The sequence below is a fragment of the Bacillus cereus group sp. MYBK195-1 genome (assembly GCF_051916605.1).
GTDB classification, from domain to species: Bacteria; Bacillota; Bacilli; order Bacillales; family Bacillaceae_G; genus Bacillus_A; species Bacillus_A cereus.
Window position 1 is genome coordinate 865,073 of sequence record NZ_JBQAGZ010000002.1, and the last position, 115,343, is coordinate 980,415.

The window sequence follows — 115,343 nt, forward strand, 5'->3', positions numbered from 1 at the left end:
AATCAGATTACTACGATTCGGTTACTATTTTTGTAAGAGAGCCAATGCAAATGCAACATGAGAAGTTACAGCAGAAACAAGTTAATTTTTCGGTATTAGAGGAATATAAAGAGTTCTTTGCTGTGGATGATGTTTTTAGTTGCTTAGGAACAACAATAAAAAAAGCAAAAACAAAAGCAAATTTTAAAAAAGTAGATTATGAATATACGTTACGAGCTGCGTGTTTAGCTGAAAAACAAGGGGTACAAAATTTCCTTGTCGTGTCTTCTATGGGAGCGGATCCTAAATCATTCTTCTTTTATTCACAAGTGAAAGGAAAAATGGAAGAAGAATTGCAAAAGTTAGTGATTGGTGGTATTCACATTTTTAGACCATCATTATTAGTAGGAAATCGACAAGAATTTCGTTTCGGCGAACGAATGGCTGAAAAGTTATCTCGTATTATTCCGTTTATCTTTAAAGGAGCTTTTAAAAAATATAAACCAATTTCAGCTAAAGATGTGGCGAAAGGGATGTATATAACCGCGCTGCGAGAAGAATCAGGTATCCATACTTATAATTCAAATGAAATTACAACGATAGAATAAATAAAACCGAGAAGAATGACTTCTCGGTTTTATTTATTCGTATGAATTTTTCCTGGTGCTCGCTTATATTGGTGAGGTTCTTGCAATTCAAAGCCAAGTTCATTGGCCGCTATTCTCGGAAAATACGGATTGCGAAGTAATTCACGTCCGATAAAAATTAAATCTGCTTCGTTATTATTTAAAATTTGCTCTGCTTGTGGCCCAGTCGTAATCAATCCAACTGCACCAGTTGCAATCTTAGTATGCTCTTTAATATGTTTAGCATATTGTACTTGATACCCAGGATAAACATCGATGCGTGCAGGGACAACAGCTCCAGAGCTACAATCGATTAAATCTACTCCTTGTTCTTGCATCCATTTTGTATACTGAACATAATCTTGAACTGTTAACCCGTCAGGATGATAATCATTTGCTGAAATACGGACAAATAACGGTCCGTTCCAAACTTCATTTATCGAGTCAATGATTTCGCGTAAGAAACGATAGCGGTTTTCAGGTGAACCACCATATTCATCAGTCCGCTCATTGGAAAGCGGAGAAAGAAATTCATTAATAAGATAACCGTGAGCACCGTGTATTTCAATAACATCAAATCCAGCTTGTTTTGATCGTACTGCAGCTTGCTGAAAAGCTAATACAGTATCTTTAATTTGGTGTTTGCTCATTTCTATTGGCATTTTCATTGTTTCATTAAATGGAATGGCTGAAGGAGCTAACGCATCTGTTTCTAATTCTGCTTTTCTTCCGGCGTGAGCGAGTTGAATGGCAGCTTTTGCACCATTATCATGTATAAAAGTAGTCGTTTTATGTAAGCCTTCAATTAGGTTGTCATCCCAAATGCCTAAGTCTTTATTTGAAATTCGACCTTCAGGTAACACGGCTGTTGCTTCAATCATAACTAAACCAACTTGACCGGCAGCTCTTGTTCCATAATGAATGAGATGGAAATTCGTTACTTGGCCATCCCCGTTTTCCGATGAATACATGCACATAGGTGACATAACAATCCGGTTTTTTAATGTAACGTCCTTAATTGTATAAGGTGAAAAAAGTTCGGAATTCATCCAATAGCCTCCTAAATTGAATTTTCTTACATTGTATCATTCTCTTTTTTGTTTCTCTAATAAAACGCTTATACGAAAAATTTTGTATATTCGTGTTACAATGACTAATATGAACTGAATTGGAGGATGGCATATGTACCAGGCTTATTATGAAAGCGAAGTAGGTTTGCTTGAAATTACAGCGAATCAAGAAGGAATTACGTCTGTTATATTTGTTGATGAACGACAAGAAGAAAATAAAAATGAAATGATAGAACAATGTATAAATGAGTTAGATGAATATTTTAAAGGGAAAAGAAAAGAGTTTACGGTCCCGCTGTCTGCGGAGGGAACAGCATTTCAAAAAAATGTATGGGATGCACTTTATACTATTCCATACGGCGTAAGTGCTTCATATTTAGATATTGCAGAGAAAGTTGGAAATACAAAAGCTGTACGGGCAATAGGAGGGGCAAATAGTCGGAATCCAATTTCAATAATTGTTCCATGTCACCGTGTAATAGGAAAGAGTGGAAAGCTTGTTGGATATGCTGGTGGTTTATGGAGGAAAGAGTGGTTATTAAAACACGAAGGTATTTTGAAATGACGTATGAATGGGAAGAGGGATTGTTTTGAAATGTATAAATTGTGGGCAATCTTGCGAGGAGGAACAGTTAAATTGTGCAAGTTGTCAGCGAAACTTGGATAATGAACAAGAGGAAGGTAGCTCGTTAATAGATAAAGAACTAGAAGTATATGTAGGGAGACAATATCCGTATTACAAAAGGAAATGGGAACTTGAGAATAAGCGGATTGCTAGGTGGAGTTGGAATGGTTGGGCTGCTATTTTCAATATAGGCTGGCTAGGATATCGTAAGTATTATGTACCAGCTGCTTTATTTATGTTGTTATTAGTAGCGTGTGATGCATTTTCGTATTATATGGGATTTAATGTAGCGTTGCCAATCATTAATATGGTGCCTCTTACGTTTTTATTACTCATTTTTATTCTGTTTGGAATGGGGATTTTTGCAAATGGATTATACTATCAATTTGCGGAAAGACGTATATACCGAATAAAAGCAAGAGAAATAAAAGATAAATCAGTTGAAAACTATCTAATCAATGATAGCGGCGGAACGAGCAAAATGGGAGCGACAATTGTTACTATTTTAGCAGTTGCTAGCATATTTTTTAGTCATTTCTTTTTTCCAACTGATCGAGACGTTATTCAAAAGGTTCGTACAAGCTCGCTTTATGAATATCCTTTCTTTTCAATAGGTGAATCTTTCGAAAATTATTTTCAAAATTCAGGTTGGATATATTATCGTGGAACGGAAGGGTTAGAATTAGTAGAATTCCAAGGATATAACACCGGAACGCCAAGACAAAAGGTGAAGATTCAATTTGTTGTCGATTATAAATTAGGTGAAGTGGAACCATACTCACTTATGGTTAATGGTGAATCTAAAACTGAAGAAGAGTTTTTGAAGCTGATGGAAGAAATATTTAAAGTTCAAAATCCATTTGATATAGAGGATGGATTACAAGTAAATGCTATTCAAGAAAGCGGCTGGAAAGAAATTTCCGATCGCTTTTTTCTATGTTTGTTAAAATAAATATTTAAAATAATCAGAATCTTTTGTATAATAAAATATATTATATAGGATTTAACTTATACATATAGATTGGGGGAAGGAAGAATGAAGAGAAAGACAACAACAATTGCTGCACTTGCGTTAACGACGAGTGTATTGGTTGCAGGGTGTGGGAATGGTGAGAAGGCTTCGATAACGAAGAAAGAATCGAATAAGGGAATGGCAGATAAACAAGTTTTAAATTTGCTAGAAACAGCTGAAATTCCTTCAATGGATACGTCTAAATCAACGGATTCTGTATCTTTCCGTGTATTTGTAAATGCAATGGAAGGTTTATATCGTCTAGATAAAGATAATAAACCAACACCAGGTATGGCAAAAGATGTGAAGATTAGTGAAGATAAAAAGACATATACATTTGAATTACGTGATGCGAAATGGTCAAATGGTGATCCAGTTCGAGCACAAGATTTTGTATATGCATGGCAACGTACATTAGATAAAGCAACAGCGGCAGAATATGCATTCATTTTATTTGATGTGAAAAATGCACAGAAAGTAAATAAAGGTGAATTACCAGCAGATCAATTGGGTGTTAAAGCGAAGGATGATAAAACGTTGGTAGTAGAATTAGAGCAACCAGCACCTTATTTTCTTGAGCTTACGTCGTTCCCTACATTTTTCCCATTAAATGAAAAATATGTGAAAGAGCAAGGAGATAAATACGGATTAGAAGCAGATAAATTAGTATATAATGGACCATTTACAATGAGTCAATGGAAACATGAACAAAATTATCAGTTAAAGAAAAATCCTAATTATTGGGATAAAGATACTGTAAAGTTAGACGAAATTAATGTAAGTATTGTGAAGGAAACAAGCACGGGAGTAAATTTATATGATAGTGATCAAGCAGATCGAGTTATTTTAACTTCTGAATTTGTTGATAAATATAAAAAGAATAAGCCAGATGAATTTAAAACGAAGTTAGATCCACGCATATATTTCTTACGTTTTAACCAAAAAAATGCAACATTTAAAAACCAAAAAGTACGTGAAGCGATTGATTTAGCATACGATAAAAAAGGAATTGCTGATGTCATTTTAAATGACGGTTCATTGCCAGCATATTTCTTAGTACCTGAAAAATTCACGACAGGTCCGGATGGAAAAGATTTCCGCTCTGTAAATAAAAACTTCCGTGATAGTAAAGATAACGCAGAGAAAGCAAAAAAATTATGGGAAGAAGCGAAGAAAGAGCTTGGTCAAGATACAATTACGGTTGAATTACTAAACGATGATAACGGTAGCCGTAAAAAAGTAGGCGACTTTATTAAGGAAGAACTAGAGAAAAACTTGCCTGGTATTAAAGTGAATTTGAAACAGCAACCATACAAGCAGAAGCTAGATTTAGAAAAGAAATTCCAATATGAATTCTCATTATCTGCATGGAGCCCTGATTATCCGGATCCAATGACTTATATTGATATGTTTGTTACTGGAAGCTCATTTAATGAAATGGATTATTCTAATCCGAAGTATGATGATTTAGTAGCGAAATCAAAAGGAGAGCTATTAAAAGATGATAAAGCACGCTGGAATGCACTTGCGGAAGCTGAAAAAATCTTAATTGGTCAAGACGCAGCAATTTCTCCTACGTACCAACAAAGTACAGCTTATTTAGAGAAGCCATTTGTAAAAGGCATTGCTAACCATACGTTTGGCGGGGACTTCAGTTATAAATGGGCATATATTACAAAAAAATAGTATAATAAAAGATGAGTGAATTTTCGCTCATCTTTTATTTGTATAAGGAGGAATTATAGTTGTTAAGAGGAATCAATCATATTTGTTTTTCGGTATCTAATTTAGAAAACTCTATTATGTTTTATGAAAAAGTATTAGAAGGAGAATTATTAGTTAAAGGAAGAAAATTAGCTTATTTTAACATATGTGGAGTATGGATAGCGCTTAATGAAGAGACGCATATTCCGAGAAATGAGATTCATCAATCTTATACGCACATTGCATTTTCTGTTGAACAAGAAGACTTTAAATGTCTAATACAGCGATTAGAAGAAAATGATGTTCATATTTTACAAGGAAGAGAACGTGATGTAAGAGATTGCGAATCTATATACTTTGTTGATCCTGACGGTCATAAATTTGAGTTTCACTCAGGGACACTGCAAGACCGTTTAAATTATTATAGAGATGAGAAACCTCATATGACATTTTATTAGGGAGGGATAGCATTTGCATGCACTTGTAATTGGTGGAACAGGAATGCTAAAGAAAGTTTCTATGTGGCTTTGTGAGAAAGGATTTTATGTTTCTATTATCGGGCGAGATGAAGTGAAATTAGAAAATGTTAAGCGAATGAGTTCTGCACCAGAAAATATTACATGCCTTTCGTTAGATTATCATAATGATGAAGATGTAAAGCTAGCTATTAAAAGTACAATTAAGAAAAATGGCCCAATCACATTAGTTGTTGCATGGGTACACACAAGTGCAAAGCATGCACTATCAAATATTTGTAAAGAACTAGATTTGTCGTCTAAAACATATAGTTTATTTCATGTTTTAGGTAGTAAAGCATCACGTATGCCTGCACAAAAAATAGGGAGTACGCGATGTATTTATCATAGAATTATTTTAGGCTTTATTTTAGAAGATACATATGGAAGATGGCTTACTCATGAAGAGATAGCTGATGGAATTATAAAAGGGATTGAAAGTAAACGAGCGGAGTGGATTGTAGGGAGAGTTGAACCGTGGGAATTACGACCAACATGGTGAGGGGGAGTAAGAAATGAAAACAACTATATATGTAACAAGGCATGGTGAAACAGAGTGGAATGTAGCGAAGCGAATGCAGGGACGGAAAAATTCTGCTTTAACTGAAAATGGTATAGTTCAGGCGAAACAATTAGGGAATCGAATGAAAGATTTACCAATCCATGCGATCTATAGTAGTCCGAGCGAAAGAACACTTCATACGGCAGAGTTAATAAAGGGGGAACGTGATATACCCATTATAGCGGATGAGCATTTCTATGAAATCAACATGGGTATATGGGAAGGACAAACAATCGCGGATATAGAAAAGCAATTTCCAGAAGAAGTACATCTGTTTTGGAATGAGCCACATCTTTTTCAGTCAACATCAGGCGAAAATTTTGAGGCTGTTTATGAAAGAGTAATTGAAGGGATGCAGCTTCTTTTAGAGAAGCATAAAGGACAAAACATATTGATTGTGTCTCATGCGGCAGCAGCAAAATTACTTGTAGGGCATTTCGCGGGAATTGAAATAGAAAATGTGTGGGATGATCCATTTATGCATAGTGCCAGTTTGAGCATAATAGAATTTGAAGAGGGTATCGGTAAAGTGAAACAATTTGCAGATATAAGTCACTTTCAATAAATGTAAAAAAGGCCGCAAAACGGCCTTTTTTTGGTGGTATAAAAACTAGCAGTTACGTTTTTTATACCAGAAGTGATCGAATTTCTTATTTTTGCAAGATGGGAATTTATGTCTGCCATCTTTGCAATCATTCCATTTCTTTCCGTCATCACACGAATCGTCGCAAGAGCCACCGTGTCCATTAGGGAAGAATTCGCATTTTTTACAGTAACATCGTTTAGTCCAGTAAAATTTCTTTTCAAAGCGTACACATTTTGTAACGAATGTACAATGCTTTCTACGAGTACGTTTTGTAACTAAAACGCATTCTTTTCTACGCGTTACTTTCGTAACGAACGTCCATTTTTGCACGCGAACACGAGTACATTTTGTAACAAATGTCCACTTTTTAACGTGAGTACATTTTGTAACGAACGTACAATGTTTCACGCGAGTACATCTTGTTCTTGGGCATTTACAATCTTCGTTACACTCTATTTTTGTAGTGCAATCATCATCGCACTCAAAAGTACTTGGATCTTGGTGTAAGAAATCCTCCATCCCAGCACTTTTGATTTCTTCAACAGCTTTTCTAATATCACGTTTCATAGAAATCCTCCTTATCATGTATTAAAGTGAAAAGGTATTCTTTTTCCTTAACATGATATGTATGTAGGCATCTTTCTGAACAGGACAAGAGTGTAATTTTATATAAATAGATGATTGCGGATGTATGGACAAGACAAGGCGCATACATTGAATGAAGAGAACTGAGAAGGGATGAGAAAACATGCTGCCTTCATATGATTTTTTTGTTCATCCAATGTACTTAGTGGAATTGAAAAAGGACATTTGGTCAGATAGTCCAGTGCCAGCAAAATTAACTTATGGAAAAAAGAAGTATGATATTGATATCGTATACCGAGGAGCTCATATTCGCGAATTTGAGAAAAAGTCTTATCATGTTATGTTTTATAAGCCTAAAAAATTTCAAGGTGCGAAAGAGTTTCATTTGAATTCGGAGTTTATGGATCCGTCTCTCATACGAAATAAATTATCTTTAGATTTTTTTCATGATATTGGTGTACTTTCGCCAAAATCACAACATGTATTTATAAAAATTAATGGTCAAATTCAAGGTGTGTACTTACAGTTAGAATCGGTTGATGAAAATTTTTTGAAAAATAGAGGATTACCGAGTGGTTCTATTTATTATGCGATAGATGATGATGCGAATTTTTCATTAATGAGTGAACGAGATAAAGATGTTAAGACAGAGCTCTTTGCGGGTTATGAATTTAAATATTCGAATAAAAATAGTGAAGAACAACTGAGTGAATTTGTATTTCAAGCGAATACTTTGACGAGGGAAGCCTATGAAAAAGAAATTGGGAAGTTTCTACATGTAGATAAATATTTACGATGGTTAGCAGGAGTTATTTTTACGCAAAACTTTGATGGTTTTGTTCATAACTATGCACTATATCATAACGATGAAACAAATTTATTTGAAGTTATACCGTGGGATTATGATGCGACTTGGGGGCGAGATGTACAAGGGAGACCGCTTAATCATGAATATATTCGTATTCAAGGTTATAATACGTTGAGTGCAAGATTGCTAGACATACCTGTATTTAGAAAGCAGTATCGAAGTATTTTAGAAGAAATATTAGAAGATCAATTTACAGTTTCGTTTATGAGGCCGAAAGTAGAAGGGTTGTGTGAATTGATTCGTCCATATTTACTACAAGATCCATACATGAAAGAAAAATTAGAAACATTTGATCAAGAGGCTGATATGATTTATGAATATATAAATAAAAGAAGAAAGTATATACAAGACCACTTACATGAATTGGATTAATTTTGAAAGAGATTGAGACGTTATCACTCTCTTTTTTTTGTATAATAAAGATGTATCAATAAAAATGAAGTAATATATTTGATAGAGAATGGGGATGCGGATATATGACGATTAAATGGATTGATTGGGTAAAACAAATACAATCTATAGCTCAAGCGGGTTTAACGTATTCTAAGGATGTGTATGATATTGAGCGTTTCCAGCAATTACGAGATATTTCTATTTCAATGATGTCACATTACACGAAAACAGATTGGGAAGTCGTAGAGAAATTATTTGCAAGTGAGACAGGCTATCAAACACCTAAAGTTGATATAAGAGCTGTTGTTTTTCAAAATGAAAAGCTATTATTTGTGAAAGAAAAAAGCGATGGGAAATGGGCATTGCCAGGTGGATGGGCTGATGTCGGTTATACGCCAACCGAAGTTGCAGCAAAAGAAGTTTTCGAAGAGACTGGTTATGAGGTAGATCATTTTAAGTTACTAGCTATATTTGATAAAGAAAAACATCAACCATCTCCATCGGCGACGCATGTATATAAGATTTTCATTGGATGCGAGATTATTGGTGGAGAAAAGAAAACTAGCATTGAAACAGAAGAGGTGGAGTTTTTTGGTGAAAATGAATTGCCTAATTTATCAATTGCTAGAAATACAGAAGACCAAATTAAAGAGATGTTTGCCTACATGAAAGATCCACAGAAAGAGAAATTAATAGATTAATCCTGCTTGAATTGTACATATTGTTAAAATGAAGATATTGGCAGATTGCAGCCTTTATGTAATAATGGGATGGTATGTGAAGAAAAAAGGAGATAAAAAAGAACATGTTAGCAAACATAATAGATCAGTTATTGCAATTTTTTGCAAGCTTAGGTTACTTTGGAGTAGCTCTTGCTTTAATGATTGAAGTAATCCCGAGTGAAATTGTACTTTCGTATGCTGGCTTTTTAGTAGCGAATGGTAAAATTAGTTTTGTGGGTGCAGTTATCGCCGGAACGATTGGTGGTACTTTAGCGCAAATCTTTTTATACTGGCTTGGATACTACGGAGGGCGTCCGGTTGTAGAGAAATATGGGAAATATCTACTTATTAATAAACATCATTTAGACATAGCGGAAGGTTGGTTTAAGCGTTATGGAGCAGGCGTAATATTTTCTGCGCGCTTTATCCCAGTAGTACGTCATGCGATCTCTATTCCAGCAGGACTAGCTAAGATGCCATTAAAACTATTTACACTTTATACGGTTGTAGCGATCATTCCATGGTCAATTCTATTTATATACTTAGGTGAAAAACTTGGTGGGAATTGGCGACAAATTAAAGAGTATGCATCTGATTACACACATTACATAATTATAGGAGCTGTTCTTTTTATTGCTCTATACTTTGGTTTAAAGTATTTCAAAAAGAAAAAAGCAGCGCGTTAAAGTCAATGATAATTCATTGGCTTTTTTTGTTTGTTTCAGTTCTAAAGAAAAGGAGTTGTCCATAATGTGTAATAATAAAGCGTAGCGGAGGAATGTGATGAAAGGGTCACCGTTTATACGTGGAACGATATTTTTAACGATGGCAACGATGATATCAAAAATGTTAGGGTTTATATATGTTATACCATTTACAGCGATGGTCGGTACGAGTGGTTACGTTCTATACACATACGCATATCGTCCTTATACCATCATGCTCAGCATAGCAACAATGGGATTACCGCTAGCTGTTTCAAAGATGGTATCAAAATATGATCAACTGAATGATTATCATACGGTTAAGAGAGTGTTGAAAAGTGGAATCGTGTTTATGTTTATAATGGGAGTCATTTCGTGTTTTACGTTATATATGCTAGCTCCGCATTTAGCTAAACTTGTCATCGATGGGAATGATCAAACGGGGAATAGTGTAGGAGCGGTTACTACTAATATTCGAATTGTAAGTTTTGCGTTAATACTTGTGCCAGTAATGAGTTTATTAAGGGGCTTCTTTCAAGGATTCCAATCGATGGGGCCTTCTGCATTAAGTGTAGTTGTAGAGCAATTTTTTCGGGTTTTAACCATTTTAATAGGAAGCTTTGTCGTTTTATATGTTTTAAAAGCTTCTGTTTCGCTAGCAGTTGGTATTTCAACGTTCGGTGCCTTTATGGGAGCTGTAGGTGGATTAACTGTTTTAAGTGCGTATTATATGAGAAGGAGAAGGCACTTAAAGAAAAAAGAAATGGCAAGTATACCACAAACAACGAAATCTTTTTTCTCGCTTTATAAGGAGCTCTTTACATATTCTATTCCTTTTGTTGTAGTAGGCTTAGCAATTCCGTTGTATCAGACGATTGATACATTTACAATTAATAAACTACTTATACAGATAGGGTATATGCAAGGCGAAGCGGAAAAAATTAATGCAATAATTGGCCTTGTTCAAATGGTTGTGCTTATCCCGGTATCCGTTGCGACAGCTTTTAGTATGTCTCTCGTACCAGAGATGACGAAAGCTTATACAGCAGGAAATACGAAGCTATTGTACAAACATTTTACGAGAACAAATGTATTAGTAGTAGCGATTACGGTACCGGCGGCAATTGGAATGATGGTGTTAGCCAAGCCTGTATATACCCTTTTATTTGGTGCTGGAAATGATCCAGAGATGGGGAGAATCATTTTACAGTATTATGCTCCTGCTTGCATACTATTTTCTCTTTTTACAGTAACGGCTGCTATGCTACAAGGAATCAATCAACAGCAGAAGACGGTGCTAGGACTAGTGATTGGAATTATTGTGAAGATAGTTTTAAATATTGTATTGCTTCCGTATTTCGATTATGTAAGTTTTATCATTTCAACATACGCGGGCTATACGATTTCAGTTGGGTTTAACTTGTGGATGCTTTCTAAATATGTTATAAAGGCAACATAAGCTTTTAAGGCAGAGAGCACTCTGTCTTTTTCTATGTTTATCCCGCTCTAACGGGCAGTAAGATCCTCATCTCAAAATTCAGCGAAAGAAAAGAAGTTTGGTTGGGGGCGGGCAGCCCGTAAAAGCCCGATTGGTGAGGGCTGAAAATCAGTGGGGGGATGAAGCCCCCACTGATTAAAGTTTCACTTTATAATATTTTTCTTATAAAAACGTTTTCAAAATAATTTTTCTATTGAAATTTAAACGTATGTTTCATATGCTGAGAATGGCGGTTTAAAAACTGTGATTTAAGAGAGGTAGATTCCTACATGTAAAAAGAATCGGGGTGATAGTATGTTAAATATATATTTAACAGACCGAAACGGAAAACTACAAGAGATTGAGGAAATGCAAAAGGGGTGCTGGATTAATGTACTTCATCCAACAGAAGAAGAAATTCAATATCTAGTACAAACTTTAAATGTAGACTTAGATTTCATTAAAGACCCTTTGGATGATGAAGAACGCTCTCGTATTGAAAAGGAAGACAATAATACTTTAATTATCGTCGATATTCCGACAGTTAGACATGACGAAGAAGGAAATTCGATTTATGACACGATTCCAATAGGTATGATTGTGATGCCGGATTGTTTTGTTACAATCTGCTTAGAAGAGAATCCAATTTTTGAACGTTTTATTAATCAACGTATTAAAGAATTTTATACGTTTAAGAAGACGCGCTTTGCACTTCAGCTCTTATATACAATTTCTACTTATTATTTAAGATACTTAAAGCAAATAAATCGAAAAACAATTGATTTAGAGCATCAATTAAATCAGTCAATGAAAAATAAAGAGATTTTCACATTGTTAGGCCTTGAGAAAAGTTTAGTATACTTTACAACGTCATTAAAGGCTAATAAAATTGTAATTCAAAAGTTAATGCGTAATAGTACATTTTTAAAAATGTATGAAGACGATCAAGATTTATTAGAAGATGTATTAATTGAAAATAAACAGGCTATTGAAATGGCGGAAATATATAGTCACATTTTAAGTGGAATGATGAATACTTTTAGCTCCGTTATATCAAATAATTTAAATAGTGTTATGAAACTGTTAACGTCAATTACGATCATTTTATCTTTACCGACGATGGTTTCTAGTTTCTTTGGAATGAACGTAAAGGTTCCGTTTGAAGGGGAAGCCCACGGTTTTGTAATTGTACTCATCATATGTGTAACACTATCTTTCACGTTAGCTTTTGTTTTTTGGAAGAAACGTTACTTTTAACGATAAGAAAGCTGCTCTAGCATAGTTATACAACTACGCTAGAGCAGCTTTTTTGCTATGAAATCTCAAATTTTGAATAGAATATAACTTGTACAATGTAATGTATATAAAGGGTATGTATTCCATATAAGCCTTGTTCAATTAATGAAATGGGGTTAAAATTACATATTGTTAATGAAAAGTTGGAGGAAATACATCATGGAATTGTTTCAATTACCGAAAGCATTCCTGCAAATGAATACAATTTTTATCTCCATATTGATCGAAGCACTTCCTTTCGTGCTCATTGGTGTATTTATTTCAGGATTCATTCAAATGTTCGTGACAGAAGATATGGTGGCAAAATGGATGCCGAAGAACCGATTTCTGTCTGTTTTATTAGCTACTTTTTTAGGTATGTTGTTTCCGGGCTGTGAATGTGGAATTGTTCCGATTGTAAGACGATTAATTGGAAAAGGTGTTCCACCATACGCAGGGATTGCATTTATGTTAACTGGACCTATTATTAATCCAGTTGTATTATTTGCTACTTATGTTGCCTTTGGGAGTAGTATGCACATGGTATGGTATCGTTCTATTGTAGCGATTATCGTAGCCATTATCGTTGGAATTATATTATCCTTTATGTTTAAAGAACATCAATTAAGAGATGATCACTTCCCAGAAGTGAATAATAAGCGTCTACTGCGTAAAAAAATGTGGGATGTATGTACACACGCTGTTGAGGAGTTCTTCTCAATGGGAAAATATTTAGTACTAGGTGCGTTAATTGCAGCAGCGGTACAAACGTTTGTACAAACTTCAACACTTCTTGCTATTGGACAAGGTCCGTTTTCTTCATCAGCTGTTATGATGGGACTTGCTTACATTTTATCACTTTGTTCAGAGGCAGATGCATTTATCGCTTCTTCGTTCCAAAGTACGTTTTCAACAGCTTCACTTGTCGCGTTCCTCGTTTACGGACCGATGGTGGATATTAAAAATATGTTTATGATGCTTGCGACATTTAAAACGAAATTTGTAATTGTTGTTATAGTTACAGTTACTCTTGTTGTTTATGCAAGCTCACTACTCATTTATGCGATGGGGTGGTAGGTTATGTTTCGAGCATATATATTATTAGGTTTTACAATATTAATTGCGCAACTTCATATTTCCGGTAACATTACGAAGTATATCAATATGAAGTATGCCTATTTATCAACAACAGCAGCAATTATTTTAGGTTTCTTAACGATTGTACAAATTATCGTCGTTTTCCAAAAAGAGCACCAAAAGGAAAAAGAGAGAAATGATTGCAGTTGTGACCATAGCCATTGCGGGCATGATCATTCAAAAGATGAGAATACATGGTGGAAAAAAGCATTTTCGTACTCATTGTTTTGTTTTCCAATTATCTCAGGATTATTTTTCCCAATTGCGACGCTAGATTCGGATATTGTTAAAGCGAAAGGATTTCACTTTCCTGTTGCACAAGCAGAAAGTAAGGATCCATTTATGACAAGACAATTTCTAAGACCTGATACGAGCATTTATTACGGGAAAGAAGGATACCGCGGTGTAATGGAAAAAGGGAAGAAAGAGTTTGTTACGAAAGATAATATTAATTTGAAAGATGAAGACTTCCTAAAGGGTATGGAAACAATTTATAATTATCCTGGCGAGTTTACTGGGAAAAAATTATCTTTTAAAGGGTTTGTTTTTAGAGATGATTCTTCTAAAAAAGAACAATACTTCTTATTCCGTTTCGGTATTATACATTGCGTAGCAGATTCTGGTGTGTATGGTATGTTAGTGAAAAAGCCAGAAGGCGTAGAGTGGAATAATGATGACTGGATTCAAGTAGAAGGAGAGATAACTACTGAGTTTTATCAGCCGTTTCATGCGAATATTCCTGTATTAGAAGTAACAAAATGGAATAAAGTTGAACAGCCGAAAGAACAATATGTATTTAGAGGAGCCGATTGATAAAATCGGTTCTTTTTTGTGGACTAAAAGTTCTGAATGTTGTTAATATTAAACGTGTAGTTCATTTAGTATAGTGATTATTGAAATATTAGGGATAGTTCATTAAAGGGGTGATAACAATGACAGAAGTAAAGGGGAAAACAGCCAATGAGTCAAGGGTGTTCAAAACGAGCCGAGTATTCCCAACAGATTTAAATGATCATAACACGCTATTTGGTGGGAAGATATTAGCGGAGATGGATATGGTTGCTTCTATTTCAGCATCCAGACATTCAAGAAAGGAATGTGTCACAGCATCTATGGACTGGGTCGATTTCTTACATCCTGTTCGTTCTTCAGATTGTGTTAGTTATGAATCTTTCGTAATTTGGACAGGAAGAACTTCGATGGAAGTGTTTGTGAAGGTAGTGGCTGAAGATTTAATTTCAGGTGAGAAGCGTATAGCGGCAACGTCATTCGTTACTTTTGTGGCACTTAGTAAGGAAAATAATCCAGTTCCAGTACCGCGTGTTATCCCTGAAACAGAAGAAGAGAAAGAATTACATCGTATTGCTGTGTTACGTGCAGAACAGCGTCATATACGTAAGGCAGAGAGTAAGAAAGTAGCCACATTGTTAACCTTTTGAGATGAATATTTAGCCATTTAAGTTACTATAGCAGTCAGAAATGGTTTTAAAATGAAAAGCGGACACCTAAAAATAGGTGTCCGCTTTTATAGTTTTTTCATCCACATATCATATGGCAGTAGCTACTTAGCAGAAGCAAGCAGCACCGACGATGATTAAGAGGATAAATAATACGACTAATAGCGCAAATCCATTACCATGTGCGAAGCCCATTGTTATTTCCTCCTTTTATTTTAAGATACAACATACAATATGCAAATGAGCTATTGTTTGATATGGACATATATCATGCAATGACATATTTTCTTGAATGATAATGTAATAAAAAAGGGAAGATATAGAAATAACAGTAAGTGGAGAAAGGAATTTATCCATGAAGCACTTTTTCGCTATAATCCTTTGTTTAATAGGTGTATTCATTTGGATGAACATCGATGTAGAAATGGGGAAGGAAATGGCTAGTGAATATGAATTAGGACAAGTTCGATTAGGTGAATTTCAACTATATACGAACGGTGAAGAGTTATATAGAAAATTATTTGAGGATATAAACGATGCAGAAAAATATATATATATCCATTTTTATATTGTAGGAAAAGATGAAATAAGCCAAGAATTTTTACAGTTATTAGAGAAAAAAGCATCTAGCGGAGTAGAAGTGAAATTGTCAGTCGATCGGATAGGTGGATATAAGCTGAAGAAAAAGGTAATTAGCCGATTAAAGGAAAACGGTGTGAAGTTTACATTTAGTAAAAAACCGAAACTGAAAAATGTGTTCTATTCTTTGCATCAACGAAATCATAGACGTATTGTTACGATAGATGGAAAGGTATCATACGTCGGTGGCTTTAATATCGGAAAGGAGTACCTTGGACAAAATCCAAAGTTTGGGCCATGGCGTGATTATCACGTGCGTATCCATGGTGAGGGTGCAGCGGATATGGAAAGAAAGTTCGCCGAAGATTGGAAAGAAGATACAGGAGAAAAAATGCCTATACATGAAAGTATACCTACATTAGGGAATATAAAATATCAATATTTATTTTCAAATGGAAAAGGCTTATGGGAAAAGTATGGGGCACTTTTAAAAAAAGCTAAAAAGTCTTTAATTATAGCTACACCATATTTTGTACCAAGTAAAGAAATGGTGAAAGAGTTAAAAGCTGCATTAAATCGTGGTGTTAATGTGAAAATTCTCGTGCCATTTAAAAGTGATGCCATATTGTTAAAACAAGCTGCCTATCCATATTTGAAAGATATGTTACATGCTGGAGCGGAGATTTATCAATATCGAAATGGATTTTTTCATGGGAAAGTAACAATCATAGATGGAGAAATTGTTGATATTGGGACAGCGAATTTTGATAATAGAAGTTTTTATTTAAATTGCGAGTCTAACTGTATCATATATGATAAAACAGTTGTTGATGAAGTATGGAGTCGATTACAGGTAGACTTTCATAAATCAAAACGATTTTCTGAAGAAGATTTTGAGGAAATTAGTAGATGGGATTGGTTTTTAGCAAGAATAGCGAATGTTTTAGCATCATATTTATAGTATATGGACAAAAGAGAAGGGAGGCGCTTTAATGGACTGTATGAAAGAATTAATGAGATATAGTTATATGCTAATATACAAGGTTGGAGAGTATGCTGGAAAGGTCAGAGACGAAGAATTAAAAAATCTATTACAGCACCATTTACCATATATGTTACAAGCATATAATGAACAAGTAAATTTTCAAGAAGGAGAGAATGTGCAGCATATAACCTGTGAAACAACGGAGTTTGATTTGCATGAAATGGAAAAGGAAACAGTTAGTAAATATACAGGGGATATTCATATTGCAATCAGTTATATTGCGCACTTGAAACGATTAGCTTTAAAGTTTGCTCAAGTTGCAGTGGAAGTTGCTAATCCAGAGTTTCGCTCATTTTTGGAAAATTGTTTCCTGAAAATGAACCGTTACGCTTATAGTGTGTGGCAATATGTTATGAAGAAGGAATATAAGATTACACATCTATATGAAAATGAAAAGTTTGCATGAGAAACTAAGGCGAAATGGTATGCGCCTTAGTTTTTTTACGTCCATTGAGAGAAAAAACTAGTTTTATTGTGTATCGATTGGAAATGAAATAAAATCAGGTTTTGTTATCAGAAAATTTACAAAAATTTACCGTATATTTACTGTTTTTCAATCTCTCCTTTAAAAATAGAGAGTAATATGAGGTTGTACATATTCTATCACAAGGAGGAAACGCAAATGAATAAATGGGTTAAATCATTAACTGCTATGGCACTTGCAAGTTCTTTATTAATGGTAGGTTGTAGTAAAGGTGAGGACAAGAAGAAAGAAGACGACACAACAACACAACAAGAGGATAAAAAGGATAAAGAAACAAGCGGAACCGAGAAGTCTACTGATTCTAAAGAAAAGAAATAAAGTAATAATAAAGCTTCCTCTCATATATGAGGAAGCTTTTTTGTTGTAAATTTATTGAGATTATTGAAAAATAGAAAGAGAATGAAAGAGGGGGAAAACAAATGAAAGTATGTATATTGGGAGCAACAGGACGAGTAGGTTCAAACATAATTAATTTAGCATTAAAGGATTCAGCTGAAGTGAATGCATTAGCGCGTGATTTAAATAGAATAGAAATACAACATGAAAGGCTACGAGTGATAGAAGGTAATGTATTGAACGAAAATGATATAAAGAAAGTGATAGAAGGAAGCGATATAGTAATTAGTGCACTTGGAACGGATCAAAATGGAACATTAGGGAAGAGTATGCCACAAATCATTAAGCAAATGGAAGAAGAAGGGGTTCGTAGAATCATAACAATAGGAACAGCTGGTATTTTACAAGCAAGAACAAATCTAAATTTATATCGTTTTCAATCAACGGAATCAAAAAGGAAAACGACAACGGCAGCGGAAGATCATTTGGCTGCATATAAAGTACTAAGTAATAGTAATAATTTATGTTGGACAGTTGTTTGTCCGACACATTTAATAGATGGTGAGGCGACAGAGGTATATCGAACTGAAAAAGATATATTGCCAGAGGGTGGATCAAAAATTACAGTGGGTGATACAGCACACTTTGCATGGGATCTATGTAAGAAAAACATATATGAAAATAGTCGAGTAGGTATTGCATATTAAAAAAACCATCCCGAAGTCGGGATGGTTAAAAGATGATATAACACAAGAAGATGATAATCATAATGATTTGGAGAATTGCTTTCGCTACTGTACTGCTTAAAAAACCAACTACAGTAGCGACTCCAACTAGAAAGGCATCTTTTGGCGCTTTTTTATGCACTAGTTCTGTTATAAATACTGATAAGAACGGTATGATAATAAGTCCGAATGGCGGGAAGAAGAACGATCCGACAATGATAGAAATCATTCCGACACGTTCGCCCCATTTAGAACTACCGTATTTTTTTAAGAAATATCCATTTGCAATAAAATCAGCAACGAAAATGAAAAGAGTGAAAATGACTTGAATAATCCAAAAAGAAGTTGTTAATTCGCCTCCATTTATACCGAAATGGTAAATCAAATATCCAGCCCAGACAGCTAGTATGCCAGGGATAATTGGATAAATGAAGGCGAGAAATGAAACAATGAAACAGGCAATGATACAAATTGTTAATAAAACAGTCACTTTATAGCTCCTTTTTAATATCTAGTTTATGTACAGCAACTTTTTTGACTTGATGTCCATCAAGTTCTAATACTTTAAATTGAAAACCAGCATATTCAATGGAGTAGCCAGCTTCAATATTTAAGTCAACTGCTTGAGAAAGAAGCCATCCTCCGATTGTATCTAAATCACTATCATCAATATGTAGGCCAAACATATCATTTACTTCAGAAATAAGCACCTTTCCATCTAAAACAGTAAGCTTAGGTGTACGCTTTTCAATCATAGGTGATTCATCCGCATCGAATTCATCTTGAATTTCTCCAATGATTTCTTCAAGAATATCTTCCATCGTTAAAAGTCCAGCAGTACCACCATATTCATCCATAACGATTGCCATCTGAACGCGATTTTTTTGAAGGTGGACTAATGTTTTACGAATTGGAACTGTTTCAAATACAGTTAGAACAGGATGTATATAAGATTCAAGTGGTTTATAAATACCTTTCGTTTGATCATGGAATACTTCTTTCGTATTGATCATCCCAATGATATCATCTTTATCTTTTTCGATAATTGGATAGCGTGTATATTTTTCAGTAGCGACGATATTCATATTTTCTTCTAACGTATTTTCAGTAGATAAGCAAATCATTTCGGTACGAGGAACCATAATTTCTTTTGCAACTCGATCATCAAATTCAAAAATGTTATTTACATATTTATATTCGGTTTGGTTTATTTCACCGCTTTTAAAACTTTCACCTAAAATGAGTCGCAATTCCTCTTCAGAATGAGCAAGTTCACTTTCTTTCGCAGGTTCTAATCCGAGTAATTTTGTGAAAAATATAGCTGTACTATTGAGTAGCCAAATGAATGGGTACATAATTTTATCAAATAAAATAAGCGGTCTTGCAAATTTGAGTGTGATTGCTTCTGCTTTTTGAATTGCGAAAGACTTTGGAACTAATTCACCTAATACAACGTGGAAAAAGGTAATAACACTAAAGGCAATAACAAAAGATAAAGTGTTAGCCATTGTTCCAGTAATATTAATTTTTTCAAAGAGCGGTCGTAGTATATGCTCCACAGTTGGTTCACCAAGCCAACCAAGCCCTAAAGAAGTGATTGTAATTCCGAGCTGACAAGCTGATAAATAAACATCTAAATTAGATAGGACGCTTCTTGCAGCTAAAGCTTGTTTATTACCTTCATTTGCAAGTTGGTCAATTCGACTTTTTCGTACTTTTACAACAGCGAATTCTGATGCAACGAAAAAGCCAGAAATAAGAATAAGTACAAAGATGAGAAAAATATTTAATATGTCCAAGCGTGTTCTCCATTCCAAGGTTTGGAATAAAGATGTCACCTCCTGCAATTATGTTATACTTTTATAATAAATCCAAATGAAAAGAATAGTCAAAGGAAAAGGGTAAATATTGGTATGTTTCTGTAATAGTTTTTGAATTTGCTGTTATTTTGTCCGCTATACAAAAGGAATAACCCCCTACTTTTAGATTATAGAGGGTTATTTTAAATTAAGGTTTTGGAACACTTCTCGTTAAAGTGTATGACTGTTGCTTGGAGTAGTTTGTGGTCCATAGTGTTTGAAGGAAAGAAAGTATGCTATATGGGATATAGAGTAGTAATAAGCCGATTGTAACAATTATGGGTGAATTTCCGCCAAATTGAACGATAAATTGTAACAGTCCATTTGCATGAAAAACGCATTCCATAAAAACGAATGAAAGAATAATGGAACCTAAAATTGATTTATGATTCGAAGTAAGCGCCAAAAACAATGTATCCACAAGAAAAGAATCATGTTTTATTTCATATTCATTTGTGTTTTTTAAGAAAGGAATCCATTTTTTTACTGCTTGTATAACGATAATCATGGAAGTACTACATACGATGATAAATGATGAGTAGTAAGGAAGGTTTATAAATTGTGCGATGTATAGAAGTAGTAATAAGACTGAACATTGTAATACTACAGTGCAAAAAGAGTAAGGTATCCATTTCAATACAGTAGTAAACTTTTTAAACGAGTTAGGTACTTTGAAAAATAAATGGCCGATACCCAAACTTATGAAAAATCCGATCGCAAGGGTAAAAGTAAAACGAACAATCGATATAAAATATATTTCCCATATGTAAGGGAATAATGGTGTTGAATGATTAGAAGTATGTATCATTTGGTTTGCTGAGAAAAAGATAGATTCATGCATCCAATCAACCTTTGGAATTGATATAGAAGAAAGCTGTGCGAAGTTTTGAAAAATGCTAATAAATCCATTTTGATAAGAATAATTGTGTGTAATAAAAAGAGCTGGAATAGGACTTATGGCAAAAATAACAATAATACCAATTATAAATTTACATATATGTGAGCGTAATAAGGACATATAACCACCTACTCTTAGAATATTCAGAAAATTCTTATTCTTATTTTAGCTTTTTTTGAAAGAAGTTACAATATATTTTTCATTCAGTAATTCAGAGAGAAGATTTGATAGCAAAAATATGCAAGTGAAGGATTCATGAATAAATTATGACAAGAAAATGAATAATTTTCAGAAAAATAAAATAAATTATTTATTTTTTTCTGAAAATATAATATAGTTATGGCACAGAAAGTATTTTAACATAAGGAGGCTATTTATGAGGATTAAAGGGAATTACGTACCGAAAAGGGAAGTTTTACTGTGCTCAAGTTCGATTACGATAGGGGAAGCGTTAGAGCATTTAAATAAAACGGGGTATCGTTGTGTACCAGTTTTAGATGAAAAAAAAGAGAAATTTTTAGGGAATATATATAAAGTAGATATTTTAGAATATAAAGGATCACTTGATGAGAGTGTAATACAATTATTAAACGATAAAGAAGGATTTGTGAGAGAAGATTCATCTTTCTTTAAAGTATTTTTTACAATAAAAAAATTGCCTTATTTATCAGTAGTTGACGAAAAAGGGGTTTTCCTTGGAATTTTAACGCATAAAAAAGTTTTTGAGTTATTAGAGGATGCATGGGGTGTTCACTCTAGTAAATACTCTGTCATGATTGGAACGCAAGACTATAATGGAGCAATCCAAAAGTTATCGACAGTTTTAAAGAAATACACTGGTATTCAAAGTTTGATGACTTTTGATAATGATGCCTTATTAGTTCGTAGAATTATGTTTACATTAGGAGAAGAGTTTAACGACGGTGAATTAGAGACATTATTGAAAGATTTAGAAGATCACGGATTTAGAGTTGTGTATGTGGAAGAGATGAAAAATCCACGTGAAGTTGAAACGATAGAGTAACATACAAAAGCCATCTAAATTATATTAGATGGCTTTTGTATGTTACGGGTATAAAGTTATTTGAAAATAACGATTGAATAATAGGTGAGATTATAACAATATTTGTGTAAGAGAATAAAAAATGTAGACAATTTCGATTTTCAAAAAAATCAATTTGAAAATATGTTTTTATTTTGCAACTAAATATGTTACTATATGTGTGATAAAAACAAAGAGGTCTGACAACTATACTCCACGTAATAACACTCTAATGATTTAAAAATTCAAAAAAATCAAAAATTAAAATAATAATTATATTAATGATTAGAGTAAAAATAAGGGGAATGGAGAAATTATGGAGAAAGACACTGCTTTGTAAGGGGCATATTTTATCATCTTGAGCAGAGAGGAGGATGCATAGCATATTGTAAAATATAGAGATAAACAATGAAAAAGTGCTATGCAAATGAAGAGCATGAAGGGACGTTTAAGGCCAGGTGATACGGTAGCAATTGGTTTAATGCTATTTGCATTATTTTTAGGAGCAGGAAATTTAATTTTTCCGCCAGTTTTAGGTCAACAAGCAGGAGAGAATGTTTGGATTGCTACAATAGGATTCCTTGTAACGGGAGTCGGATTACCCCTACTAGCTGTAACAGCTGTCGCGTTTGTAGAGGGGGACTTGAAAGCGCTATCTTCTAGAGTCCACCCTATATTTGCGTTTATTTTCCCATTGATTAGTTATTTAGCAATTGGACCATTTTTCGCGATTCCTCGTACTGGAGCTGTTTCGTTTGAAATGGGTATGAAGCCGTTTTTATCAGAGGCAATGGTTTCAGAGTGGTACATGCTATTTCTTTTCACGATAGTTTTCTTCGGAATAACGTGGTATTTATCATTAAATCCATCTAAATTAGTGGATTGGTTCGGAAAGTTTCTTACACCATTATTAGTATTAATTGTCGCTGTTATTGTCGGAAAGGCAATTATTGATCCAATTGGAGAGCCAGCTGCGCCGTTAGCTGCTTACAAAGAAAATGCTTTCTTTGGTGGATTTATTCAAGGATATTTAACGATGGATGCAATTAGCGCGCTCGTATTCGGAATTGTCGTTGTACAAGTTATCCGCTCTAAAGGGATAAAAGAGAGTAGTCAAATTGCAAAAATAACAGTAGTATCAGGTATTATCGCTGTACTTGGTTTAACGTTAATTTATTTATCGCTTGCTTATCTTGGTTCAACAAGCACATCACTTGGTATCTCAGAAAACGGTGGTCTTATTTTAACGAATGTTGTAAATGAGCTATATGGGACGAGTGGTAAAATTTTATTAGGGCTTGTTATTATACTCGCTTGTTTAACAACTTCTGTTGGGTTAACATCTGCGTGTGCGGGTTTCTTTACAAACTTATTCCCAAAACTTTCGCATAAAACGATTGTAACAATGGTATGTGTATTTAGTTTAATTGTATCTAACCTAGGTTTAACACAATTAATCGCAGTAACATTACCTGTGTTAATGATCATTTATCCAGTTGCAATTGTATTAATTGTACTTTCGTATTTCCATAAGTGGATTGGGAAGCGTAATACAATTTATATTGGAGCTATTTTAGGTGCATTGTTAATTAGTTTCTTTAACGGTTTAGAAAGTGCGAAAATTAAAATTGACGCGATTTCTAATGTACTACAAATGTTACCGTTATATAACGAAGGAATCGGATGGTTAATTCCATCATGTATTGGCGGGATTCTCGGTTTCTTCTTCTATAAATCAAATGAATCAAGTGAATTACAAAAGAAAGGTGCTTAGGCACCTTTCTTTTTTTGAAGGGGATTTTTGTATTTTGTCTAAGTAATAATTGGGGGGAATGATAAATGGCTAATTTTGAAGATTTTTTAAATTTGGATTTGAGAATTGGAACTGTAATACATGCAGAGGAATTTAAAGAAGCGAGAGTACCAGCGATTAAACTAGCAATAGATTTTGGAGAAATCGGGATAAAGCAGTCAAGTGCTCAAATTACGAAAAGGTATAGTCCAGAAGATTTAATCGGTCAACAAATCGTTGCTGTTGTAAACTTTCCACCAAAGCGTGTAGCTGGATTCAAATCAGAAGTACTTGTGCTTGGTGGTGTTCCTGAAGCTGGTGATGTTGTGTTACTTCAGCCTAATATGGAATTGCCAAATGGAACAAAAATTAGCTAGGGTGAAGGTAGGGGCTAATATGGATATCGGACGAGAATATTTGCAATGTGCGATTTCGAACTTTAAAGCAACAAAGAAACAAGGGGAGCGGGCACTTTCTCAATTATCATATGAACAAATACAATGGTCTTCTTATGAAGAAACAAATAGTATAGCGATTATTATTAAGCATCTTCACGGTAATATGCGTTCTAGATGGACGGATTTTTTAACGTCTGATGGTGAAAAAACAGATCGTAATCGAGATGGTGAATTTGAAGGATGCTATCACTCAAAAGAAGAAACCCTTATAGCTTGGCAAGAAGGATGGAAATATGTTTTTAATACGATGAATACTTTAACGCCGGAACACTTATTGAAGACGGTATACATTCGCGGTGAAGCACATACTGTCATGCAAGCAATTGAAAGGCAAATTGCTCATTATGCATTGCATATTGGTCAGATTATATACATTGGGAAGATGTTAAAAGAAAATGAGTGGGAATGTTTAAGTATTCCGAGAGGTCAGTCTGCGCGTTATGTAGAGAAAAAACGTTCAACATAATAATAAGAAAGAAACCGATAAAAAATGGGAAAAAAGAAAGTCAGCCAAATAATAGATGGTTCTGTAATCATAAGAATACTGCCAAAAATAAGTCCATATATAATAAGAAAGGAATTGAAAAGTGTATTCACAGGGAGAAATCGTGAGATGAACACTTGCTGTCGTTTAAAACAATCACTGTGAAATAAATAAAAGCGGAAGTACCATGTGGCTGTAATAAGATCTTTCTTTTTCATAATTCTTTTTTTGCATGTATGACAGATAAATGGTGGTTGCATTTCATTACGCTCCATTTTTTATTTTCATAATAATGTGAGACAAAAGTAGGTACAAAGTGTATGTTCCTATATACGCTCCTGCAATAAGGAAAAATGGATTCAGTAAAATTCCATGAATGCTCGTCATGAAAACTAAATCTTGTATTAAAACATCGTATATATTAATGGAAATAATTATACCGAGTACATACAGTGCCAAGTACGCAGAAATATGTAGCACAATAGAGATTTTTGGTTGCTTAGCGGACAAATAAAAAATGAATGATAGAGCGATTGGTAATATTCCTATTAATAGCTTCAATTCATTTCACCTCATTAACAATATAGCCGAAATTTTAACGGTCTATTCTCTAGGGCTTGTACATAACTTGAAATAGAGAGGTGATAGTATGAATCGGGGCTTTTTTTTTATGAAGTTTACAAGTATGCGTAAGTTAGTTTTATTTGTTATTACTACAATGCTAGCGACTTTTTTTCTTATTAGTATGATGGTAACCTCTATGAAAGAGACAAAGTCAACGTATTTATATAATTGGTTAAATGAGTTATCGATGAATGGTTACATGTATGTACTTGGAAAAGAGAATCATTATTTTACACAGGAGTATCGAAATTTGAATCAAGATTTTTCAATTTCTTCTTTTCTCTTTTCTATGGCTACAAATATTCGCTTTAATGATGTACGCAGTTTCGTCGGGAAAGAGCTCCCGGGGTTTGGTAAGTACGATACAGAAATTGTTATTGCGGGTGAGGGTACAAATTATTCTAACTTACCGATAGAGTCGAGTGTTCCTCTTGAAGAAGTGGTGAAGGAACGGACTAGTGGAACTGGACAAGTACCTAAACAAGATACGAGTAAAGAGAAAAAACAGCCGTCCCAAACGACTGGGAAGAGACAAGTTGCGTTTATTTATCATACACATAGCTGGGAATCTTATTTACCTTTACTTAACTTAACGAATGACCCGAATCCGAATAAAGCAACGAGTTCTGTATCGAATATTTCTATATTAGGAGATCGTTTCCGTGAACAACTAGAAGGTGAAGGGATTGGAGCTACTAACGATAAGAGTGATGTTGGTCAAAAGTTAATAAGTAAAGGTTTAAACAGTAATAGTTCGTATAAAATGTCACGAGAAATTGTGCAGCAAGCTATGGCTGGAAATAAAGATCTTCAATACTTTTTTGATTTGCATCGTGATAGTGCCCGAAAGAATGTAACGACAAAAACAATTGGAGATAAATCATATGCAAAGCTTGCATTTGTAGTAGGGAAAGGAAATAAAAACTATGAAAAAAACTTACAATTAGCGACAGCTTTACATGAGGCGATTAATAAGAAATATCCAGGAGTGAGCCGTGGGGTCATTCAAAAAGGGTTCCAGACAGGAAATGGAATCTATAATCAAGACCTATCAGGACAAGCGATATTAATAGAAGTTGGCGGTGTAGATAATACAGAGGAAGAATTGAATCGATCAATTGATGCACTTGCTAAAGCATTTGGTGAATATTTTTGGCAGGCAGAAAAAGTGAATGGATAAAGTGAAATTTAAATTGATGAGAGACCTCACCTGATGAGGATGAGTTCACAGTATTTTTGAAAAAACGTAAGTGTAATGCTTGCGTTTTTTCTTTGTAATGATGAGACGTCACAGAATAGACATAATTTGTCGTTGTTATAGTAATATCGAAATTTGTCAATTTATAGTAGGAGATTTACAAAGGTATTTTCGGGAAAGTAGAGAAAATCTTTTTATAAGGAAAACTTTTTATTATGAAACTGGTAGGGTGATTGAAGTGATTAGGGAGATCGAAATAGAAGATGCAGCATCATTTTTGCAATTAAGTAAGCAATTAGATGAAGAAACGAAGTTTATGTTATATGAACCAGGAGAAAGGAAAACTACAGCTGAGCAACAAGAAAAAATGATCCATCGATTTATGGAAAATGAATATGCAACAATATTTGTAGCAGTTGAAGATGAGCGGATAGTAGGTTTTATATTAGTGAATGGAAATAACATTCAAAGAAAGAGGCATGTGGCAACCATTGTAATTGGTATTTTGCAAGAGTATAACGGGCGAGGTATTGGAACGAGATTGTTTAAAGAGGTTGAGAAGTGGGCAAAATTACATGATGTATGGCGTTTAGAATTAACAGTAATGGCCCACAATACAAGAGCTCAGGCACTATATAAAAAAGCTGGATTTGAGAAAGAAGGTGTCAAAAAAGCTGCTCTTATTATCGATGGAAAGGGCATCGATGAGTATGAAATGGCCAAATTATTAAAATAAGAGGTCGTTATATGAAAAAAAGATGGGCACTACTTGGTATTGTAGCTGCAATAATTATTATTGGAGTAGCAGGAATCAATTATAAAATGTATAAGGATAAGCAGGCGCGGGAAGTAAGTGTAAATAGCATATTTCCGAAAGCGAAAGAAACGATTGCTAATATGGATGGGGATATTGCGGTAATTAATAATCCGAATTCAATGCTTGTACTTGTAAATAAAAGTAGGCGTTTACCAGATGGGTATAGACCGCCAGATTTAATTATTCCGAAAGTGCGCTACTCTAGTGAAGGTGATCAAGAAAAGAAAAAGATGAGAAAAGAGGCTGCGAGGGCGCTTGAGGATATGTTTCAGCAGGCTGACAACGAGCGTATTTTTCTTTTTGCAGTTTCTGGATTTAGATCTTTTGATCGACAAAAAGCATTAAATACGATGTATAAAAAACAAGACGGGGTAGCAAAAACAGCAATGTCTAGCGCGGTTCCTGGCACAAGTGAGCATCAAACTGGACTAGCTATGGATATTACGTCTCAATCTGCTAAATTTCAGTTAGAGACGGTTTTTGGGGAAACGAAAGAAGGTCAGTGGCTTTCTGAAAATGCCCATAAATTTGGTTTTGTTGTTCGATACACAAAAGCGAAAGAAACGATTACGGGCTATCGATATGAACCATGGCACGTAAGGTATGTGGGAAATCCACAAGCTACATATTTGTATGATAATCAACTGACGCTTGAAGAAGTAACAGAGTGAACAATTGAGGGGAGAGACGTACAATGACGATGTTATATAAGAAAAAAGTACATGCATATATTACAAGAGAACAAGAGGGGGTTATGCAATTACTTGTTTTTAAACATCGTGATATACATGAAGCTGGTATTCAAGTGCCAGGAGGAACGGTTGATGAAGGTGAAACGTTAGAAGCGGCTATATTGCGTGAAGTACAGGAAGAATCCGGATTGCGTCATTTATGCATAGAACGTTTTTTAGCAGATTACATCATACATATGAAAGAAAAACAGGAATATGAAAAACGCCACTTTTTTCATGTAACTTTACTAACAGATGTAAAGGATACTTGGGAACATATTGTAAGTGCTGGTGAGGAAGATAAAGGATTAGTATTTTGCTACGAATGGGTTGATATTGCAAAATGCCCTGAATTAGCTGGGAAACAAGGTGAGTTTTTACATTTGTTAGATGAAGTATACGCACAGTAATGTAAGAGTCTGAAGCGAAGTTTAATCCGCTTCAGACTTTTTTTATTTTTCGGGAAATTAAAGGTGTTTAAATAAGGAAAGTGAATTTCTTTAAAGGGATATTAATTAAGCTAGCTTATGCTTTTGAACAAGCGACAAAGCATAGAAAAATCCCCAACTTATCATGAATAGAATAAACAAAGAGGACAGGAATCCCTGTTCTCTTTGTTTTAGTGATTAAAGTGAAATATCGTTCTGCTCTGTCTTATGATATTTTAATAAACTAAAAGATAAACAAGCGGAACATAAAATAAGAATAGAAGCGATGATATAAATTGTACGAACACCGAACATATCAGTAATAATGCCAATGCTAAGCATAGATAGTCCAGAGGCTGTTGAAAGAAGTGCACCATGTGCTGTATACATTTTGGATAATAAAGCAGGGGCGATACTTGATTGTAAAACAGTCGTTTGGGAAATATCTCTAATTTGATAACATGGTCCCATTAGAACACATAGAAAAAGCGCAATAAATCCGCTGCTCGTCATACCATATAAAAATGTAAGAATGCTAAATATAAGAGAGCCAATCGACATAGATCGTATTAAATTGTTTTGAATATAGGAACTCATTTTCCATGCTAATAGACCACCGATTAACGTGCCAACATAATAACTTGTATTAATATATCCCCACCATTCTTCGCCTTTATGAAGGATAGTCGTAACGTATGCCATCGTAATAGCACCAATCCATATTGTCCCTGCGAAAGTTTCGATTAAGTCCATATATGTAACGGTACGGAGAGAAGGATTTTGAAATAGGAGTTTCCAACCTTCCAATAAAACAGTACTTTTGGAAGAGGGAGAATCTGCTATTCTTTCAGTATGTATGGAACGTAATGAAAAATGTAATGCAATGCATCCGAAAATCATTAAAATGTTATTAATCATGAGTGTAGAAGTAGCGCCAATGACAAGAACGACAATACTCGTAAATGAATAAGCAACGGCTTGCACAATTTGTGTTGAAAAGGAAAAGATACTATTTACTTTTACTAATTTTTCTTTCGGTGTAAGGCGCGGGAGAATACCGTATAATAACGGAGCACTCCACCCACTACATAATGAAATGACAAAAATAAAAGTTAATAGAGCTATAATGTTTGTGGATAAGACCGGGAACAAAATCATTAATAATAGTAAAAAGACTGTTTTCAGCCATTGGAGCGTATATAACAGCGTATAAGATGGAAAACGATTTATTATAAGTGGTGCAGAGATGTTAGCAATTAGATTTGTGATAACTTGTAATAATGGAAAAAGAGCAGTAATAGTAGCTGATTTAGTTGCTATATAAATATGAGTTGTAATAATCATTACATATACGATGTCAGCGAGAGTAATGCATATTTTGGAACCTAAATAGTAGATTAGTGACAGGTTTCTCAATAAGATTATCACCTCTATAAAAAATAGTATTTACTAATTAGAATAATTGTAATTTAAAAATTAAAATTTTTAAAGAATTTAATTTTTTGTCACTTTTTGAAAGGGATTTTCATGTATAATGAAGAATATATTGATATAGTATTATATTAATGATCATTGTAACAGTGAGTATGTACAATAGCTTGTAGCAAACGCCCAAGTGTAAGAAAGGGCGGATAAACCATTCTTTTCTTCATATACATATAGAAAATGAGAAAGAAAGTGAGGGTTGCATATGGCTGCTTGGGTAATTTGGTTTATAATAGCTGGTATTTTATTTATCGCAGAAATGTTGTCGATTACATTTTACATGCTTTGGCTTGGAATTGGAGCTGTTGTCGGAGGTCTTATTGCTTTGTTTGCTCCTGATGCACTACTGTTACAAGTTACTGTTGGTGCAATTGTAAGTTTAACTTTGACATTCTTTACGAAAAGAATTTCAAAAAACTTTCGAGAAGCAAAAGGTTTTACTGATACAGTAGATATGCTTGTTGGTAAAAAAGGGATTGTTATGCAAGCGATTACAAATGAAGCGAATGGTATTGTGAAAGTGGATGGAGATACTTGGACAGCTATTGCAGATTCTTCAATTGATGCTGGAGAAAAAGTCGTTGTTATAAAGAGGCATAGTACTATATTACAAGTGAAAAAGGAGAGTGAATAAATATGGTAGCATTAACGTTAACGATTATATTCGCACTAATTGTAGTTACATTTATCGCATTAACAATTAAAATTATTCCTCAGCAAAAAGTTGGGGTTGTTGAAAGATTTGGTAAGTTTCAACGTATCATGCACCCAGGGTTAAATATTTTAATACCAATTGTAGATCGTGTTCGTGTATATCATGACTTACGTATTCAACAAACGAATGTACCACCGCAAAAGGTAATTACGAAAGATAATGTTCAAGTAGAAATTGATACTATTATTTTCTATCAAATTGTTGAACCAGAACTTGCGACATATGGTATTTCAAACTATGAATATGGTGTTCGTAATATTACTTCAGCAACGATGCGTCAAATTATCGGTAAAATGGAACTGGATGAAACGTTATCTGGTCGTGAAAAAATTTCAACAGAAATCCGCTTAGCGCTTGATGAAGCAACAGAAAAATGGGGCGTACGTATTGAACGTGTCGAAGTTGTTGATATTAACCCGCCAAAAGATGTGCAAGCATCAATGGAAAAACAAATGAAGGCTGAGCGTAATAAACGTGCGATTATTTTAGAAGCTGAAGCAGCAAAACAAGATAAAGTCCTTCGTGCTGAAGGGGAAAAGCAAAGTAAAATCTTGATGGCTGAAGGGGATAAAGAAGCGCGTATTCGCGAAGCTGAAGGTATAAAAGAAGCAAAAGAATTAGAAGCGCAAGGGGAAGCAAGGGCAATTGAAGAAATCGCAAAAGCAGAACAAAATCGTATTGAATTGCTTCGTGAAGCGAATTTGGATGAGCGTATACTTGCTTACAAATCATTTGAATCATTAGCTGAAGTTGCAAAAGGACCAGCAAATAAAGTCTTTATTCCGTCTAATGCAATTGAAACACTTGGTACTCTTGGGGCAATTGGAGAAATATTTAAAGAAAAACAAGTGAAGAAACTACCTTCAAATGATACAGGAAAAGAACAATAAAAGTGAGGAAGAGAAATGGGATACCATTTCTCTTTTTTTTGCGTATATTCCGAAAAGCTTGTACATATCCATGTATAAAGAAGGTGATGCAGTGAAAAAGTATGCAACTCGAATACATGGGAAGAAACTGATTTCGTTACTCCTTTTATATGCGCTAATAGTAATTATGATAGCGTCGATTTTGACGTCATTTTTACATACAATGAAATCGAATTATGCAAATCAATGGTTTGGAAAAGTATCGATGCAAGGTTTTGTTCAAATGATAGAAAGTGAGAATCGCTATTACGGATTTGATTATTTTAAGAAGAATAAAAGAGAGTCAGTTGGGAATTTAATGTTCTCTATCGCGACAGATTTGAAAATTAAAGATTTAAGAACATTCGTCGGTAAAGAAGTACCTGGTATGTCAAAGTATTATTCTAATATTATCGTAGCTGGGGAAGGGACAAACTTGACGAATATCCCAAATGAATCTAGTGTACCGATTGAAGAAGTAACGAAAGAACGGGAAATAGCAAAAGATAAAGTTACAGAAGCGGAAAAGAATAATCCGGTTCAGAAAAAGAACGGAGCGAAAAAAGGTGAAAGTGCAGTATATATTTATCATACACATAGCTGGGAATCCTTCTTTCCATTATTACCAGGGGCAACTGATTCATCTAGCCCAGATGTAAATGTGTCTTTACTAGGGAAACGTATGAAAGAGCAACTTGAAGGACAAGGAATTCCGGTAGTTCATGATAAAACGAATATGGGTGATTTATTAGCGAGTAAAAAATGGAAATGGCCGCAATCATATAAAGCGTCTCATGAATATGTAAAAGAAGCATTAGCACAAAATAATAAAATTGGGTTTCCGATTGATATACACCGTGACGATCAGCGTAAGAAAGTAACAACAAAAGTAATTAACGGAAAATCGTATGCAAGATTATATTTTATAATTGGGATGGAAAATGAAGGCCATGCTGAAAATGAAAAAATTGCAAGAGCGATCAATAGTTATTTAGATGAAAACTATTACGGATTAAGTAGAGGGATTTTTCCAAAGTATAAAAAAGATGGAAATGGCGTTTATAATCAAGATTTATCGAAAAATGCGATGTTAATTGAAGTTGGTGGTGTTGATAATACGTTAGATGAATTATATAACACAATTGATGTGTTAACAGAAGCGTTTAGTAAATATTATTGGAATGATGCGGAAAAAGTGAATGGATGAGGGACGGGAGACCGTTCCTTTTTTATTTTGGAATCTTAAAATGTGATATAATGGAATTTTATGAATGTTAAATAAAGGGGGAGAGAAACATGCAAATACTACTAATACGCCACGGAGAATCAGAAGCTGATATTTTACATGTGCATGAAGGTCGAGCTGATTTCGAGTTAACTGAAAAAGGGAGACAACAAGTACAAAGACTTGTACAGAAAGTGAAAAAAGATTTTGCACCGGATTTCATTTGGGCAAGCACATTAAAACGCGCTCGCGAAACGGGTGAAATATTAGCAGAAGCAATTGGTTGTCCAATTCAATTAGAAGAGGAATTAATGGAGTTTAATAATGGAATACAAGCTGGCTTATCATTTGAAGAAGCAAAGAAATACCCAGAGCCAAAGTTTCTTCATGACCGTTTTGAAAACGGAGAGTCATTTATTGAGTTTCGAATGAGAATAGAAGGAATCTTTTCTAAAATTATGATAGAGAATACATATGATCGAATTGCAATTGTTGCCCATGGCGGCGTAATTAATAGTCTATTACGTGCATTTTTCAAAATGCCAATTTCAATGGACTACTATTTCAAAATGGGAGATACGGGAATAAGTTTAATTGAAATTGAGGGTGAACAAAAAACGGTGCATTTCATTAATGATACGAATCATTTGGACGGGATGTAAAGACTTATGTACAAAGTTGTATTTTTCGATGTTGACGGTACGTTATTAAGTGAGATTGATAGAAGCATGCACGAAAGTACAAAAGAAGCGGTACAAAGATTAATAGATAAAGGAATTCACGTAGTTGTTACAACTGGAAGACCATATAGTTTATGCTCACAATTTAAGGAACTAGGTATAAATACGTTTATTTCAGCAAATGGTGCACATATAAAATGTGGGGAAGAAGTTATACATAAATCAGTACTTTCAAGCGAAATCGTTCATGATATTTCAAATTTTGCTGAATTACATGGTCACAGTGTTTCTTACTTTACAGAAGAATTTGCAATGAATAATATTGCTTCCAAAGATGAACGTGTCATACGAGCGTTAAATGAAACTTTAAATTTAGAGCGGTATCCTGACAAAGTTAGAAACTTATCAGATGAGATGTATTGCATATGTCTGTATGCTGATGATACAGAAGCTCAAAAATTCATTGAAAGATATCCAGCACTTACGTTTGAGCGTTTTCATGGTTACGTTATAAATGTATTGGAAGATAGTAAAGTATCGAAGCTAACTGCAATTCAAAAAGTATTGGAACATTTAAACATTAGTAAATTAGAAGCCATTGCTTTTGGCGATGGTGGAAATGATATTGAGATGTTGCAGTATGTAGGATTAGGAGTTGCGATGGGAAATGGTGGAGAGGAGTTGAAGAGAAGGGCTGATTTCGTTACAACGAAGGCGAGTGAAGGCGGAATTTCTTATGCCTTAAAGAAGTTACGAATTATTTAAAACTAATAGTTAGTCAGTGTGAAAAATCCTTTTTTAATAATGGCTTTTGTTAATATGTATACTGTTTTAGGGAATTATTTGAGCTCTCCTACTTACAATTTAACTGCAGAACAAATCCTTTATTTTCGCTTAGCAGGGCTGTTTGGTATGTTGCTGTCACCACTTGCAGGTCGTTTAACAAAGAGGTTTGAAGTAAGAAAGGTTCTTCAAGGAGGATTGTTGATTGCTATTTTTAGTCTAAGTTCAATGGGCTTTGTTTCGGATCTATCTCTACTTGTAATGATGAGTGTCTGTTTTGTAATAGGTATTGCTATATCCGTTCCGTCTTTAGTTTCTCTTGTAGGTCAATTAGGAGGGAAAGCAAGGGGAATATACTTTTATTTTATTTTTAGGCACTAGTATAGGACCTATCATTTCTATTTATCTTATGAAAATAGGAGGTTATGCTCAAACATTTATTTTATTAGGAATGATACTTTTTATTGGTTTTGTAGCTTCTCTATTTATAATTAATGAATGAGTGGAAAATCACTCAAATAAAGGAATGCGAGGATCTTTCATATGCTCACATAATAAAATATGAATTTGTCCACGATGATGATAAAAGTGTGCAACGATTTCAAGTAACCATTCAAAGCGCGAATAAGAAATCCCCCAATAGGCAGTCATAACTTCTGCTAATTCTATTTGGGAGTAGGAAAGAAATGTTTTAGAGAGAAGGTTGTATCCTTCAATCATCGTTTGTTGCATGTGAGCAACTGTTACGGGCGTATGTTCTATATAAAAGGTATGTAATTCTTTTTCTGAAATACCATTTAAAATGAGTAAATCAGCATGACAAATAAGAGAAAGATGTGCACACATTTCAAATAATGATCGTTTTGAGTGAATCGGTTGTATTTTTAAATCGTTTTCACTATATTGGTTAAGCATATAAATAGAAGTATCAATAGCAACTTTTAGTTGATGCAATGCAGATTGAACAAACATTGTAATTCTCCTCGTCTCCGTATATAATAGTTTCTTGAGGATATTATATCATACTCAAAATTCCGAAAATTCTAGTAGTTTGACTAGCATAATGAAAAGTATTATATTGTAAAAGGTCATATGAAACGTGAAATAGAATGGAATGCAATTATTGAGTTAGGAGTTAGACCAATGAGTTTGAAATATGGAAGAGATACAATTGTAGAAATTGACTTAAACGCTGTAAAACATAATGTAAAAGAATTTAAAAAACATGTAAATGATGAAGAAATTAAGATGATGGCTGCTGTAAAAGCGAATGGGTATGGCCATGGGGCAGTTGAAGTTGCCAAAGCTGCAATTGAAGCGGGAATACATCAACTTGCAGTTGCATTTGTAGATGAAGCAATAGAATTAAGAGAAGCAGGAATTACTGTACCAATTTTAATTTTAGGATACACACCAGTAGCGGCTGTAGAAGATGTAATTCAATATGACGTTATGATGACTGTTTATAGAGTAGAAGATTTACATGGTATAAATGAAATTGCAAACCGTCTTCAAAAGAAAGTACAAATTCAAGTGAAAATTGATACAGGAATGAGTCGTATCGGTTTACAAGAAGAAGAAGTTAAACCATTTTTAGAAGAATTAAACCGTATGGAGTATGTAGAGGTAGTAGGGATATTTACGCATTACTCTACGGCAGATGAAATCAATAAATCATATACGAATATGCAAACAAGTTTATTTGAAAAGGCTGTTAATACAGCGAAAGAATTAGGAATTCAAATACCATATATTCATAGTTCAAATAGTGCGGGATCAATGGAATTAAGTAACACATTTCAAAATATGGTACGCGTTGGAATAGGAGTGTACGGTATGTATCCATCAAAAGAAGTGGATCATTCAGTCGTTTCTTTACAGCCTGCGTTGTCGTTAAAATCAAAAGTAGCTCATATTAAACATGCGAAGAAGAATCGTGGTGTAAGTTATGGGAATACGTATGTAACAACTGGTGAAGAATGGATTGCGACTGTACCAATTGGTTATGCTGATGGTTATAATCGTCAATTATCTAATAAAGGCTATGCGTTAATTAACGGGGTTCGAGTACCTGTTATTGGCCGTGTTTGTATGGATCAGTTAATGTTGGATGTTTCAAAAGCGATGCCAGTACAAGTAGGAGACGAAGTAGTATTCTACGGTAAACAAGGTGAAGAAAATATCGCAGTAGAAGAAATAGCGGATATGTTAGGTACAATAAACTATGAAGTTACATGTATGCTAGATAGAAGAATTCCGCGTGTCTATAAAGAAAATGACGAAACAACTGCAATTGTAAATATATTAAGAAAAAACTGAATCATTTCGATTCAGTTTTTTTATTTTTTTATTCATATCAAATGCGAATATACCCTCGTTATGTAATACGGAGTAAACTTTGCGAAACACACTTTTTAGTTCAACTAAATTAAACTATCACCGGCAGAGATGACCAGTCCCGCAACAAAGATCTAATATACGAGAGTAGGGAAGAGCATCTTGTAAAACGAGGCTGGATAGGAGTATTCAACAAAATGTCCCCAATGTTTATTATAGATGTCTGCTAAAATATCATAATTAGAATAAATTGTTTTTTAACATATGTATTCACCTAAAAATTAATTAAATTATAATAGTCATGCCTCGTGTTAATTTCAAAACCACATTGTGTATATAGTTTTAAAGCGTGGATATTTTTCGTTTCGACGTCTAACTCAATTGTTGAAACTCCTTCTGTAATAAGAGTATGTACTATATTACAAAGAATATCTTTTCCGTATCCTTTACCTTGATAAGAAGGATGAACGGCGAATCCTGATAGTGTAGTAGATTGCTCTTGTTTAGAAACTGTAATTGTTCCTATCACTTTTCCAGCAATAAGGGCACTGTAAACTTGATGGGAAGATGAATTCATCATTTTTTGTAACCATGTAGCCGTATTTTCTACTGAATCACCAAAAGCTTTACCAGAAATTTCAATAAGATCAAGAAGTGATTCTGAAGGTGCAAGAGTAAGCTGTATATTATTATCTATTGTTTTTTGAATTTCGTTTGTTTTGAACTCCATACTATATTCACTATATAAATATGGTAACTTCATATGTTTTACAAATTCATTCCCAGAAATAGAATCCCCATTAATAATAAGAAGAGCTTCATCTGTCTCTCTATTTTGTATTTCTTTCATTGCAGTTTGTAAAAGGATAGTTCTGAAACGTTGTTTTCTAAAATGAGGATGTACAAAGCCTATTAGTTCAAGCTTTGTTGGTCTTTCGAAATCATACATATTTAAAGCGCCAATTAATTGAGTACCGTTATAAAGAAGAAAATCGTTTATATAATCTTCATTTCGATTTTTTAAAAAGTTGATATGTAAATCTGAAGAGTAATCAAGATTGTCTTGTTGCCCACAAATATAAGCCAAATCCTTCATTTGCTGTATTTCACTTTCTGTTACAGAACGCTTTTTCTGAATATCCATTGTATACTCCCTCTCATTTGTATTTAAAAATAGGATGGGTGACTTAACCATTTCTTTAATTCCACATTACCTTGCACAGATAACAGTCGGTATAAATAACGATAAGGCTGTCTATATTCTTCTAATTGAGGAATAGACATAATTGTTTCGTAACCACTTTTAAAGGCATGTGCTTCTTTTTCGGTAAGTACATATTCTAGTCCGATAAAATCAAGCTCTCGCGGAGCAACAGCGTAAGCTTCAGTATCTATTAAACCCGTAATAGTTGTACCGTCAGATAAAAATTGAGTAGGATCCATATCAATTAAGACGAGTGTAGATTCCTTTGGTACGGACAGGGAAGAAAGTTGTGATTCAAAAGTAGGGAATGCATTTTGTATGCTTTCATCATCGGAATAAAACATATTCACAAGCTCTTTACTCACGTTTAAAATATGTGATTGGAATTCATCTAGTGGAACTTGGAACTTGCCTGACGGATTTCCTATGAAATCGGCTTTAAATTTATGTATTTCTGCAAGTCCTTTTCCTAGGCTGAATAAAATAGAATCTGGTTGCTCGATAAAAGATTGAACTGTGTTACCTACTAACTTTTCGACCACCACAAATTCACGGCCATTTAAAACATGTTTTTCTAATATTGTTGGGATAGGAAGATTCGTATGTTCTTGCAGCAATGTATGTACAGTTTCTAAATGATGGACGTTCCTTGGATCAATTCCAAATAGATTTTTACATCCCCACCAAAAATCATTATTTGGTTCTTCATTCATTTTAGAAGCACGAACGATAATTTCTGTATCTTCTGTTTGAACGAGAAAAACATCACTTGCATGATCTTCATAACCTGGGTGCAAGGCTTGAACGGATAGAATAGGTGAATTGAATAGTTGTTGTAACATGAAAAGACTCCTTTTTCTGGAAATTCTATAAATTCATTATATAACAGATGATGAGTTATGAGGATAAAGATAAAAAGATTGAAAGCATACTTACATTTATAGTGAAAACTCATTAAAAATATTATATTTCTCTATTTTTGTATGAATTGTCTAAAAATAATGGTGGTAATACTTTAATGTAAGACTCGTATCTTTAAATCTATGAAGAGTAAAAGTAAAATTAAGCATTCATTTATAAGATTGTGAATCACAATAATGTAGGCTATAGAAAATATTTCTCAATAATAAAATGAAGAGAAAAGCATGAAGAAGTAGAATGCATTCATTTATAATAGACTTAAATTAATTAATATAATTAATTGTTAATTTTATTATATTAATTGGATAGGAGAGAATTTTATGGCAAATGTACTCGTAATAAATTTTCCTGGGGAAGGTCATATTAATCCGACTTTAGCTATTGTAAGTGAGTTAATTCAGCGAGGGGAAACAGTTGTTTCTTATTGTATTGAAGATTATAGAAAGAAGGTTGAAGCAACAGGTGCGGAATTCCGAGTGTTTGAGAATTTTCTCTCTCAAATTAATATTATGGAACGAGTAAATGAAGGTGGGAGCCCTTTGACGATGCTATCTCATATGATTGAAGCATCAGAGCGTATTGTTACTCAAATTGTAGAAGAAACAAAAGAGGAAAAATACGATTATTTAATATATGATAATCATTTTCCAGTAGGACGTATTATAGCGAATATTTTACAATTACCAAGCGTTTCATCCTGTACAACGTTTGCTGTTAATCAGTACATTAATTTTCATGATGAGCAAGAATCGAGACAAGTAGATGAAATGGATCCATTATATCAATCTTGTTTAACGGGAATGCAAAAATGGAATAAGCAGTATGGAATGAAATGTAATAGTATGTATGATATTATGAACCATCCTGGTGATATTACGATTGTATATACTTCAAAAGAATATCAGCCGCGTTCAGAGGTATTTGATGAATCGTATAAATTTGTAGGTCCATCAATTGCTACTCGAAAAGAAGTGGGGAGTTTTCCTACCGAAGATTTAAAAAATAAAAAAGTGATTTTCATTTCTATGGGAACAGTTTTTAATGAACAACCTGCTTTGTATGAAAAATGTTTTGAAGCGTTTAAAGATGTTGATGCGACAGTCGTATTAGTCGTTGGTAAGAAGATAAATATAAGTCAATTTGAAAATATCCCGAAAAACTTTAAGTTGTATAATTATGTCCCGCAATTAGAAGTTTTACAGCATGCTGATGTATTCGTGACACATGGTGGTATGAATAGTTCGAGTGAAGCGTTATATTACGGTGTTCCATTAGTTGTAATTCCGGTAACAGGAGATCAGCCATTCGTTGCAAAACGATTGACTGAAGTAGGGGCAGGAATAAGACTTAATCGCAACGAGTTAACTTCTGAATTATTACGTGAGACTGTAAAGAAAGTAATGGATGATGTGACGTTTAAGGAGAATAGTCGTAAAGTGGGAGAGTCGCTTAGAAATGCCGGTGGATATCAAAGGGCAGTTGAGGAAATATTCAAATTAAAAATGAAGCCGTACGTAAAGATTAAATAGATGTTAAAAACACACTTACTTTTAATTTGTAAGTGTGTTTTTAGTATTACGCGTTACATGTGTTACATAAAAATAGTGATAAAGGAGAAACTTTTGTGTATATAAATCGATACCTTTGAATTAGTAGTAAAATTACGTTAAAATAATACTAAGAAAATATATAAGTTTTGGGGGTAATGAATGAAGAAAGTATTTGAATACGTATTATTAACAATTGGCTCAATTATAGTAGCAGGTTCATTAGAGCTTATTTTAGCACCTAATGGATTAGTAGATGGCGGGGTAACGGCTATTGCTATTATGGCAAATAAAGTTGCAGGATTGCCGCTTTATGGTGTGTTCTTAGGAATTAATATCCCAATTTTATTATTTACTGCAAAAGTAATGGGAAAGAAATTTTTTATCCGTACATCTTATGCGAATGTAGTTACAACACTCGGATTAATTTATTTAAAACCATTTCCAGCAATTACGACTTCTGAGTTATTAATTGTACTTTATGGTGGAGTACTGTTTGGAATTGGTGTTGGGATTGTTGTTAAAATGGGTGGAGCAATTGACGGTTCGGAAATGTTAGCAGTTTGGATGAATAAACACTTTAATGTACCGATTAGTACATTTTTACTTGCAGTAAATGCAGTTATTTTCATCTTTGTTGCCATTTTATTTTCAATCGAACAAGCGATGTTCTCATTAGCAATTTTCTATATTGTTACGAAGATGATTGATTTTATATTAGATGGTATTAATCAAGGTAAGAGCGTTATGATTATTTCTGGTAAGAATAAAGAAATAGGCGATTTACTTATGAAAGAATTGCAACTATCTGTTACGTATCTACATGGAGAAGGTGGTTTTTTAGGGGAGCATAAGAGAATCATTTATTGCATTACAAACCGATTCATTTATCCGAAAATGAAAGATCTCGTTCTCTCTGTAGATCCAGCTGCTATAATCGAAGCTTCCTATTCAACAGAAACGACTGGTGTGAAACGTCCGGGAAGGAAAGCTAGGTCAGGTGAATAACTAGAAGAAGGCTGTCCAAAAAGTTATTTTGGACAGCCTTCTTTTTTATTTTGTTGAATTGTTAACATGTTACAAGTTAAATCCACTGTTAAAAAGTTTCCTTGCAACTAGGAAACCAAGCGTCTTTTAATAATGTAGCCAACGTTTCAATTTTATTTTCTGGAATACTACCAAAGCCGAGTAATACGTATGATTCCTTACGTAAATCATTCACGAAATCATATGGAGAAAGTGGGTATAATTTAACGCTTTGTTTTTTAGCGGATTCAATCAGTTCATTTTCATTCATACTGTTATGGACACATAAAACAATATGAAGTCCGGACTGTTCGCCAAGAATTTGAACATTAGCCCCCATTTCTTTCATAATGGATTTTACTAACGCATGATGTTTTCTTTTATATAGTGTACGACTCCGATTAAGGTGACGTTCCCAATTCCCGCTTTGTATAAAGTTAGCAAAAGCAAGTTGTTGTATTGTAGCGACTGTTTGTTTGAAAATTCCATGCAGTTCTTGATATGTTTTTAAAAGGTGTGGTGGTAAAACAACATATCCCATTCGTAAAGAAGGTAAAAAAGATTTTGAGAAAGTTCCCATATAAATAACGCGTTCATTTGAATCAAGACTTTGTAAAGAAGGAATCGGCTTACCAGCGTAGCGAAACTCTCCGTCATAGTCATCTTCAATAATGTATCCGCTGCAATCATTAGCCCACTTTAACAATTCTAATCTTCTAGATAAAGGCATAATAATCCCGAGCGGAAATTGGTGTGATGGTGTAACGTATGCGACATTGGAATTTGTATTGTATAAACTAGAAATATCAATCCCTTTTTCATCCAATGGTATGGGATGAATTTGTCTATCACAGCTTTTAATGATTGCGTGTATACGGTGAAATCCAGGGTTTTCAATGCCGTATTCTTTTGTAGGGCCAAGCAGTTGAAGTAGTAGCCAGAGAATTGGCTGCGTTCCGGCGCCAATCACAATTTGATCAGGTGAAGAATGGACACCGCGAGAATGATATAAATATGTTGATATATGCTCTCGAAGAGCGAATTCACCTTGAGGGTCTTCTTTGGCAAATAGTGCATTTTCGTATGTAAGTATGGATTCTTGTAATGCTCGTTTCCAATTTGTAATCGGAAATGTATTTTGATCAATAAGTCCTTGGCTACAATCATATTCAAATTTTTCGTCTATCAAATTGCTCGTCTTCTTTGCTGCATTTCGCTTTTTATTTGGGATAACGTCAATATCGAAATTTGCTACAAAAATACCACGTTTCGGTTTACTTTCTACATAACCTTCAGCTAATAATTGTTGATAAGCTGATTCAACAGTAATGCGGCTAATATTAAGTTGTGATGCTAAATTTCTGTGTGAGGGTAGACGTGTGCCGACAGAAATAGTCCCTTGTATAATTTCAGCTTTAATATATTCGTAAATTTGCAAGTAAATAGGTGTGTTACTTTGTAATTGCAATGGGATAGTAAAATCCATATAAAACTCTCCTTTAAAACTGGCCTTATAAAAAACACTTAAACTGTCACTTAAGTGAAGGGCAGTTACTTTCTATAATAATGATATAACATTTAGAAAATTAAATAAATAGTTAGAGGAGAGTTAAAAATGAATGTTAAAGAAGTAGTAACAGAAGAGCAATTACATGAAGTATTACCTGTTTTACAGCAATTACGAATGAAACTTTCAAAAGAGGAAACAAGCTCTTTATTTCGAAATATGAAAGAAGAAAATTATAAACTATTTTCGCTGCGTAATGAGAATGATGAAGTTGTTAGCCTTGCAGGTGTAGCGATTTGTACGAACTTTTATAATAAGAAACACGTTTTCGTATATGACCTTGTAACAGCAGAAGCACATCGTTCAAAAGGACATGGGAAAGTATTACTTTCGTATATAGAGAACTGGGGAAAGGAAAACGAATGTGAGTCTATCGTCCTCACGTCAGCATTTTCAAGAATTGATGCTCATCGTTTTTATGAAAGAGAAGGGTATGATAAGGTGAGTTATTCTTTTTATAAAGAACTATAAAAAATAAGAAGAAGCTGTCCTGCAAAAGTTGGGAACAGCTTCTTCTTATTTTTTAAGTTATTATTGAACCGTAAATAGGTTGTAAGTTATGGTATATGTATTTGAAAAGGTTATATAGTGTATTTTGTCGAATTGTTTTAATTTAATAAAGAGAATGATTGGAGCGCTTATACTTGAAAAAAATAAAGAAACTATCAATCCCTAATGATGCTAGAGTTATTGTCATATCTGATATTCATGGAGAATTAAATCTTTTAAAAGAAGCACTACATAAAGTTAACTTTAAAGATGAAGATTATTTAATTATTAATGGAGATCTTTGCGAGAAAGGACGAGATAGCGTAGGCGTAGTAAACTACGTTATGAATCTTGTAAAGAACAATTCAAAGGTTCACGTTGTTGAAGGGAATTGTGAAGTTTTAGTTGATGCTCTTCTAAATGAAAATCCTGGTCTTATTAATTATTTATGTACGAGGAAGCATTCAATTTTTAATGAATAGCTAGAGCAATTGGGTTTTTCAGTTCATGAGGGCACTTCAATTCGTGAAGTGAAAGAAGCATTGTTAAGTGAATTTTCACAAGAACTATATTGGCTAACAGAGTTGCCAACAGCGATTGAAACAGAAGATTATATTTTTGTGCATGCCGGTCTAGAAGATAGAGTAGATTGGAAAGAAACTGAGCGCAAAAATGCGATAGCAATGCCGGAGTTTTTCAATCAATCACATAAAGCAAATAAGTATGTAATAGTCGGTCATTGGCCTGTCGTGAACTATTCTGAAGAAGCACCGTCTAATAATCCAGTTATTGATAAGGAGAAAAAAATTATTGCAATTGATGGAGGAAATGCAATTAAAGAAGCAGGGCAGTTAAACGTATTTATTATTCAGAGGAAACAAACGGACGATACGTTTTCTTATACATATGTAGACTATTTTCCAGAGTACGAAGTAATAGCGGATTTTAATGCGAATTCAGAAATGCAGGGCGGAGTGACATATCCGTATTATTACATAGAGCCTATCGAGAAGGTGCAAGATTACACCGTATGTAAACAAAAGGAAACGAATAATGTGCTCACTGTAAAAAATGAATATATGAAACAACTTAAGTCAGGTGAATATACAGTGAAAACTGATATTTCTTGTGCGCAAATAAGCGTTAGGAAGGGAGATATCGTTTCTCTCATTGATGATAGCTGTTCAGGATATGATTTAATTAAAAAAGATGGCGTAGAGGGTTGGATAGAGAAAGGGATTTTAGTTGAGATAGAAAAAGTGAAAAATAAAACATTAAGCTGAAATAGGAGGGATATAACCTCCTATTTTTTTAAAGGAGTAGATTGCTTGCTGTCTTTAATAAGTAAATAAATCGTACTCGGCAGAATGATAAGCGTCATTCCTAAAAGAATTGCTAGTATAGCATAACCTCTATAGGGAGCAGAAACGATAAAAGGAAGTATCGCTAAAAAAATACCTGCTATCATCATTGAAATACTACTAATATTTGAAGCTCTTTTTTCAAGGTACTTATCATTCCATTCTAATGAAACGGTTGATTTAGTCGTATCAATTTTGGAACTGAAATAACCTATTAATATAAATAAAAGCCCTAATGCTAAAAATATGAAATGATCAAGAGGAAGTGAAAAGCCAAGAGCGATGAGGGCGATGACAATATCGACAAAAAATAAGAATAGTAACATTGTGTTGCCGATCCAATGGAGAAATTTCTGGTTACTCGCTGCTTTAGATAAAGCTAAAAATACAAAGAATAAGAAGGAACATATAATTATATTTATGATTACAAAAGTGCTTTTATCCATTGTTGATGTAGGCGTTCCATTAAAGTCCCATTTCGTAACAATACTTAATGGTAAGAAGAAATAGAGAATAATATTTGTCATAATAATAGTAAGAAATAAAGCAATACTAAATCGTTTATTCATTGAATCACCAGCTTTCTAAATCAATAATTGGTACCTTATAACAAAATTATACAATATAATAAATGATATTTGTTTTGATTTTTCAGAAAAAATATTATAATTATATATGAAATAAAGAGGAATGCAGGAGGGAATTATGCAAAACGTTGTATTAAAGGGGAAGAAAGTTACAATTCGTACAATTGAAGAATCAGATATAAAAACATTATGGAATCTCATATTTAAAGAAGAAAGCCCAGAATGGAAGAAATGGGATGCGCCATATTTCCCGTTCTCAATGCAAGAATACTCTTCCTATAAAGAGAAGATGCAAACTCGTTTGAAAGAAGAACCACTGTCAAATTTAATTATAGAAAATAACGGTCAAATCATTGGGACAGTCGGGTTTTATTGGGAATACAAACCGACGCGTTGGTTAGAGATGGGGCTTGTGATTTATGACCCAACATACTGGAATGGTGGATACGGTACAGAAACATTGACATTATATAGAGATTTGCTATTTGAAAAAATGGAGATTGGTAGAGTAGGAATCACGACTTGGTCTGGCAATGAACGAATGATGAAAGTAGCGGAGAAAATAGGAATGAGCTTAGAAGGTAGAATGCGAAAGTGTCGTTATTATAACGGAACATACTATGATTCTATTCGAATGGGCATGATTCGTGAAGAATGGGAAGCACTATGTGTAATGAAGGGGTGAGAAAGATTGTACGCTATTATTGCTACATTTGATCGTGTGTTTACTAATAAAATTACAGAATTGCAAAATGAATTAACAAATGTAATTGGAACAAATCAATTAGCTGGAGTAGAACCTCATATAACGATTGCGGATTATAATGAGTTAGATGTCCATTTGTATACTGAGAAACTAGGGAAGTTTGTAGCTATTCAAGAAAATATGGACGCAGTAACTTTTCCTTCTGTTGGAATTTTTCCTACTAATGGAACGGTCTTTCTAGCGCCGACCGTTACTGATGAATTGTTAAAACTTCATTATTCTTATCATGATTATTTTAAAACTTTTCATGACAACCCAAATTCATATTACGTACCGGGAAAATGGGTTCCGCATTGTACAATTGCAAATAGATTACATACAAAGCAGTTTTTAAGTGTAATGGAATATATTTATGGAAAGTTTGATTTTGCAACAGCTTCAATTGAGAAATTAAAGTTAATTAAGATGAATTATGAAAATGGTTTTGCCGTTTCTTCTAGTATATTAGCAGAATATAATTTAAAGAGAATGGAGACATCGAGATGACATATATAATTAGAGAAATGAAGCAAGAAGACATTCACGCTGTACAATCAGTAGCAAAAATAGCTTGGCATGATACATACGAAGGCATTATTCCAAGAGAAATTCAAGATAGCTTTTTAGATGAGGCATACTCTGATGAAAAAATGAAATATCGTCTTAAAAATACACATTTATTCGTTGCGGAAGAAGAAGGAGAAGTAATAGGGTTTGCGAACTTTTCACCTGTTAGACTACAAAACGAAGCGGAATTAGGTGCGATTTATCTGTTACCAAATCAGCAAGGAAAAGGGATCGGAAGTGCTTTATTACAAAGAGGGATTAAGGAATTAAATGGGATACGGAAATTGTACATACATGTAGAGGCAGCAAATGAAAAAGGAAAACGCTTTTATGAAGCGAAAGGTTTTGCTGAATTAGAGCAATTTGAAGAAGACTTTGAAGGACATATGATGCAGACAGTAAGGATGGTTTTATACGTATAAGGAGGACTAGTAATGAAAATTTTTGATTTTAGTGAAAAAGTAGGAAAGCACCTATCAGTATTTCAATCTAATTTCATCATGTCGAAAATATTAAACCATCGAGGGAATATACATATCGGTGCTATGCATTTACACGAGAATGGAATCATCGGTAATCATGAAGCAGTTGTATCTCAACTGCTTCTTATTGTGAAAGGAGCAGGATATGTATGTGGGGTAAATAAAGAAAAGATAAAGATAGAGGCGGGACAAGCTGTGTTTTGGGAAAAGGGAGAGCTCCATGAAACAAGTACAGAACACGGATTAACAGCAATTGTTATGGAAGCGGAGAATCTTGAACAAGCGATAGTAATGCCTATTATTCAAGGGGAGTTGTGAAAAATGATAATTAAGGCGAATCAAGAAGATACCAAAGAAATATTAAAATATTCGGCTCAATCGCTTTTTGAAGGGACGAGAGGGAATTGTCAATTAAGTACCGAGAAAGCAATTGAGATTACAAAGCCGATTGTAGAAAAAGGAGCATACTATTTAATCGTTAAAGAAAAAAATAAAGTAATGGGATGGATATTAATAGGGGAAAATACAGACTATTTTTCTCGTGAAAAACTTGGATTTATATATGAATTGTACGTTTTCCCAGAATATCGCGGGAGAGGATTATCGCGAGAACTGATGGAAGCTGGTATTAAGGAATTAAAGGAGAAGTATTCAGAAATTCGGTTGAATGTATTTGCTGGGAATTTTGCAAAAGAGATGTACGAAGAGTTTGGGTTTGTTGAAAGGCAGGTAATTATGACTTTGAAGTGAGTAGAATAGTCTGAATGAGAGAAGAGAAAATAATGATTTAGTGGCTACTTTATCGCTGGAATTTAAAGCGAATAAGTATAAAATAGATGGTTTGCCTTTATTTTATAGTAGATTTATAGAGTGTGCTTAAAAATAAATAAATTAGTATTATACAATATATCGTTATTATAGTAAAAGAGAAATTTTGGAAAAATATCATTTTTTTGTTTAGAAATTTTTAAATTATTGATATAATCAATTTGTAGAATTGATTATTGGTTAATTTTACTATTTTTTAATTTTAAGGGGGATTTAATAATGGCAGGACAAATTCGTATGTCACCAGAGGAGCTTAAATCGAAAGCGACTCGATATGGACAAGGTGCAAATCAAATTGAGGACATTTTACGTCAACTACAAAACTTACAAAATGAATTAAGAGGAGAATGGGAAGGTCGTGCTTTCGAAGGTTTTGACCAACAGTTCAATCAATTAAAGCCAAAAGTACAAAACTTCGCACAGCTATTACAAGAAATTAATATGCAGCTTAATAAAACTGCAGAAGCTGTTGCTAGACATGACGAAGATCTTTCTCGTAATTTCGGTCTACAATAAGACAGATAAAAAGAAATATATAATTTAGCCATGCAACCATACGTTGTATGGCTAAATTACTTTAAAACTAGAGTAAGATACGAAGTCTTTCATTAGATAGACTCGCAGTCGCAGGAGTGATAAGTAGTGAAAAAGTTCAAATGGAGCATCTTGTTGTTTATTATTTTAGCTCTTGTACTATCAACAGGGGTCTCCTATTTAGCATTAAATCAAAATGTTAAGAAAGCTAATGAGAATACTACACCAAAAATGACAGTTGCGTTGGTAAATGAAGATCAGGGCACTGTATTTGAGGGCAATAAAATAGCGTTTGGAGATCAATTTGTTAAAAATGTAAATAAAAATACGAAACAAGAATGGTACGTAGTTAGCCGCGGGGTAGCGGAAAATGGATTGAAAAATAATAATTACAATATGATGATTGTTATTCCAAATGATTTTTCTAGGAAGGCAGTTGCGATTGATTCAGAGATTCCAGAGAAATTAACGTTAAACTACAAAGTAAATGCAACTGGGAATAAGGATTTGAAAGCTGAGGCAGAAAATACAGCTTCTGTTATTTTAGAAGATTTCAATAAGCAAATAATCGACGTTTATTTTGCGAGTATTATCGGTAAGCTACAAGGTGCACAAGATAATATAGGTAAAATAATTGAAAAAGGAAACGTTCAAACAACTATGTATAAAAAAGATATACATAGTCCGTTAGCAAATTACACAAATCAATTTAAAACAGTACAAGATTATACAGGTGTTTCTGTTAATAGTTTCAAAGGATTTCAGGATGTTTTAAAAGGTTTCGGTCAAGCGTTAGATGAAGGGAATAAATCTAACAGTACGTACTTAGATGGTTTTAATAACTTTCAAAAAATGCAAACTGATAACAATTTGTTAGCGAATAATTTCACAAATCAATTCAATCAATATATGAATGATATGAATACAGGCGATGCTTTAAAGCAATTAAGTGCATTGGAATCCGCTAATAAAATTATTTCAAATCAATTTACGTTTTCAGAGAAAGAACCGAATATTTTAACTGATGCTGCAGCGATTCAAAAATATTTAGCAGATGTAAAAAAACAAGTATCTGAATATGATACAGAACTTGCAGGAAAGTTAGAAAGTGATATTCAAGAGACGGTAATTAAGAAGTTAAAGCAATCTATGTCGAATGATGGAAAGCAAGAAATCTTCATAAATACATTAATGAAACAACCAGATGCTCGAATAAAGAAACAAATCGAGAATTTAATTGCGAAATTACCTAGTTTAAACATGGAAGAAATCGGTCAAAGCGATTTACCAGATGCGACGAAATTACAACTGCAAAATGTAATTCAATTTACAAAAAAATATAATAAAGAAAATAATTTTTATTATGATCCTGTAAATAAAATATCTTTAGGAAACGCTATTAAAGAAGTAAAGGATAGACTTTATACAGAGGGAATTACATTTAGTGATACTGCGAAAGTAATTAAAATGGAATCTCCGCAAATTTTGAAGATAAAGATTCCAGAAGAATTTAAACTAGATGGAAGTACAGAAGCTTTATATATTGATGATGTGGATCGTACAAGTGATTTTCTTCAAAGCGAAGCAGGAGAAATTACAATAGCTCCTCGTAATGAAGGGGATATAAAGATTGATCTGCATGTGAAGTTAAAAGATCCAAACATCAATATAGATGTTTTCTCTCCTGTAATGTGGCAGTGGGAATTGAGTGGGACTCATACAAAAGAAACTAGTCCTGAAAAAGAAAAACCTAACAAAGAAGATAAAGGAACACAAACGGAAAATAGCAAGGTGGAAAATGTGGTTCATAAATCACAGTATGGCATAATGCCGTTAGTACACAGTGCTAAAAACCCTATTATTAAAAAAATGGAAAACACAACAGGGAAAGATAACGGAACTGGAGGAAACCCAGGAGGCGGAACGGGGAAAGATAACGGAACCGGAGGAAACCCAGGAGGCGGAACGGGAACAGACAACGGAACCGGAGGAAACCCAGGAGGCGGAACGGGGAAAGATAACGGAACCGGAGGAAACCCAGAAGGCGGAACGGGAACAGACAACGGAACCGGAGGAAACCCAGGAGGCGGAACGGGAACAGACAACGGAACCGGAGGAAACCCAGGAGGCGGAACGGGAACAGACAACGGAACCGGAGGAAACCCAGGAGGCGGAACGGGAACAGACAACGGAACCGGAGGAAACCCAGGAGGCGGAACGGGAACAGACAACGGGACCGGAGGAAATCCAGGAGGCGAAACGGGAACAGATAACGGTAAAGTTACTGAAAGTACAACGAATCAAGTAGTACATCAAAAAGCAGAAGTATTAACAAAAAATATATCTAGTGTATTAATAAAAGAAGCAGTAGATACAGTCGAAAGTTATCAAGGTTTAATGAGCCTTTACGAAATGTATTATGGGATTGATTTAAGAACGAAAGATGTAGGTCCTAAGTTAGAAGAGGGAAGTTTAGATGCAATTGCGACGGATCAATCTTTGTACTACGTATTAAATAAACAAAGTTTAATTGATTTAATTTCAAATCTTGTTTCATCAAGTATTACTACAGAAATAAAGCAAGATATGTCAGGTTTAAAACAAAAAATAAACTCTTATCAACAATCTATTACTAGTGCGGATCAAAATTCTATGCTACTAGCGGAGAAATTAAATGGAACGACGCAACAAGCAACTAGTATGAATGAAAATTTAGGAGAGTATGTAAAAGGTTTAGCGAAATGGCGTGAGAATAGCTTAAAGCTAGTTGAAGAGCAGCAAGTATTAACAACAAATCATGCTGGTGAGCAAACAGCTATTTTATCGTTAGATTCTGGTATTAAATCATTAATGATGCAAAGTCAGTCATTGGTCGAAAGTTCGAAGCATAGCTTAGCAACTTCAGACGATGTATATAAAACATTTGATCAAATTAATGGACAAGCAAAAGAAATTCAAGACAGCGGAACGACAATTGTTTCAAAAGCTGATCTATTATTAAATGACTTTACGAAGAAAATGGAAGATGATAAATCATTCTCCAAAAACTTTACGAAAATTTTAGCGAATAGCCGTATTGGAGATCGTCAAAATGAGATGCTATATGACTTTTTAGCTAGTCCAGTTCAAAAGCAAAATGATGGAGTAATTGTAGCAGGAAATGCTTTTACACCATACTTAATTGTATTAACTTGTTTCATTGTTGCATTATTTACAGCATACGCAATTGCGAATCAAGAAAAGAAACGAATGCAATCAGATCATTTTGAAGAGAAATTCTCATTAATTGATATGAATGTACCAACTACAGTAGTAGCTTTCGGTATATCAATTGTGGAAGGGATTAGTATAGGTATCATTTCTGGGCGTCTTTTAAAGTTCGGTCAGGATCAAAGTTTACTATGGATTGCGTTCATCACATTTATTATGATGGCGTTTGTATTAGTCTCAACCTACTTATTACGACAAATAAAAATGGTAGGAATGTTTATACTATTAGTATTTTTAAGCATGTACCTATTTTTAACTGAGGCAGTTGGAAGTAAAGTAGATCAAATGTCGTCTGTCGGAAAGATACGTCAATTCTCACCGCTTCAGTATATAGAAAGTTTTCTAAATGATTTTATTAGTGGTAAAGATACTGGGAAAGTTATTTTTGTCGTATTGTTTGTAATTGCCATTATTGGATTGGTTAGTAATCTATTTGTATGGCATAAGAAATGGGAGGAAAAAGAAGTAAATGATCAAACAATGGAGCATAGTGGCTAAGTTATCATTTCTCTCTATCCTTTTACTGTTTGTCGCGCTACCGATAAGGAGCGCGGCTGACAGTTATCTTGGTGATGATGGGAAGATTAAGTTTAAAGTGGATCGACTTGAAGAAAGCGACCAAGAAAAAAATAAAAAGGAACATAAGGAAACAGAATTAGATAAAGCATCGATTGAGTTATTTAACAAAGATATAGAAGAAGAAATTGAGAAAAAGAAAAAGAAAGAACAAAAAGATATGGAAGCTTTGCGAGATTCTCTTTTTACAAAACCAAAAGAGAATAATAGTGTTAAAGATACGAAAAATAGTTTGTTTAGCAGTGAATACATTGTCAGAAAAAGTGCAGATGAAGTAGCGAGTAATGAAACAATGAATGAAGAGCCAATTAGTATAACAATAATATTATTATTTGGCGGCGGCATTCTACTTATTTGCATCGGTATTTATACGGTTCTTCGTAAAAGTTGGAGGTAAAGCGATGGCAATACAAACACATATCAATGTGACAGTAGATTTTAGTAAATGGAATGGAAATACATATGATTTGCGTATTCCGAATCATCAATCTATTAAATATTTATTAAAAAACTTATTAGATACGCTAAAGATTGATAATCATGAAGGTTCACATTTTGTAATTAAAGTGAAAAATAAGTCAATTGTTTTAACAGATAATGATCGTTTAATTGATCACCAAATAACAGATGGAGATATTTTGCAAGTTTTATAAAGAATATTTTTTACTTTTAGTTATTTGAAAATAAGTTATTACGGGTTATAAAGAAAAGGAGAAGAGGATAAACATGACGGAAAAAATAATTCAAATTGATGCAATGAACTATCAATTTCAAATAGAAAAAGAAAATTGGAAATTGGAGATGACCAAATCTCAAACACGTATAAAAGACTTCCGTCAATTCGATATAATTACGGGCGAATCATCTGAATTTGTACCATTAACAATAGAAGAAACGGATGATATGTTTACGTTTCTATATCAAGTAGATAAAAAATTATATAAGTGGGACGATCTTAGCCGTTTTGGAAGAAATGAGAAATTAAGACTACTTCGGAATGTTGCGCAGTTTCGTAAATATTTAAATAAACGAATCACGTTCTTTTTACATCCAGACAATATAGTTTTTAATGCTAATTTAATACCAAGTATTATACATAGAGGAATTCGAGATATTGTTCCGCCAACCCCGTTATTAGAAGAGCAATTTTTAACACAATATAAGTGTCTAATTATTGCTTTATTCTCCCAAAAACATAACTTTGATGATTTGTATGCTGGGTTACTAAAAGATGCAAAAGAAACAACATTTGAACAGACCGTTGCTCAAATGGAAAGCTTAGATGCATTACTGCAGTTTCTTGATGACAGCTTTGAGAAGGAACAAACAAAAACAGAAAAAAATATGCAGTTAGTACCTAAAAAAAGCTATAAATCATTTAAATACTTAGCTTTTTCCTTCATAGCGGCGACAGTTATTTTAGCTGCTCCTTTAATATATTTCACTTTTATAAAATTTCCTTATCAAAATAAATTGTTAGAAGCAAATGCAAGTTTCATAGCAACTGATTATGACAAAGTCATTACGCAATTGAATGAAGAGGAGTTTGAATCATTACCGATTGCATCTAAATATGAGTTAGCATTTGCATACATTACAGCTGAAAAACTAGGTGAAGCTCAAAAGAAATCGATTATGAAAAACATTAGTTTGAAAAGTGATGAAAAGTATTTGCTGTATTGGATGTATAACGGAAAAGGTAATTTTGATAAATCATTAGATTTAGCTAAGACACTTGATGATCCTCAGCTTATTATGTACGGCCTTGTTAAACAAATTGAATCACTGAAAAATAATCCTGATTTATCAGGGGAAGAACGTGATCAAAAGTTAAAAACATATGAGCAACAATTAGATGAATATAAAAAGAAATATGGCAATTCATCAAACGATAAAAATTTGTCGGACACAGAGAAAAAAGAGTAAGCACTTGATGAGACAGTTGAAAAGGAGCAGTGAACACGGATGGAGCAACTATTAGTATTGACTTATGGAGACAAAATATATAAGTGCACATTACATCCAAATGAGCAATCAATAGTGTCGATTGGAAAAGAGTGGACAAATGATATTACGAATCCAAGTTTAGAACAAGAAGTAGAGTTAAAGTGGAATAATGAAGTAAATGCTTGGATGGTACAGGATCAATTAATAGAATTCAATAAGGAAATTGAGATTGGGAAAACAAGAGATGTGAGCTTGAAAATCTTTATATCTATTGTTGGCACAACTAAAGTGTTTGATATCGGAACGAAACATTCTCTTACAGTGAGTCAAAACGATTACGATGATATTTCTATTACCGGGACTAGTGTAGATTTAATGCTATCTCGCGAAACGTTGTACGATTCTTTTAAAGTGAACGTGTATGGCGGGGATGTATTTCATAATTATACGAAGTTAAAAGATAGCGTTATGTTGGAATCAGGAGACGTATTATATTTTGATGGTATTTTATTGGAGATTGGTAGTGAAGACATTCAAGTACTTTCTTCAGAAAATAAAGTGAAATCTGCGTTACCTATTTTAGTAGAATCAGAAACGAATTATCAAAGTGGTTATCCAGACTATCATCGTTCACCACGTATTATTTACCGTGAACCAGAAGAGAAAATGACAATTGCAAAGCCTTCAAGTATGCCATCAAAACCAACGGAGCATTTAGCAAGAATCATTGCACCTTCACTTGTCATGATTGTCGTAACCGTATTACTTGCAATTTTCATGAAATATGGAATGTTTATTATCGCATCGATTGCGATGACCTTAGTAACAATCATTGTTTCTGTCACATCGTATATAAAAAATTTAAAGCAATATAAAGTCGACATTGTTGAACGAGATAAAAGCTATAGAGAGTATATAAAACAAAAAACGAAAGATTTACATGCAGAAAGTGAAAAACAGCGTCACGCATTACATTATCACAATCCAAATATAGAAGTAATACGTAATATGGCAGTTCAAGTAAATCCTAGAATTTATGAAAAAACAATGTTACATCATGATTTCTTAACATTTAGCGTTGGAACAGGACAAGCTAATACGAGTTTTGAAATTCAATTTAATGAAGAAGAATTTAGTCAAACGAAAGATGAGTTAATTGATATAGCGCGTGAACTAAGACAGCGTTATCTATCATTAGAAGATGTACCAGTTGTAACAGATTTAATGAATGGACCAGTCGGTTATATTGGCCAACGCTCTTTAGTGTTAGAGCAATTACAATTATTAGTTGCACAAACGGCTTTATTCCATAGTTATTATGACTTGCAGTTTATTACTATTTTTCCGGAAGAAGAAAAAGAAAAATGGGATTGGATGCGCTGGTTACCTCATGGAAGTGTTCGCGATATAAATGTACGTGGATTTGTATACCATGATCGTAGCCGTGATCAAGTGTTAAATAGTTTGTATCAAATATTGAAAGAACGAAAATTAAAACTAGATGAAAAAAGTTCTACTAATGAAAAAATGTACTTTGCACCGCACTATGTCGTTCTCATTACAGATGAAAAACTAATATTAGACCATGTTGTTATGGAATTTTTTAATGATGATCCGAGTCAATTAGGTGTATCACTTGTATTTGTACAAGATGTTATGCAAAGTTTACCGGAGCATGTGAAAACGGTAATAGATATAAGAGATGCAAAACAAGGGAACATCATCTTAGAGCAAGGAGAGCTTGTTAACCGTCAATTTAAACTAAATCACGTACCGAAAGGGTTCAATTTAGAAGATATTTCACGGGCATTAGCACCATTAAATCATTTGCAAAACTTAAAAAATAGTATTCCAGAAAGCGTAACATTTTTAGAAATGTACGGCGTTGAAAAAGTAAAAGAACTGAATATCACAAGTCGTTGGGAGAAAAATGCAGCGCATAAATCTTTAGCTGTACCACTTGGATTACGTGGTAAAGAAGATATCGTAAACTTAAACTTACACGAAAAAGCACACGGACCACACGGATTAATAGCAGGTACAACAGGTTCAGGTAAATCGGAAATTATACAATCGTATATTTTATCTCTAGCAGTCAATTTCCACCCGTACGAAGTAGCCTTTTTACTAATTGACTATAAAGGCGGCGGAATGGCGAATTTATTTAAAAACTTACCGCATTTATTAGGAACAATTACGAACTTAGATGGAGCACAAAGTATGAGAGCGCTCGCATCAATTAAAGCTGAATTGCAAAAAAGACAACGCTTATTTGGGGAAAATGATGTAAACCATATTAATCAGTATCAAAAACTGTATAAAGAAGGCTTAGTAAGTGAACCGATGCCGCATCTATTTTTAATTAGTGATGAATTCGCGGAACTGAAGTCAGAACAACCAGAATTTATGAAAGAGTTAGTTTCAACAGCGCGTATCGGTCGTTCACTCGGGATCCATTTAATATTAGCTACGCAAAAACCGAGTGGTGTTGTAGATGATCAAATTTGGAGTAACTCGAAATTCAAACTAGCACTAAAAGTTCAAAATACGTCAGATAGTAATGAAATCTTAAAAACGCCAGATGCCGCTGAAATTACATTACCAGGACGTGCTTACTTACAAGTTGGGAATAATGAAATTTATGAACTATTCCAATCAGCTTGGAGCGGAGCAGACTATGTAGAAAACAAAGAGGATAAAGAACATTTAGACGCAACAATCTATGCAATAAATGATCTAGGACAATATGAAATATTAAGTGAAGATTTAAGTGGACTTGGTAGCAGTAAAGAAGTAATAAGCGTACCATCTGAACTGGATGCTGTTATTGACTACATTCACGATTACGCAGAAATAAATGAAATTGAAGCATTAGCAAGACCGTGGTTACCACCACTTCCAGAAAGCGTATATTTACAAGACTTACATGCTATTCAGTTCAAAGAAGCATGGACGAAAGAAAAGAAACCATTACAAGCAACAATTGGTCTACTAGATCAGCCTGAATTACAATCACAAACACCATTAACACTAGATATTAGTAAAGACGGACACGTAGCGGTCTTCTCAAGCCCAGGCTACGGAAAATCAACATTCTTACAATCAGTCATTATGGATGTAGCTCGTCAGCATAGTCCGGAGCATTTGCATGTGTATTTAGTGGACCTTGGAACAAATGGTCTTCTACCTTTAAAAGGATTACCTCATGTAGCGGATACGATTACGATTGATGAATCTGAAAAATGTTTAAAGTTTGTTGAAAGATTAACTCAAGAAATGAAAAATCGTAAACGATTATTAAGTGAATATGACGTTGCAAATATTGAAATGTATGAAAAGGCAAGTGGGAAAGAAATACCACATATTATTATTGCAATCGACAATTATGATGCAGTAAAAGAAGCGAAGTTCTATGAAAGCTTTGAAATGCTAATTATGCAAATTGTCCGAGATGGTGCAAGTTTAGGAATTCATACCTTAATTAGTGCAGGGCGACAAAATGCACTTAGAATTCAATTGTACAATAATATTAAAATTCAAACTTGCCTATATATGATTGATCAAAGTGAAGTAGCTAGTATTGTAGGGAGATCTGATATAAAAGTGGAAGAAACAGCAGGAAGAGCGTTAATAAAACTAGAATCGCCTACATTATTCCAGGTTGCATTACCTACGAAAGCAGAAGATGAATTACAGCAAATTCAATTATTACAACAAGAAGCAAATGATATGGACCGAGAATGGGATGGAGAACGTCCGAAGGCAATTCCAATGATGCCAGAAATTATTGATATTGCTACTTATCGTAAAAATAAAGACGTTACAAAAGCCCTACAAGCAGCAAGAATTCCAATGGGGCTTGATTTTGCAAACGTAGAAGTTGTAGCTCATGATATTGCAGGGAATGATCATTTAATGATTTATAGTGTAGATGATAGTATGAGAAAACAAATTGTATCTAGCATCCTATCTCAATTGAATAAAGATTATTTTGAAAGTGTGACGTTAGTGGATACAGCAGAGTATAGTTTCGTTCAATATAAAGATAATGTGACGCACTACATTGTAGACGAAAATGAAATCAATATGCATGCGAAGTATTGGATGGAAGTAATTCGCGAACGAGCTCTTGAATTAGCGCAAGCAAGACAAGAAGGTAGAGAAATTCCTGCATTCACAAAACAACTCATTATCATGACAAATGTTGAAGAGTTTAGTAAATTTGTTTATTTAGAAATGGAGGATGCAGCAACTTTAATTGATCTATCTCGTACAGTAGGCATTTACTTTGTATTAGCAGGTCACCACGACTACATGGACCGAAATCGTGAAGCTCTACCTATGAAAATGAGAAGTAAGCTAACAGCAGCAATTATCGCAATGCCATTAAATGATCAAAGTATCTTCAACATAAAATATATAAGCAACGAAGCGCCATTAGGTAAAGATGAAGTGTATTACTATCAAAAAGGGAACATAATGAAACTAAAAATGCCTAGAGTAACTAACGAGGTGACAGTATGAAATTAAAGAAGAAAGCTAAGGTGATGATAGTCGTGTCAATAGTGGCAAGTTTATTAAGTGGATGTGGTTTTGGAGAAAAGCAAATAGATTATAAGCCATTTGTCAAAGCTTTGGATGAAGGGGATATGGGGAAGGTAATGTCTGCTAGTGATGATGGATACGCGTATGTGAAACAGAGAGGTATATATAGTACATATGAACAAAAGGAAGATGGAGAGCACAGTAAAACAATCTATCAGACTTCGAAAGGTATATATAATACGAAAGATAAAAGTTTATATGGAAATACAACACAAGAAATTACCTCAGAAGTAGACAATAAAAATTATAAAGAAGAAGTTAATTATAGTACAAATATTAGTTATAAAAATGGACGGGTACAAAGTCCGGAATCGAATCTGGACGTTTCATATGTGAACTTAATTGTAGATCGTTTAAAAGGAATAGGGAAACTAAAGATGAAGCCCAAAGGTGATATAAAAAAGTTTGATCAACCTAGTACTGTTGGATACAAATTAACTGAATCAGATTTTCAGAGCATTATTAATGATAACTTGAAAATACAATATGATGAATATGGTGGTGGATCAATTGTACTGCATATTGATTCTAAAAATGGCTTAGAGCAGATATTACAAGTAAGTATCGTAATGAATTATAAGAAGAGAAATGATGAAGGCAAGTTAGTAAAATATATATCACAGATACACACATATTTTGATAGTCAGCAAGGTAATAATCAAGATGCAAAAAAAGAGTATATAAATTACAAAGAACAGTATAAAAACTATAAGTGATTAGGAGGGAAGAATATGAGTAAGGATGTGGAGCTAGATAAAAAACTAAAGATAAGTTCTGATTGGGGAAAATTGGAGCTAGCTGGAAAGGATATTTATCTATTTAAAGCTGGGGAATATCCTTATGACCAATCAAGTGAAACAAATAAAGAAACATTAAAAAAGAACTTTAACGCAGAACTTATAGATGATAAAGTTGATGAAAATACAGGATTTGCTGCATATGCTTTTAAAGATAGGTCTACAGGAGAAATTATAATAACATATGTAGGAACGGAAGATGCAACGGATGCAATAACAGATGGTGAAATTGGGGGACATAATATAACGGGTGCAAATAAAATGGTGTTAGGTAATTGGGAACACGATTTTACAGTTAGACAGTATGATCAAGGAGAAGAATTTTATTTGAAGGTTAAACATGATAACCCTTCTGCCAAAATTAGTGTAACAGGGCATTCATTAGGTGGTGGTTTGGCTAATACGGTATCGTTAAGGCACCAAGAAGATAATATTGAATCATTAACATTAAATCCAGCACCTGTATTAAACCGAGATATTGATAAATTTGGTAATGGATTTGATATGAATAATATTAGGAATGTTATTAACGAAAAGGATCCATTACATCTCGGAATAAAAGTGGCAGACTTTACAATCCCTGGGAGAATGTATATAATTCCAAACCAAGCATGGCATTCTTACGTTTTTTCTGAGAAAGATTATGATAATAATGGCAAGTTAATATGGTTTGATAAATTAACCAGTACTAATGATACTGGAGGGGATATAATTCCAGGTTTTGTAGAGTTTACCCAATCGGCAGGTGCTTTTTATACAGGACTTATAAATAAAAAGTTTGGAAGAAAAGTTTCTTTAGCGGAAGAACAAGTCGCAGGTATAGGAATAAACTTTATCATACAAGGAACACCGATTTCACCGATTTTATGGGCGGTACTTACTTATTCAGATGCTGTACAAGCTGAGAGAGAGTATAGAAAAATAAAGGATCAAGTGACAGAAAGTATTTATAACCTCAATAAAAAGTATGAAGGACTAAAATCTCAAATTACAGGAGAAGCAATCCAATTTAGTATAATGGCTACAATTGAAATAAAAGGAGCGGTAGATATCGCTGTAGAATGGATTGAAACAACTTTAGCGAAATGTAAGGAAAAAGTTTTAGAAGTATTAGAGTCTGTATTTAATACTGCTATAAATTTTTTAGCTGGAAGTGTTGTAGTATATTTAGCTACAAGTGAAATTTTAGAAATTGCAAAAGAAGTTGCAGCTTCTTACGTGCAAGATTTACTAGATTTGTTTAAAGGAGATTTTGTAGTTGATACAAATGTAGCTGCAATTGTATCTGAACATATATTAAGTCATCGTCACTCATTGTTAAATCTCTTTATGAATGACAACAGCAGGGGGATAAACCGTTCTTTATTAGGTGAAATTGCTAAAGATGTAAAGGAGTTATCAAAAGATTTAAAGCAATTAAACGACGATGTTTCAGAAGCGGTATTTTCTATGTTTGCAAAAGACGAAGAATTAGGAGCAGTTTCATATTATTAAAACTCCAAGTTTATAAATTTAAAAGAGAGGGGTATGAAGGTGGATTTACATACGATAATGTCAAGGGTTCATAGTACATTTCCAGCTAGTGGTGGACGAGAACAAATTATAAACGTTGTAGTGCAATTGGAAAAAGCAGCTGCATCTTTAACGGGAGATATTAGAAGGTTAGAGAGTAGTATTGATAGTACATTACAAGGAAAAACACGTGAGGCATTTATTGATCGTATCCGTCAATTAGAGAAAAAAAGACAAAAAATAGAAGAGAAAATTAGCGTACTAAAAGGGACAGTGAATTAATATGAAAGACTATATGGATAAAGTATTACCTTTAGGCAGTGTTGTAAGATTGGGTCTTAAAGAAGAGGAAGATGTGGAGTATGTAATCACTACGAGAGGTTTATTACTTGATGAAAACACATTCTATGATTATGGTGGAGTGTTGCATCCAGTGGGTTTAACCGAAGAGACGTATAAATTATTTAACCACACGGATATTGCAGAGGTTAAATTTGAAGGGTATCGAAATAAAATTGAAGGTCAATTCGCAGCTAAGTTTAAAATGTGGCGGAATGAGTTTTTTGAAAAAGTAATTGAAAAAAATAAAAAGCAACAACAAGCACAAGAGTTAGAAATAAAGGGAAAAAAATAAATTTAAAAGGAAATAAGCTTTCCTCTTCCAAAATGGAAAGAGGAAAGCTTATTTTGATTGAATAAGGGTGTCAGTATGAAGTTCAAGAAGAAAGCTAAGATGATGATAGTACTGTCAATAGTAGCAAGTTTATTAAGTGGATGTGATTTTTTGGGAAATCAAATAGATTATAAGTCATTTGTCAAAGCTTTGGATGAAGGTGACATGAGAAAGGTTATGTCTGCGAGTGATGATGGGTATGCGTATGTGAAGGAACGGGTTATTGATTTTACGACAGAAAAAAATGGTGATGACAGAATTCATAATACACTATATCAAACTACTGAAGGTATATATAATTTGAAAGAAAATTTATTGTATGGAGAGACCACTCAAAAAATAACAAGTGATATTAAGAACATAAAAGATAGACATAAGGATAATAAATATAAAGAAGAAGAAAAATATAGCACTAGGTTCATGTATAAAGATAGAAAGGGTTACAGTACTGATTCGAGCTTGGATGTTTCACATGTAAAACTAATTTTTAATAGATTGCAAGGTGTTGGGAGTTTACAACTGAAAGTAGATGGAAATAAAAAGAAATTTAATGAACCAAATACAGTTGGTTTTACGTTAACGGAATCACAATTTCAAGAAATAATTAACGATAAATTGAATTTGCAATATGATAGTTTTGAAACAGCATCAATTGTATTTAATTTTAACGATTTTAAAGATACGAAACAGCATCCAATGCAAATAATACAATTAATAATTTCAATTGTATATGAAAAGAAAAATAGTGAGGGGAAATTATTCACACATACTCAGCAAATATCTGTGAATTTTAGTAGTAAAAAGGATAATGATCAGGAAGCTAAGCAAGATTATATGAATTATGAAAAGTCTTTTCAAAATAATAAATCATTCTAAAGGGATCTGATTTGTTTTGAAGAATTGAAGGTCAATTTGCAGCTAAGTTTAAAATGTGGCGGAATGAGTTTGTTAAAAAATAAAATAGATGTTTTGAAAAATGGTATTAATGAGAATTTATACCTTTTATCCTGTACGATGAAAATGGGGATATTTCGGTATTTTTATAGTTAGGAAAAAGTTATTCTAAAAGGAGTAAGTTGGGTGAATCATAGACGCAAGAAAAAGAAACCGAAACAAATAAGAAAAGAAGCTGTTCAGATAAAACCGATAGTAGAAGAAAAACCACTAAAGAAGAGTAGCAACAAGTTAGTTGATATTCTCCTAGGTATTCTTCTTTTTCCAATTCTTATATGGGCTGTCTTGGAAGGTTGTACAACACAAGTAAGCAAAGGGAAGACTTTCCTTATTATCGTTTTCTTTCTCTTAATTGCAATAGGGTTATCTATGATAGGAAACAAATAAGGGGGAGTTCAGATGTTTAAGAAGAAGGAGAAAAAAACATTTACGTTAGATTGGTAAACACACAAGGGGAAATCATTCGAGAGTTTAATTGTACAGAAAAAGACTTGCGAAAAGTAAAAGAAAATGGTACTGAAATTCGTTTGGTTGGAGATAACTCATATGAGATGGTAGCAACCGATGAACAACTAGAAAAACTAGCAAGAGCTGAAGCAGAAATCGAAGCGGAAGTTAAGGCATGGGAAGATGCTTTAAATGAGAGTTTGGATGAACGCGAAGAAAGAGAAGCGAGACAGAAGGAATTGAAAGAAAAGAATAAATGGAGTACAAAGAAGAAAGTAATCGTATTTGGACTGATATTCTTTGTATTTATTGGATTACCTATTATCGAAGGGTATCAAAATAGTAAACTAGTTGAAGAAGGTACATCATTACATGCAGAAATTGTAGGTAGGCATGTAGAGAAGGAATTCATGTTTACACACCCCACATTAGTAGTTGAGGTAGATGGTAAAAAGCATAATGTAGGGGTAAGTGAAGAGACATATAACGGAGCAGAGTGGTTAGGTAGACTAAAAGTCATCAAAACAAAAGATGGTAAAGTTGAGAAAGACCCTAGATATGAGGGTGAAGACTTAATTACGAGTTATTAAGCAGTAGGTTTTTAATGTTTGCTCCTCAAATTAAACAACATTATTATTTGCAAAAATCGAATCCATTAAAATAAAAAACAAATTTTAAATAACTGTAATAACCTCCTAGCATATTGTCGATGGGAGGTTATCACCTTTCTGAAGATAAAATTAAAGAGCTATATTATCTCGATACAATTGTGATGACAGTAACGTTTTTACTAAGTGAGTGGAGTTTCAGGGAGTATGAGGGATATGCTTAAGTGAAAGAGAGAAGAATATTTAGAGCTTTTGAGGAGAAAGAAGGCTATTTGAACTATCAAAAGCATTCTGATTATGTACGGTAATTAATGTAGAGATAATATTATCTGAATATAGTTACGCGAAGATGAATGTATTTAAAAAGTTAGGAATGTAATGGGATGTTATTGAATGAAAATTATTTAAGCTGTATAGAGGTGAAACGTCAGGATGTGGAATATAAAAGAAGAAGATTTAGATAAGTTTAGGATGACATGTAATGATCGTTTAAGTCCTGAGGGTGCTACAGGATTTATGTTTGGAGGAATACTTTATAGTTCAATAGCCGTCTTTTCTATTATTGTATCAGGTGATTGGGATTACTGTATGGTTCTCCTTAATATAGGAATTGTTAAGCTGGAAGTGTTGTTATATGCTCTGCAAGTAATTTTTTTCATTTTATATTTATTTCCAAAAGCTCAATTTAAATTTCAAAAGCTACAAACACTTGTCGTATTATTATACGCACTTCAAATGGCTACTATATTACTTACAGTTTTAGTTGTTTCTGAAATAGCTAATAATTCAATGGATCGTATTACGTTAAATTATGTATGTTTGCTATATTTAGGAGCAGTAATTTTTCATATTGTAACAACAATAGATACATTTAAATTGGCAAGTGAAGGTGCGTTTAGTATGGATGAAAGATCCGTATCCTTTTTTAGTAAAACAAAAGGAACTATGATGAAAGTTGCTTCAATATACGCATTAATCATTCTTATTTTGATTTATTTTCATAATGATTATGCGTTTGATACTTTTATTGGATATGTAATAGGAACTGTTTTAATGTATACGATAGCCATAGGAGCAGCTGAATTTCAGCTATTAGCATATTGCAGATTTAAATTTCCATCATTTAATAAAACGTGGGAGCAACATAAAAGAGAGACTCCAAGATATCGAAAGAAAAATAAAAAAGGTAAAACGAAACGTAAGGCATAAAGAAAGTGCGTATTGTACGTTTTGATGATAGAAAAGTAATTATTTACAAGAGAGTATTTTAACTTCTAAAAGAAAATTTAATTATGTAAGGTGATTAAAGTGATTAGAAGGTTATCTGATCGAAAATGTAGAGTGGGTAGTGTGATGATGAAATGAACATAAAAAAGGTTTCTAAAATGATTACTATCATAATAACAATCAGCCTACTACAAGCATGCAGTTTTTTTGAAGAAAAGGTAGAGTATGAGCCATTTATTAAGGCATTGGATGAAGGTGACATGAAAAAGGTTATGTCTGCAAGTGATGATGGGTATGCTTTTGTGGAACAAAGAGGTATTTATAGTACGTTTGAGCAAAAAGAAGATGGAGAGCATAGTAAGACAATTCGTCAAACTACGGAAGGTGTATATAATACAAAAGATAAAAGTTTATATGGAGAGGCGATACAAACAGTTACGACTGATATAGAAAAAGACAAGGGAAAAAGGACAAATGAGAATTATAAAAAAGAAACTATTTATAGTACTCATGTTAAGTATGAAAATGGACAGGTGAAAAGTTCGGATTCAAATCTAGATGTTTCATACGTAAACTTAATTGTAGATCGTTTAAATGGGATAGGGAAACTAAAAATGAAGCCTGAAGATGATATGAAAAAGTTTGATCAGCCTAATTCAGTGGGATATCGACTAACTGAATCTGAATTTAAAAATATTATTAATAATAAATTAAAGATACAATACGATGAATTTGATGGAGCAACAATCGTATTGTACCTGGATGCCCCAAATAATCCAAAACAAATTTTGCAAATGAGGATAGATATAGATTTTAAAGAAAAGAATGAGGATGGAAAATTAATAGAAAATATGTTCCAAATAATAACGTATTTTAATAGAAAACAGGATAATAACCAAGATGCGAGACAGGAATATTTAAAATACAAGGCGCAGTACAACAAAAGAGATTGTTAAGAGTTGCGATGAAAATAAAAAGGTATAAAATCAGTGACTAAGAAAATTGCATCTTTATTTTGGTAATATACTATAGTTCGGGGAAAGGTGGAGTTAACAAATGTGGAACATAAAAGAAGAAGATTTAGATGAATTTAGAATTACATGTAGACATCGTTTAAGCCCTGAAAGAGCTATGTTGTTTATGTTTGGTGGAATGCTTTATAGTTCGTTATTGATGCTTTTTATTTTTGGAGCATTAATTAGATTTGGCTGGGATTACTATCCGACTCTTTTTGACACAGTAATAGTCAGAATGGAATTGTTGTTATATAGCCTACAAGTAATCTTTTTTATTATATATCTGATCCCTAAGGTACGTTTTAAATTTCAAAAACTCCAGACATTGGTGATATTATTATATGCGTTTCAGTTAGGTACTATAGGTCTTACGGCATTTGTTCTTCCAGGGATGAGTAATTATTCTATTAATTTTATTACGCTTATTTATGTAGGCTTACTAGTATTAGGAGCAATACTTGTTCATGGTGTAACAACAGTTGATACTCTTAAACAAGCAAGTAAAGGTGCATTTAGTATGGGAGAAAGATCTACTTCATTTTTTAATAAGGCAAAGAAAAATATAATGTTTGGTGTGGTAATTTATGTACTAATTCTTCTTGTTTTAATTTATATACAAAATAATTACTCATTGAGCATAATGTTTGGTTACTTTATATTTACGTTCATCATGTACGCGGTAGCCATAGGTGCAGCAGAGTTCCAATTATTAGCCTATTGTAGATTTAAATTTCCATCATTTTATATTTCGTGGGAGGAACATGAAAGGGAACGTCAGAAAAGACTAAAGCTTTATGAAGAGAAGGAAAAAAGAAAACTAAAGAAATAAAATAAGTTTTGGTTTCTGAAAATTCGAATAGAATATATAAACAATTAAGGATTGTATATAAATTAATGCTATTAAAAATTAAAGCATCTTCAATATAATCTGTATGAGTAAATAAATAGCAGTAAGTAAAGGTGAAATGTATTAATTTCCAAAAAGGAACATAATGAACTTAAAAATGCCTAGGGAAATCAACGGGGTGTCAGTATGAAGTTAAAGAAGAAATCTAAGATGATGATAGTTCTGTCAATAGTATCAAGTTTATTAAGTGGATGTGGTTTTGGGGAGACGAAGATAGAGTATGAGAGATTAGTAAAGGCATTGGATGAAGGTGACATGAAAAAGGTTATGTCTGCGAGTGATGATGGATATGCGTATGTGGAACAAAGAGGTATATATAGTACATATGAGCAAAAGGAAGATGGAGAGCATAGAAAAACAATCTATCAAACTTCGGAAGGGATATATAATACGAAAGATAAAAGTTTATATGGAAATACAACACAAGAGGTTACTTCAGCAGTAGACAGCAAAGATAATAAAGAAGAAGTTGTTTATCGTACCAATATTATGTATAAAAATGGACAGGTACAAAGTCCGGAATCGAATCTGGATGTTTCATATGTGAACTTAATTGTAGATCGTTTAAAAGGGATAGGGAAACTAAAGATGAAGCCCGGGGATGATATAAAAAAGTTTGATCAGCCTAGTACTGTTGGATACAAACTAACTGAATTAGAGTTTCAGAGTATCATTAATGATAAGTTGAAAATACAATATGATGAATATGATGGTGGATCAATCGCATTGCATATTGATTCTAAAAATGGTTCAAAGCAGATATTGGAAGTAAGTATCGTAGTGAATTATAAGAAGAGAAATGATGAGGGCAACTTAGTAAAATATATATCACAAATACATACATCTTTTGATAGTCACCAAGGTAATAACCAAGATGCGAAACAGGAATATATTGATTTTAAAGCACAGTATAATAAGAAGCAGTAATATTAAGAAGGGTATTTGCACGTAAAGATAATAGCAACATAAGTGTGATAAATGTTTCATAAATATTTCTATTTGTAGTGGAAAGAATTTGAGTATAAATATGTAGCCCCAATTGCTGGAGTAGATGCAACAATTGGGGCGTGTATCTATCTAAATTTAGCTTGAATACATAACATGTTTTAGTTAGAGTATTGCTCCGCAAGTAGTTTTTCCATCTTCATAATAACGGTGTGAAGTTTTTGTGTAATCGGCTTTTATTGCTAAGTTACAACTATTTCCTCTTATAGAGTACTTCTTATTATCGATACATCGTCCACATCCCGATGTCTTTAAACCCTAGACGTTTATAAATTCGTCCAGCAGCTGGATTGTTATAAAATAAACAAAGTGTTCGGCCTTCTTTCGTAAAGTCTTGAATCATTTTTTGTAATATGAGTGAAGCATATCCATTTCCACGATAATTCGGGTGTGTACATACACCAACTACCATAGCGGATAATGAATTTTCAGCGGAAGTAGAGGTGGATGCGATGATCACGCCGTCTTTTTCAATATAGTATGTGCGTCCTGTATTCGTTTCGATAGCCTGCCTTAATATCTTCTCTGATTCATTAGTAGTCGGAAATTCAGCAATGTCACTTCGTAATTTCATAATTCGTTCTATATCATCGAGTGACGCAAGTTTAATCGTTTCATGAATAGGCGTGTCAGGTAAGTTGTTGTCATTTAGACATTCACAAAAATACATTTCATTTTTGACGCCTAATTGTAGACTTGGAGCAGTTTCAAACTTTTCTACAATAGTTGACTTACCAGAGAGTTTAAGTGGCTTATATGCGGAAAGAAGTGCCTCATAATCAGTGGTAACAAAGTCTTCTTTACTATATGGTATAAATGAATCGTGGAATCGGAGTAAAATTGATTTTAATGTTCCATTCTCTTTAAATACTCCCCATAGTTCTTGAAAATCTGTGTCATAACCGAAAGCTTCAATATCTCCAATAATAAACAAGTTAAGGGCTGCTTCTTCTTTTAGGTAAGTGAATACTTGTTCATGATCTTTCTTTGTTAATTTTCGCATCATAACGAATCGACCTCTTTTTTATTTTTCTAAATATTACAACTTAAGTTTTTTGAAATCAATATAAAATTTTATGTTTAGTTCACAAACTTTCGGAAAAACTAGGAAAGATATGACAAAGGAGGTTATGAACGGTGGATCATCCAATTCAAGGGTTAATGAAAGCAGCAATGGAAAATTTAAAAGAAATGGTTGATGTAAATACGATTGTTGGAGAGCCTGTTCAAACGGCTGACGGTGGTGTGGTGTTAACGGTTTCTAAAGTAGCGTTCGGTTTTGGAGCAGGAGGTTCTGATTTCCAAACGAATGATGGACAAAGAGCGAACGGTAACGCTGCATTTGGTGGCGGTAGCGCGGGTGGTGTTTCGATTACACCAGTAGCATTTCTTGTGGTGAATAAAGATGGAGTAAATATTCTTCATCTACAAAATGCGACACATTTAGCAGAAAAAATGATTGAATTAGCTCCACAAACAATTGATAAAATTCAATCGATGTTCCAAAAAGAAGAAAAGAAAGAGGGAAATCATCATCCTCAAAACCCAGATGAAATCCTTTAAAAACGCCTGCTTATGAGCAGGCGTTTTTTCTTGTAATCACTATGTAATAAAACACATGAAATTGTAAATAGTTTTTGAAGTTTTTTCTATGTTTCTAAAATTTTTCATGTTAAAATATGCTATAGAATTGAAACATATAAAACGAAGGTGGCTAGGTGCTTTGTCTGGAGGATCTGACCAAGTAAAGAATATGATATATATTAATGGTAATCGTCGAGGTCATTGTTTTATTACATCAGGAATTACGTTTAAAGAGTTTGCGAGTAACATCCCTTCACCGCTTCATCAAGTGTTGCTTTTGAAGCACAACTTTGAATGGACGGATTTTCATTATCATACTTTATTTGAATATGTTGAGGAAGAAAATATACATAAGTTAATTCAAGCAGAGATTGATGAATTTGATGAATTTTGTTGGGTAGATTTTGATGATGCAAGCGATTTAGATGAATTAGAGCCGAAAGAAATTGCAGAATTATTATATTTGGCTCACAAAAAAGAACCACTTGCAAGAACATTCTTTCCGCTGTTGAAAAATCGATTTGTTTATTTTTCACATGATGACGGATGGTACAACAAAGTGTATTATCGTAGAATTGCTGATTTTGTAGGAATGTTAAGTAAAGTCATTCCGTATAAACTCGGTGCTTTCGGTAAGAAACGTTTTTCTTTCTTCCAAAAATCAAAAATTTTCCCAGCAATTTCAAAAGAATTGATCATGGGACTGATTCCACTAATGGAAGATGGTCTTTACATAGATCTAGCAGGGAAGATTGAGTCAAGAAGAGGTCTTGAAATTCCGGTATATGTAGTTGGTTCGTATGAAAGTACGGATGAGGTGTTAGATAATATCGATGAATTGAAAGAGGAAGCAACAGAAACAGGTTGGCTCATTTTTGATAAGAAAGAACAAGAGTGGCAATGGGTTGTTGACTAAGAAAACTTGGCGTATGAAGTCAAGTTTTCTTGTCATTTGAAAGGAGTACAAATGAAGAAATATTATACAATTGTGGGTATTATAAGTATTATTCTCGTGGCAATATTACTTATAACTTGTCCGAAAGAATCAGATTTTAAAGTGTATGTAGAGGATAAGTATGCGTTGAATTGTAATGAGAGTAGTTTTGAATGCACGCAAAATGTAGATGGTAAAAAAGAAAAACTACAATTTGAAAGTACAGATGCACGAAATGGTGTATTCTTTATGACTGTAAAGCAAACATTTAAAACAGAAGCTGGTGTTTCAAAAGAATATAGCGGAGTAGGAATGTTTGGTACATTTCTTTTTGTTTCAGAGAAGACTTTCTAGTAATAGAAGGTCTTTTTTTTATGCTTATGTTCATATAGATGAAGTAAGACAAGCATAGGAGGGATAGCGATGAAGAACACATGTATCGTTTGCGGTGGTGAGGAGTTTTTTTCCTCAACGTTATATGCACGAACGAAACAAGATTGGGCATATGCACCAAACATGTATCGATTTGAAAAAGTATTTATTGAGCATCGAGATGAAGAAAATTATCCAGTGTTTCAAGAAATTACAGCGAAACATTGTTGTGGATGCGGTCATATTATGTTGTATCACGAATGAACACACCAAGTATAACTTGGTGTGTTTTTTTAAAACGCTGACAAAGCAAGCGGATAAAGTAAAGTAAATAAAACAGAAAAACTACCAAAACCAATTGCTGTATATCCAAGTGTTCTTGCTCCGAAATTGACAGCTAATAAGCCAACTAAAATTGCTAGGGAGCCGAGCGTAACGGGATAAAAAGCAATGGAGAATAACGAAAGAAATAAAGCGACATAGCCTACCATTGCGCCGGTATTTGTACCTTCTATCTCATTTGCAATTTCTTTACGCTTATGTCTAATTGGAATGCCAGCTGGTGATATTTCAGCAGCATACTCTTCGTTTTTTTCACCACTTTTAAAATGATGATTTCTCTTTCTTCGCATGTACATCCCTCTCTTTCAATTGGGTGTATCTATAGTATCTTTCAAAATGAGAAGAGCATGAGTATGAGTTAAACCCAAGTAAAGCAAAAATTGGAGAATACGCATTCCATCGTTAACATATCCATCTCCTAGTGAAGATAAAGTGTGGGATTTTTTCCACTAGGACTGATTATCAGCCAGCAACAATTGGATTTTTATGAGCAGTTCTCTCCCATTAACTGGTCCGCATCCATTGAATTTTGAGGTAGGTATCTTACTGCAAGCGGGATAAAACAGGAATTTTGGAAAATGATGTAGAATGAAATGAATGATAATACGTGAAGGTAGGGGAATGTATGACGAAATTTAATTGGCATGAATCAGCAGAAAAGAAATGGGATAGTAGTGCAGAGTTTTGGAATCAAAATAGTCAAGAGATGTGGGACAGCGGGAGTAGGAGCACAATTATTCCGTTTTTTGAACAATACGTGAAGAAAGAAGCACTAGTGCTCGATGTTGGTTGTGGTGATGGGTACGGTACATATAAATTAAGTCGCGCAGGCTATAAAGCAGTGGGAGTAGATTTATCGGAAGTGATGATTCAAAAAGGTAAGGAACGCGGAGAAGGACCGAATTTATCTTTTATAAAAGGAGATCTTTCTGCATTACCATTTGAAAATGAGCAATTTGAATCAATTATGGCAATTAATTCTTTAGAATGGACGGAAGAGCCATTACGAGCGTTAAATGAAATAAAGCGTGTGTTAAAGAAAGATGGATATGCATGTATTGCAATTTTAGGACCGACAGCAAAGCCACGAGAGAATAGTTATCCTCGCTTGTACGGAAAAGACGTTGTTTGTAATACAATGATGCCTTGGGAATTTGAACAGTTAGCGAAAGAACAAGGTTTTAAAGTTGTAGATGGCATCGGCGTATATAAGCGCGGAGTAAACGAGAAGATGTTAGGTCAACTACCTACAGAGTTGCAACAATCGTTAACATTCTTATGGGTATTTATGTTAAAAAACGTATAAAGAAATGAAAGAATTTTTAGGAGGTAAATAAGTGCAGAAAATACAAAAAACTGATACAATATCATCAGAACCAATTAAAGGGGGACTAGGGTATATGACAACTACTACAACAGTGAAATCCGATATTGAAATCGCACAAGAAGCGAGTATGAAGAAGATTCAAGAAATTGCAGCTGATTTAAATATTTTAGAAGATGAATTAGAGCCATACGGGCATTATAAAGGTAAGTTATCTCTTGATATTTTTAAGCGCTTACAAGATGAGAAAGACGGTAAAGTTGTTTTAGTAACAGCAATTAACCCAACTCCAGCTGGAGAAGGTAAATCAACAGTAACAGTTGGTTTAGGTCAAGCTTTTAACAAAATTGGTAAGAAAACAGTAATTGCACTTCGTGAACCATCTCTTGGACCGACGATGGGATTAAAAGGTGGAGCAGCAGGTGGCGGTTTTTCACAAGTCGTACCAATGGAAGACATTAACCTTCACTTTACTGGAGATATCCATGCGATCACAACTGCCAATAACGCATTAGCAGCGTTTATTGATAATCATATCCAACAAGGAAACACACTTGGAATTGATACGCGTAAAATCGTTTGGAAACGCTGCGTTGACTTAAATGATCGTGCCCTTCGTAACGTAGTAATTGGTCTTGGTGGACCTGTACAAGGTGTACCACGTGAAGACGGTTTTGACATTACAGTAGCATCTGAAATTATGGCCGTGTTCTGCCTTGCAACAGATATTCAAGACTTAAAAGCACGTTTATCTCGCATCGTAGTTGCCTATAACTTTGCAAATCAACCTGTAACGGTTAAAGATTTAGGTGTAGAAGGTGCGTTAACACTATTATTAAAAGACGCATTAAAGCCGAACTTAGTACAAACGTTAGAAAATACACCAGCTATCATTCATGGCGGACCATTTGCGAATATCGCTCACGGTTGTAACAGTGTTATCGCTACAACAATGGCAGCAAAATTAGGTGATTATGTTATTACAGAAGCTGGATTCGGTGCTGATTTAGGCGCTGAGAAGTTTTTAGATATTAAAGCTCGTGCAGCTGGCATTAAACCAGAAGCAGTTGTTATTGTTGCGACGATTCGTGCGCTTAAAATGCATGGCGGCGTTGCAAAAGATCAATTAAAAGAAGAAAATGTAGATGCATTAGCAAAAGGTATGGAAAACTTACAGAAGCATGTTGAAACAATTCAAAGCTTCGGTGTGCCTTTCGTAATTGCAATTAATAAATTCATTACAGATACAGATGCAGAAGTTACATACTTACAAGAGTGGTGTAATGAGCGTGGCTATGCAGTATCCTTAACAGAAGTTTGGGAGAAAGGTGGCCAAGGCGGAGTTGACCTTGCTGAAAAAGTACTAAAAGAAATCGAAAAAGGTGAAAACAACTACGCACCACTTTATGAATTAGAATTACCCTTAGAAGAAAAAATTCGTACAATTGCTCAAAAAGTATATGGCGCAAAAGATATTGAATTTGCTCCGAAAGCACGTAAGCAATTAGCTCAATATGAAGGAGAAGGTTGGAGTAACCTACCAGTTTGTATGGCGAAAACACAATACTCTCTTTCTGACGATGCAACAAAATTAGGTCGTCCATCTGACTTTATCGTTACAATTCGTGAGTTAAAACCATCTATCGGTGCAGGCTTTATCGTTGCGTTAACAGGTACAATGTTAACAATGCCAGGTCTTCCAAAACAACCAGCAGCACTTCAAATGGATGTAAATGAAGATGGAAAAGCAGTAGGTTTATTCTAAAAGGTTGTAATTCATCTCGTTTATCTGTAAACTATATATACATCAAGTGGCGCCTTTCCATCGAAAGGCGCCTGTTTTTTGGAGGAAATTATGTTTGATCCAACTGCTTTTGACAATTTAAAAGTAATCGTAGAAGGTGCTGTGTATGATTTTGATCTACATGGAGATATTCTTGTAACAGATCGAAAAGATATGATGGATCTTGCTTCATTAAGTCGTATATGTCATATCTCATTTCAATTAACAGAACCGTTTGAACCATTAGTAGAAGCAACATTTTCATTATCTGTGGATGCAAAGAACTTGTCTGGTGAAATACTAGAAGTGCCTCAGTTTACACCAGGTTGTGAAATGAAGCTAGCATTTTCATTCCCGTTAGAACAACCAGAAGTAAAATGCGAAGAAATTGAAACATTAATGCGTTCTATATGGGGAAAAGAAAGAATGATTATGCAGAAAGTTTCATACGAATATAATAAGCAAGCGATTTCATATCATAATAAGGTAGAGGTTCTATTTCAAAAAGCGATTACAGAAGACCATGTTGATGATTTAATAGCTGTTATTTCACACATGATAGAAACGGTGCGAACAATACAGCATTTTCTTCAAAAATAGAGATAAAGGAGAAAAACAAATGATAAAAGATATGCAACCATTTTTACAACAAGCTTGGGAGAAGGCTGGTTTTAAAGAGTTAACTGAAATTCAAAAACAAGCGATTCCAACTATTTTAGAAGGACAAGACGTTATAGCTGAATCTCCAACTGGAACAGGAAAAACATTAGCGTACTTATTACCACTTTTACATAAAATTAATCCTGAAGTAAAACAGCCACAAGTTGTTGTTTTAGCGCCAACACGTGAACTTGTAATGCAAATTCATGAAGAGGTTCAAAAGTTTACAGCAGGAACTGAAATTTCAGGTGCATCTTTAATTGGTGGTGCAGATATTAAGCGCCAAGTTGAAAAATTAAAGAAACACCCAAGAGTAATTGTCGGTTCACCAGGCCGTATTTTAGAATTAATTCGTATGAAAAAGCTAAAAATGCATGAAGTAAAAACAATTGTATTTGATGAGTTTGATCAAATTGTAAAGCAAAAAATGATGGGCGCAGTGCAAGATGTAATTAAATCAACGATGCGCGATCGTCAATTAGTATTCTTCTCGGCGACAATGACAAAAGCGGCAGAAGATGCGGCACGTGATTTAGCAGTGGAACCACAATTAGTACGTGTAACACGTGCAGAATCAAAAAGCTTAGTTGAGCATACGTATATCATTTGTGAGCGACGCGAAAAAAATGATTACGTAAGAAGAATTATGCATATGGGCGATGTAAAAGCAGTTGCTTTCTTAAACGACCCATTCCGTTTAGATGAAATTACTGAGAAATTGAAATTCCGTAAAATGAAAGCAGCGGCTCTTCATGCAGAAGCAAGTAAACAAGAGCGTGAAGCGACAATGCGTGCTTTCCGCGGAGGGAAATTAGAAATTCTACTTGCTACTGATATTGCAGCGCGCGGTATCGATATTGACGATTTAACACACGTAATTCACCTAGAATTACCAGACACAGTAGACCAATATATTCACCGCTCAGGACGTACTGGACGTATGGGCAAAGAAGGAACTGTCGTATCTCTTGTAACTCCACAAGAAGAGCGCAAATTACTGCAATTTGCGAAAAAACTAGGCATCGTATTTACGAAGCAAGAAATGTTCAAAGGATCATTTGTAGAAACGAAACCGAAAGCACCAAAGAAAAAGAAACCAGCATTTACTGGGAAGAAAAAGCCTAGATAAATGATGGAGAAGGCGTAACTATTTGTAGTTACGTCTTTTTTGTTTGTAAACAAGTGATAATGGGAATTGTATTAGTGTTTTTAATGTGCCTATCATATATATGCTTCTACTGGGAGTATCGAAAAAAGGGTAGTTTATTTATTTGGTTTATACGAGGAAATAATATAAAAAAGTCGAATATTAAAATGATGCGAAATAATAAAAAGAAGGTACATATATGGATAGGAAATTAGGAATGTTTTTGAATACAAAATATATTGAAGTAAACGAAGGAATAAAAAAGGCGAGAGAATGGGGGTTAGAATATATTCAATTATATGCTATGAATAAAAACTTTAACTTAGCTAATATTCCAATGGCAGAGTGGAATGCTTTAAAGAAAAGCGTATCTTTTAATGGAATAAAGATTCCATCATTAGCAATTAGTTTTGGAGAAAATGGAATTATGGGAATAGAAGCTGAGAGTGCAATAGATCAGTTTAAATATATTACTGACAGAGGTTTGGAGCTTGGGGCAAAGATCATAACAGCTCATATTGGGAAAGTTCCAGATGATAAAAAAGTGCCTACTATGATAAAATGCTACGTGTTTGTAATGAAATAGGGGACTTAGCGTTCAGATTTGGAGGATTCTTCGCCATTGAGACGGGATCTGAAAAAGCAATAGTATTAAAACGATTTTTAGAAACTGCAAACTCGAAAGGACTAGCTGTTAACTTTGACCCAGCAAATTTAATAAGTGATGTAAATGAAAATCCGGGAGAAGGTTTATTACTATTAAAAGATTATATAGTACAAACTCATATTAAAGATTGTAAAGAAGTGAAAAGTGATCGTTCAACTAAGTATATAGAAGTCGCAGCAGGAAATGGTGAAGTGGATTTCGATATATTTTTCAAAGTATTAGATGAAATTGGATTCGATGGATATAACATGATTGAAAGAAATGATTATTTTGATGAACTGGATGGGATGAGTCAGTCGATAAATTTTGCAAAGAAGTACATACCAACTCAAAAGGAATAACGATAGTATTTGTAGAAAGCTACATAGAATATAAAAACCATTAGGGGGAAATGTAATGATCCATAAAGTAGGACAAATTATGTTATATGTAAATAATCAAGATGAGGCAGTAAATTTTTGGACGGAGAAGGTAGGGTTTCATGTAGTTGCAGAAGAAGATAATAAGCAAGGAATGAGATGGATTGAAATCGCTCCGAAAAGCGGTGCGGAAACGAGCATTATATTACATAATAAAGAAGTTATTTCGAAAATGAGCCCAGAATTGAATCTTGGTACACCGTCCCTAATGTTCTTCTCAGAAAATCTTGATCAACTATATACAGATTTAACAAATAAAAATGTTACTGTTGGAGAAATGGTAACCATGCCTTCTGGTAAAGTGTTTAACTTTGCTGATAGCGAAGGGAATTATTTTGCGGTTATGGAGAAGAACCAATAATAATATTGCTATGTGAAAATCCCCCTCAAATATATTTGAGGGGGATTAAATTTTTGAAGTGGATTTTTCATTAGAGAGTTGTTTAATAAAAAATACTCCTTTTTCAATAGCTGTCTCAATATAGCCAACGATTTGGTCAAACGTAAATACTTGTAAGTCTTCATGCAAATGTTGCTTTGGATACAACATATCTTCAAAAAGATACTTTCGAAAAGCTAAAACGTTTTCTTTAGAAACCTCTTCAATATCCACAATGTGAGCCTCTTGATTGAGAAGAGAGAAAAGCTGTTGTTCTTGATCGTAATGATGAAGCAACTTTGCATTTAACAATTTAAAATCGTTATAGTACAGGGGTGCGATAGTTTCGTCATTCTCTATTCTATTTTTTAGCCAAGGTAGAAAAAATCCACTTAGCCAATTATCATCGGCAATGAGGTGGGTATAATAGCCTAAAATAAATGGGGAATCTATATGTGATTCATATTTATGAAAAAATGAATCATAATCTATTCTTCTCGTATAGTTCTTCGTTGTACCGGCATAAAAATGTGAGGTTCCTTTTTCTTTTTTTGAATGAACAGCATCAGGGGCTACAGCTCCAAGTAAGAAAGAAGTCTTATCGTGAATTGATAGTTTCTCAGCAATACCACTAGCGATAATAACATGCATAATTCGTGATCCCATGAATGCCACCTCTGTTTCCAGTATTCATTTCAGGAAGAGGACTAAACAGTTAGTATTACTTTCCCTGTACTTTTTCTACTTTCGACCCATTCATGTGCTTTCCCTGCATTTTGAAGTGGAAAAGATTTCGTAGCCTTAATTTGTAAACGTCCGTCACGCAAATAACGGAAAACTTCATCTGCAGTTTCTTGGAGCAGTTCAGGACGCTTTTTTCGTGTGGTTCCAAAGCTAAAACCGAGTATAGAGCGGCAACTTGCATGTAAATCTTTCGTTTGAAAGTTACCAATTTCACCGCTAGCATTACCGAAATGAACGAGGCGACCGTAATAAGCAAGGCAGTTTAAACTTCTTTCAGAAACCGTTCCAGAAATAGAGTCTAAAATTACATCAACCCCTTCACCATTTGTCAGTTCATTGACTTTCTCTACAAAATCTTCATCTTGATGACAAATAACATAATCAGCTCCAGCATCTAAAGCAATTTCTTTTTTTGCTTCACTTCCGACAGTGCCTATAACTGTTCCAGCCTCTAATAGTTTAGCAAGTTGAATAGCAGTAGTGCCAATTCCGCCAGCAGCCGCATGAATGAGTACAGATTCACCTTGTTGAAGCCTTGCAACATTTGCGAGTAAATTATAGCTTGTAAAAGATACGATTGGACAAGCGGCTGCAGTTTGAAAGTCAACTTCATGGGGTAATACGAAAGTAAGATTTTCATTTGCAACAACGTATTCTGCGTAAGATCCATTTTGAGGAAAAGCAATGACACGTTGTCCAGGGTGAATATTTTTCACATGAGAACCGACACGTTCTACAATACCAGTGGCATCTATACCTGGAATAAAAGGTAGTGCTTTATTTCCTTTTTTACCATAACGTGATTTAATATCAGCGAAATTTACACTAGTAGCAACAACGCGAATTAAAACTTGATCTTCTGAAATAGCCGGTATATCCAAATCTGTATATTTCATCACTTCAGGACCACCGAACGACGTTACAACGATAGCTTTCATCATATATCCCCCTAAATTTGACTATATAAATTATTTTAAATCTTTATCAGAAATTGGAAAATTATATAATAGTTATGTGTGGTTATAAGTGAAGCTTATGAACTCAATGAATCATAATATTAATTTATATAAAAAAACTTTAAAAAAATCGAACGAAATATGAATTACCTGCCAATATATAGTGTAAGACAAAGGAGGGCTGGAATATGAAGGGTGAAATAGATTACGCACATTTAATCCAATTAACTTTATCAGGAAATAAAGAAGCATATAGCAAGTTGTATGATAAAACGATTCAAGAAGTATATAAAACAGCACATTTTTTAATAGAGGATAAAACGGATGTAGATGATGTCGTTCAAGAAATATACATACAACTATATGAATCGCTTCGTAAGTATGATAGCGAGAAGCCATTTCGTCCTTGGCTAATTGGACTTGCGATTAAACAAATTCACTCTTATAGAAGAAAGAGGTGGATGCGACTACGAATTATAAAAAAGCAGAAGAGCAAAGAAAGTCAGTGCAAATTGATTTTTCTAACGATGTTGTAAGTAAAATATCAAACCAAAAACTAATTGAACTCATTCATAAATTACCGTATAAATTGAAACAAGTTATTATCTTAAGATACTTACACGATTATTCACAAGAAGAAGTAGCACAAATATTACATATTCCAATTGGTACTGTGAAATCTAGAATTCACGCAGCATTAAAGAAACTACGTCAAAAAGAGCAAGTAGAAGAAATCTTTTTAGGAGAGGTAGGGAATGTGAAATGAGTTTAGATTGTAGAGTTAGAGAATCTATACAAGAAGAAGCAAAGGGAATTGTTGCCCCGCCGGAGTTAAAAGAAAAAGTAATTGTTCAGATTAAAATGAATCGCGGAGGGAACAAAAGGAAGAAGCGTCTTATTGCAGGAGTGCTTGCGGCAGCATTTTTAATCCCGACGACTGGTTTTGCGTATCAATCTATTATGGCGGATGGTATATACGGATCTTTCGAGAATTTAAAAAAACATGCCGGAACGATGACATTAGAGGCGTATATGCGTTTTAGTGCAAAATTATCAGAGGCGAAAGATGAAATGGGTACGAAGGAATATGAAGAGTTTACAAAAGAACTAAAAAAATTAACAAATGCAAAACTTACGTACGGAGATTCGAACGGTAATATTGATTATGATCAATTATCACCAGCAAAAAGAGAAGAAATGAAAAAGGTAAGTATGGGTCTTCAGCCATACTTTGATAAATTAAATGGTCATAAGTCTAGTAAAGAAGTATTAACACAAAAAGAGTTTGACCGTTATGTGGAAGCTTTAATGACATATGAAATCGTACAAGTGAAGACAAAATCAACTGGTGGGATGAAAGTAGAAGAAGTACCTGAGGCGTACAAAGAAAGATTTATTCAAGCGGAGCAGTTTATGGAGTATGTAGATGAAAAGGTGAGATAAGTAAAAAGCTCAATGCTTTAGCTTTGAGCTTTTTTATTAAAACAAAAAAAGAGTGTTCAATTATATTTTTTCATATTTGCAGTATCTTTTTGTATAAAACAATCTAAAAGTGAATAACCAGCTATTAAACTAATTATCGTAACAAAAGTTGTATTTATTAGAATAATATTAACTAAATAAGGTAGGTATTCTGCAAGTGGTGAAAAGAGTAGTGCTGGGGAAAAGGAAATGAATAGTGTAGGCACTGTAATAGCAATAAATTTATCCGGTTGAAAGCTCCAGTTTTGTTTACTTGTTTCGCGATTAATAGATTGAAGGAATCGTAATAAAATGCCAACTATAAGAGGGAAGAGTGTAAAGTAGAATAATCTTGGATAAACGTTAAAGTTCACTTGCGTGTCTGTATCTAAATAAAATTGAATTTTTACTCCTACAAATAATAATAAGACGATAAATAATGTAAAGCAGAGGTATAGCATCACTTTTTGCATTATATTCCACCATCCTTTACTCAAAATATATTCAAAAAAAGAAGAGATATACAATAACTACTGTTGTATATCTCTTCTTTTACTGTTAGTTAATAGTGGAGTTTGCTTTTTCTTGCTTCGTGAAATAATCAATAATGCCCATTGCACTAATTTCTATATCTAGATGTAAAATATTATAAACGGAATGATCTGATGGAACGTTTAACTTTGTAAGATGAGAAGAGATTTTATCCATTAACAAAGTTTGTAAAGCTTTAGTAGCTTCATCGAAATCATTATACTTTTCAAAGACTTCCTTACCAGTCTGAACGAAAATAGGTAGCCAATATTCCAGTTGATTGTATACTTCTGTAACATGAGAGGATGCGCCGTAATGACCGAAATAAATAGTATCTACATCCATACTTTGAATATGATTTTTAGAAGCAATCATCGCATCTGGTTGAAATTGTGAAGGGGACGTTGATGGTAGATACAGTTCTACACCAACGTTTGCGAGTTCTCTATAATAAATTCCAATTGTATCACCAGTGAAAATCCCGTTTGTTAATGAATCGTGAATGCTAATATGGTGCTTAGCATGCCCCGGTGTATCGTAAAATGTAAGGATACGTTCTTCGGCAATTTTTAACGTATCACCATGTTGTACAATACGAACACGTTCTTCTTCTATAGGAAGAATTGGATCAAATAGTTTATCAAAATCTTCTTTGTATACAGCTTTTGCACCTAAAATGAGTTTTGTTGGGTCAATCATATGACGAGCACCGCGAGAATGCACATATAAAGTAGCATTTGGGCACTTTTCCATCATTAAACCAGCAGCCCCTGCGTGATCTAAATGAACGTGTGTAACGATAATGTTTTTAACTGCGTTTAAATCAATATGTAATTGTTGTAAGCCTTCTAAAATATACGGAAGAGAAGGGGCTGCACAAGTTTCAATTAAAGTAATATCGTCACCTAATAAAACGTACGTACCAGTTCGTTCATTATGTTGTAAATCGAAATCATCAATCAGATATAGGTGAGAAGATAATTGCTCTACTTTTTTCATATTTACCACTCCTTATATACTGCATGTTTCTATTATACGCTAAAATAGAAAAAAGGCAGAAAACGAAGCTCGTCTTCTGCCTTTTTGTAATATTATTATTTCGTTTGTTGTTTATTAATAGACATAATGAACAGTCCAACAATCCCGCCTACTAATGGAAGCATAATTTCTCCTGCTAAATTAAAGTAGGAGCTTAAGAATAAACCATTTACATCGATTACCCAGCCAGTAACATACAATAACATCATATATAGTACGAAATAAAACTCGCGATTTGAAATCGTTTCATGTTGTGCAGTTTTCATAATGGACACCATCCTTTTCTTTTATAATGGAATATAAACTGTCACATTTTGTTCACATTTCAATTGTAAAACTTTCCATCATAAAAGTCTAGTAGTATGTGTCGAATTTTGAACGGAAATAAAGCGTTATCATTATATCTTATAAGTACGTAATAAGAGATGTATATTCACGAATGTAGTATAGTATAAACATAGAATGATAGTGAAGAGAGGGGCAAAGACAATGACAGTTTATGATTTTTCAGCTAAAACAATTACCGGTGAAGAAAAATCGTTAAAAGATTACGAAGGAAAAGCACTTCTTATTGTAAATGTAGCTAGTAAATGTGGTTTCACACCGCAATATAAAGGATTACAAGAGGTGTATGATAAATATAAAGACCAAGGACTTGAAATACTTGGATTCCCTTGTAACCAATTTGGAGGACAAGAACCAGGTACAGAAGCGGATATTACTAGTTTTTGTGAATTAAACTACGGTGTAAACTTCCCAATGTTTGCAAAGGTTGATGTGAAAGGTGATAAGGCTCATCCTTTATATACATACATGACAGAACAAGCACCAGGTTTACTCGGTATGAAAGCAGTGAAATGGAATTTTACGAAGTTTTTAATTGGAAAAGACGGGAAAGTAGTAGGGCGTTTTGCGCCACAGACGAAGCCGGTAGATTTAGAGGTTGAGATTGAGAAGGTACTTGGAGAATAATTAGGAGTTTCACTTTATTAAAAAACGTCTCAAAGAACAATGTAGTTCTTTGAGACGTTTTCTTTAAACTTACATTTTCAAGATTAAATTACTGTATCAAAGCCATCTGATTTAGGTAGAGAAGCTGCTTTTTTCATAAGCACTTCCCATAAGTGTACGGATTTCTTCCATTCTGCTGCAGCCTGCCCCTGTTTATACATAGCGTTCTCATAACTGGCAGTAAGTTGTTGCATATCGGCCGAGTTGTAAAGTGTATCGATATGGAGAGCGTATTCTCGGAATGTTTGACTTTCACCCCGTGGTATGCCAATTCTTGCAAATTGTTTTAAAAGTGCACCGTAAGCTTTTTGATAAACAGCATCATTTTTTCGGTATTTATAGAAATGAATAATAAGAAATGTCCTCCATATCATTCTAGTGGTGAAGAGAATGTATCCCATAATACTAATTAGTATCGTAGAGAGGAATACGTACCACCAAGAAAAACTAGTTTGAGAATTTGTGACCTTTTTAGTAGAAGCTTCTTCTGTATTTTTTATTAAACTTTTAAGTTTTGCTTCATTATTTCGTTGTTGTATTTGCGTGTTATTAGAATTATTTGCTTCGCTATTTTGTGAAATAGGAGCAGGCGTATTATTTATAAAATTATAGGGATTAGTAAATCCTTTTGTTGGTTCGAATGGAATCCATCCGTATCCTGGGAAATATACTTCGACCCAAGAGTGTGCGTTATCGTTCGTGATTGTATAAACATCCTCACCTTCTGCAGAGGCAAGTGTATTGTCAAGAGTTCCTTCTGTATAGCCTTTTACCCAGCGAGCAGGAATCCCGGCAGAACGAAGTAGTACAATCATAGACGTCGAAAAATTATTACAGTAGCCGCTTTTTGTATCGAAAAGGAATTGATCTACATAATCTTGGCTTTTGGCAGGGAATAAGACATTCGTTGATTCGTATGTAAAAGAGTTGTCTGTAAAGTAATTTTCAATAGCTAATACTTTATCATATCGGTTGTCTTTATCATTTGTAAGATTGACAGCCAAGTCTTTTACGCGCTGTGGTAATGACTTGGGAAGTTGTGTGTACTTTGTCATAAAATAAGGATTTGTTTCTTGACCTTCATTTGTTTTTACAGCTTTCAAGTTTTCTATGGAAAACTCAGGGATCTCATATGTTACTTTATACGAATGTAAAGTAGTAGAAGAGTCTCCATTCATTGTATAAATTTTTTCTGAAAACGGGTCAACACTGTATGATACATCAGAAGCAGCCTCAACTGATACTAATCCTGCTGGATAGGTAAGGTGAGGATAACTTTTTTGCATGGTAATTGTTGCCTCAGTCGTTTTCATTTTTGTATTTTGTTCGTACCAGCTTACGACGTCGTTTTTATTTTTAAAAGAAATCTTTTTCGGATTTTCAGAAATTTCCCAGCCTTTTCCTGTATAAAAATCTTTTGTTTCTACTCTCCAATATTGTTTGTTTTGCGTTCGTGCTGTGAAAACAACTGTAGGATCTGCCTTAAAAGGACCGCCTAATCGCGAGTCATCTAAACCATACCCAATTGTAGAAATTTTTTGTTCTTTACTTGCTTCAGATGTGTTGAATTTTAAAAAATCCATTGGGTTTGGCCATTGAGGGCCAAATTTTGGAGCAAAGTATGCAATGGTTGCTAATAATACGATAAATATTGTAAGTGGTCTAAGTAATTTTGAGATTTCTCTAGCATAATTTTGTAAGTGTTCACGTTCTTTTATTCGTTCTACTTGAAGAAGACTAAGCATAAAAAAGCCGATGACAACAGTACGAATAATAGCGTAGTTTGCATTGTATAAATGTAAGTTATGAAAAGTTGCGATATAAATAATAGTCAATACAAGGAATAGAAACCCACGTTTTTTATGAATAATCCAAAATGAAGTGAAAGAACTCAAAAACCAAAATGAGAGAAAAAATAAAAACGTCGGAAAAACTGGAGAAATATCTAGTAAATTCCCTTGGAAAAACAGGGAGGAATTTCGAAACATATCAGAAAAGAATGTTGTTAGCCAAGATGGATTTATAAAAGCATTTTTATAATATAGGGAATGAATGATAAATAAGACTGTGACAATTTTTATAGGAATCTGCCACCTCGTTTGAAAAAAAGAGAGAGCGAAGCAAATTCCTATAAATGTTACGAAAATATCTAATCTACCTACATTTGTAATACCTATAAGAGGTCTTAGCCATTCTAGTAAAAGAAGAAATACACATGCATGCATGAAGAATCTGTTCGTATCCCACTTGTATTTTGCTTGTAATATCATCATTTGTTCACCTCAAAAAACACGTTTGTATACCGGTTTTCATAAACCGTGTTTACAAATATTTGTCGTTTTTTTAGAGTTTCTAGTATACTGAGTTCTCGGTGTGAAAGTTGATTCGCTTTTTCTTTCACGACAAAAACCATACATTTTCTATTTCTTATAGCAGCACAATCAGCCGCCTTTTGAATATCGGGAGAAAGATTACTGGTCACGAGTATAACCGTGACGGGCTCATAAATTTTTCTTAGTTCCATGTCTACACTCTGGGAGAGCGGGAATACACTGTCTGCTTGTACTTTTGCTAAATGACAAAGGATTTGTTGTAACTGCGTATCTCCATTGTCTAAAGGGAAAATAGTTTGTTCTTTTCCGATAGACACGAATGATGCTGGTGAATTTTGTTTCAAGACAGCCCTTACGATAGAGGCAGTAAATGTGACGACTGATTCGAATAGAGGAGACTCGGTTCTGTCTATGAATATCATGATATTATGGCTGCGCTGTTGTTCAAACTCTTTTGTCATAATATTGTTTGTTCGTGCAGTTGCTTTCCAATCGATCCATGAAAAGCGATCGCCAGGTTTATAGTCTCTGACACCGACCGAGATTGTAGAGTCTTTTGCTGAATTTATATTTGCTGAAAGCGCTCCTTGTTCGAAATGATTTTCCAATTGTCGATACGCTATATCTACATACTGGGGATAGACTAAAAATGTATTTGGAACTGAAAAAGTTACTTCTTTCTCCATCATGCCGAATAAATCGCCAGTTTTGACACGAACGCTTGAAAAAGTGTGCTCGCCTCTAGGGATTGTGTCAATAACATATTGAAACGAAATATTTCGTTTCAATCCTGGGAAGAGTGCTACCTTATTCATCTTTATTTGTTTACAACTTATAAATTGTGGTGGCAGTTCATCTTCTATAACTAAATAAAGTAAGGGAAAAGGAAATTTTCTTTTTATTGTAATCGTGCTTACAAATTGTTCTCCTACTACATATCCATTTTGGTTTGTTATTCGCTTTACTTCAGCGTCCCGTAAAGCGTAGAAGGGGAGTAGTAGTGAATAAAGAGCAATGGGAATTATGCTGTAAAATAAAAACCAACTGACAAACCCTCCTTGAAACATAGCGTACACAAATGTTAAGACTAGGCATAAAGGGAGTAGCAATAACTTCATAACGTGATATAGCGCTCGCAGCATTCGTTTCATCAAGGGTTCATCGCCCTTTGAGTAGGCACGGTAGTTCGTGCAACGATTTTTGCGATAACTTGTTCGCCAGTTATTCCTTCAAATTTTGCTTCCATTTTTAGAATGAGCCTATGCGCTAAAACGTAAGGAGCTAAAAGTTTAACATCGTCTGGAATAACATAATTTCTGCCATGGATAAATGCATAAGCTTGTGAAGCTTTCATTAAAGCAATTGAGCCACGTGGACTTGCACCTAGCTGTATAGAACTGTACGTACGAGTCTGATTAACAAGCTTTACAATGTAATGCTTAATTGCTTTGTCCATACTTACTACCCGTACGCTTTGTTGTAAATAAAGTAATTCTTCTATTGTAGTAATGGTCTGTAATTGAGAGAGTGGATTTGTTTTTTCCATCCGGTTTAAAATTTCAAATTCTTCTTCTGGTGTAGGATATCCCATTTTTAGTTTCAATAAGAAACGATCGAGCTGAGCTTCTGGTAGAGAATATGTTCCTTCATATTCGACCGGATTTTGTGTAGCCATGACAAAGAACGGCTTTGGTAAAGGTCTTGTAATACCATCTATTGTAATATTGCCTTCTTCCATACATTCAAGTAAAGCAGATTGTGTCTTTGGAGATGTACGATTAATTTCATCAGCAAGTACAAAATTCCCCATAATTGGTCCAGGCTTGAACTCAAATTGGAGCTCTTTCGGATTATAAATAGAAACTCCTGTTACATCTGACGGCAATAAATCAGGTGTAAATTGAATTCGCTTATAATCAGCATCAATGGATTTAGAAAGAGCACGTACTAGCATTGTTTTCCCGACACCAGGAACATCTTCTAATAGCACATGACCTTCAGCTAAGAGAGCTGTCAAAACTAAGATGGTTTCTTTTCGTTTTCCGACCATTATTTTTTCAATATTATTGATTATTTTTTCTACAGTGGGATGTAATGAATCAAGCTGGGGCATCGTAATCCTCCTAATGTTATTATCGTTTTCTAATCTATTTAGTGGACATATTTCTAATTCTATTTGTAGATAGTAAAACTTCCAACTTTAATTCTGAGAATATTCAGATTATTTATTTTGATTATATCTAGTATAATTGTTTCCGTAACTAAGGGCAATACAGTAAATAATGATTTGTAGTTTTATGTAAAATATATCTTGATATAAACTATTGTTGTGGGTAAAACATATAGGAAGGGAAGGAAAGATTGTCCTCAATGAGCAAAATAAATAGCGTAGGAAACCCTACGCGTAAAGTTTGGAACATATATTAATATGCCTTGTGATTAAAATGTATATGAATAAAAAATAAAGTCGACTTCACATGAAGAGGTCAGCTATTTAAATTATTACACTCTTTTATTTTTTATCTTTCTTATATTCTTTTCGTTTATTTAACCAAATATGAATTAATTCTACCAATTCCATTGTTTCAATCTCACAATATTCTCCTTTACCATCTTCGGCTAAATTGTCTAACACAGTAGTTGTGTCGTTCCGAATTTCTAAACCACAAATATTGCCATTTACTACTACATAATTTTTTTCTCCGTTTAAAACATTATGTATGTCTTCTAAAATCCAATCTCCAAAAGCTGTAACTTCAATTCCTAAAAAAGTTTCAACAAGTTTAATTTCTTGAGGAAGTCTCATAACTAAATCACTACTGTTAAGCACTTCAAAACTATATGGATATTTCATGACTATTTTACTCCTTTATTTCTGGCTTTAGTGACTCTATTTACTTCTCTATTAATCTCATAAGCTCTATTAAGGTAATAAATTCTTATACTATCATCACTATTTTCCTACTTAAATTATAGTAAAAGTAGATTATTATTAAACTTATCTATCCAATATTTCTCTGATGTAGGTATGAATTCAGTGAAATCTTCATATGTACCACTCCAATCTTTTGGTACATAGTTTTCGTAGGATGCCGGTTCTGGAAACATTGAATATAGTATTTTATTATCAAAGTTAATTAATAAGATTGGACTAAAATCTAATAGATCTTCTCCTGCATTTTTCCTTTTAATATTTTCAAGTAGTAAATAATTTAATTCTTCTTTAGTTGTTTTATATTGATTAATCCTTACTAAAAATACTTCTACATTTTCATGATCTAATACTTTTATTCCATTTCTTTCTTCCGTTTCGTCATTATCTTCAATGCTTATACCTAAATTTTTATATGCATTATCTAATTTATTATAATCTAAAAACCATAGTTCTTTATCTGTTACATACCATTTAAACTCATTTTTATATATGACGGCTACTATAATGTTTTCTGCGTAAAGCGGTTCTAATTTCATAATATACTCCTTGTATTATTATCTTAAAATCCTGCCATTCTTGTTGTATTCTTCTATTGATTCAATCCAAGTTGCTGACAATTCATATGGATTTCCTGGCGTTTTTTGTTCAACTATTTTCAGGATAGTTGCCCTTGATATGGTGGATTTAAAGTATTGTATTTTCATTTATTAACTCATTTAACGATTTAGGTATATTAAATTTAACTACTCCCAAATTACTGTCTCTATTATATAAGAAATTTTTTGCAAGCTCATTATTATCTGTACTTCATCTTAAACTTTGCTAGAAGCAAGGAAGTAATTTAACAGTCAGTGAAGGATGTGAGCCCTCCACACTGATTAGATGTTCACTTTTTTATATTTTTTCCGGAATTTTTGACAATCTCTTGAACTGTGCGAAATGTCACATCTGTATTTTACAACCTCTCTTATAGTAAGGGTATGTAAGAGAGACGTATTAAAGGAGTGAACAGTATGAAGAAAAAAACTTCAGCACTAATGAGACGTTTAAAATATTTTTCACCAATAGATCGTTATAACGATAATCATACACAAGAAACATATGAAGATCGCGAATGGGAAAATGTGTACAGAAAGCGTTGGCAGCATGATAAAGTAATTCGTTCTACACACGGCGTGAACTGTACTGGTTCATGTAGCTGGAATATATATGTGAAAGATGGAATTGTAACTTGGGAAGGGCAGGAGCTTAACTATCCGACTACAGGTCCTGATATGCCAGATTTTGAACCGCGAGGATGCCCACGTGGAGCAAGTTTTTCTTGGTACATTTATAGTCCACTTCGTGTGAAATACCCGTATGTACGTGGTGTTCTTTGGAATATGTGGCAAGAAGAATTGCAAAATAACGAGTCACCATTAGAGGCTTGGAAAAGCATTGTGGAAAACCGTGAAAAGGCACGTACGTATAAGCAGGCGCGTGGTAAAGGGGGATTCATTCGTACGAATTGGGATGAAGTGTTACAACTCGTTTCAGCTTCTTTACTGTACACAGTAATGAAATACGGTCCAGACCGAAATGTTGGCTTTTCACCAATTCCAGCTATGTCGATGTTAAGTCATGCTGCTGGTAGTCGCTTTATGCAACTTATGGGTGGACCGATGCTTAGCTTCTATGATTGGTATGCGGATTTACCACCAGCTTCTCCTCAAATTTGGGGCGATCAAACAGATGTACCAGAAAGTAGTGACTGGTATAACTCTGGTTACATTATGACATGGGGTTCAAATGTACCAATGACGAGAACACCAGATGCACACTTTTTAGCAGAGGTTCGATATAAAGGAACGAAAGTCGTTTCTGTCAGTCCTGATTTCGCTGAATCAACAAAGTTTGCGGATGATTGGATTAGTGTGAAACAAGGTACAGACGGTGCACTTGCGATGGCAATGGGGCACGTAATCTTACAAGAATTTTACGTAGATAATCAAGTGGAATATTTCACAAATTATGCGAAGCAATATACTGATTTTCCTTTCTTCGTCACATTGAAACAAAAAGGAGATCAATTCGTTGCTGATCGGTTCTTAAATGCTTCTGATATTGGACGAGAAACGAAGTTAGGGGAATGGAAACCTGTTCTTTGGAACGAGAATACGAATGATTTTGCAACACCTCACGGCACAATGGGATCACGTTGGGATAATGAAAAGAAATGGAACTTGCGTTTAGAAGATGAAGAAACAGGTGAAAAGATTGATCCACGTCTTTCTTTACTTGGAATGGAGGATAGTGTTCAAACTGTACAAATTCCGTACTTCTCTGATGATGGAAACAAAATATTAGAACGTACGATTCCAGTGAAAAAGGTTATGACAGAAGAGGGCGAATTGTTCGTTACAACTGTATACGACTTAACGTTAGCAAATTACGGTGTGAACCGAGGGCTTGGCGGACAAGGACCAAAAGACTTCAATGATGACATACCGTTTACACCTGCATGGCAAGAGAAAATGACAGGTGTAAAACGTGAGCTTATTATTCAAATCGCTCGTGAGTTCGCACAAAATGCTGTTGATACGAATGGTCGCTCAATGATAATTGTTGGAGCAGGTATTAACCATTGGTTTAACTCTGATACGATTTATCGCGCCGTTTTAAATCTTGTTCTTCTCGTTGGAGCACAAGGTGTAAACGGCGGTGGTTGGGCTCATTATGTTGGTCAAGAAAAATTAAGACCAGCAGAAGGATGGCAAACAATCGCGATGGCAAAAGATTGGCAAGGTCCACCGAAATTACAAAACGGTACATCCTTCTTCTATTTCGTAACAGATCAATGGCGTTATGAAGATACACCTGTTGGACATTTAGCATCACCAGTTGAAGGTAACTCTCGTTATCAACATCACGGTGATTACAACGTATTAGCTGCACGACTTGGCTGGTTACCTTCTTATCCAACATTCGAGAAAAATGGAATTGAATTATATAAAGAGGCTGTTGCTGCTGGTGCAACAACGCAAGAAGAAATCGGAAAATACGTTGCGCAAAAACTAAAAGAAAAAGAACTGAAATTCGCAATTGAAGATCCTGATAACAAAAACAACTTCCCGCGCAACTTATTCGTATGGCGTGCAAATTTAATTTCGAGTTCTGGTAAAGGACATGAATATTTCTTAAAACATTTATTAGGTACAACAAACGGGTTAATGAATGACGACAGTGATTCATTACGACCAGAAGAAATAAAGTGGCATGAAGAAGCGCCAGAAGGGAAGCTTGATTTACTCATTAATTTAGATTTCCGTATGGCTGGAACAGCACTGTATTCTGATATCGTCTTACCTGCTTCAACTTGGTACGAAAAACACGATTTAAGCAGTACAGATATGCATCCATTTGTACATCCATTTAATCCGGCAATCGGTTCACCGTGGGAAGCGCGCTCTGACTGGGATATTTTCACTTCACTTTCTAAAGCTGTGTCAGATTTAGCGAAGAAAATTGATCTTGAATCAATGAAAGAAGTTGTTGCAACACCACTTCTTCATGATACACCGCAAGAATTAGCGCAACCACTTGGCAAGATTAAAGATTGGAGTAAAGGTGAATGTGAACCAATCCCGGGTAAAACGATGCCACAAATTCACGTTGTTGAAAGGGATTATAAAACGATTTATGACAAAATGACTGCGCTTGGACCAAATGCCGGAAAACAACCGATTGGTACGAAAGGGATTTCTTGGTCAGCAGAAAAAGAGTATGAGCAATTAAAGAGCAAATTAGGAGTCGTTCGAACGGATTCTATCGCGAAAGGTTGTCCAGACATCAAAGAAGCAATCAATGCTGCTGAAGCGGTATTAACACTATCTTCTACAACAAACGGTCATATGGCAGTAAAAGCATGGGAAGCACTTGAAAAACAAACAGATTTAAAACTACGTGATTTAGCAGAAGAACGTGAAGAAGAATGCTTTACATTCGAACAAATTACAGCACAACCGAAAACAGTAATTACTTCTCCGGCCTTTACAGGTTCAGAAAAAGGTGGACGACGTTACTCACCGTTTACAACAAATGTGGAACGTCTCATCCCTTGGAGAACGATAACTGGTCGACAATCTTTCTACTTAGACCATGACATGATGAAAGAATTTGGTGAGACGATGGCAACATTTAAACCAATTCTGCAACATAAACCGTTCCGTAAATCACGACCTGAAGTAGAAGGGAAAGAAATTACATTAAACTATTTAACACCGCATAATAAGTGGTCGATTCATAGTATGTACTTCGATTCATTACCGATGTTAACGCTATTTAGAGGTGGTCCAACTGTTTGGATGAATAAAGAGGACGCTGCTGAAGCGGGTGTTGCAGATAATGATTGGATTGAGTGCTTTAATCGTAACGGTGTTGTTGTAGCGCGTGCTGTTGTAACGCACCGTATACCGAGAGGAATGGCATTTATGCATCATGCGCAAGATCGTCACATTAACGTACCTGGTACGAAATTAACAAGTAATCGCGGGGGAACGCATAATAGTCCAACTCGAATTCACGTAAAACCGACACATATGATTGGTGGATATGGTCAATTAAGTTATGGATTTAACTATTATGGTCCAACTGGGAACCAGCGTGATTTAAATGTTGTAATCCGTAAACTGAAGGAGGTAGATTGGCTTGAAGATTAAAGCACAAGTCGGAATGGTAATGAACCTAGATAAATGCATCGGCTGTCATACTTGTAGCGTAACATGCAAAAACACCTGGACAAATCGTCCAGGTGCTGAATATATGTATTTCAATAACGTAGAAACGAAACCAGGTATTGGTTATCCGAAACAATGGGAAGATCAGGAGAAATATAAAGGCGGCTGGGAATTGAAAAATGGTGAAATTCAGCTAAAATCCGGTTCGAAAATGAAACGTCTTATGAATATTTTCCACAATCCAGATCAACCAACGATTGATGATTACTTTGAACCTTGGAACTATGATTATGAAACGTTAACAAATAGTCCGCAGCGTAAGCATCAGCCAGTTGCTCGTCCGAAATCAGCAATTACAGGCGAATTTATCGACAAAATTGAATGGGGTCCAAACTGGGAAGATGACTTAGCAGGCGGACATATAACTGGATTGCAAGATCCAAACGTAAAGAAAATGGAAGAAGAAATTAAAACAGATTTTGAAAACGTCTTTATGATGTATTTACCACGCATATGTGAACATTGTATGAATCCATCTTGCGTATCATCTTGTCCATCTGGTGCGATGTATAAGCGTGAAGAAGATGGAATTGTTCTTGTAGATCAAAATGCATGTCGCGCATGGAGATTCTGCGTATCATCTTGTCCATATAAAAAAGTGTATTTTAACTGGCAAACGAATAAAGCTGAAAAATGTACAATGTGCTTCCCACGTATTGAAGCTGGTATGCCAACAATTTGTTCAGAAACATGTGTAGGACGTATCAGGTATATTGGAGTAATGCTATATGACGCTGATAAAGTAAAAGAAGCAGCTTCTGTTGAAGACGAAAAAGATTTATATGAATCTCAGCTTACTGTTTTCCTAGATCCAAATGATCCAGAAATAGCAGCTGAAGCGAAAAAACAAGGCATTCCTGAAGAATGGATTAAAGCAGCACAACATTCACCTATCTATAAAATGATTATCGATTGGAAAATTGCTCTGCCTCTTCACCCGGAGTATCGTACAATGCCGATGGTTTGGTATATCCCTCCGCTTAGCCCAATTATGAACATGGTGGAAGGGAAAGGTAGTAACTGGCAAGCAGAAGAGGTTTTCCCTGCAATTGATAATATGCGTATTCCAATTCAATATTTAGCGAATTTACTCACTGCAGGGGATGAATCACACATTCGTCTTACATTGAAAAAAATGGCTGTTATGCGAACATATATGAGAGCACTGCAAATTAATAAAGAGCCAAATGAAGCTGTATTAAAAGAACTTGGTTTAACGAAACAGGATGTAGAAGATATGTATCGTCTTCTTGCCATTGCGAAATATAAAGATCGCTTCGTTATCCCGACATCTCACCGTGAACAAGTGGCAGATTTATATAGCGAACAAGGAAGCTGTGGTTTATCATTCACAGGTGGTCCAGGCTCTTGTATGACAATTTCTTAAATAAAGGGGGCAGAAAATTATGAGACAAAGTTTACAAACAGCTTTTTCTTGTTCTTCTTTTCTTCTCTCCTATCCTGAACTAGGGTGGAGAGAAGCTGTAACTGAATTGCAAGAAGAGGTTGAAACAATAGAACAGGAAGACGTTAAAGCGTCACTTACAGCCTTTATAAAGCAAGTGCTAGATAAAACGAATGATCAACTCATTGATAGTTACGTATATACATTCGATTTTGGTAAGAAAACAAATATGTATCTTACTTATATGAACACTGGTGAACAAAGAGAAAGAGGTATTGAATTACTGGAGTTAAAACAGCATTATAAAAAATCTGGTTTTGAAGTAACAGATAAAGAATTACCTGATTATTTACCGCTATTGCTTGAGTTCTTTGCAAATGCAAATGAGATAGACAGTGAACCAATTATGAGTAAATACACGGAGAATATACAAGCGTTACACGTTCAATTAAAAGAAGCAGACAGTATGTATGAACCAATTCTTGCGGCTGTTCTACTCGCTATCGAAACATGGGGTGTACAGACAAATTAGAAAGGAGAGTTGTTAAAATGATGGATCAATTTCTATGGGTATTGTTTCCCTATATCATTTTTGCAATCTTTATCGGTGGACATATTTTTAGATACAACTATGATCAATTTGGATGGACATCAAAATCTAGTGAACTATTAGAAAAGAAAATGCTCCGACTCGGAAGTCTATTATTTCACTTTGGGATCATGTTCGTAATTGGCGGTCATGTTATGGGGATTTTAATTCCAGAAGCTGTATACCGTTCAGTAGGTATTTCTGAGCATATGTATCATGTAGTAGCAATTAGTTTTGGGCTTCCGGCAGGTGTTGCTTCTATTAGCGGTTTAATTATATTAACGTACCGCCGCGTAACTGTAAAACGTATCATTGCAACGAGTACAAAGGGAGATTATATTGCGCTTATTTTATTACTTATCGTAATGCTAGCAGGACTTTCCTCAACATTTTTAAATATCGATTCAAAAGGATTTGATTATCGTACAACGATTGGCCCTTGGTTCCGAAGTCTCTTTATTTTCCAACCGAAAGTTGAATATATGATGGAAGTACCAATATGGTTTAAAATTCACATTCTCGCAGGGATGGGGCTTTTCGCAGTGTGGCCATTTACAAGACTTGTACATGTATTTAGTGCCCCAATTAAATATGTAAGCCGTAGTTATGTGATTTACAGAAGACGTATTCCTAATGAGTTGAAAAAATAATACTGCTGTAAACGGATAGGAGCTAATGGTTAAAACGAAACGAGGTCTAATATGGAAGGCCTCGTTTTTGTTTACATAGGGAATAAATGTTAATAAGTAGTTTAAATTGAAAAAAGATTAGCATCTAAATAAGATGCTAATCAATGCTACAAACAGAAGCAGAGCAATCTTCACAAGCAATTTCACATTTTAAAAATTGTAAATCGTGGATTGTAATCTTTCCTTTATGAATTGAAATTGTACCTTGCTTTTTTAATTCATTTAACATTCGATTTACACTTTCACGTGAAGTTGCACAGAAATTAGCGAGTTCTTGATTCGTTAATGGTAAATCGATGAGAATACCATTTTCTTTTAATACACCGTAACTATTTGTCATTCGTATAAGAGTAGAGTACAGGGCACCTTTTTTGCCGTGTAATACTAAATCTCGGAACTTCGTTTGCATTCTTCTTAAATGTTCACTAATCCATTTCATAAATTCAAATACAAGAGCGGGTTTTTGGAGTAATGCTTTTTCTAACGCTTCACGTTTTATTACACCTACTTCAACATCTTCAAGACATTTTGAGTTTAATAAATATTTTGCATTATCCGTGAACAATGTTAATTCTCCAATAATGTCATATTCCGAACAAATTCGAAGTGTTAATTCTTGTCCGTCAGCACTAAGTTTACTAATTTGTACTTTCCCTGAGTGAATGATATAGAGTTCTGTTGCCTCCATACCTTCTTGAAAAATAAAACTACCTTTTTTTATCTGCATTTTATATTCAACAGATGCAAGTAATTCTTTTAAATCTTGAGATAATGTCATACTGTTTGCCACAGTGATCACCTTTCTTCTTATAAGCAATACATTTCCTATTTTGAGTGTAAGTATGATGAAAATGCAAGAGCTATTTAAAAATAAATTGAAATTTCAATGACCGTAAGGAGGAGTGGCTAAAGATGTGAACAAAATGCGAACGGATTTGTGAAAATTTTTTGAATGGGGAAAGTGATGTGAGAAAAGTCACATTGAATATGTAGCTTCTTTTTTATAATGAAGGCAAATAAAAAAATGAAAGCTTACTAAGGATTGCAGCAGAAAAGAAGGGATATAGATGCACGAGAACATGAAAGATTCTTTAAAGCGGCCACTTCAAGATTTACGCATTTCAGTTATTGATCGTTGTAATTTTAGGTGCACATATTGTATGCCTGCTGAAGTGTTCGGACCTGATTATGCTTTTTTACAGAAAGAGTGTTTATTAACATTTAATGAAATAGAAAGGTTAGCTAGATTATTTATAAGTATGGGAGTTAATAAAATTAGGCTTACTGGCGGTGAACCTTTATTGCGTAAAGACTTACCGAAATTAATTGCAAGACTTACAAATCTAGAAGGCTTAAAAGACATTGGACTCACAACAAACGGAATTCATTTAGCAAAACAAGCTAAGGCGCTAAAAGACGCGGGATTAAAACGTGTAAATATTAGTTTAGATGCGATAGAGGACCATGTCTTCAAAAAAATTAACGGAAGAAATGTAAGTACAAAACCTGTACTGAAAGGAATAGAAGCAGCAAATGCTGCTGGATTAGAAGTAAAGGTAAATATGGTCGTAAAAAAAGGGATGAATGATAGTCAAATTCTTCATATGGCTCGTTATTTTAAAGAAAAAGAAATTCAGCTCCGTTTCATTGAGTTTATGGATGTAGGCAGTACAAACGGATGGAATTTTGAAGAAGTCATTACGAAGGAACAATTAATAGAGAAAATTAATCGTGTATATCCAATTGAGCCCGCTCAGCCTCGTTATTTTGGAGAGGTTGCGAAATTGTATCGATATGTAGGGAGTAATGCAGAAGTTGGATTTATTACTTCTGTTTCTGAGTCATTTTGTTCTTCTTGTACGAGAGCTCGTATTTCGGCAGACGGCAAGTTTTTCACGTGCCTATTTGGAGCGAAAGGAACGGATTTGCGAACGCTTCTTCGAGAAAATATTTCTGATGCATCACTATTAAAAATTTTAAATGATACATGGCGATATAGAACAGATCGATATTCAGATGAAAGAACGGTTGAGAATACAAGTAAACGTCCAAAAGTTGAAATGTCTTACATTGGTGGATAGTGAAAGGAGGATTTCTTATGCAAGAGCGTTATTCAAGACAAGTGTTGTTTTCTGGAATTGGTGAAATGGGACAAAGAAAAATAAGAGAAAAGCATGTGCTCCTAATCGGTGCGGGTGCGCTAGGAGCTGCGAATGCAGAAGCACTTGCTAGGATGGGAATTGGGAAATTGACAATTGCTGATCGTGACTACGTCGAATGGAGTAATTTACAGCGGCAGCAGTTATATACAGAAGAAGATGCGCAGCAGTGTAAACCAAAAGCAATTGCAGCAGCAGAACATGTAAGAAAGATTAATTCTGAAGTGGAAATTGTACCAGTTGTAACAGATGTCACAATGCGAGAAATAGAAGAGTTAACAAAAGATGTGGATCTCATATTAGATGCGACTGACAATTTCGATACGCGTCTACTTATAAATGACATTTCACAAAAAGAAAATATACCTTGGATATATGGCGGATGCATTGGGAGTTACGGTGTAACGTATACAATTCTTCCTGGGAAAACACCATGTTTTCGCTGTCTAATGGATCATCCTATGGGCGGTGCAACATGCGATACAGCCGGAATCATTCAGCCAGCTGTACAAATGGTCGTTGCTCACCAAGTTACAGAGGCGATGAAAATATTGGTGGGTGATTATGAATCATTAAGAGGGTCGATGTTGTCATTTGATATTTGGAACAATCAATATCTCTCATTAAAAGTAAATAGACAGAAGAAAAGTACATGTCCTTCTTGTGGGAAATCACGAACGTATCCAAGCCTAATATTTGAAGCGCAAATGAAAACGGAAGTGTTATGCGGACGGAATACAGTTCAAATCCGTTCAGGAATAAAGAGAAATCTTAATTTAACCGAAATTCAAAAACGATTACAAAAAAGTGTACATGTTAAAAAAACGCCTTACTTACTATCATTTCTAGTTGATGAATATCGTTTTGTTTTATTTATAGACGGTAGGGCATTTATTCATGGGACAAATGATGTAAAAATAGCAAAACGATTATACGCCAAATATATAGGATGAACAGAAAAATCGTTTTTTCCTTATTAAAACGAGGTGAAAAAAGAATGTTAGATAAACGTATACCAATTCCAGTAGCAGAAGCAGTTGCTCGTGTAATGAAATATGCCTACCAAGGTGAAATGGAAAAGGTTTCTCTTATAGAAAGCTACGGTAGAACACTTGGAGAAGATGTTATTGCAGATCATGATGTTCCGCATTTTGATCGCTCTCCGTACGACGGGTTTGCGATTCGAGCGGAAGATACAAAAGAAGCGAGTAGTAGTAACCCCATTCAATTTGAAGTAATTGGCGAAATTGGAGCAGGCTTTGTTTTTACAGAAGAAGTGAAAGAATTTCAAGCTGTCCGTATTATGACAGGTGCCGCAATTCCGGAAGGGTGTAATGCGGTTGTTATGTTAGAGCTAACGGAAGGATTTGAAGAAAACGAAAAGATTTATATGGTATTAAAACGTTCTTTCTCTTCTGGCGATAACATTTCTTTTAAAGGAGAAGATGTAAACCAAAATAGCATCCTTGTGAAAAAAGGGACTGTTATTAATCCTGGAGTAGCAGCGCTTCTTGCTACGTTTGGTTATAGTTCCGTACATGTTATAAAACAGCCGGTTATTGGAATTGTAACGACAGGAAGCGAACTGCTTGAAGTACATGAACAATTAAAGCTAGGAAAGATTCGAAATAGTAACTCTTATATGATTGCTGCTCAAATTGAACGAGCCGGCGGAGTTGTACAGTATTATGGGCAATTCGCTGACGATTTAGAGACGTGTTATAACACTGTAAAAAAAGCGATGAAAGAAGTCGATATTTTAATTACAACTGGTGGCGTTTCGGTAGGAGATTATGACTATTTACCTGCTATTCATAAGAGGTTACAAGCTAATGTACTTTTTAACAAAATAGCGATGCGACCAGGAAGTGTGACAACTGTAGCTGAGGTAGAAGGAAAACTACTATTTGGTTTATCTGGTAATCCTTCTGCTTGCTATGTCGGTTGTGAATTATTTGTTCGGCCAGTTATTCGAACATACTTGTATAAGAAAAATCCGCACGTATTTCGTGCAGAGGCAATATTACAAAAAGACTTTCCGAAAGCAAATCCATTTACTCGATTTGTAAGAGGGAAAGTGGAAATTGTAGATGGAACATTGCAAGCTATACCAGTTGGTTTAGATAAATCTAGTGCAATTTCTTCACTTGCAGAGGCGAACGCATTTATCGTCCTGCCGGGAGGAACGAGAGGATTTGAAGCAGGAATAACTGTTTCGGTACTGTTATTAGAATCAAACGCTGGAAGTGAGTGGCCTTGGGAAGAACCACTTCGATCATACAAATAATAGAAAAATAGATTACTAACTTATACAAAGATAAGAGGTGCAAAATGATACAAACGTATTATGAAGTAATTGATACACCTATTTCAATTGAGGAAGTTACAAACAAAGTAATTCGTCGTGAGTGTGGCGCAGTTACTACTTTCGTTGGTACTGTTAGAGAATTTACGAAAGGACGTCGTACGCTACATTTAGAGTATGTAGCATATAAAACAATGGCAGAAAAACAACTTGAGAGAATTGGTACTGAAGTAGGAGAGAGGTGGCCTGGGACATTTGTCGCCATTACACATCGCATTGGTACATTACAAATTTCTGATCTTGCTGTTGTCGTCGCTGTTTCTACACCACACCGGAAAGCAGCCTATGAGGCGAACGAATATATTATGGAGCGTATAAAACAAATCGTTCCAATTTGGAAGAAAGAATTTTGGGAAGATGGTGAATCATGGATTGGTGATCAGTTAGAGAATGTAGCATATGAGAATGGTGAGCCTGAAGAGGAGATGAGAATATGATTGAAGTACTATTATTTGCACATTTACAAGAAGAAGTAAGTAAGCCAGCATTACAAATCGATTGTGAAAATATTACAGTTGCTGAACTAAAGAAGGTACTCATTAAGAAATACAACGTAGCGATTTCAAATGAAATCATGGTAGCTATAAATGAAGAGTATGCAAATGAGAATGACATCATTCAAACTGGTGATACTGTGGCGATGATTCCGCCAGTAAGTGGTGGTTGATTCTTTTCGACCTAATCATGTTACGACGTGATTAGGCTGGAGAGAATGAATATAACTATGCATACATAGGAGGGAACAGGATGAAAAGTCCTAATTTTCAATTAAGTTTACAAACTTCTAATCTAATTATAGGTTTTATGGTATGGGTCATTTTATCATCATTAATGCCTTATATTAAAGTGGATATCCCATTAACTGCGGGGCAAATTTCTATGGTCACAGCAGTACCCGTTATTTTAGGTTCTGTTCTTCGCATTCCAATTGGTTATTGGACAAATCGTTTCGGAGCAAGAAAATTATTCTTTATTAGTTTTATTCTATTATTACTTCCTGTCTTTTATATTAGTGTTGCCAATTCTATGATGGATTTAATTATTGGTGGATTATTTGTAGGAATCGGTGGTGCTGTATTCTCTGTAGGAGTAACTTCTTTACCAAAATACTTTCCGAAAGAGAGTCATGGTTTTGTAAATGGTATTTACGGTGTCGGTAACGCCGGAACAGCAATTACTTCATTTTTAGCGCCTGTTATCGCAACTTCAGTTGGCTGGAGAACGACAGTACAATGTTATTTAGTTTTACTTGCAGCATTTGCACTTATGAACTTTTTATTAGGTGATCGTAAGGAGAAAAAGGTGAATACACCATTAATGGAACAAATAAAAGGTGTATATAAAAATGAGAAACTTTGGTTTTTATGTATCTTTTACTTTTTAACATTCGGATCATTTGTCGCATTTACAGTATACTTACCAAACTTTTTAGTATCTCACTTCGGATTAGAGAAAGTAGATGCTGGTATGCGAACTGCAGGATTCATCGTACTCGCAACAATTATGCGTCCGATTGGTGGTTGGCTCGGCGATAAGTTTAATCCATTTAAAATATTAATCTTCGTATTTATCGGTTTAACACTTTCAGGTATTATTTTATCATTCATGCCTAGTATGAACGTGTATACATTTGGTTGCTTACTAGTCGCATTTTGTGCAGGCATTGGTAATGGTACAATCTTTAAACTCGTTCCAATGTACTTCTCAGAACAAGCAGGTATTGTAAATGGACTCGTTTCAGCTTTAGGCGGACTAGGAGGGTTCTTCCCGCCCCTAATTTTAACATTACTATTCCAACTAACAGGCCATTATGCAATTGGATTTATGGCATTATCAGAAGTCGCACTTGCTTGTTTAATCATTACAGTGTGGATGTATAGTCAAGAAAAGCTGTTAGTGATGTTAAAGAATCATTAATAAGGAAAAAGAACCATCCCAAAGTATTTTGGGATGGTTCTTTTAGTAATAGGCTTCAACATGTTTTTATTGATCTCTCAATAAACGCTTGTTTTCTATAAGAATGTGCTTTTAAAATGAAGATGTCAAAAGTTATTCAATTAAAGGGCAGATTAATTAAGGAAATCTTAAATCTATTCTAAAGATCGAACTCATTTTTAGAACGCAAATATTTAATTGAATCGGGATGTTTAGATGAAAAAAATATAAGTCCACTCAAGATAAACAAGTATCAGGTGTGTTAGGTAGTTTAAGCGACAAGTATAGGATTGATGCAAGTATCCTTCGCATAGTAACTGCATTATCAGATTTTTTTAGGGCCAAATTTTTTGGTAAGGTTAATGGATATTGTGAAAAAGTATACTTAAAATAAAGAAGATAGTTTAGGTCAATAAGATAAAATTATGAATTTGTATAAATAATCCATAATTTTCTTTATGAGTTATATTTGGTATGTTAAAGAAAAGAGAGGAGAGGGAAATGAAATAAGAATTTTTGATGCACATTTTCATATTATTGGTTTAAGTTTTTCTGATTATTGAGAATTGAAGGGGTTTTCCGACTGATTAAATGTGATTCATATTTAGTAAAGTGTTTAATCCAACTAAAATATATTTAGAATGAGGTTTTACATGTTTGTTTTTATTATACTAGACGTAATATTACCAATATTAATATTAATGCTAATTGGTGCAATCTTACAAAGAAAGTTCCAATTTAACTTAAAGCAGCTTTCTACACTTATTACTTATTGCTTAATGCCAGCGGCTGTATTTGTGAATATATATGATATTAGTATAGAGACAGGTTTGTTGCTCCAAATAATATACTATTTAATGCTTTATAGTCTGAGTCTAATCATAGTAAGTCATTTCATTTCAAAAACATTAAAGTTAGAAAAAGGAGAAAGTGCAGCTCTAAAAAATAGCATTTCGTTAATGAATTCCGGTAATTATGGGTTACCAGTAAGTCAATTGATTTTCAGTCACAATCCAGTGGGGGTTTCCATTCAGATTTTTATTGTGATTTTCCAGAATCTTTTAACTTATTCATATGGGATATATAACTTACTATCAGCAACAAAAACAATCGGAGGTATTATTCAATCATTTCTAAGACTGCCTGTATTTCATGCGCTCGTATTAGGGGTTCTCTTTCAATCTTTTAGAATTCAAATACCTAATTCTATCTTGCTACCTCTTAATCAGCTTGCGAATGGTTTTGTTGCAATAGCACTCATATTGCTAGGGGCGCAATTATCCAACATTAAACTTAATTTTTTCCATCGAGTCATAACATGGGCTTTAATTGGAAGGTTACTGATGGGACCATTATTAGCACTTGCTGTAATATACATACTAAACATCGATGGTATTGTTGCACAATCGTTATTTATTGCAAGTTCTTTTCCTACTTCAAGAAATACATCAACCATTGCTATGGAATATCAAATAGAGCCTGAATTACATGCACAAATCGTTTTATTTTCAACAATTTTCAGCATTATTACAGTAACTGTCGTTATTTATTTATCATATATTTTGTTTTGAATATACGTGCAAAAACGAAAAGATTTGAGGCGGTAAATGATGGACAGAAGTCCTATAGATATGAGAAGAAAGCAGTCTTTCATATATTGGGTGTCGTTTACAATTGTACCATGTTTCAAAATCTAGTGACTTAATTCAAAAAAAGAAACTTATTAGGGTTTATTTCGTATGGAAATCTTTAAAGTATTTACATATAGACTTGCGAAAAAAAGACACAATCTCGCTTATAATTAAAGTTATATGAGCTTAGGGTGATAGCGATGGGGTGGGAGTGTCAAGTAAGAATTTTATGCATAATTGCCACTAAGGGAGATGATTAAAAGTTGAGTAAACAGAATATCAGCACAATAGTTTCAGGAGATTTGATTGTTACCCATCTAATTGGCCAGATTAATACAGAGGATGTGTATGAATGGTTTAATGATTTTGAGCAGGTTTGTCAGCAATTTATTTCTGAGGGTCGGAAATACAAATTGTTGGTGGATAGAAAAGGGTATACCCCAAATCATTTTTCTGTTCAAAAAGTATGGAAAGATAAGTTCTTCAATGAAACCATTTTGAATCATAGTAAGGCAATTGCATTTCTTCTTGAAGAAGGAGAGATACTGAAGTATTTACAACAATCCAATACAAAAGAATCCGTGGAGTTTTTTGATGATTATGAACAAGCGCTAATTTGGTTGAATGAATATCCAATATAAAAACTGAATAGAAAGAGTTGCTCGTAATGTTACACTTGTCATGAAATTTATTTGTTTACAAGTTGCAAACACCATTTATTTTCTTCATAGATTGCTTGTGAAATAAAAGAACAGAACTACAATAAAAAGAACAAACGTCCCCTAAAAAACGTTTGTCCAAAGGTAATTACTATTTTAACTAAGAAATAGATTACAATTTATGTGTACGAGAAATCTTTTTTATAAGTTTAGGCAATATAGATGTTAGTTCTTGCTTCAAACGCTTCGTAAATGATGGATCTTTACCAGAAGTTGAAATAGTGACAACATATTCATTATTTCTTATAACGCCAGGTGTGTGAAAAGATGATTCTGTACCATCACTTACAACGTTAACCCACTGGAAATCATGAGCGGCCTGTTTGACCATCATATTTACAGCGTGTTGATTTGTAGCTGCATAAATAAGGTGAGCATCTTTAATATCATCATTACTAAAAGCTTTTTGCTTCCAAGTAATATAAGAAAGTTCCTTCATTTCCTCGCAAATTTCTGGGCTGACAACAGTGACGAAAGCGCCTGTATCTTTTAATCCAGACGCTTTTCGATATGCAATTTTACCTCCACCAATGATAACAACCACTTTATTTTGTAGATTAAACATAAGAGGGTACATGTTATACATATATGCATTCCTCCATTCGTTCTAACAATGTTAGTTTCATATATGTATCAAACTGAAGACAGTTACAAGTCGTAACATGATTGTATTTTTTTGTATGCAATTCAATTTTTTGAAGTAATAATCCGGTAAAGAGAAGGTATGGCATGACATATACATGGGACGCAGTCGATGTTATAGCCTTGAGCTCGGCAGTAAAAGAGGGAGTTCCTTTCGTTAAAAAGGAACAGGATACTGGCATACCAAGTTTTCGTTCGATAGCTGCTCCGATTTGTTGTAACTCATATATCGGTTGTGTATCACTACTGCCTCGTCCTACGAGTAAAATACTACTATTTTGCATTGGCATAGCTTCACGTATTCTTTTCACTACAAGTTCCACCATATGTGGATGTGTACTAAAAGGAGGTACAACTGAAAATGTTATTTGTGGATATTTCTTTTGTAGTTGTTCTATTTCAAAAGGAATATCACGTTTATAGTGAGCTGCTGCAAATAATAAAACAGGTACAATCATTATTTCAGTTACTCCCTCTATTATCGTTTCTGTAACTGCATCCGAAATAGTAGGTGTCGTTAGTTCTAGAAAAGCTATTTTTTGAATTCTTTCGTTTCGCTCTTTCATAACAGATTGAATAAATTGAATGAATTGTTCATTACCTTCTTGTAGCCGGCTCCCATGTCCAACATATACAATTCCTTTCATTGTCTCACCATGTCTTTCTTCATAAGAGTTTCTTGTAATTGATGATCTACGTTATGAAACCCAACTTTATTTGCATAGTATAAAGTTGGAACATCGGTATACGAGAATGGGAGAGTAAGAATATTGATAAAGCCAAGGCGTTTTATTTCTACTAGAAACGTATCAATAGAAGCACGACCTTCAAATACAATGCTATCCCATGAGAATTCAGAAAGCATACGTGAATGAATTTCATCGAAGCGATGATCAATTGTGTACTCATGAGTCATCATATAGGAACCAGCACCAATTTTTTCTTGAATAACAGCAATTCGGTTAATGTTTCGTCCTAAATAAACTGTTGTATTGGAAGAGAACTCTGCTTGTTTACTTAGTAGCCCATATTGCATAAGTTTTTCTTGAGTGGCAACGTTCATATGTTGTAGTTGCGCTTGTAAAGAACGAATATCTTTTTGGTGTTTACTACATGATTGCATCAATATTTCTACACTTTCAGCTGAACAAAAAACAAGACGATTAACGTTAAAAATTTCATTGATTTGTTCAAGTGTTAATGTGTATTCTACCTTTTTGAAAGTAGGAATTTGATATATTTCTGCACCGGCTTCTTGTAACTTTTGCTTCATTGAACTTGTTTTATTCGTTGCAGATGCAAATAAAACTTTTTTCTCGTGTAATGGTTTACGTTCTTTCCAAGCGATCTGATCCCGTAAGGAAACGACATCACCAATAATTGTCATAGAAGGATTAGAAATATTTTCGTTTTTGACAATAGAAACAATGGTAGACAGTGTCCCTGTGACAACGCGCTGTTTACCAGTTGTACCCCATTCAATGACTGCTACTGGCGTATCTTCTTTTTTTTCTGCTTGTAGTAAGTTTTCACAAATTGTAGGTAAGTTTTCTATACCCATGTAGTAGGCAATTGTGTCGCTATTGTGAGATGAATTATATTTTCCATGGTCGGTTAAAGGACCTTTTGCATGTCCGGTTAATAAAGTGACGCTATTACTGTAGTCACGGTGGGTGAGGGGAATACCTGCATAGATACTAGCGGCGATGCTAGATGTAATACCTGGTACAATTTCATATGGAACGTTCGCTGCTGCTAAAGTTTCTGCTTCTTCACCGACACGGCCAAAAATAGATGGATCTCCGCCTTTTAAGCGGACAACGATTTTTCCTTCTCTCGCAAATTGAAGGAGATGGGCGTTAATCATTTCTTGTCGCATAATATGATTCTTTGGCATTTTTCCGCAATAAATAAGTTCACATGTTTCTTTTGTATAGCGAAGAAAGGAAGGGTTTAATAAACGGTCATATAAAACGATATCTGCACGCTTTAAACAATCTATCGCTTTCTTTGTAATAAGCCCTTCATCACCTGGTCCTGCACCAACTAAATATACATATCCGTTCATCATCGCACCTCATCAATTTTTATTTAAAAGGAAGCCAGAGGAGGCTTCCTTTCGTAAATTACATGTATATATAAATGTCACCATCAATAACTTTTACTTCATACGTTTGAATACAGCCGTCATCAGGTTTTTGAACTTCACCTGTTATTAATGAGATTTTCCAATCATGCAGTGGACAAAAGACGAATTCTCCAGATACAATGCCTTCTGCTAACGGTCCGTTTTTATGAGGACAACGATTTTCTACAGCTCGAATATCACCATTTGACAGGCGAAATAGAGCGATAGATATACCTTTCATTTGTACTTCTTTACCGATTTGAATAGGAAGGTCTTCCGCACGCATAACTTTTATTTTTTCTTTCGTTTGTATCATATAGATCACAGCTCCTTATTTCACAGTTTCGACTTCATACATCGCTTTTAATGACTTCGTTTCTAGTGCTTGTCCCCATGCTTCCGTATATGTACTACGAGCTGTTTGGAAACGTTCATTTAATGTAGTAACCATACTTTCATCTTGAAGTATTTCCCTTATGTGATCGAAGCCTAATCGTTCTGTCCAGTAGGCAGTACGCTCTCCGTAAATACCAGTTTCACGATAATATTGCATGTAAGCTGTAGCGATGCGAAGGACATCATCTTCAGTAGGGACGATCATTACAAAATCAGCTTCGCGTACTTCTGTACCACCATTTCCGCCAATATAAAGTTGGTATCCATTTTCGACACATACAACGCCAAAATCTTTCGTCAGTACTTCCGCACAGTTACGTGGACAGCCCGTTACACCCATCTTCATTTTATGAGGTGTATCTACCATTTCTAATGATTGTTCAAGGAGCATACCAAGTCCTAATGAATCTTTCGTACCGAAACGGCAAAAGCGAGAACCAACACATGATTTTACATTACGAAGCGATTTTGAATACGCATATCCCGAAGTCATATGTAAGTCGGCCCATACGTTAGGTAAATCTTGTTTCTTAACACCATATAATCCGATTCGGCTCGCGCCTGTAATTTTCACAAGGGGAACATCATATTTTTTCGCAACTTCAGCAATTTTCATTAAATCATCAGCTGTTGTAACGCCTCCGTACATACGTGGAATAACAGAGAATGTACCATCGTGCTGGATGTTACCGTTCATTCTTTCATTAACGAAACGAGATGATTTATCATCTTCATATTCTTCTGGAATCGCCATACGTAAATAATAGTTCAAAGCAGGGCGACATTTTGAACAGCCGTCTTCATGTGCAAAACCAAGCACATTTCGTACTTCTTTTGGAGATTTTAAACCTTTCTCGTGAATGGCTGCTACGACTTCATCACGTGATAACGTTGTACATCCGCACATACCAGTAGACTGCGCAGAAGCATCAAAAGCATCTCCGAGTGTATGAGATAAAACTTGTTCCACAAGCGGACGACATTTACCGCAAGAACCAGCGGCTTTCGTGCATCCTTTTACTTCTTCAAAAGTAGTTAACTCTTGTTCTAAAATAGCGTGAACAATTGTACCTTTCGTAACACCATTACATCCACAAATCGTGTCATCCGCGCTCATTGTAGCAACATCGAGTTCACTTTCTTCACCAGCTTTGTGAAGAAGGGAAGCGGCTGTATATTCTTGTATGTCTTCTTCTTTCTTTAACATGCTAAAGAGGCGTGTACCATCAGCTGTGTCACCATATAAAACGATACCGACAACTTTATTATCACGAATTAATACTTTTTTATAGGAACGTTTACATTCATTAAAGATGGATATTGCTTTCGTTTGATCATCTTCATAAATTTGGCCAGCAGAGAATAAATCACAACCAGCAACTTTTAATTGTGTACCGACGATACTGCCCGAATATCCATCAGTTTGTAAATTTGTTATATGTTTTGCTAATATCGCACCTTGTTCATAAAGAGGAGCAACAAGTCCATATGCGATACCGTCATGCTCTGCACATTCTCCAACTGCATAAATGGACTCATCATTTGTTAGCATATAGTCATTGACTACAATACCGCGATTTACAATTAGACCAGCATCTTTTGCTATTTGCGTATTTGGGCGTATTCCGACAGCCATTACGATTAAATCACAATCTACAACTTCACCGTCTTCAAATTGAATGCCCTCAACATGGTCTGTACCAAGAATTTTTACAGTTTTCTTTTCCATTAAAAACTTCATGCCTTGTGCTTCTAAATCTTCACGCAGAAGAGCAGCTGCTTTCGTATCTAGTTGTTGCTCCATTAAGCTAGGCATTAAATGAACAACATGTACGTCCATTCCTAAATCAATTAGACCTCTTGCGGCTTCTAAACCGAGTAACCCGCCACCAATGACAACGGCCTTTTTCTTTTCTTTAGCGGTATCTATCATAAATTGTGTATCTTCAATAGTTCGAAATCCTGTTACACCAGAAAGTGCGGAACCTTCAACAGGTAAAATAAAAGCACTAGAACCTGTTGCGATAATGAGCTTGTCGTATGTAAGAGTACGCTTCTTTTCTGTAATAATAATTTTTTCTTCTCGATTAATACTTTGAACTCTTTCATTCGTATACAAGGTTATTTCGTTTTCTTCATACCAACTGTATTCATTCATAATGATATCTTGCATATTTGTTTTGCCTTGTAAAACATGAGAGAGCATAATGCGGTTGTAGTTTGGATGCGGTTCATCTCCAAAAATAGTAATCTCATATGAATCACTATCATGTTTTAAGATTTCTTCCATACAGCGAATGCCAGCCATACCATTTCCGATCATAACTAAACGTTTTTTCATTTTCGTTTCCCCTTTTTATGTGAAATATTGAACAAAGGATTATATTTTTATTATAGAAAATCAAATAAGGGGGAGATGTGATATTTATCACATTTTTATAATGATTCACAAATTGTTAAAATTCGGTTTTATGTGAAGGGGATGTGAATATTTTTCGCGAAACGAAAAAGCAGGCCATAAGTATTTACACTCATGTCCTGCACTTGATTTATGCTTTCGTAATGGCACGCGGAAATAAAATATTATTTTCTAAATGAATATGCTCAAATAAATCAGACTCTAGCGCTTCGAGGCGTTGGTAAACAAGTCGATAAGTACCGCAAGCACCTTCTGGAGGAGTAAAGTCATTTGTCACTTTACGAAGTTCTTTTATAATATTTCCAGCATGATTGTGCTCATTTTCTAGTTCATTTACTACTTTACGTAACTTAGCATAGTTTTCATTAGTTGGATTTTGTTCAAATTCTAAAATTAATGGAAAATCTTCCATTTCTTCTTTAATTAAATGCTGTTCTAATTCCATTTTAAGTTCATGAAATAGCTTATGAATTTGAGCTAAATGAGGCTGACTTGCCCCATGAACACGTAATACTTTTGTCACATATGGACTTAACTGTGGTAATTCTTCATTTAAATAGCGGTGATGCTTATTTATAACATAATCAATCAATTCACGATAAGAAGCATTTTTCCAATCAATTTCCGATTCATTTAATCGTTTCGTATTATGATAAAGCATATTTAACTCTGTAAGCACTTCAGTAGCTGATAAATTTCTTTCATGAATTGCATCAATAAGTGGCTTATTACCGCCACAACAAAAATCTATTCTATATAATTTAAAAAGATCACTAGCTTTCGGAAATTGTGTAACAATCTCACCAACAATTGAAGTTTCAGTAAATGTATGTTCCATATGAATGCCTCCATAAAATTTTAATGTAATATCTGAATTAAGAATAGCGATAAATTAAAATCTATGTAGTGATTGAAATCACTTATTCTGTGTCGTTTTTGAGAATAATAAGAAGAATGTTATTAAAATAAGGGGGAAAGTAATAAGTGGTAATGTTTTACGTTAATAAAAAAGAAGCTTAGTAAAAGCTTCTTTTTTATTACTATTTTTCACATGCAATTCCATCGCCATCACGATCAAGATGAGAGCTATAACCTGGTTGCCCTTTATGTAAAGGAGCTTTCCCAGCTGCTCTAACTGCAGCACAATTTTTGTAGTATGCACTATCAGTATTACCATTAGCTGGTTGTGTTTGAGCTTGCTGTGCTTTTTGTTCTTCTTGTTGTTTGCGAGCTTGTTCATCAGCCAGACGTTTTTGCTCTTCTTGTTGTTGACGAGCTTGTTCATCAGCCAGACGTTTTTGTTCTTCTTGTTGTTTACGAGCTTGTTCATCAGCCAGACGTTTTTGTTCTTCTTGTTGTTTACGAGCTTGTTCATCAGCCAGACGTTTTTCATCCTCTTGCTTACGAGCTTGTTCTTCGGCTAGACGCTTCTCATCTTCTTGCTTTTGAGTTTTTTCGTCCGCCTCTTTCTTTTCTAGCTCTTTTTTCTGTTCGCTATCTTTTGGCTCTTCATTATTAGAGGCAACTTTTGTACTAGTTGCTGTCGTTTTTTCAGAAGAAGGAGCTGAAATACCTAATAACGCAACAAAAATGACAAATAATACAGCTGTAATAATAAATTGTTTTTTCGCTACACCTGTTTTCTTAATAACAGATAAGATTGCTAGAACAAGGAAGAATATAAATAGAATGAAACTTAAAGTAGAAAAAAACTCGACGACGGGGTGTTCCGATTTTGTTGTACCGGCCGTTATTAATATAATAGAAATCATAAAAAGAATAACGGTAGGACGTCCATATTGTTTTGCTTTTCCATTTTTCTTAAAGAATGAAATGATACATAAGATTAAAAGAATAAAAGCAATAAAAAATAAAGCTGCACCAATATTACTTAAAATTGACATTTTCATACCTCCATTTGTAAGATTCTTCTTATTGATTATATAGGAATTTATTGGATATTACACGTTTTGTATAAATTTAGAAAATTAATATTTTTAATAGACTCATAAACATTTATTTTGTATATAAGGAAAAAATGGATATATTTCCTATTACTTTTTGAAAGAGATTTCATAAATTATAGTATATCGATTGAAAGGAGGAGATTTGAATGGAATTTCAATTGTTGGTAACTTGTATATTACAAGAAGGTAATGCTTACTTTTTAGTAACGAAGGTAGATGATGTTATTACGTTAAAAGTACCGATTACTGCGGGAGTAGCAGGTTTATTTTTAGCTTTAGGTGTACCAAGATGTTCTTAATTTAAATCTCTATAGTAGAAGAGGAAGGGACATGTCTTCCTTTCCTACTATTACATAATATAATTATGTAAATTTAAATATCATATTTGTGATAGCACGTTTGAAATGGACATGCATATACTATAATGTTTCATTGGATGTTAGCGGTGAAAGGTAGTTTTAATAAGTGCATCCAGTGATATTTTTAAGCTATGAAAATAAAAGAGGTGCTATTATATATGAAAAGAAAAACATTGGATATTCCAGTTACATTGCGAAGAGAGTGGTTTTTAATAGAGTTAGCTCATTTAACGAAAAAATATGGAATTGAAATTGCAACTAGTAAAATGGATGCTGCACCGTTTTTAAGAGATCAAGTTACGGAGTCAAAGATAGGGAAAGGGCTACAATACGATAAATATGATGATGAGTATATAATTGAAAATTAAAGGGTAACAACAAAATTAAATTAATTTATAACAAAATATAAAATAAAGCAGATTCTAAATATAGAATCTGCTTTATTATGAAATACTTGTAGTCAACTAGCCTCTTTCTAGTGTTTTTCCTACATATTTCTCTTGCGTTATTCCAAAAGAGTCACGAAGAATGCGAGCATAATCTTTAGATTCTATTGGTCGTTTATTTTTGGTGCCTTTAAAGGTTTCTGTATAATTTTTATTTGTTAATGATATGTGACCATAAGTAGTTAATTTACAAGTGATAGCTCCTTTATTAAAAGGAGATTCTTTATGCTCTACAATCACTTTTTGAATCTTATTCACTTTTTTCTCATCTATTGGATCTACAGTGAAAGCATAGCCTATTTTCCATTCGTTTGAAGGTTCAGATTGTAAGAAACTTGTAGATTCCCCGTTAGCTCCTTTTCTCATTTCTAAAATATGCGTACCTTTTCGAGTATTTCGCTTACGAATTCGATATTCTCCTGTTTGAGAGGAGATGACTTCTCCGTTAAAAGGGACTGGATGTAAAGGGAGATGAGATGCAAAACCTGCATCCACAACATAATCTTTATCCTCATGACTTAATATGATAATGACATGACCATCATCGGGTTTCCATTTATTATCGTAAAGGTCATAAACAGTACCGGCTACTTTGTATACTTGAAACCCACAATCAATTAAAAAATAATACAATAGGGAGTTTAATTCATAACAAAGTCCACCTCGTTTTTGAATAAGTAACTTTTCTATTAAGTTATCTTTTGAGATATTTTTAATAGTACCAGCCATAATATCAAGATTTTCATAGGGGAGAATCATTCCCATTTTCAAGAGAATTTCATCTAAATCATCAAATGTTATTTCTTTTGCAGGAATTTCTAAGCGTTTAAAAAACTCCTTTTGTAATTTGGTCATCATAAAGTATTCTCCTTTCTTTTTACAGAATTTTCTTCTGTTCACCGATAGGTTAGTACTTCTAAAAAGTTAATTCAAGTGTGCGGAAATTATCATAATATATGTTTCTGGAAATATGATTTTCTATTCGGAAATTTCAGTTTAATTTTTAATCGTAGGAAAGTCTTATAATACAAGCTCCTTTAAAATTAGTTTGTATTTAATGAAAAGAAAGTACATATCTTTATTATATTTTTAAATAACTAACTAGTAATAAAATGTTTTTTTACTAAAATTTTTTCAAGATTTGTATGCTTTATATAAACAATAATGATTTAAAAAATATCTGGGTGTAGCGAAGTTAACAATTATTGAGAAACTTTTTTGTCGTATTCTATCAAAAGGAAGAGGTAGAAACAAAGAGAATAACGAGAGTTAAGGAAGAGGGTATACAACTAGTAACCTTCTAAAAATAGGGCTAACATCTTTTAAAAATAAAAGATTAGCTATTATTAAGGAAGGGAAAATATAAAATATTATAAAGAACACCTTCTTTCAAAAAAATAGGGGGAGTAATATGCGACTGATGAGAAGATGTGTGGCCTTACTAATTGTATTTTTTATCATGGCTCCAACGATTAGCACAAATGTACAGGCAGAAGTTGTAAAAGAGCTTGGAAAGGGGTTTCCTGATACAGAAGTATTCACACCTGGAGAATGGTTTTTAGGCCAAAAACCTGCTAATTATGATGAGAATAAACCGCCAATTCTCTTTGTACAAGGAAGAAATGGTAATGCTGATAGTTGGTATGGAAAGACAGTATATCATGATATAAATGATATGTATGATTATGCTTTAAAAGCAGGCTATCAAACAGTGTTTATACAATTGTATGATGCTGCAGGGAAAGGTTCGGCTAGTCAGTGGGATAA

The 115,343-nt window shown here is 34.2% G+C and carries 118 protein-coding genes and 8 pseudogenes (2 of these 126 running past the window's edge); 90 read left to right on the forward strand and 36 right to left on the reverse strand.

Annotated elements, in window-relative coordinates; genetic code table 11:
* Nucleotides 1-587, forward strand: the 3' portion of a protein-coding gene (locus ACTFRY_RS14125) for an oxidoreductase (RefSeq protein ID WP_001042738.1). Its footprint begins 73 nt before the window's first position; only the last 587 of its 660 coding nucleotides appear in the window; the start codon falls outside the window, past its left edge; its stop codon occupies nt 585-587.
* A gap of 29 nt (nt 588-616) precedes the next feature.
* On the opposite strand, the gene namA is transcribed toward ACTFRY_RS14125, so the two are convergent.
* Nucleotides 617-1,654, reverse strand: a complete 1,038-nt coding sequence (gene namA, locus ACTFRY_RS14130; RefSeq protein WP_001083643.1) for an NADPH dehydrogenase NamA — start codon at nt 1,652-1,654, stop codon at nt 617-619.
* A gap of 133 nt (nt 1,655-1,787) precedes the next feature.
* Between namA and ACTFRY_RS14135 the strand changes: the two genes are divergently transcribed.
* The 6 genes from ACTFRY_RS14135 to ACTFRY_RS14160 all read left to right on the forward strand — a co-directional run bounded on the left by ACTFRY_RS14135 (nt 1,788) and on the right by ACTFRY_RS14160 (nt 6,658).
* Entirely contained in the window at nt 1,788-2,240 is a 453-nt protein-coding gene (locus tag ACTFRY_RS14135) for a methylated-DNA--[protein]-cysteine S-methyltransferase (RefSeq protein ID WP_000283913.1), read from the forward strand.
* Nucleotides 2,241-2,247: 7 nt separating this feature from the next.
* Nucleotides 2,248-3,252, forward strand: coding sequence for a DUF2628 domain-containing protein (locus tag ACTFRY_RS14140; protein ID WP_080480394.1), 1,005 nt, complete (start codon nt 2,248-2,250; stop codon nt 3,250-3,252).
* 84 nt (nt 3,253-3,336) lie between these two features.
* Nucleotides 3,337-4,998, forward strand: a complete 1,662-nt coding sequence (locus ACTFRY_RS14145) for a peptide ABC transporter substrate-binding protein (protein WP_098616383.1) — start codon at nt 3,337-3,339, stop codon at nt 4,996-4,998.
* Nucleotides 4,999-5,057: 59 nt separating this feature from the next.
* Nucleotides 5,058-5,474 (forward strand): FosBx1 family fosfomycin resistance bacillithiol transferase, encoded by a 417-nt coding sequence (gene fosB / locus ACTFRY_RS14150; RefSeq protein ID WP_000943769.1) that lies wholly within the window; start codon nt 5,058-5,060, stop codon nt 5,472-5,474.
* A gap of 13 nt (nt 5,475-5,487) precedes the next feature.
* Nucleotides 5,488-6,033, forward strand: a complete 546-nt coding sequence (locus ACTFRY_RS14155; RefSeq protein ID WP_098616382.1) for a short-chain dehydrogenase — start codon at nt 5,488-5,490, stop codon at nt 6,031-6,033.
* Nucleotides 6,034-6,046: 13 nt separating this feature from the next.
* A complete protein-coding gene (locus tag ACTFRY_RS14160; protein ID WP_000858827.1) occupies nt 6,047-6,658 on the forward strand; it encodes a phosphoserine phosphatase 1 in 612 nt (203 codons plus the stop codon).
* A gap of 45 nt (nt 6,659-6,703) precedes the next feature.
* Here ACTFRY_RS14160 and exsB read toward each other — a convergent pair whose 3' ends face one another.
* The gene (exsB, locus tag ACTFRY_RS14165; RefSeq protein WP_000817485.1) at nt 6,704-7,246 is read right to left on the reverse strand and encodes an exosporium protein ExsB; all 543 of its coding nucleotides are present in this window, start codon (nt 7,244-7,246) and stop codon (nt 6,704-6,706) included.
* A gap of 181 nt (nt 7,247-7,427) precedes the next feature.
* On the opposite strand from exsB, the gene cotH reads away from it, so the two are divergent.
* The 8 genes from cotH to ACTFRY_RS14205 all read left to right on the forward strand — a co-directional run bounded on the left by cotH (nt 7,428) and on the right by ACTFRY_RS14205 (nt 15,279).
* Nucleotides 7,428-8,504, forward strand: coding sequence for a spore coat protein CotH (gene cotH, locus ACTFRY_RS14170; RefSeq protein WP_000937999.1), 1,077 nt, complete (start codon nt 7,428-7,430; stop codon nt 8,502-8,504).
* Between the two features lie 104 nt (nt 8,505-8,608).
* On the forward strand, nt 8,609-9,226 hold the full coding sequence (locus ACTFRY_RS14175; protein WP_000153584.1) for an NUDIX hydrolase N-terminal domain-containing protein: 618 nt from the start codon (nt 8,609-8,611) through the stop codon (nt 9,224-9,226).
* A 104-nt stretch (nt 9,227-9,330) separates the two neighbouring features.
* Complete coding sequence (locus ACTFRY_RS14180; protein ID WP_000880691.1) at nt 9,331-9,933, forward strand: DedA family protein; 603 nt, start codon at nt 9,331-9,333, stop codon at nt 9,931-9,933.
* A 97-nt stretch (nt 9,934-10,030) separates the two neighbouring features.
* Entirely contained in the window at nt 10,031-11,410 is a 1,380-nt protein-coding gene (locus ACTFRY_RS14185) for a putative polysaccharide biosynthesis protein (protein ID WP_000678847.1), read from the forward strand.
* Nucleotides 11,411-11,743: 333 nt separating this feature from the next.
* The gene (locus ACTFRY_RS14190) at nt 11,744-12,685 is read left to right on the forward strand and encodes a magnesium transporter CorA family protein (protein ID WP_000932389.1); all 942 of its coding nucleotides are present in this window, start codon (nt 11,744-11,746) and stop codon (nt 12,683-12,685) included.
* A gap of 198 nt (nt 12,686-12,883) precedes the next feature.
* Nucleotides 12,884-13,780 carry a permease gene (locus tag ACTFRY_RS14195; protein ID WP_098616381.1) on the forward strand — a complete coding sequence of 299 codons (897 nt, stop codon included), beginning with the start codon at nt 12,884-12,886 and terminating at the stop codon, nt 13,778-13,780.
* 3 nt (nt 13,781-13,783) lie between these two features.
* Nucleotides 13,784-14,653, forward strand: a complete 870-nt coding sequence (locus ACTFRY_RS14200; protein WP_000488060.1) for a TIGR03943 family putative permease subunit — start codon at nt 13,784-13,786, stop codon at nt 14,651-14,653.
* A 119-nt stretch (nt 14,654-14,772) separates the two neighbouring features.
* Nucleotides 14,773-15,279, forward strand: coding sequence for an acyl-CoA thioesterase (locus ACTFRY_RS14205; protein ID WP_000141164.1), 507 nt, complete (start codon nt 14,773-14,775; stop codon nt 15,277-15,279).
* Between the two features lie 126 nt (nt 15,280-15,405).
* Here ACTFRY_RS14205 and ACTFRY_RS14210 read toward each other — a convergent pair whose 3' ends face one another.
* Nucleotides 15,406-15,492 (reverse strand): YjcZ family sporulation protein, encoded by an 87-nt coding sequence (locus ACTFRY_RS14210; protein WP_000505094.1) that lies wholly within the window; start codon nt 15,490-15,492, stop codon nt 15,406-15,408.
* A 160-nt stretch (nt 15,493-15,652) separates the two neighbouring features.
* Here ACTFRY_RS14210 and cls point away from each other — a divergent pair, with 160 nt between their 5' ends.
* From cls to ACTFRY_RS14230, 4 genes are all read left to right on the forward strand, one after another.
* Nucleotides 15,653-16,837: a cardiolipin synthase gene (cls, locus tag ACTFRY_RS14215; RefSeq protein WP_044795781.1), complete on the forward strand. Its 1,185-nt coding sequence runs from the start codon at nt 15,653-15,655 to the stop codon at nt 16,835-16,837.
* Between the two features lie 31 nt (nt 16,838-16,868).
* The gene (locus ACTFRY_RS14220) at nt 16,869-17,327 is read left to right on the forward strand and encodes a spore coat protein (protein WP_000340540.1); all 459 of its coding nucleotides are present in this window, start codon (nt 16,869-16,871) and stop codon (nt 17,325-17,327) included.
* Between the two features lie 216 nt (nt 17,328-17,543).
* Nucleotides 17,544-17,723: a hypothetical protein gene (locus ACTFRY_RS14225; protein ID WP_001045960.1), complete on the forward strand. Its 180-nt coding sequence runs from the start codon at nt 17,544-17,546 to the stop codon at nt 17,721-17,723.
* Nucleotides 17,724-17,824: 101 nt separating this feature from the next.
* Nucleotides 17,825-18,448, forward strand: coding sequence for an NAD(P)-dependent oxidoreductase (locus tag ACTFRY_RS14230; protein WP_000861639.1), 624 nt, complete (start codon nt 17,825-17,827; stop codon nt 18,446-18,448).
* A gap of 25 nt (nt 18,449-18,473) precedes the next feature.
* Here ACTFRY_RS14230 and ACTFRY_RS14235 read toward each other — a convergent pair whose 3' ends face one another.
* The 3 genes from ACTFRY_RS14235 to ACTFRY_RS14245 form a co-directional block, all read right to left on the reverse strand.
* Nucleotides 18,474-18,956: a DUF456 domain-containing protein gene (locus ACTFRY_RS14235; protein ID WP_000217334.1), complete on the reverse strand. Its 483-nt coding sequence runs from the start codon at nt 18,954-18,956 to the stop codon at nt 18,474-18,476.
* A gap of 1 nt (nt 18,957) precedes the next feature.
* Complete coding sequence (locus ACTFRY_RS14240) at nt 18,958-20,265, reverse strand: hemolysin family protein (protein WP_098616429.1); 1,308 nt, start codon at nt 20,263-20,265, stop codon at nt 18,958-18,960.
* A 208-nt stretch (nt 20,266-20,473) separates the two neighbouring features.
* Entirely contained in the window at nt 20,474-21,343 is an 870-nt protein-coding gene (locus ACTFRY_RS14245; RefSeq protein WP_098616380.1) for a hypothetical protein, read from the reverse strand.
* Nucleotides 21,344-21,599: 256 nt separating this feature from the next.
* On the opposite strand from ACTFRY_RS14245, the gene cbpA reads away from it, so the two are divergent.
* The 4 genes from cbpA (at nt 21,600) to ACTFRY_RS14265 (ending at nt 24,981) form a co-directional block, all read left to right on the forward strand.
* The gene (cbpA, locus tag ACTFRY_RS14250) at nt 21,600-22,247 is read left to right on the forward strand and encodes a cyclic di-AMP binding protein CbpA (protein ID WP_001220526.1); all 648 of its coding nucleotides are present in this window, start codon (nt 21,600-21,602) and stop codon (nt 22,245-22,247) included.
* Nucleotides 22,248-22,701: 454 nt separating this feature from the next.
* Nucleotides 22,702-24,039, forward strand: a complete 1,338-nt coding sequence (gene brnQ4 / locus ACTFRY_RS14255; protein ID WP_011110049.1) for a branched-chain amino acid transport system II carrier protein BrnQ4 — start codon at nt 22,702-22,704, stop codon at nt 24,037-24,039.
* Between the two features lie 65 nt (nt 24,040-24,104).
* Complete coding sequence (gene csaA, locus ACTFRY_RS14260) at nt 24,105-24,434, forward strand: chaperone CsaA (RefSeq protein ID WP_001263017.1); 330 nt, start codon at nt 24,105-24,107, stop codon at nt 24,432-24,434.
* Complete coding sequence (locus ACTFRY_RS14265) at nt 24,415-24,981, forward strand: DUF1572 domain-containing protein (protein WP_136986066.1); 567 nt, start codon at nt 24,415-24,417, stop codon at nt 24,979-24,981. The genes csaA and ACTFRY_RS14265 overlap by 20 nt, the downstream gene beginning before the upstream one ends.
* Here the strand turns inward: ACTFRY_RS14265 and ACTFRY_RS14270 are convergent.
* A complete protein-coding gene (locus ACTFRY_RS14270; RefSeq protein WP_033682818.1) occupies nt 24,954-25,259 on the reverse strand; it encodes a hypothetical protein in 306 nt (101 codons plus the stop codon). The two genes, ACTFRY_RS14265 and ACTFRY_RS14270, sit on opposite strands and share 28 nt — an antisense overlap.
* A gap of 4 nt (nt 25,260-25,263) precedes the next feature.
* On the reverse strand, nt 25,264-25,560 hold the full coding sequence (locus ACTFRY_RS14275) for a hypothetical protein (protein WP_000770736.1): 297 nt from the start codon (nt 25,558-25,560) through the stop codon (nt 25,264-25,266).
* Nucleotides 25,561-25,648: 88 nt separating this feature from the next.
* Here ACTFRY_RS14275 and spoIIP (ACTFRY_RS14280) point away from each other — a divergent pair, with 88 nt between their 5' ends.
* The 4 genes from spoIIP (ACTFRY_RS14280) to ACTFRY_RS14295 all read left to right on the forward strand — a co-directional run bounded on the left by spoIIP (ACTFRY_RS14280) (nt 25,649) and on the right by ACTFRY_RS14295 (nt 28,779).
* Nucleotides 25,649-26,803: a stage II sporulation protein P gene (gene spoIIP, locus ACTFRY_RS14280; RefSeq protein WP_001079280.1), complete on the forward strand. Its 1,155-nt coding sequence runs from the start codon at nt 25,649-25,651 to the stop codon at nt 26,801-26,803.
* Nucleotides 26,804-27,059: 256 nt separating this feature from the next.
* Nucleotides 27,060-27,557 carry a GNAT family N-acetyltransferase gene (locus ACTFRY_RS14285; RefSeq protein ID WP_136986782.1) on the forward strand — a complete coding sequence of 166 codons (498 nt, stop codon included), beginning with the start codon at nt 27,060-27,062 and terminating at the stop codon, nt 27,555-27,557.
* Nucleotides 27,558-27,568: 11 nt separating this feature from the next.
* The gene (locus ACTFRY_RS14290; RefSeq protein ID WP_000747644.1) at nt 27,569-28,309 is read left to right on the forward strand and encodes a M15 family metallopeptidase; all 741 of its coding nucleotides are present in this window, start codon (nt 27,569-27,571) and stop codon (nt 28,307-28,309) included.
* 23 nt (nt 28,310-28,332) lie between these two features.
* A complete protein-coding gene (locus ACTFRY_RS14295; protein ID WP_000178293.1) occupies nt 28,333-28,779 on the forward strand; it encodes an NUDIX hydrolase in 447 nt (148 codons plus the stop codon).
* Nucleotides 28,780-28,995: 216 nt separating this feature from the next.
* Here the strand turns inward: ACTFRY_RS14295 and ACTFRY_RS14300 are convergent, their stop codons facing one another.
* Entirely contained in the window at nt 28,996-30,213 is a 1,218-nt protein-coding gene (locus ACTFRY_RS14300) for an MFS transporter (protein ID WP_141541460.1), read from the reverse strand.
* A gap of 274 nt (nt 30,214-30,487) precedes the next feature.
* On the opposite strand from ACTFRY_RS14300, the gene ACTFRY_RS14305 reads away from it, so the two are divergent.
* The 6 genes and pseudogenes from ACTFRY_RS14305 to ACTFRY_RS14330 all read left to right on the forward strand — a co-directional run.
* Nucleotides 30,488-30,916, forward strand: a complete 429-nt coding sequence (locus tag ACTFRY_RS14305) for an NfeD family protein (protein ID WP_000741974.1) — start codon at nt 30,488-30,490, stop codon at nt 30,914-30,916.
* A 2-nt stretch (nt 30,917-30,918) separates the two neighbouring features.
* Entirely contained in the window at nt 30,919-31,887 is a 969-nt protein-coding gene (locus ACTFRY_RS14310) for an SPFH domain-containing protein (RefSeq protein ID WP_000226253.1), read from the forward strand.
* Complete coding sequence (gene spoIIP, locus ACTFRY_RS14315) at nt 31,865-33,112, forward strand: stage II sporulation protein P (protein WP_000613904.1); 1,248 nt, start codon at nt 31,865-31,867, stop codon at nt 33,110-33,112. The genes ACTFRY_RS14310 and spoIIP (ACTFRY_RS14315) overlap by 23 nt, the downstream gene beginning before the upstream one ends.
* 89 nt (nt 33,113-33,201) lie before the next feature.
* A complete protein-coding gene (locus ACTFRY_RS14320; protein ID WP_001166452.1) occupies nt 33,202-33,792 on the forward strand; it encodes a histidine phosphatase family protein in 591 nt (196 codons plus the stop codon).
* 6 nt (nt 33,793-33,798) lie between these two features.
* Nucleotides 33,799-34,575: a Cof-type HAD-IIB family hydrolase gene (locus tag ACTFRY_RS14325; RefSeq protein ID WP_000278972.1), complete on the forward strand. Its 777-nt coding sequence runs from the start codon at nt 33,799-33,801 to the stop codon at nt 34,573-34,575.
* A gap of 33 nt (nt 34,576-34,608) precedes the next feature.
* A pseudogene (locus ACTFRY_RS14330) lies at nt 34,609-35,095 on the forward strand (MFS transporter); the annotation flags it as partial.
* 8 nt (nt 35,096-35,103) lie between these two features.
* Here the strand turns inward: ACTFRY_RS14330 and ACTFRY_RS14335 are convergent.
* Nucleotides 35,104-35,565 (reverse strand): DinB family protein, encoded by a 462-nt coding sequence (locus ACTFRY_RS14335; RefSeq protein ID WP_000498002.1) that lies wholly within the window; start codon nt 35,563-35,565, stop codon nt 35,104-35,106.
* A 171-nt stretch (nt 35,566-35,736) separates the two neighbouring features.
* On the opposite strand from ACTFRY_RS14335, the gene alr reads away from it, so the two are divergent.
* Entirely contained in the window at nt 35,737-36,912 is a 1,176-nt protein-coding gene (gene alr, locus ACTFRY_RS14340) for an alanine racemase (protein WP_098616428.1), read from the forward strand.
* Nucleotides 36,913-37,032: 120 nt separating this feature from the next.
* Here the strand turns inward: alr and ACTFRY_RS14345 are convergent.
* The 3 genes and pseudogenes from ACTFRY_RS14345 to ACTFRY_RS14355 all read right to left on the reverse strand — a co-directional run.
* A pseudogene (locus tag ACTFRY_RS14345) lies at nt 37,033-37,181 on the reverse strand (class I SAM-dependent methyltransferase); the annotation flags it as partial.
* A gap of 23 nt (nt 37,182-37,204) precedes the next feature.
* Nucleotides 37,205-38,074: a GNAT family N-acetyltransferase gene (locus tag ACTFRY_RS14350; protein ID WP_098616377.1), complete on the reverse strand. Its 870-nt coding sequence runs from the start codon at nt 38,072-38,074 to the stop codon at nt 37,205-37,207.
* 23 nt (nt 38,075-38,097) lie between these two features.
* Entirely contained in the window at nt 38,098-38,976 is an 879-nt protein-coding gene (locus ACTFRY_RS14355; RefSeq protein ID WP_086392201.1) for a nitrate reductase, read from the reverse strand.
* Between the two features lie 399 nt (nt 38,977-39,375).
* Between ACTFRY_RS14355 and ACTFRY_RS14360 the strand changes: the two genes are divergently transcribed.
* Together ACTFRY_RS14360 and ACTFRY_RS14365 are read left to right on the forward strand one after the other, a co-directional pair.
* Nucleotides 39,376-40,584: a macrolide family glycosyltransferase gene (locus ACTFRY_RS14360; protein ID WP_098616376.1), complete on the forward strand. Its 1,209-nt coding sequence runs from the start codon at nt 39,376-39,378 to the stop codon at nt 40,582-40,584.
* A gap of 180 nt (nt 40,585-40,764) precedes the next feature.
* Nucleotides 40,765-41,610, forward strand: coding sequence for a YitT family protein (locus ACTFRY_RS14365; protein WP_000755125.1), 846 nt, complete (start codon nt 40,765-40,767; stop codon nt 41,608-41,610).
* 88 nt (nt 41,611-41,698) lie between these two features.
* On the opposite strand, the gene pdxR is transcribed toward ACTFRY_RS14365, so the two are convergent.
* Nucleotides 41,699-43,114 (reverse strand): MocR-like pyridoxine biosynthesis transcription factor PdxR, encoded by a 1,416-nt coding sequence (gene pdxR, locus ACTFRY_RS14370; protein ID WP_098616375.1) that lies wholly within the window; start codon nt 43,112-43,114, stop codon nt 41,699-41,701.
* 129 nt (nt 43,115-43,243) lie between these two features.
* On the opposite strand from pdxR, the gene ACTFRY_RS14375 reads away from it, so the two are divergent.
* Entirely contained in the window at nt 43,244-43,666 is a 423-nt protein-coding gene (locus tag ACTFRY_RS14375) for a GNAT family N-acetyltransferase (protein ID WP_001101111.1), read from the forward strand.
* 173 nt (nt 43,667-43,839) lie between these two features.
* Nucleotides 43,840-44,967: pseudogene (locus ACTFRY_RS14380) on the forward strand (metallophosphoesterase).
* Nucleotides 44,968-44,987: 20 nt separating this feature from the next.
* Here the strand turns inward: ACTFRY_RS14380 and ACTFRY_RS14385 are convergent.
* Nucleotides 44,988-45,614, reverse strand: a complete 627-nt coding sequence (locus ACTFRY_RS14385) for a DUF1648 domain-containing protein (RefSeq protein WP_016117662.1) — start codon at nt 45,612-45,614, stop codon at nt 44,988-44,990.
* A gap of 136 nt (nt 45,615-45,750) precedes the next feature.
* On the opposite strand from ACTFRY_RS14385, the gene ACTFRY_RS14390 reads away from it, so the two are divergent.
* The 23 genes and pseudogenes from ACTFRY_RS14390 (at nt 45,751) to ACTFRY_RS14500 (ending at nt 68,254) form a co-directional block, all read left to right on the forward strand.
* On the forward strand, nt 45,751-46,317 hold the full coding sequence (locus tag ACTFRY_RS14390; protein WP_098616374.1) for a GNAT family N-acetyltransferase: 567 nt from the start codon (nt 45,751-45,753) through the stop codon (nt 46,315-46,317).
* Nucleotides 46,318-46,323: 6 nt separating this feature from the next.
* Nucleotides 46,324-46,884: a 2'-5' RNA ligase family protein gene (locus ACTFRY_RS14395; RefSeq protein WP_000270888.1), complete on the forward strand. Its 561-nt coding sequence runs from the start codon at nt 46,324-46,326 to the stop codon at nt 46,882-46,884.
* Nucleotides 46,881-47,366: a GNAT family N-acetyltransferase gene (locus ACTFRY_RS14400; RefSeq protein WP_098616373.1), complete on the forward strand. Its 486-nt coding sequence runs from the start codon at nt 46,881-46,883 to the stop codon at nt 47,364-47,366. The genes ACTFRY_RS14395 and ACTFRY_RS14400 overlap by 4 nt, the downstream gene beginning before the upstream one ends.
* A 12-nt stretch (nt 47,367-47,378) precedes the next feature.
* Complete coding sequence (locus ACTFRY_RS14405; protein WP_000688078.1) at nt 47,379-47,744, forward strand: hypothetical protein; 366 nt, start codon at nt 47,379-47,381, stop codon at nt 47,742-47,744.
* Nucleotides 47,745-47,747: 3 nt separating this feature from the next.
* On the forward strand, nt 47,748-48,176 hold the full coding sequence (locus tag ACTFRY_RS14410) for a GNAT family N-acetyltransferase (RefSeq protein ID WP_069604493.1): 429 nt from the start codon (nt 47,748-47,750) through the stop codon (nt 48,174-48,176).
* Nucleotides 48,177-48,473: 297 nt separating this feature from the next.
* Nucleotides 48,474-48,770, forward strand: a complete 297-nt coding sequence (locus ACTFRY_RS14415; protein WP_000918601.1) for a WXG100 family type VII secretion target — start codon at nt 48,474-48,476, stop codon at nt 48,768-48,770.
* Between the two features lie 126 nt (nt 48,771-48,896).
* The gene (gene esaA / locus ACTFRY_RS14420) at nt 48,897-52,556 is read left to right on the forward strand and encodes a type VII secretion protein EsaA (RefSeq protein ID WP_240383708.1); all 3,660 of its coding nucleotides are present in this window, start codon (nt 48,897-48,899) and stop codon (nt 52,554-52,556) included.
* Complete coding sequence (gene essA, locus ACTFRY_RS14425; RefSeq protein ID WP_000595655.1) at nt 52,528-53,031, forward strand: type VII secretion protein EssA; 504 nt, start codon at nt 52,528-52,530, stop codon at nt 53,029-53,031. The genes esaA and essA overlap by 29 nt, the downstream gene beginning before the upstream one ends.
* A gap of 4 nt (nt 53,032-53,035) precedes the next feature.
* Nucleotides 53,036-53,287 (forward strand): EsaB/YukD family protein, encoded by a 252-nt coding sequence (locus ACTFRY_RS14430; RefSeq protein ID WP_001007571.1) that lies wholly within the window; start codon nt 53,036-53,038, stop codon nt 53,285-53,287.
* Nucleotides 53,288-53,360: 73 nt separating this feature from the next.
* The gene (gene essB, locus ACTFRY_RS14435; RefSeq protein WP_000136611.1) at nt 53,361-54,560 is read left to right on the forward strand and encodes a type VII secretion protein EssB; all 1,200 of its coding nucleotides are present in this window, start codon (nt 53,361-53,363) and stop codon (nt 54,558-54,560) included.
* A gap of 39 nt (nt 54,561-54,599) precedes the next feature.
* Nucleotides 54,600-54,881, forward strand: a pseudogene (locus ACTFRY_RS14440) (FtsK/SpoIIIE N-terminal domain-containing protein); the annotation flags it as partial.
* A pseudogene (essC, locus tag ACTFRY_RS14445) lies at nt 54,876-59,105 on the forward strand (type VII secretion protein EssC); the annotation flags it as partial. The pseudogenes ACTFRY_RS14440 and essC, both read left to right, overlap by 6 nt.
* Nucleotides 59,102-59,902: a DUF3952 domain-containing protein gene (locus ACTFRY_RS14450; protein WP_000768470.1), complete on the forward strand. Its 801-nt coding sequence runs from the start codon at nt 59,102-59,104 to the stop codon at nt 59,900-59,902. The pseudogene essC and the gene ACTFRY_RS14450, both read left to right, overlap by 4 nt.
* A gap of 15 nt (nt 59,903-59,917) precedes the next feature.
* The gene (locus ACTFRY_RS14455) at nt 59,918-61,477 is read left to right on the forward strand and encodes a lipase family protein (protein ID WP_000031234.1); all 1,560 of its coding nucleotides are present in this window, start codon (nt 59,918-59,920) and stop codon (nt 61,475-61,477) included.
* Nucleotides 61,478-61,516: 39 nt separating this feature from the next.
* Complete coding sequence (locus ACTFRY_RS14460; protein WP_000363098.1) at nt 61,517-61,777, forward strand: hypothetical protein; 261 nt, start codon at nt 61,517-61,519, stop codon at nt 61,775-61,777.
* 1 nt (nt 61,778) lies between these two features.
* Nucleotides 61,779-62,129 carry a DUF4176 domain-containing protein gene (locus tag ACTFRY_RS14465; RefSeq protein WP_098616370.1) on the forward strand — a complete coding sequence of 117 codons (351 nt, stop codon included), beginning with the start codon at nt 61,779-61,781 and terminating at the stop codon, nt 62,127-62,129.
* Nucleotides 62,130-62,204: 75 nt separating this feature from the next.
* Nucleotides 62,205-63,044 carry a DUF3952 domain-containing protein gene (locus ACTFRY_RS14470; RefSeq protein ID WP_098616369.1) on the forward strand — a complete coding sequence of 280 codons (840 nt, stop codon included), beginning with the start codon at nt 62,205-62,207 and terminating at the stop codon, nt 63,042-63,044.
* A 204-nt stretch (nt 63,045-63,248) separates the two neighbouring features.
* Nucleotides 63,249-63,509 carry a hypothetical protein gene (locus ACTFRY_RS14475; protein ID WP_001016548.1) on the forward strand — a complete coding sequence of 87 codons (261 nt, stop codon included), beginning with the start codon at nt 63,249-63,251 and terminating at the stop codon, nt 63,507-63,509.
* Nucleotides 63,510-63,613: 104 nt separating this feature from the next.
* Entirely contained in the window at nt 63,614-64,159 is a 546-nt protein-coding gene (locus ACTFRY_RS14480) for a hypothetical protein (protein ID WP_440032353.1), read from the forward strand.
* Nucleotides 64,160-64,609: 450 nt separating this feature from the next.
* A complete protein-coding gene (locus ACTFRY_RS14485; protein ID WP_000267128.1) occupies nt 64,610-65,386 on the forward strand; it encodes a hypothetical protein in 777 nt (258 codons plus the stop codon).
* 176 nt (nt 65,387-65,562) lie between these two features.
* On the forward strand, nt 65,563-66,360 hold the full coding sequence (locus ACTFRY_RS14490; protein ID WP_415483719.1) for a DUF3952 domain-containing protein: 798 nt from the start codon (nt 65,563-65,565) through the stop codon (nt 66,358-66,360).
* 100 nt (nt 66,361-66,460) lie between these two features.
* Nucleotides 66,461-67,249 carry a hypothetical protein gene (locus ACTFRY_RS14495; protein ID WP_098616368.1) on the forward strand — a complete coding sequence of 263 codons (789 nt, stop codon included), beginning with the start codon at nt 66,461-66,463 and terminating at the stop codon, nt 67,247-67,249.
* 204 nt (nt 67,250-67,453) lie between these two features.
* Nucleotides 67,454-68,254 (forward strand): DUF3952 domain-containing protein, encoded by an 801-nt coding sequence (locus tag ACTFRY_RS14500; RefSeq protein ID WP_098616367.1) that lies wholly within the window; start codon nt 67,454-67,456, stop codon nt 68,252-68,254.
* A gap of 298 nt (nt 68,255-68,552) precedes the next feature.
* Here the strand turns inward: ACTFRY_RS14500 and ACTFRY_RS14505 are convergent, their stop codons facing one another.
* Entirely contained in the window at nt 68,553-69,338 is a 786-nt protein-coding gene (locus ACTFRY_RS14505) for a GNAT family N-acetyltransferase (RefSeq protein ID WP_000984782.1), read from the reverse strand.
* 131 nt (nt 69,339-69,469) lie between these two features.
* On the opposite strand from ACTFRY_RS14505, the gene ytfJ reads away from it, so the two are divergent.
* The 4 genes from ytfJ (at nt 69,470) to ACTFRY_RS14525 (ending at nt 71,486) form a co-directional block, all read left to right on the forward strand.
* A complete protein-coding gene (gene ytfJ / locus ACTFRY_RS14510) occupies nt 69,470-69,895 on the forward strand; it encodes a GerW family sporulation protein (RefSeq protein ID WP_000349986.1) in 426 nt (141 codons plus the stop codon).
* Between the two features lie 160 nt (nt 69,896-70,055).
* Entirely contained in the window at nt 70,056-70,832 is a 777-nt protein-coding gene (locus ACTFRY_RS14515; protein WP_000014087.1) for an oxalate:formate antiporter, read from the forward strand.
* Nucleotides 70,833-70,883: 51 nt separating this feature from the next.
* On the forward strand, nt 70,884-71,204 hold the full coding sequence (locus tag ACTFRY_RS14520; protein ID WP_000761171.1) for a hypothetical protein: 321 nt from the start codon (nt 70,884-70,886) through the stop codon (nt 71,202-71,204).
* A gap of 69 nt (nt 71,205-71,273) precedes the next feature.
* Nucleotides 71,274-71,486: a hypothetical protein gene (locus ACTFRY_RS14525; RefSeq protein ID WP_000798747.1), complete on the forward strand. Its 213-nt coding sequence runs from the start codon at nt 71,274-71,276 to the stop codon at nt 71,484-71,486.
* Nucleotides 71,487-71,515: 29 nt separating this feature from the next.
* Here ACTFRY_RS14525 and ACTFRY_RS14530 read toward each other — a convergent pair whose 3' ends face one another.
* Nucleotides 71,516-71,854: a hypothetical protein gene (locus tag ACTFRY_RS14530; protein ID WP_001253201.1), complete on the reverse strand. Its 339-nt coding sequence runs from the start codon at nt 71,852-71,854 to the stop codon at nt 71,516-71,518.
* A 335-nt stretch (nt 71,855-72,189) separates the two neighbouring features.
* Here ACTFRY_RS14530 and ACTFRY_RS14535 point away from each other — a divergent pair, with 335 nt between their 5' ends.
* From ACTFRY_RS14535 to ACTFRY_RS14560, 6 genes and pseudogenes are all read left to right on the forward strand, one after another.
* Entirely contained in the window at nt 72,190-72,870 is a 681-nt protein-coding gene (locus ACTFRY_RS14535; RefSeq protein WP_000160041.1) for a class I SAM-dependent methyltransferase, read from the forward strand.
* Nucleotides 72,871-72,964: 94 nt separating this feature from the next.
* Nucleotides 72,965-74,653 carry a formate--tetrahydrofolate ligase gene (locus ACTFRY_RS14540; RefSeq protein ID WP_014482011.1) on the forward strand — a complete coding sequence of 563 codons (1,689 nt, stop codon included), beginning with the start codon at nt 72,965-72,967 and terminating at the stop codon, nt 74,651-74,653.
* Nucleotides 74,654-74,743: 90 nt separating this feature from the next.
* A complete protein-coding gene (locus ACTFRY_RS14545; protein ID WP_141541459.1) occupies nt 74,744-75,271 on the forward strand; it encodes a hypothetical protein in 528 nt (175 codons plus the stop codon).
* Between the two features lie 19 nt (nt 75,272-75,290).
* The gene (locus tag ACTFRY_RS14550; protein WP_000588613.1) at nt 75,291-76,460 is read left to right on the forward strand and encodes a DEAD/DEAH box helicase; all 1,170 of its coding nucleotides are present in this window, start codon (nt 75,291-75,293) and stop codon (nt 76,458-76,460) included.
* Between the two features lie 217 nt (nt 76,461-76,677).
* Nucleotides 76,678-77,486: pseudogene (locus ACTFRY_RS14555) on the forward strand (sugar phosphate isomerase/epimerase family protein).
* A gap of 55 nt (nt 77,487-77,541) precedes the next feature.
* The gene (locus ACTFRY_RS14560) at nt 77,542-77,925 is read left to right on the forward strand and encodes a VOC family protein (protein ID WP_000581467.1); all 384 of its coding nucleotides are present in this window, start codon (nt 77,542-77,544) and stop codon (nt 77,923-77,925) included.
* Nucleotides 77,926-77,970: 45 nt separating this feature from the next.
* Here ACTFRY_RS14560 and ACTFRY_RS14565 read toward each other — a convergent pair whose 3' ends face one another.
* Both ACTFRY_RS14565 and ACTFRY_RS14570 read right to left on the reverse strand, forming a co-directional pair.
* The gene (locus tag ACTFRY_RS14565) at nt 77,971-78,609 is read right to left on the reverse strand and encodes a zinc dependent phospholipase C family protein (RefSeq protein WP_000535630.1); all 639 of its coding nucleotides are present in this window, start codon (nt 78,607-78,609) and stop codon (nt 77,971-77,973) included.
* Nucleotides 78,610-78,650: 41 nt separating this feature from the next.
* Nucleotides 78,651-79,625: a quinone oxidoreductase family protein gene (locus ACTFRY_RS14570; protein ID WP_098616363.1), complete on the reverse strand. Its 975-nt coding sequence runs from the start codon at nt 79,623-79,625 to the stop codon at nt 78,651-78,653.
* A 206-nt stretch (nt 79,626-79,831) separates the two neighbouring features.
* Between ACTFRY_RS14570 and ACTFRY_RS14575 the strand changes: the two are divergent.
* Both ACTFRY_RS14575 and ACTFRY_RS14580 read left to right on the forward strand, forming a co-directional pair.
* A pseudogene (locus ACTFRY_RS14575) lies at nt 79,832-80,409 on the forward strand (sigma-70 family RNA polymerase sigma factor).
* Nucleotides 80,406-81,086, forward strand: a complete 681-nt coding sequence (locus ACTFRY_RS14580; protein WP_098616362.1) for a DUF3600 domain-containing protein — start codon at nt 80,406-80,408, stop codon at nt 81,084-81,086. Before ACTFRY_RS14575 ends, ACTFRY_RS14580 begins: the two are co-directional and overlap by 4 nt.
* Before the next feature lie 56 nt (nt 81,087-81,142).
* On the opposite strand, the gene ACTFRY_RS14585 is transcribed toward ACTFRY_RS14580, so the two are convergent.
* The 3 genes from ACTFRY_RS14585 to ACTFRY_RS14595 all read right to left on the reverse strand — a co-directional run bounded on the left by ACTFRY_RS14585 (nt 81,143) and on the right by ACTFRY_RS14595 (nt 82,939).
* A complete protein-coding gene (locus tag ACTFRY_RS14585) occupies nt 81,143-81,577 on the reverse strand; it encodes a hypothetical protein (protein WP_001174544.1) in 435 nt (144 codons plus the stop codon).
* Between the two features lie 85 nt (nt 81,578-81,662).
* Complete coding sequence (locus ACTFRY_RS14590) at nt 81,663-82,634, reverse strand: MBL fold metallo-hydrolase (protein ID WP_097856344.1); 972 nt, start codon at nt 82,632-82,634, stop codon at nt 81,663-81,665.
* 95 nt (nt 82,635-82,729) lie between these two features.
* Nucleotides 82,730-82,939 carry a DUF3925 domain-containing protein gene (locus ACTFRY_RS14595; protein ID WP_000844984.1) on the reverse strand — a complete coding sequence of 70 codons (210 nt, stop codon included), beginning with the start codon at nt 82,937-82,939 and terminating at the stop codon, nt 82,730-82,732.
* A gap of 223 nt (nt 82,940-83,162) precedes the next feature.
* Between ACTFRY_RS14595 and bsaA the strand changes: the two genes are divergently transcribed.
* Nucleotides 83,163-83,645, forward strand: a complete 483-nt coding sequence (bsaA, locus tag ACTFRY_RS14600; RefSeq protein WP_000219434.1) for a glutathione peroxidase — start codon at nt 83,163-83,165, stop codon at nt 83,643-83,645.
* Nucleotides 83,646-83,728: 83 nt separating this feature from the next.
* Here bsaA and ACTFRY_RS14605 read toward each other — a convergent pair whose 3' ends face one another.
* The 5 genes from ACTFRY_RS14605 to ACTFRY_RS14625 all read right to left on the reverse strand — a co-directional run bounded on the left by ACTFRY_RS14605 (nt 83,729) and on the right by ACTFRY_RS14625 (nt 89,488).
* The gene (locus ACTFRY_RS14605; protein ID WP_033682820.1) at nt 83,729-85,957 is read right to left on the reverse strand and encodes a transglutaminase TgpA family protein; all 2,229 of its coding nucleotides are present in this window, start codon (nt 85,955-85,957) and stop codon (nt 83,729-83,731) included.
* Nucleotides 85,954-87,168 (reverse strand): DUF58 domain-containing protein, encoded by a 1,215-nt coding sequence (locus ACTFRY_RS14610; RefSeq protein ID WP_098616361.1) that lies wholly within the window; start codon nt 87,166-87,168, stop codon nt 85,954-85,956. The genes ACTFRY_RS14605 and ACTFRY_RS14610 overlap by 4 nt, the downstream gene beginning before the upstream one ends.
* On the reverse strand, nt 87,168-88,130 hold the full coding sequence (locus tag ACTFRY_RS14615; RefSeq protein WP_047386026.1) for an AAA family ATPase: 963 nt from the start codon (nt 88,128-88,130) through the stop codon (nt 87,168-87,170). Before ACTFRY_RS14615 ends, ACTFRY_RS14610 begins: the two co-directional genes overlap by 1 nt.
* A gap of 399 nt (nt 88,131-88,529) precedes the next feature.
* Nucleotides 88,530-88,871, reverse strand: a complete 342-nt coding sequence (locus tag ACTFRY_RS14620; RefSeq protein ID WP_098616360.1) for a hypothetical protein — start codon at nt 88,869-88,871, stop codon at nt 88,530-88,532.
* A gap of 116 nt (nt 88,872-88,987) precedes the next feature.
* Nucleotides 88,988-89,488 (reverse strand): hypothetical protein, encoded by a 501-nt coding sequence (locus tag ACTFRY_RS14625; protein WP_440032354.1) that lies wholly within the window; start codon nt 89,486-89,488, stop codon nt 88,988-88,990.
* Nucleotides 89,489-89,965: 477 nt separating this feature from the next.
* Between ACTFRY_RS14625 and ACTFRY_RS14630 the strand changes: the two genes are divergently transcribed.
* Genes ACTFRY_RS14630 through narI form a run of 4 tightly spaced genes read left to right on the forward strand, consistent with a single transcriptional unit; the run spans nt 89,966 to nt 96,371 of the window.
* Entirely contained in the window at nt 89,966-93,649 is a 3,684-nt protein-coding gene (locus tag ACTFRY_RS14630; protein WP_000730784.1) for a nitrate reductase subunit alpha, read from the forward strand.
* On the forward strand, nt 93,639-95,114 hold the full coding sequence (gene narH / locus ACTFRY_RS14635; protein WP_000692662.1) for a nitrate reductase subunit beta: 1,476 nt from the start codon (nt 93,639-93,641) through the stop codon (nt 95,112-95,114). The genes ACTFRY_RS14630 and narH overlap by 11 nt, the downstream gene beginning before the upstream one ends.
* Before the next feature lie 19 nt (nt 95,115-95,133).
* Nucleotides 95,134-95,664, forward strand: a complete 531-nt coding sequence (gene narJ / locus ACTFRY_RS14640; protein WP_001249924.1) for a nitrate reductase molybdenum cofactor assembly chaperone — start codon at nt 95,134-95,136, stop codon at nt 95,662-95,664.
* Between the two features lie 17 nt (nt 95,665-95,681).
* Entirely contained in the window at nt 95,682-96,371 is a 690-nt protein-coding gene (gene narI / locus ACTFRY_RS14645; RefSeq protein WP_000969222.1) for a respiratory nitrate reductase subunit gamma, read from the forward strand.
* Between the two features lie 136 nt (nt 96,372-96,507).
* On the opposite strand, the gene ACTFRY_RS14650 is transcribed toward narI, so the two are convergent.
* The gene (locus ACTFRY_RS14650; RefSeq protein WP_000013866.1) at nt 96,508-97,200 is read right to left on the reverse strand and encodes a Crp/Fnr family transcriptional regulator; all 693 of its coding nucleotides are present in this window, start codon (nt 97,198-97,200) and stop codon (nt 96,508-96,510) included.
* 277 nt (nt 97,201-97,477) lie between these two features.
* On the opposite strand from ACTFRY_RS14650, the gene moaA reads away from it, so the two are divergent.
* The 9 genes and pseudogenes from moaA to ACTFRY_RS14695 all read left to right on the forward strand — a co-directional run bounded on the left by moaA (nt 97,478) and on the right by ACTFRY_RS14695 (nt 105,141).
* Nucleotides 97,478-98,491: a GTP 3',8-cyclase MoaA gene (gene moaA / locus ACTFRY_RS14655; protein ID WP_000545033.1), complete on the forward strand. Its 1,014-nt coding sequence runs from the start codon at nt 97,478-97,480 to the stop codon at nt 98,489-98,491.
* A gap of 17 nt (nt 98,492-98,508) precedes the next feature.
* Complete coding sequence (locus ACTFRY_RS14660) at nt 98,509-99,522, forward strand: molybdopterin-synthase adenylyltransferase MoeB (RefSeq protein ID WP_001158129.1); 1,014 nt, start codon at nt 98,509-98,511, stop codon at nt 99,520-99,522.
* Nucleotides 99,523-99,566: 44 nt separating this feature from the next.
* Entirely contained in the window at nt 99,567-100,856 is a 1,290-nt protein-coding gene (locus tag ACTFRY_RS14665; protein ID WP_000884820.1) for a molybdopterin molybdotransferase MoeA, read from the forward strand.
* 44 nt (nt 100,857-100,900) lie between these two features.
* Complete coding sequence (locus ACTFRY_RS14670) at nt 100,901-101,371, forward strand: molybdenum cofactor biosynthesis protein MoaE (protein WP_000616829.1); 471 nt, start codon at nt 100,901-100,903, stop codon at nt 101,369-101,371.
* Nucleotides 101,368-101,601 carry a molybdopterin converting factor subunit 1 gene (gene moaD / locus ACTFRY_RS14675; RefSeq protein ID WP_000573682.1) on the forward strand — a complete coding sequence of 78 codons (234 nt, stop codon included), beginning with the start codon at nt 101,368-101,370 and terminating at the stop codon, nt 101,599-101,601. Before ACTFRY_RS14670 ends, moaD begins: the two co-directional genes overlap by 4 nt.
* Nucleotides 101,602-101,681: 80 nt before the next feature.
* Complete coding sequence (gene narK / locus ACTFRY_RS14680; protein WP_000841857.1) at nt 101,682-102,851, forward strand: nitrate transporter NarK; 1,170 nt, start codon at nt 101,682-101,684, stop codon at nt 102,849-102,851.
* A 238-nt stretch (nt 102,852-103,089) separates the two neighbouring features.
* Nucleotides 103,090-103,218, forward strand: a pseudogene (locus ACTFRY_RS14685) (PspC domain-containing protein); the annotation flags it as partial.
* A gap of 304 nt (nt 103,219-103,522) precedes the next feature.
* Nucleotides 103,523-104,440, forward strand: coding sequence for an AEC family transporter (locus tag ACTFRY_RS14690; RefSeq protein ID WP_000497509.1), 918 nt, complete (start codon nt 103,523-103,525; stop codon nt 104,438-104,440).
* A 323-nt stretch (nt 104,441-104,763) separates the two neighbouring features.
* Nucleotides 104,764-105,141 carry an STAS/SEC14 domain-containing protein gene (locus tag ACTFRY_RS14695; RefSeq protein ID WP_000043362.1) on the forward strand — a complete coding sequence of 126 codons (378 nt, stop codon included), beginning with the start codon at nt 104,764-104,766 and terminating at the stop codon, nt 105,139-105,141.
* Nucleotides 105,142-105,331: 190 nt separating this feature from the next.
* Here the strand turns inward: ACTFRY_RS14695 and ACTFRY_RS14700 are convergent, their stop codons facing one another.
* The 7 genes from ACTFRY_RS14700 to ACTFRY_RS14730 form a co-directional block, all read right to left on the reverse strand.
* A complete protein-coding gene (locus ACTFRY_RS14700) occupies nt 105,332-105,805 on the reverse strand; it encodes a precorrin-2 dehydrogenase (RefSeq protein WP_000282595.1) in 474 nt (157 codons plus the stop codon).
* Nucleotides 105,798-106,508 (reverse strand): sirohydrochlorin chelatase, encoded by a 711-nt coding sequence (locus ACTFRY_RS14705; RefSeq protein WP_000676476.1) that lies wholly within the window; start codon nt 106,506-106,508, stop codon nt 105,798-105,800. The genes ACTFRY_RS14700 and ACTFRY_RS14705 overlap by 8 nt, the downstream gene beginning before the upstream one ends.
* On the reverse strand, nt 106,505-107,929 hold the full coding sequence (locus tag ACTFRY_RS14710; RefSeq protein WP_001014933.1) for a uroporphyrin-III C-methyltransferase: 1,425 nt from the start codon (nt 107,927-107,929) through the stop codon (nt 106,505-106,507). Before ACTFRY_RS14710 ends, ACTFRY_RS14705 begins: the two co-directional genes overlap by 4 nt.
* 58 nt (nt 107,930-107,987) lie before the next feature.
* The gene (gene nirD / locus ACTFRY_RS14715) at nt 107,988-108,305 is read right to left on the reverse strand and encodes a nitrite reductase small subunit NirD (RefSeq protein WP_000616681.1); all 318 of its coding nucleotides are present in this window, start codon (nt 108,303-108,305) and stop codon (nt 107,988-107,990) included.
* A gap of 15 nt (nt 108,306-108,320) precedes the next feature.
* Nucleotides 108,321-110,726 carry an NADPH-nitrite reductase large subunit gene (gene nirB / locus ACTFRY_RS14720; protein ID WP_098616359.1) on the reverse strand — a complete coding sequence of 802 codons (2,406 nt, stop codon included), beginning with the start codon at nt 110,724-110,726 and terminating at the stop codon, nt 108,321-108,323.
* A gap of 208 nt (nt 110,727-110,934) precedes the next feature.
* The gene (gene ric, locus ACTFRY_RS14725; protein WP_000401343.1) at nt 110,935-111,642 is read right to left on the reverse strand and encodes an iron-sulfur cluster repair di-iron protein; all 708 of its coding nucleotides are present in this window, start codon (nt 111,640-111,642) and stop codon (nt 110,935-110,937) included.
* A gap of 202 nt (nt 111,643-111,844) precedes the next feature.
* Nucleotides 111,845-112,708 carry an excalibur calcium-binding domain-containing protein gene (locus ACTFRY_RS14730; protein ID WP_350369194.1) on the reverse strand — a complete coding sequence of 288 codons (864 nt, stop codon included), beginning with the start codon at nt 112,706-112,708 and terminating at the stop codon, nt 111,845-111,847.
* Nucleotides 112,709-112,917: 209 nt separating this feature from the next.
* Between ACTFRY_RS14730 and exsG the strand changes: the two genes are divergently transcribed.
* Both exsG and ACTFRY_RS14740 read left to right on the forward strand, forming a co-directional pair.
* Nucleotides 112,918-113,070, forward strand: a complete 153-nt coding sequence (gene exsG, locus ACTFRY_RS14735; RefSeq protein WP_000395679.1) for an exosporium protein ExsG — start codon at nt 112,918-112,920, stop codon at nt 113,068-113,070.
* A 218-nt stretch (nt 113,071-113,288) separates the two neighbouring features.
* Nucleotides 113,289-113,498 (forward strand): hypothetical protein, encoded by a 210-nt coding sequence (locus ACTFRY_RS14740; RefSeq protein ID WP_000824207.1) that lies wholly within the window; start codon nt 113,289-113,291, stop codon nt 113,496-113,498.
* A 96-nt stretch (nt 113,499-113,594) separates the two neighbouring features.
* On the opposite strand, the gene ACTFRY_RS14745 is transcribed toward ACTFRY_RS14740, so the two are convergent.
* Nucleotides 113,595-114,434 carry an arylamine N-acetyltransferase family protein gene (locus ACTFRY_RS14745; protein WP_000988427.1) on the reverse strand — a complete coding sequence of 280 codons (840 nt, stop codon included), beginning with the start codon at nt 114,432-114,434 and terminating at the stop codon, nt 113,595-113,597.
* Nucleotides 114,435-114,987: 553 nt separating this feature from the next.
* Here ACTFRY_RS14745 and ACTFRY_RS14750 point away from each other — a divergent pair.
* Nucleotides 114,988-115,343, forward strand: the beginning of a protein-coding gene (locus ACTFRY_RS14750) for an esterase/lipase family protein (protein ID WP_001238707.1). 1,246 nt of this gene lie beyond the right edge of the window; 356 of the gene's 1,602 nt are visible here — the first part of the coding sequence; it begins with the start codon at nt 114,988-114,990; its stop codon lies off the right edge, out of view.

Bases quoted from the DNA above. Each gene is read 5' to 3' on its own strand.
- namA (WP_001083643.1), bottom strand. From the start codon at position 1,654: ATGAATTCCGAACTTTTTTCACCTTATACAATTAAGGACGTTACATTA.
- ACTFRY_RS14595 (WP_000844984.1), bottom strand. From the start codon at position 82,939: ATGAAAACTGCACAACATGAAACGATTTCAAATCGCGAGTTTTATTTC.
- ACTFRY_RS14200 (WP_000488060.1), top strand. From the start codon at position 13,784: ATGTTTCGAGCATATATATTATTAGGTTTTACAATATTAATTGCGCAA.
- ACTFRY_RS14500 (WP_098616367.1), top strand. From the start codon at position 67,454: ATGAAGTTAAAGAAGAAATCTAAGATGATGATAGTTCTGTCAATAGTA.
- ACTFRY_RS14185 (WP_000678847.1), top strand. From the start codon at position 10,031: ATGAAAGGGTCACCGTTTATACGTGGAACGATATTTTTAACGATGGCA.
- ACTFRY_RS14180 (WP_000880691.1), top strand. From the start codon at position 9,331: ATGTTAGCAAACATAATAGATCAGTTATTGCAATTTTTTGCAAGCTTA.
- essB (WP_000136611.1), top strand. From the start codon at position 53,361: ATGACGGAAAAAATAATTCAAATTGATGCAATGAACTATCAATTTCAA.
- narI (WP_000969222.1), top strand. From the start codon at position 95,682: ATGATGGATCAATTTCTATGGGTATTGTTTCCCTATATCATTTTTGCA.
- ACTFRY_RS14690 (WP_000497509.1), top strand. From the start codon at position 103,523: ATGTTTGTTTTTATTATACTAGACGTAATATTACCAATATTAATATTA.
- ACTFRY_RS14705 (WP_000676476.1), bottom strand. From the start codon at position 106,508: ATGAAAGGAATTGTATATGTTGGACATGGGAGCCGGCTACAAGAAGGT.
- exsB (WP_000817485.1), bottom strand. From the start codon at position 7,246: ATGAAACGTGATATTAGAAAAGCTGTTGAAGAAATCAAAAGTGCTGGG.
- spoIIP (WP_000613904.1), top strand. From the start codon at position 31,865: ATGATACAGGAAAAGAACAATAAAAGTGAGGAAGAGAAATGGGATACC.
- ACTFRY_RS14710 (WP_001014933.1), bottom strand. From the start codon at position 107,929: ATGAACGGATATGTATATTTAGTTGGTGCAGGACCAGGTGATGAAGGG.
- ACTFRY_RS14465 (WP_098616370.1), top strand. From the start codon at position 61,779: ATGAAAGACTATATGGATAAAGTATTACCTTTAGGCAGTGTTGTAAGA.
- bsaA (WP_000219434.1), top strand. From the start codon at position 83,163: ATGACAGTTTATGATTTTTCAGCTAAAACAATTACCGGTGAAGAAAAA.
- ACTFRY_RS14520 (WP_000761171.1), top strand. From the start codon at position 70,884: ATGAAGAAATATTATACAATTGTGGGTATTATAAGTATTATTCTCGTG.
- ACTFRY_RS14495 (WP_098616368.1), top strand. From the start codon at position 66,461: ATGTGGAACATAAAAGAAGAAGATTTAGATGAATTTAGAATTACATGT.
- ACTFRY_RS14610 (WP_098616361.1), bottom strand. From the start codon at position 87,168: ATGAAACGAATGCTGCGAGCGCTATATCACGTTATGAAGTTATTGCTA.
- ACTFRY_RS14580 (WP_098616362.1), top strand. From the start codon at position 80,406: ATGAGTTTAGATTGTAGAGTTAGAGAATCTATACAAGAAGAAGCAAAG.
- ACTFRY_RS14400 (WP_098616373.1), top strand. From the start codon at position 46,881: ATGACATATATAATTAGAGAAATGAAGCAAGAAGACATTCACGCTGTA.
- ACTFRY_RS14355 (WP_086392201.1), bottom strand. From the start codon at position 38,976: ATGTTACAACAACTATTCAATTCACCTATTCTATCCGTTCAAGCCTTG.
- ACTFRY_RS14550 (WP_000588613.1), top strand. From the start codon at position 75,291: ATGATAAAAGATATGCAACCATTTTTACAACAAGCTTGGGAGAAGGCT.
- ACTFRY_RS14565 (WP_000535630.1), bottom strand. From the start codon at position 78,609: ATGGGATCACGAATTATGCATGTTATTATCGCTAGTGGTATTGCTGAG.
- cotH (WP_000937999.1), top strand. From the start codon at position 7,428: ATGCTGCCTTCATATGATTTTTTTGTTCATCCAATGTACTTAGTGGAA.
- ACTFRY_RS14505 (WP_000984782.1), bottom strand. From the start codon at position 69,338: ATGATGCGAAAATTAACAAAGAAAGATCATGAACAAGTATTCACTTAC.
- narJ (WP_001249924.1), top strand. From the start codon at position 95,134: ATGAGACAAAGTTTACAAACAGCTTTTTCTTGTTCTTCTTTTCTTCTC.
- ACTFRY_RS14290 (WP_000747644.1), top strand. From the start codon at position 27,569: ATGAAAAAAAGATGGGCACTACTTGGTATTGTAGCTGCAATAATTATT.
- moaA (WP_000545033.1), top strand. From the start codon at position 97,478: ATGCACGAGAACATGAAAGATTCTTTAAAGCGGCCACTTCAAGATTTA.
- ACTFRY_RS14730 (WP_350369194.1), bottom strand. From the start codon at position 112,708: ATGTCAATTTTAAGTAATATTGGTGCAGCTTTATTTTTTATTGCTTTT.
- ACTFRY_RS14225 (WP_001045960.1), top strand. From the start codon at position 17,544: ATGAATAAATGGGTTAAATCATTAACTGCTATGGCACTTGCAAGTTCT.
- ACTFRY_RS14585 (WP_001174544.1), bottom strand. From the start codon at position 81,577: ATGCAAAAAGTGATGCTATACCTCTGCTTTACATTATTTATCGTCTTA.
- ACTFRY_RS14485 (WP_000267128.1), top strand. From the start codon at position 64,610: ATGTGGAATATAAAAGAAGAAGATTTAGATAAGTTTAGGATGACATGT.
- ACTFRY_RS14630 (WP_000730784.1), top strand. From the start codon at position 89,966: ATGAAGAAAAAAACTTCAGCACTAATGAGACGTTTAAAATATTTTTCA.
- ACTFRY_RS14415 (WP_000918601.1), top strand. From the start codon at position 48,474: ATGGCAGGACAAATTCGTATGTCACCAGAGGAGCTTAAATCGAAAGCG.
- ACTFRY_RS14490 (WP_415483719.1), top strand. From the start codon at position 65,563: ATGATTACTATCATAATAACAATCAGCCTACTACAAGCATGCAGTTTT.
- ACTFRY_RS14145 (WP_098616383.1), top strand. From the start codon at position 3,337: ATGAAGAGAAAGACAACAACAATTGCTGCACTTGCGTTAACGACGAGT.
- brnQ4 (WP_011110049.1), top strand. From the start codon at position 22,702: ATGAAGGGACGTTTAAGGCCAGGTGATACGGTAGCAATTGGTTTAATG.
- nirB (WP_098616359.1), bottom strand. From the start codon at position 110,726: ATGAAAAAACGTTTAGTTATGATCGGAAATGGTATGGCTGGCATTCGC.
- ACTFRY_RS14350 (WP_098616377.1), bottom strand. From the start codon at position 38,074: ATGGATATTCAGAAAAAGCGTTCTGTAACAGAAAGTGAAATACAGCAA.
- moaD (WP_000573682.1), top strand. From the start codon at position 101,368: ATGATTGAAGTACTATTATTTGCACATTTACAAGAAGAAGTAAGTAAG.
- ACTFRY_RS14660 (WP_001158129.1), top strand. From the start codon at position 98,509: ATGCAAGAGCGTTATTCAAGACAAGTGTTGTTTTCTGGAATTGGTGAA.
- ACTFRY_RS14530 (WP_001253201.1), bottom strand. From the start codon at position 71,854: ATGCGAAGAAAGAGAAATCATCATTTTAAAAGTGGTGAAAAAAACGAA.
- ACTFRY_RS14265 (WP_136986066.1), top strand. From the start codon at position 24,415: ATGGAACAAAAATTAGCTAGGGTGAAGGTAGGGGCTAATATGGATATC.
- ACTFRY_RS14410 (WP_069604493.1), top strand. From the start codon at position 47,748: ATGATAATTAAGGCGAATCAAGAAGATACCAAAGAAATATTAAAATAT.
- ACTFRY_RS14310 (WP_000226253.1), top strand. From the start codon at position 30,919: ATGGTAGCATTAACGTTAACGATTATATTCGCACTAATTGTAGTTACA.
- ACTFRY_RS14625 (WP_440032354.1), bottom strand. From the start codon at position 89,488: ATGAAATTAGAACCGCTTTACGCAGAAAACATTATAGTAGCCGTCATA.
- ACTFRY_RS14615 (WP_047386026.1), bottom strand. From the start codon at position 88,130: ATGCCCCAGCTTGATTCATTACATCCCACTGTAGAAAAAATAATCAAT.
- ACTFRY_RS14175 (WP_000153584.1), top strand. From the start codon at position 8,609: ATGACGATTAAATGGATTGATTGGGTAAAACAAATACAATCTATAGCT.
- ACTFRY_RS14195 (WP_098616381.1), top strand. From the start codon at position 12,884: ATGGAATTGTTTCAATTACCGAAAGCATTCCTGCAAATGAATACAATT.
- ACTFRY_RS14385 (WP_016117662.1), bottom strand. From the start codon at position 45,614: ATGAATAAACGATTTAGTATTGCTTTATTTCTTACTATTATTATGACA.
- ACTFRY_RS14670 (WP_000616829.1), top strand. From the start codon at position 100,901: ATGATACAAACGTATTATGAAGTAATTGATACACCTATTTCAATTGAG.
- ACTFRY_RS14570 (WP_098616363.1), bottom strand. From the start codon at position 79,625: ATGAAAGCTATCGTTGTAACGTCGTTCGGTGGTCCTGAAGTGATGAAA.
- ACTFRY_RS14405 (WP_000688078.1), top strand. From the start codon at position 47,379: ATGAAAATTTTTGATTTTAGTGAAAAAGTAGGAAAGCACCTATCAGTA.
- ACTFRY_RS14220 (WP_000340540.1), top strand. From the start codon at position 16,869: ATGGACTGTATGAAAGAATTAATGAGATATAGTTATATGCTAATATAC.
- ACTFRY_RS14430 (WP_001007571.1), top strand. From the start codon at position 53,036: ATGGCAATACAAACACATATCAATGTGACAGTAGATTTTAGTAAATGG.
- ACTFRY_RS14190 (WP_000932389.1), top strand. From the start codon at position 11,744: ATGTTAAATATATATTTAACAGACCGAAACGGAAAACTACAAGAGATT.
- ric (WP_000401343.1), bottom strand. From the start codon at position 111,642: ATGGAACATACATTTACTGAAACTTCAATTGTTGGTGAGATTGTTACA.
- ACTFRY_RS14375 (WP_001101111.1), top strand. From the start codon at position 43,244: ATGAATGTTAAAGAAGTAGTAACAGAAGAGCAATTACATGAAGTATTA.
- ACTFRY_RS14590 (WP_097856344.1), bottom strand. From the start codon at position 82,634: ATGAAAAAAGTAGAGCAATTATCTTCTCACCTATATCTGATTGATGAT.
- ACTFRY_RS14560 (WP_000581467.1), top strand. From the start codon at position 77,542: ATGATCCATAAAGTAGGACAAATTATGTTATATGTAAATAATCAAGAT.
- narK (WP_000841857.1), top strand. From the start codon at position 101,682: ATGAAAAGTCCTAATTTTCAATTAAGTTTACAAACTTCTAATCTAATT.
- ACTFRY_RS14455 (WP_000031234.1), top strand. From the start codon at position 59,918: ATGAGTAAGGATGTGGAGCTAGATAAAAAACTAAAGATAAGTTCTGAT.
- ACTFRY_RS14545 (WP_141541459.1), top strand. From the start codon at position 74,744: ATGTTTGATCCAACTGCTTTTGACAATTTAAAAGTAATCGTAGAAGGT.
- nirD (WP_000616681.1), bottom strand. From the start codon at position 108,305: ATGATACAAACGAAAGAAAAAATAAAAGTTATGCGTGCGGAAGACCTT.
- ACTFRY_RS14305 (WP_000741974.1), top strand. From the start codon at position 30,488: ATGGCTGCTTGGGTAATTTGGTTTATAATAGCTGGTATTTTATTTATC.
- ACTFRY_RS14620 (WP_098616360.1), bottom strand. From the start codon at position 88,871: ATGAAATATCCATATAGTTTTGAAGTGCTTAACAGTAGTGATTTAGTT.
- ACTFRY_RS14700 (WP_000282595.1), bottom strand. From the start codon at position 105,805: ATGTATAACATGTACCCTCTTATGTTTAATCTACAAAATAAAGTGGTT.
- ACTFRY_RS14270 (WP_033682818.1), bottom strand. From the start codon at position 25,259: ATGCAACCACCATTTATCTGTCATACATGCAAAAAAAGAATTATGAAA.
- ACTFRY_RS14230 (WP_000861639.1), top strand. From the start codon at position 17,825: ATGAAAGTATGTATATTGGGAGCAACAGGACGAGTAGGTTCAAACATA.
- csaA (WP_001263017.1), top strand. From the start codon at position 24,105: ATGGCTAATTTTGAAGATTTTTTAAATTTGGATTTGAGAATTGGAACT.
- ACTFRY_RS14535 (WP_000160041.1), top strand. From the start codon at position 72,190: ATGACGAAATTTAATTGGCATGAATCAGCAGAAAAGAAATGGGATAGT.
- exsG (WP_000395679.1), top strand. From the start codon at position 112,918: ATGGAATTTCAATTGTTGGTAACTTGTATATTACAAGAAGGTAATGCT.
- ACTFRY_RS14525 (WP_000798747.1), top strand. From the start codon at position 71,274: ATGAAGAACACATGTATCGTTTGCGGTGGTGAGGAGTTTTTTTCCTCA.
- ACTFRY_RS14540 (WP_014482011.1), top strand. From the start codon at position 72,965: ATGACAACTACTACAACAGTGAAATCCGATATTGAAATCGCACAAGAA.
- ACTFRY_RS14605 (WP_033682820.1), bottom strand. From the start codon at position 85,957: ATGATGATATTACAAGCAAAATACAAGTGGGATACGAACAGATTCTTC.
- alr (WP_098616428.1), top strand. From the start codon at position 35,737: ATGAGTTTGAAATATGGAAGAGATACAATTGTAGAAATTGACTTAAAC.
- ACTFRY_RS14390 (WP_098616374.1), top strand. From the start codon at position 45,751: ATGCAAAACGTTGTATTAAAGGGGAAGAAAGTTACAATTCGTACAATT.
- ACTFRY_RS14470 (WP_098616369.1), top strand. From the start codon at position 62,205: ATGAAGTTCAAGAAGAAAGCTAAGATGATGATAGTACTGTCAATAGTA.
- essA (WP_000595655.1), top strand. From the start codon at position 52,528: ATGATCAAACAATGGAGCATAGTGGCTAAGTTATCATTTCTCTCTATC.
- ACTFRY_RS14325 (WP_000278972.1), top strand. From the start codon at position 33,799: ATGTACAAAGTTGTATTTTTCGATGTTGACGGTACGTTATTAAGTGAG.
- cls (WP_044795781.1), top strand. From the start codon at position 15,653: ATGAAGCACTTTTTCGCTATAATCCTTTGTTTAATAGGTGTATTCATT.
- ACTFRY_RS14365 (WP_000755125.1), top strand. From the start codon at position 40,765: ATGAAGAAAGTATTTGAATACGTATTATTAACAATTGGCTCAATTATA.
- ACTFRY_RS14360 (WP_098616376.1), top strand. From the start codon at position 39,376: ATGGCAAATGTACTCGTAATAAATTTTCCTGGGGAAGGTCATATTAAT.
- ACTFRY_RS14745 (WP_000988427.1), bottom strand. From the start codon at position 114,434: ATGATGACCAAATTACAAAAGGAGTTTTTTAAACGCTTAGAAATTCCT.
- ACTFRY_RS14320 (WP_001166452.1), top strand. From the start codon at position 33,202: ATGCAAATACTACTAATACGCCACGGAGAATCAGAAGCTGATATTTTA.
- cbpA (WP_001220526.1), top strand. From the start codon at position 21,600: ATGAGGATTAAAGGGAATTACGTACCGAAAAGGGAAGTTTTACTGTGC.
- ACTFRY_RS14140 (WP_080480394.1), top strand. From the start codon at position 2,248: ATGGGAAGAGGGATTGTTTTGAAATGTATAAATTGTGGGCAATCTTGC.
- ACTFRY_RS14160 (WP_000858827.1), top strand. From the start codon at position 6,047: ATGAAAACAACTATATATGTAACAAGGCATGGTGAAACAGAGTGGAAT.
- pdxR (WP_098616375.1), bottom strand. From the start codon at position 43,114: ATGGATTTTACTATCCCATTGCAATTACAAAGTAACACACCTATTTAC.
- ACTFRY_RS14295 (WP_000178293.1), top strand. From the start codon at position 28,333: ATGACGATGTTATATAAGAAAAAAGTACATGCATATATTACAAGAGAA.
- ACTFRY_RS14335 (WP_000498002.1), bottom strand. From the start codon at position 35,565: ATGTTTGTTCAATCTGCATTGCATCAACTAAAAGTTGCTATTGATACT.
- ACTFRY_RS14245 (WP_098616380.1), bottom strand. From the start codon at position 21,343: ATGTCCTTATTACGCTCACATATATGTAAATTTATAATTGGTATTATT.
- ACTFRY_RS14205 (WP_000141164.1), top strand. From the start codon at position 14,773: ATGACAGAAGTAAAGGGGAAAACAGCCAATGAGTCAAGGGTGTTCAAA.
- ACTFRY_RS14450 (WP_000768470.1), top strand. From the start codon at position 59,102: ATGAAATTAAAGAAGAAAGCTAAGGTGATGATAGTCGTGTCAATAGTG.
- ACTFRY_RS14210 (WP_000505094.1), bottom strand. From the start codon at position 15,492: ATGGGCTTCGCACATGGTAATGGATTTGCGCTATTAGTCGTATTATTT.
- ACTFRY_RS14740 (WP_000824207.1), top strand. From the start codon at position 113,289: ATGAAAAGAAAAACATTGGATATTCCAGTTACATTGCGAAGAGAGTGG.
- ACTFRY_RS14665 (WP_000884820.1), top strand. From the start codon at position 99,567: ATGTTAGATAAACGTATACCAATTCCAGTAGCAGAAGCAGTTGCTCGT.
- ACTFRY_RS14135 (WP_000283913.1), top strand. From the start codon at position 1,788: ATGTACCAGGCTTATTATGAAAGCGAAGTAGGTTTGCTTGAAATTACA.
- spoIIP (WP_001079280.1), top strand. From the start codon at position 25,649: ATGAATCGGGGCTTTTTTTTTATGAAGTTTACAAGTATGCGTAAGTTA.